At 46.8% G+C, this 98,784-nt stretch carries 93 protein-coding genes and 1 tRNA gene (1 of these 94 only partly in view); 47 read left to right on the top strand and 47 right to left on the bottom strand.

Features of this window, described 5'->3' with window-relative positions; all coding sequences use genetic code 11:
* Positions 1-425 precede the first annotated feature (425 nt).
* Together FMS18_RS14205 and FMS18_RS14200 are read right to left on the bottom strand one after the other, a co-directional pair.
* Positions 426-593: a hypothetical protein gene (locus FMS18_RS14205; protein WP_163295327.1), complete on the bottom strand. Its 168-nt coding sequence runs from the start codon at positions 591-593 to the stop codon at positions 426-428.
* A gap of 274 nt (positions 594-867) precedes the next feature.
* Positions 868-1,194, bottom strand: coding sequence for a TraK family protein (locus tag FMS18_RS14200; RefSeq protein ID WP_163295326.1), 327 nt, complete (start codon positions 1,192-1,194; stop codon positions 868-870).
* Between the two features lie 130 nt (positions 1,195-1,324).
* On the opposite strand from FMS18_RS14200, the gene FMS18_RS14195 reads away from it, so the two are divergent.
* Both FMS18_RS14195 and FMS18_RS14190 read left to right on the top strand, forming a co-directional pair.
* Complete coding sequence (locus FMS18_RS14195) at positions 1,325-1,597, top strand: hypothetical protein (protein WP_163295325.1); 273 nt, start codon at positions 1,325-1,327, stop codon at positions 1,595-1,597.
* 123 nt (positions 1,598-1,720) lie between these two features.
* Positions 1,721-1,990, top strand: a complete 270-nt coding sequence (locus FMS18_RS14190) for a hypothetical protein (protein ID WP_163295324.1) — start codon at positions 1,721-1,723, stop codon at positions 1,988-1,990.
* Between the two features lie 157 nt (positions 1,991-2,147).
* Here FMS18_RS14190 and FMS18_RS14185 read toward each other — a convergent pair whose 3' ends face one another.
* The 3 genes from FMS18_RS14185 to FMS18_RS14175 all read right to left on the bottom strand — a co-directional run bounded on the left by FMS18_RS14185 (position 2,148) and on the right by FMS18_RS14175 (position 5,306).
* Positions 2,148-3,383 carry a Fic family protein gene (locus FMS18_RS14185; RefSeq protein WP_163295323.1) on the bottom strand — a complete coding sequence of 412 codons (1,236 nt, stop codon included), beginning with the start codon at positions 3,381-3,383 and terminating at the stop codon, positions 2,148-2,150.
* Positions 3,384-3,716: 333 nt separating this feature from the next.
* Positions 3,717-4,016, bottom strand: a complete 300-nt coding sequence (locus FMS18_RS14180) for a HigA family addiction module antitoxin (protein ID WP_163295322.1) — start codon at positions 4,014-4,016, stop codon at positions 3,717-3,719.
* A 30-nt stretch (positions 4,017-4,046) separates the two neighbouring features.
* Complete coding sequence (locus FMS18_RS14175; RefSeq protein WP_163295321.1) at positions 4,047-5,306, bottom strand: site-specific integrase; 1,260 nt, start codon at positions 5,304-5,306, stop codon at positions 4,047-4,049.
* 412 nt (positions 5,307-5,718) lie between these two features.
* On the opposite strand from FMS18_RS14175, the gene FMS18_RS14170 reads away from it, so the two are divergent.
* Entirely contained in the window at positions 5,719-6,768 is a 1,050-nt protein-coding gene (locus tag FMS18_RS14170) for a hypothetical protein (RefSeq protein ID WP_163295320.1), read from the top strand.
* A 114-nt stretch (positions 6,769-6,882) separates the two neighbouring features.
* Here FMS18_RS14170 and FMS18_RS14165 read toward each other — a convergent pair whose 3' ends face one another.
* Both FMS18_RS14165 and FMS18_RS14160 read right to left on the bottom strand, forming a co-directional pair.
* Positions 6,883-7,326 (bottom strand): hypothetical protein, encoded by a 444-nt coding sequence (locus FMS18_RS14165; protein ID WP_163295319.1) that lies wholly within the window; start codon positions 7,324-7,326, stop codon positions 6,883-6,885.
* Positions 7,313-9,673, bottom strand: a complete 2,361-nt coding sequence (locus FMS18_RS14160; protein ID WP_163295318.1) for an RHS repeat domain-containing protein — start codon at positions 9,671-9,673, stop codon at positions 7,313-7,315. Before FMS18_RS14160 ends, FMS18_RS14165 begins: the two co-directional genes overlap by 14 nt.
* A 397-nt stretch (positions 9,674-10,070) precedes the next feature.
* Here FMS18_RS14160 and FMS18_RS14155 point away from each other — a divergent pair, with 397 nt between their 5' ends.
* The 5 genes from FMS18_RS14155 to FMS18_RS14135 are packed head-to-tail and all read left to right on the top strand — an operon-like array spanning position 10,071 to position 13,638.
* Positions 10,071-10,280 carry an AlpA family transcriptional regulator gene (locus tag FMS18_RS14155; protein WP_163295317.1) on the top strand — a complete coding sequence of 70 codons (210 nt, stop codon included), beginning with the start codon at positions 10,071-10,073 and terminating at the stop codon, positions 10,278-10,280.
* Positions 10,277-10,504, top strand: a complete 228-nt coding sequence (locus FMS18_RS14150) for a hypothetical protein (RefSeq protein ID WP_163295316.1) — start codon at positions 10,277-10,279, stop codon at positions 10,502-10,504. Before FMS18_RS14155 ends, FMS18_RS14150 begins: the two co-directional genes overlap by 4 nt.
* A 19-nt stretch (positions 10,505-10,523) precedes the next feature.
* Positions 10,524-11,912 (top strand): YfjI family protein, encoded by a 1,389-nt coding sequence (locus FMS18_RS14145; protein ID WP_203544642.1) that lies wholly within the window; start codon positions 10,524-10,526, stop codon positions 11,910-11,912.
* Positions 11,909-12,205: a MobC family plasmid mobilization relaxosome protein gene (gene mobC / locus FMS18_RS14140; protein WP_163295314.1), complete on the top strand. Its 297-nt coding sequence runs from the start codon at positions 11,909-11,911 to the stop codon at positions 12,203-12,205. Before FMS18_RS14145 ends, mobC begins: the two co-directional genes overlap by 4 nt.
* Complete coding sequence (locus FMS18_RS14135; RefSeq protein ID WP_163295313.1) at positions 12,196-13,638, top strand: relaxase/mobilization nuclease domain-containing protein; 1,443 nt, start codon at positions 12,196-12,198, stop codon at positions 13,636-13,638. The genes mobC and FMS18_RS14135 overlap by 10 nt, the downstream gene beginning before the upstream one ends.
* A gap of 66 nt (positions 13,639-13,704) precedes the next feature.
* On the opposite strand, the gene FMS18_RS14130 is transcribed toward FMS18_RS14135, so the two are convergent.
* The 8 genes from FMS18_RS14130 to FMS18_RS14095 form a co-directional block, all read right to left on the bottom strand.
* Positions 13,705-14,976 carry a hypothetical protein gene (locus FMS18_RS14130; RefSeq protein WP_203544641.1) on the bottom strand — a complete coding sequence of 424 codons (1,272 nt, stop codon included), beginning with the start codon at positions 14,974-14,976 and terminating at the stop codon, positions 13,705-13,707.
* Positions 14,977-15,093: 117 nt separating this feature from the next.
* On the bottom strand, positions 15,094-16,092 hold the full coding sequence (gene dctP, locus FMS18_RS14125) for a TRAP transporter substrate-binding protein DctP (protein ID WP_239061046.1): 999 nt from the start codon (positions 16,090-16,092) through the stop codon (positions 15,094-15,096).
* 143 nt (positions 16,093-16,235) lie between these two features.
* Positions 16,236-17,540, bottom strand: a complete 1,305-nt coding sequence (locus FMS18_RS14120) for a TRAP transporter large permease (RefSeq protein WP_203544640.1) — start codon at positions 17,538-17,540, stop codon at positions 16,236-16,238.
* Position 17,541: 1 nt separating this feature from the next.
* Positions 17,542-18,039, bottom strand: a complete 498-nt coding sequence (locus FMS18_RS14115; RefSeq protein WP_163295311.1) for a TRAP transporter small permease — start codon at positions 18,037-18,039, stop codon at positions 17,542-17,544.
* A gap of 29 nt (positions 18,040-18,068) precedes the next feature.
* Complete coding sequence (locus FMS18_RS14110; RefSeq protein ID WP_163295310.1) at positions 18,069-18,419, bottom strand: RidA family protein; 351 nt, start codon at positions 18,417-18,419, stop codon at positions 18,069-18,071.
* A 54-nt stretch (positions 18,420-18,473) separates the two neighbouring features.
* On the bottom strand, positions 18,474-19,898 hold the full coding sequence (locus FMS18_RS14105; RefSeq protein ID WP_163295309.1) for an NAD(P)/FAD-dependent oxidoreductase: 1,425 nt from the start codon (positions 19,896-19,898) through the stop codon (positions 18,474-18,476).
* On the bottom strand, positions 19,895-20,215 hold the full coding sequence (locus FMS18_RS14100; RefSeq protein WP_163295308.1) for a (2Fe-2S)-binding protein: 321 nt from the start codon (positions 20,213-20,215) through the stop codon (positions 19,895-19,897). The genes FMS18_RS14105 and FMS18_RS14100 overlap by 4 nt, the downstream gene beginning before the upstream one ends.
* Positions 20,208-21,329: an FAD-binding oxidoreductase gene (locus tag FMS18_RS14095; protein ID WP_163295307.1), complete on the bottom strand. Its 1,122-nt coding sequence runs from the start codon at positions 21,327-21,329 to the stop codon at positions 20,208-20,210. The genes FMS18_RS14100 and FMS18_RS14095 overlap by 8 nt, the downstream gene beginning before the upstream one ends.
* Positions 21,330-21,822: 493 nt before the next feature.
* On the opposite strand from FMS18_RS14095, the gene FMS18_RS14090 reads away from it, so the two are divergent.
* Positions 21,823-23,745, top strand: a complete 1,923-nt coding sequence (locus tag FMS18_RS14090) for a sigma-54-dependent Fis family transcriptional regulator (RefSeq protein WP_239061045.1) — start codon at positions 21,823-21,825, stop codon at positions 23,743-23,745.
* Positions 23,746-23,792: 47 nt separating this feature from the next.
* On the opposite strand, the gene FMS18_RS14085 is transcribed toward FMS18_RS14090, so the two are convergent.
* From FMS18_RS14085 to FMS18_RS14070, 4 genes are all read right to left on the bottom strand, one after another.
* On the bottom strand, positions 23,793-24,032 hold the full coding sequence (locus FMS18_RS14085; protein WP_275405835.1) for a nucleotidyltransferase substrate binding protein: 240 nt from the start codon (positions 24,030-24,032) through the stop codon (positions 23,793-23,795).
* A gap of 295 nt (positions 24,033-24,327) precedes the next feature.
* The gene (locus FMS18_RS14080; RefSeq protein WP_163295305.1) at positions 24,328-24,672 is read right to left on the bottom strand and encodes a hypothetical protein; all 345 of its coding nucleotides are present in this window, start codon (positions 24,670-24,672) and stop codon (positions 24,328-24,330) included.
* A gap of 92 nt (positions 24,673-24,764) precedes the next feature.
* Positions 24,765-25,871 carry a site-specific integrase gene (locus FMS18_RS21080; protein WP_163295304.1) on the bottom strand — a complete coding sequence of 369 codons (1,107 nt, stop codon included), beginning with the start codon at positions 25,869-25,871 and terminating at the stop codon, positions 24,765-24,767.
* 409 nt (positions 25,872-26,280) lie between these two features.
* Positions 26,281-28,206 (bottom strand): pentapeptide repeat-containing protein, encoded by a 1,926-nt coding sequence (locus FMS18_RS14070; protein ID WP_163295303.1) that lies wholly within the window; start codon positions 28,204-28,206, stop codon positions 26,281-26,283.
* Between the two features lie 79 nt (positions 28,207-28,285).
* Here FMS18_RS14070 and FMS18_RS14065 point away from each other — a divergent pair, with 79 nt between their 5' ends.
* The 13 genes from FMS18_RS14065 (at position 28,286) to FMS18_RS14005 (ending at position 44,097) form a co-directional block, all read left to right on the top strand.
* On the top strand, positions 28,286-28,576 hold the full coding sequence (locus FMS18_RS14065; protein WP_163295302.1) for a hypothetical protein: 291 nt from the start codon (positions 28,286-28,288) through the stop codon (positions 28,574-28,576).
* Positions 28,577-28,785: 209 nt separating this feature from the next.
* The gene (locus FMS18_RS14060; protein WP_163295301.1) at positions 28,786-30,003 is read left to right on the top strand and encodes a PAS domain S-box protein; all 1,218 of its coding nucleotides are present in this window, start codon (positions 28,786-28,788) and stop codon (positions 30,001-30,003) included.
* A gap of 324 nt (positions 30,004-30,327) precedes the next feature.
* Positions 30,328-31,113: an ABC transporter substrate-binding protein gene (locus FMS18_RS14055; protein ID WP_163295300.1), complete on the top strand. Its 786-nt coding sequence runs from the start codon at positions 30,328-30,330 to the stop codon at positions 31,111-31,113.
* A 51-nt stretch (positions 31,114-31,164) separates the two neighbouring features.
* The gene (locus FMS18_RS14050; RefSeq protein ID WP_163295299.1) at positions 31,165-31,821 is read left to right on the top strand and encodes an amino acid ABC transporter permease; all 657 of its coding nucleotides are present in this window, start codon (positions 31,165-31,167) and stop codon (positions 31,819-31,821) included.
* A gap of 9 nt (positions 31,822-31,830) precedes the next feature.
* The gene (locus FMS18_RS14045; protein ID WP_163295298.1) at positions 31,831-32,562 is read left to right on the top strand and encodes an amino acid ABC transporter ATP-binding protein; all 732 of its coding nucleotides are present in this window, start codon (positions 31,831-31,833) and stop codon (positions 32,560-32,562) included.
* Between the two features lie 14 nt (positions 32,563-32,576).
* The gene (gene ablA, locus FMS18_RS14040; RefSeq protein ID WP_163295297.1) at positions 32,577-33,890 is read left to right on the top strand and encodes a lysine 2,3-aminomutase; all 1,314 of its coding nucleotides are present in this window, start codon (positions 32,577-32,579) and stop codon (positions 33,888-33,890) included.
* On the top strand, positions 33,880-34,713 hold the full coding sequence (gene ablB, locus FMS18_RS14035) for a putative beta-lysine N-acetyltransferase (RefSeq protein WP_163295296.1): 834 nt from the start codon (positions 33,880-33,882) through the stop codon (positions 34,711-34,713). Before ablA ends, ablB begins: the two co-directional genes overlap by 11 nt.
* Positions 34,714-34,742: 29 nt before the next feature.
* Positions 34,743-35,582, top strand: coding sequence for a glycine betaine ABC transporter substrate-binding protein (locus FMS18_RS14030; protein WP_163295295.1), 840 nt, complete (start codon positions 34,743-34,745; stop codon positions 35,580-35,582).
* A 172-nt stretch (positions 35,583-35,754) separates the two neighbouring features.
* Positions 35,755-38,055: an Orn/Lys/Arg decarboxylase N-terminal domain-containing protein gene (locus FMS18_RS14025; RefSeq protein WP_163295294.1), complete on the top strand. Its 2,301-nt coding sequence runs from the start codon at positions 35,755-35,757 to the stop codon at positions 38,053-38,055.
* Between the two features lies 1 nt (position 38,056).
* Positions 38,057-39,469 carry an amino acid permease gene (locus tag FMS18_RS14020; RefSeq protein ID WP_368854172.1) on the top strand — a complete coding sequence of 471 codons (1,413 nt, stop codon included), beginning with the start codon at positions 38,057-38,059 and terminating at the stop codon, positions 39,467-39,469.
* 28 nt (positions 39,470-39,497) lie between these two features.
* Entirely contained in the window at positions 39,498-40,835 is a 1,338-nt protein-coding gene (gene cadB / locus FMS18_RS14015; protein ID WP_163295292.1) for a cadaverine/lysine antiporter, read from the top strand.
* Positions 40,836-41,157: 322 nt separating this feature from the next.
* Complete coding sequence (locus FMS18_RS14010) at positions 41,158-43,440, top strand: potassium channel family protein (RefSeq protein WP_163295291.1); 2,283 nt, start codon at positions 41,158-41,160, stop codon at positions 43,438-43,440.
* A 75-nt stretch (positions 43,441-43,515) separates the two neighbouring features.
* The gene (locus FMS18_RS14005; RefSeq protein ID WP_163295290.1) at positions 43,516-44,097 is read left to right on the top strand and encodes a hypothetical protein; all 582 of its coding nucleotides are present in this window, start codon (positions 43,516-43,518) and stop codon (positions 44,095-44,097) included.
* 108 nt (positions 44,098-44,205) lie between these two features.
* Here FMS18_RS14005 and FMS18_RS14000 read toward each other — a convergent pair whose 3' ends face one another.
* Together FMS18_RS14000 and FMS18_RS13995 are read right to left on the bottom strand one after the other, a co-directional pair.
* Positions 44,206-45,006, bottom strand: a complete 801-nt coding sequence (locus tag FMS18_RS14000; RefSeq protein WP_163295289.1) for a hypothetical protein — start codon at positions 45,004-45,006, stop codon at positions 44,206-44,208.
* The gene (locus FMS18_RS13995) at positions 44,988-45,605 is read right to left on the bottom strand and encodes a TetR family transcriptional regulator (protein ID WP_163295288.1); all 618 of its coding nucleotides are present in this window, start codon (positions 45,603-45,605) and stop codon (positions 44,988-44,990) included. The genes FMS18_RS14000 and FMS18_RS13995 overlap by 19 nt, the downstream gene beginning before the upstream one ends.
* A 254-nt stretch (positions 45,606-45,859) precedes the next feature.
* Between FMS18_RS13995 and FMS18_RS13990 the strand changes: the two genes are divergently transcribed.
* The 3 genes from FMS18_RS13990 (at position 45,860) to FMS18_RS13980 (ending at position 48,449) form a co-directional block, all read left to right on the top strand.
* On the top strand, positions 45,860-46,642 hold the full coding sequence (locus FMS18_RS13990; RefSeq protein WP_163295287.1) for a NifB/NifX family molybdenum-iron cluster-binding protein: 783 nt from the start codon (positions 45,860-45,862) through the stop codon (positions 46,640-46,642).
* Positions 46,642-47,163 carry a hypothetical protein gene (locus FMS18_RS13985; RefSeq protein ID WP_163295286.1) on the top strand — a complete coding sequence of 174 codons (522 nt, stop codon included), beginning with the start codon at positions 46,642-46,644 and terminating at the stop codon, positions 47,161-47,163. The genes FMS18_RS13990 and FMS18_RS13985 overlap by 1 nt, the downstream gene beginning before the upstream one ends.
* Before the next feature lie 146 nt (positions 47,164-47,309).
* Positions 47,310-48,449: a hypothetical protein gene (locus tag FMS18_RS13980; protein ID WP_163295285.1), complete on the top strand. Its 1,140-nt coding sequence runs from the start codon at positions 47,310-47,312 to the stop codon at positions 48,447-48,449.
* On the opposite strand, the gene FMS18_RS13975 is transcribed toward FMS18_RS13980, so the two are convergent.
* The 14 genes from FMS18_RS13975 to FMS18_RS13910 all read right to left on the bottom strand — a co-directional run bounded on the left by FMS18_RS13975 (position 48,424) and on the right by FMS18_RS13910 (position 64,056).
* Complete coding sequence (locus tag FMS18_RS13975) at positions 48,424-49,002, bottom strand: CDP-alcohol phosphatidyltransferase family protein (protein WP_163295284.1); 579 nt, start codon at positions 49,000-49,002, stop codon at positions 48,424-48,426. The two genes, FMS18_RS13980 and FMS18_RS13975, sit on opposite strands and share 26 nt — an antisense overlap.
* Before the next feature lie 95 nt (positions 49,003-49,097).
* Positions 49,098-51,497 carry a phenylalanine--tRNA ligase subunit beta gene (gene pheT / locus FMS18_RS13970; protein WP_163295283.1) on the bottom strand — a complete coding sequence of 800 codons (2,400 nt, stop codon included), beginning with the start codon at positions 51,495-51,497 and terminating at the stop codon, positions 49,098-49,100.
* 32 nt (positions 51,498-51,529) lie between these two features.
* Positions 51,530-52,579, bottom strand: coding sequence for a phenylalanine--tRNA ligase subunit alpha (pheS, locus tag FMS18_RS13965; protein WP_163295282.1), 1,050 nt, complete (start codon positions 52,577-52,579; stop codon positions 51,530-51,532).
* A 1-nt stretch (position 52,580) separates the two neighbouring features.
* Positions 52,581-52,934: a 50S ribosomal protein L20 gene (gene rplT, locus FMS18_RS13960; RefSeq protein ID WP_163295281.1), complete on the bottom strand. Its 354-nt coding sequence runs from the start codon at positions 52,932-52,934 to the stop codon at positions 52,581-52,583.
* A gap of 94 nt (positions 52,935-53,028) precedes the next feature.
* Entirely contained in the window at positions 53,029-53,226 is a 198-nt protein-coding gene (gene rpmI, locus FMS18_RS13955) for a 50S ribosomal protein L35 (RefSeq protein WP_027721347.1), read from the bottom strand.
* Between the two features lie 43 nt (positions 53,227-53,269).
* Positions 53,270-53,815, bottom strand: a complete 546-nt coding sequence (gene infC, locus FMS18_RS13950) for a translation initiation factor IF-3 (RefSeq protein WP_163295339.1) — start codon at positions 53,813-53,815, stop codon at positions 53,270-53,272.
* Complete coding sequence (thrS, locus tag FMS18_RS13945) at positions 53,802-55,730, bottom strand: threonine--tRNA ligase (RefSeq protein WP_163295280.1); 1,929 nt, start codon at positions 55,728-55,730, stop codon at positions 53,802-53,804. Before thrS ends, infC begins: the two co-directional genes overlap by 14 nt.
* 361 nt (positions 55,731-56,091) lie before the next feature.
* A complete protein-coding gene (locus FMS18_RS13940; protein ID WP_163295279.1) occupies positions 56,092-57,768 on the bottom strand; it encodes a sulfatase-like hydrolase/transferase in 1,677 nt (558 codons plus the stop codon).
* 153 nt (positions 57,769-57,921) lie between these two features.
* Positions 57,922-59,163, bottom strand: coding sequence for an anaerobic sulfatase maturase (locus FMS18_RS13935; RefSeq protein WP_163295278.1), 1,242 nt, complete (start codon positions 59,161-59,163; stop codon positions 57,922-57,924).
* Between the two features lie 107 nt (positions 59,164-59,270).
* Positions 59,271-59,822 (bottom strand): DUF2059 domain-containing protein, encoded by a 552-nt coding sequence (locus tag FMS18_RS13930; RefSeq protein WP_163295277.1) that lies wholly within the window; start codon positions 59,820-59,822, stop codon positions 59,271-59,273.
* Positions 59,823-59,827: 5 nt separating this feature from the next.
* Positions 59,828-60,355 carry a DUF2059 domain-containing protein gene (locus FMS18_RS13925; RefSeq protein WP_163295276.1) on the bottom strand — a complete coding sequence of 176 codons (528 nt, stop codon included), beginning with the start codon at positions 60,353-60,355 and terminating at the stop codon, positions 59,828-59,830.
* 178 nt (positions 60,356-60,533) lie between these two features.
* The gene (locus tag FMS18_RS13920; RefSeq protein ID WP_163295275.1) at positions 60,534-61,259 is read right to left on the bottom strand and encodes an acyl-[acyl-carrier-protein] thioesterase; all 726 of its coding nucleotides are present in this window, start codon (positions 61,257-61,259) and stop codon (positions 60,534-60,536) included.
* Positions 61,260-61,261: 2 nt separating this feature from the next.
* Positions 61,262-63,379 carry a squalene--hopene cyclase gene (gene shc, locus FMS18_RS13915; protein WP_163295274.1) on the bottom strand — a complete coding sequence of 706 codons (2,118 nt, stop codon included), beginning with the start codon at positions 63,377-63,379 and terminating at the stop codon, positions 61,262-61,264.
* 68 nt (positions 63,380-63,447) lie between these two features.
* Positions 63,448-64,056 (bottom strand): TetR/AcrR family transcriptional regulator, encoded by a 609-nt coding sequence (locus tag FMS18_RS13910; RefSeq protein WP_163295273.1) that lies wholly within the window; start codon positions 64,054-64,056, stop codon positions 63,448-63,450.
* Positions 64,057-64,488: 432 nt separating this feature from the next.
* On the opposite strand from FMS18_RS13910, the gene FMS18_RS13905 reads away from it, so the two are divergent.
* From FMS18_RS13905 to FMS18_RS20925, 4 genes are all read left to right on the top strand, one after another.
* Positions 64,489-64,565, top strand: a tRNA-Arg gene (locus tag FMS18_RS13905).
* A 235-nt stretch (positions 64,566-64,800) separates the two neighbouring features.
* The gene (locus FMS18_RS13900) at positions 64,801-66,177 is read left to right on the top strand and encodes a reverse transcriptase domain-containing protein (protein WP_163295272.1); all 1,377 of its coding nucleotides are present in this window, start codon (positions 64,801-64,803) and stop codon (positions 66,175-66,177) included.
* A gap of 194 nt (positions 66,178-66,371) precedes the next feature.
* On the top strand, positions 66,372-66,971 hold the full coding sequence (locus FMS18_RS13895) for an SLATT domain-containing protein (protein WP_163295271.1): 600 nt from the start codon (positions 66,372-66,374) through the stop codon (positions 66,969-66,971).
* A gap of 226 nt (positions 66,972-67,197) precedes the next feature.
* Complete coding sequence (locus tag FMS18_RS20925; RefSeq protein WP_275405836.1) at positions 67,198-67,332, top strand: hypothetical protein; 135 nt, start codon at positions 67,198-67,200, stop codon at positions 67,330-67,332.
* Here the strand turns inward: FMS18_RS20925 and FMS18_RS13890 are convergent.
* Positions 67,317-67,946: a trimeric intracellular cation channel family protein gene (locus FMS18_RS13890; RefSeq protein ID WP_163295270.1), complete on the bottom strand. Its 630-nt coding sequence runs from the start codon at positions 67,944-67,946 to the stop codon at positions 67,317-67,319. The two genes, FMS18_RS20925 and FMS18_RS13890, sit on opposite strands and share 16 nt — an antisense overlap.
* A 247-nt stretch (positions 67,947-68,193) precedes the next feature.
* On the opposite strand from FMS18_RS13890, the gene FMS18_RS13885 reads away from it, so the two are divergent.
* Positions 68,194-68,466, top strand: coding sequence for a Nif11-like leader peptide family natural product precursor (locus tag FMS18_RS13885; protein ID WP_163295269.1), 273 nt, complete (start codon positions 68,194-68,196; stop codon positions 68,464-68,466).
* 137 nt (positions 68,467-68,603) lie between these two features.
* Here FMS18_RS13885 and FMS18_RS13880 read toward each other — a convergent pair whose 3' ends face one another.
* The 8 genes from FMS18_RS13880 to FMS18_RS13845 all read right to left on the bottom strand — a co-directional run bounded on the left by FMS18_RS13880 (position 68,604) and on the right by FMS18_RS13845 (position 75,843).
* Entirely contained in the window at positions 68,604-69,272 is a 669-nt protein-coding gene (locus FMS18_RS13880) for a GntR family transcriptional regulator (RefSeq protein WP_163295268.1), read from the bottom strand.
* 245 nt (positions 69,273-69,517) lie between these two features.
* A complete protein-coding gene (locus FMS18_RS13875) occupies positions 69,518-70,747 on the bottom strand; it encodes a hypothetical protein (protein WP_163295267.1) in 1,230 nt (409 codons plus the stop codon).
* A 59-nt stretch (positions 70,748-70,806) separates the two neighbouring features.
* Positions 70,807-72,087: a TRAP transporter large permease gene (locus FMS18_RS13870; RefSeq protein ID WP_163295266.1), complete on the bottom strand. Its 1,281-nt coding sequence runs from the start codon at positions 72,085-72,087 to the stop codon at positions 70,807-70,809.
* Between the two features lie 13 nt (positions 72,088-72,100).
* Positions 72,101-72,592, bottom strand: a complete 492-nt coding sequence (locus FMS18_RS13865) for a TRAP transporter small permease (protein WP_203544638.1) — start codon at positions 72,590-72,592, stop codon at positions 72,101-72,103.
* Between the two features lie 63 nt (positions 72,593-72,655).
* Positions 72,656-73,651 carry a TRAP transporter substrate-binding protein gene (locus tag FMS18_RS13860; protein ID WP_163295264.1) on the bottom strand — a complete coding sequence of 332 codons (996 nt, stop codon included), beginning with the start codon at positions 73,649-73,651 and terminating at the stop codon, positions 72,656-72,658.
* A gap of 132 nt (positions 73,652-73,783) precedes the next feature.
* A complete protein-coding gene (locus FMS18_RS13855; protein WP_163295263.1) occupies positions 73,784-74,785 on the bottom strand; it encodes a D-cysteine desulfhydrase in 1,002 nt (333 codons plus the stop codon).
* Between the two features lie 20 nt (positions 74,786-74,805).
* On the bottom strand, positions 74,806-75,189 hold the full coding sequence (locus FMS18_RS13850; protein ID WP_163295262.1) for a RidA family protein: 384 nt from the start codon (positions 75,187-75,189) through the stop codon (positions 74,806-74,808).
* Positions 75,190-75,588: 399 nt separating this feature from the next.
* Positions 75,589-75,843 (bottom strand): hypothetical protein, encoded by a 255-nt coding sequence (locus tag FMS18_RS13845; RefSeq protein WP_306774085.1) that lies wholly within the window; start codon positions 75,841-75,843, stop codon positions 75,589-75,591.
* A gap of 320 nt (positions 75,844-76,163) precedes the next feature.
* Between FMS18_RS13845 and FMS18_RS13840 the strand changes: the two genes are divergently transcribed.
* Positions 76,164-76,916 carry an ABC transporter substrate-binding protein gene (locus tag FMS18_RS13840; RefSeq protein WP_163295261.1) on the top strand — a complete coding sequence of 251 codons (753 nt, stop codon included), beginning with the start codon at positions 76,164-76,166 and terminating at the stop codon, positions 76,914-76,916.
* A gap of 22 nt (positions 76,917-76,938) precedes the next feature.
* On the opposite strand, the gene FMS18_RS13835 is transcribed toward FMS18_RS13840, so the two are convergent.
* On the bottom strand, positions 76,939-77,631 hold the full coding sequence (locus FMS18_RS13835) for an ABC transporter substrate-binding protein (RefSeq protein ID WP_163295260.1): 693 nt from the start codon (positions 77,629-77,631) through the stop codon (positions 76,939-76,941).
* A 303-nt stretch (positions 77,632-77,934) separates the two neighbouring features.
* On the opposite strand from FMS18_RS13835, the gene FMS18_RS13830 reads away from it, so the two are divergent.
* The 6 genes from FMS18_RS13830 (at position 77,935) to FMS18_RS13805 (ending at position 84,502) form a co-directional block, all read left to right on the top strand.
* Positions 77,935-79,089 carry an HlyD family secretion protein gene (locus FMS18_RS13830; protein WP_163295259.1) on the top strand — a complete coding sequence of 385 codons (1,155 nt, stop codon included), beginning with the start codon at positions 77,935-77,937 and terminating at the stop codon, positions 79,087-79,089.
* Positions 79,086-80,003: a cation diffusion facilitator family transporter gene (locus tag FMS18_RS13825; protein ID WP_163295258.1), complete on the top strand. Its 918-nt coding sequence runs from the start codon at positions 79,086-79,088 to the stop codon at positions 80,001-80,003. The genes FMS18_RS13830 and FMS18_RS13825 overlap by 4 nt, the downstream gene beginning before the upstream one ends.
* 421 nt (positions 80,004-80,424) lie before the next feature.
* Positions 80,425-81,420, top strand: coding sequence for an N-acetyltransferase DgcN (gene dgcN / locus FMS18_RS13820; protein ID WP_163295257.1), 996 nt, complete (start codon positions 80,425-80,427; stop codon positions 81,418-81,420).
* Positions 81,420-82,388 carry an N-acetyl-D-Glu racemase DgcA gene (gene dgcA / locus FMS18_RS13815; protein ID WP_163295256.1) on the top strand — a complete coding sequence of 323 codons (969 nt, stop codon included), beginning with the start codon at positions 81,420-81,422 and terminating at the stop codon, positions 82,386-82,388. Before dgcN ends, dgcA begins: the two co-directional genes overlap by 1 nt.
* Before the next feature lie 34 nt (positions 82,389-82,422).
* The gene (locus FMS18_RS13810; protein ID WP_163295255.1) at positions 82,423-83,268 is read left to right on the top strand and encodes a D-amino-acid transaminase; all 846 of its coding nucleotides are present in this window, start codon (positions 82,423-82,425) and stop codon (positions 83,266-83,268) included.
* A gap of 205 nt (positions 83,269-83,473) precedes the next feature.
* On the top strand, positions 83,474-84,502 hold the full coding sequence (locus tag FMS18_RS13805; protein ID WP_163295254.1) for an ABC transporter substrate-binding protein: 1,029 nt from the start codon (positions 83,474-83,476) through the stop codon (positions 84,500-84,502).
* 9 nt (positions 84,503-84,511) lie between these two features.
* Here the strand turns inward: FMS18_RS13805 and FMS18_RS13800 are convergent, their stop codons facing one another.
* The gene (locus FMS18_RS13800; RefSeq protein ID WP_163295253.1) at positions 84,512-86,059 is read right to left on the bottom strand and encodes an NAD(P)/FAD-dependent oxidoreductase; all 1,548 of its coding nucleotides are present in this window, start codon (positions 86,057-86,059) and stop codon (positions 84,512-84,514) included.
* A 336-nt stretch (positions 86,060-86,395) separates the two neighbouring features.
* Between FMS18_RS13800 and FMS18_RS13795 the strand changes: the two genes are divergently transcribed.
* Both FMS18_RS13795 and FMS18_RS13790 read left to right on the top strand, forming a co-directional pair.
* The gene (locus tag FMS18_RS13795; RefSeq protein ID WP_163295252.1) at positions 86,396-86,611 is read left to right on the top strand and encodes a hypothetical protein; all 216 of its coding nucleotides are present in this window, start codon (positions 86,396-86,398) and stop codon (positions 86,609-86,611) included.
* 161 nt (positions 86,612-86,772) lie between these two features.
* Positions 86,773-87,942: an MFS transporter gene (locus FMS18_RS13790; RefSeq protein WP_163295251.1), complete on the top strand. Its 1,170-nt coding sequence runs from the start codon at positions 86,773-86,775 to the stop codon at positions 87,940-87,942.
* Positions 87,943-88,423: 481 nt separating this feature from the next.
* Here the strand turns inward: FMS18_RS13790 and FMS18_RS13785 are convergent, their stop codons facing one another.
* Positions 88,424-90,832: an acetate--CoA ligase family protein gene (locus FMS18_RS13785; RefSeq protein ID WP_163295250.1), complete on the bottom strand. Its 2,409-nt coding sequence runs from the start codon at positions 90,830-90,832 to the stop codon at positions 88,424-88,426.
* Between the two features lie 293 nt (positions 90,833-91,125).
* Here FMS18_RS13785 and FMS18_RS13780 point away from each other — a divergent pair, with 293 nt between their 5' ends.
* The 8 genes from FMS18_RS13780 to FMS18_RS13745 all read left to right on the top strand — a co-directional run.
* Positions 91,126-91,461, top strand: coding sequence for a hypothetical protein (locus FMS18_RS13780; protein WP_163295249.1), 336 nt, complete (start codon positions 91,126-91,128; stop codon positions 91,459-91,461).
* Positions 91,458-92,096: an endoprotease gene (locus FMS18_RS13775; RefSeq protein WP_163295248.1), complete on the top strand. Its 639-nt coding sequence runs from the start codon at positions 91,458-91,460 to the stop codon at positions 92,094-92,096. Before FMS18_RS13780 ends, FMS18_RS13775 begins: the two co-directional genes overlap by 4 nt.
* A 175-nt stretch (positions 92,097-92,271) precedes the next feature.
* Positions 92,272-93,240 (top strand): major capsid protein, encoded by a 969-nt coding sequence (locus FMS18_RS13770; protein WP_163295247.1) that lies wholly within the window; start codon positions 92,272-92,274, stop codon positions 93,238-93,240.
* Between the two features lie 16 nt (positions 93,241-93,256).
* Positions 93,257-93,649 carry a Bbp16 family capsid cement protein gene (locus FMS18_RS13765; protein ID WP_163295246.1) on the top strand — a complete coding sequence of 131 codons (393 nt, stop codon included), beginning with the start codon at positions 93,257-93,259 and terminating at the stop codon, positions 93,647-93,649.
* Positions 93,650-93,713: 64 nt separating this feature from the next.
* A complete protein-coding gene (locus FMS18_RS13760) occupies positions 93,714-93,860 on the top strand; it encodes a hypothetical protein (RefSeq protein WP_163295245.1) in 147 nt (48 codons plus the stop codon).
* Between the two features lie 284 nt (positions 93,861-94,144).
* The gene (locus FMS18_RS13755; RefSeq protein WP_368854171.1) at positions 94,145-96,352 is read left to right on the top strand and encodes an ATP-binding protein; all 2,208 of its coding nucleotides are present in this window, start codon (positions 94,145-94,147) and stop codon (positions 96,350-96,352) included.
* A 183-nt stretch (positions 96,353-96,535) separates the two neighbouring features.
* Positions 96,536-97,129 carry a hypothetical protein gene (locus FMS18_RS13750; RefSeq protein ID WP_163295243.1) on the top strand — a complete coding sequence of 198 codons (594 nt, stop codon included), beginning with the start codon at positions 96,536-96,538 and terminating at the stop codon, positions 97,127-97,129.
* 2 nt (positions 97,130-97,131) lie between these two features.
* Positions 97,132-98,784 carry the 5' portion of a hypothetical protein gene (locus FMS18_RS13745; protein ID WP_163295242.1) on the top strand. It continues 444 nt past the right edge of the window, so only the first 1,653 of its 2,097 coding nucleotides appear in the window; its start codon is at positions 97,132-97,134; its stop codon lies beyond the right edge, outside the window.

Below are 98,784 nucleotides of genomic sequence, written 5' to 3'. Positions count from 1 at the left end.
TGGTCCTCCAAAAGAATCATGAGAGCTAATTTTCTTTTTGTTTCAGGGAGCCCTCTCAAGAGTGCAGTTCTGAAAGGGCGATAGCTCGAATATCCCAAAGCCTTTGCGGCATTGCTAAAAGAGCCGAATTTGTCGCGTAGTTTGTTTGCTATGTATTCGTCGGTTATTGACATGACTTTCGTCTAAGCTAATTTAGCAAAAACTGTCAATGCTAAATTAGCAAAAACATAGTTGCCTGTAGTGTGTGTAAAGTACGGTAAATATGGGTAGTTAGATTAAAATAGCGTAAAATATTGAAAAATAAAAAAGCACCGTTTAGTCATTAGGACTAAACGGTGCTTGTGTCTGCATGGTAAGTTTTGAACTGGGTATAAGTGCTTATTTTAAAGCCTGTGAGGGGAGTTGGTTACTGGCGAGGGAGTATCTTATTGCGATGTTATTGTGGAGTCGGTTCTGTTGTCCATGCTCTCGGTGATCTCTTGGATATCTTCACCTAGATATGAGAGTAGTAGTCCTGTCTCGTCGCTAATTATTTCCGAGAGAAGGTTGATAGCTGCCGCTATTCTGTAAAGTTTAGATATTTCATTTTCCATTCAATTCTCCTGACAATTGCGTCAATTTTTGTGATGCACAAAGCTTTTTTGCTAAAATAGCACCAGAGGTTTGAAGCATTATAAAGCTCGTTATAGAATGTCAAGTGTGAATTTTTCTGTTTTTATCAGGTATGCCAATTAAAGACTCTTGGTGACAATCAAAAGATATTAAAATTTTGGGATAAATTAAGAGAAAAATATATTGTGAACTTTAGCAAAGAAGATACGACCATGGCTGTATGAATGGTTGGCCTTTAAGAAAGAGGCTCTTAATTCAGCCTGTCATTTTTTTAAATTCTTCGTCGGTGACAATTTTTTGATGGTCAAAGTCTTGGTTGGGATCTTTCGTTGGTAGTTTGCTGGTGCGTTTTCTTTTCTTCATTTTTTTTGGGCCGAGGCTTCCTTCAGAGTTAAAACGACAGAAATGCGAATAGCTCATGGAAATTAGCCCTTCTTTATGAAGCAATTCATAGATGGCTTTTTTCGTGTATCCTTCGTTGATGAGGTCTGTGATTTTTTGAAGGTTAACTTTGTATTGGACCCGTGCATGCTTTGCTTTTTTACCTGTAGGTGCTGAAATTTTTTGGTTTGTTTTTTTCATAAGGGTGTTTTTTCTTTAAATTGGTTATTCTCTTCTTTTGAAGATTTTGGCGAATTTATGCTATATTAGTGCTTATTGTCAATGCTAATTTAGTCTATGATTTTGCAGGATTTTAGTTTATTGTGCTCTCATGAAAAATTACGAATATGAATTTGAACGGGCTTTGGTGGCTGAGATAGTGGAGTGTTATCAGGCTCAGGGTATAGCGCACACCGAATTTGCTAGGATGATGTATGGCAATACTAAGACTGCGCCGAGTAAGTGGTGGAAAATACGCGAAGTTTCACCTACTGGAAAGCCGCAAGGAATGCCGGTTTCTGAGGCTGTTAAAGCTGCTGTGGTTCTAAATATTGATGTCGCCAGTCTTTTCTTTAGGGTTCAGGAAAAAATGAAATCTTTGTAGGTCGGTTGCTCTTTTGGGTGTTATGTTAGCAATTTATAGCTATACTTTATTTTAGCTTGACTTTTGCTAAATTAGCATTAGGTTTTGTGCCTGAAAATGCTAACTACAAATTGGAGCAAATATATGATTGATTGGGATCGCCCCCTGACAGAGAACGAAGCCGTATTTAAAAATATGGTGGTTGAATCGCTGCCTCCTATTATTGCCAGAAAAGATGTGGCTAAATATACTGGCGGATGGCTGTCACCTAAGACTTTGAGGAATGACGACAGCAGAATGGCCGGGCCGAGGCATCGTTATGAAAGTGGTCGCAAGGTTCTTTATAGGAGAGAAGACTTAGTGGAGTACGGTATTCGGAGGTTTGGTGTTCTGGAAAAGGAATGCATGATTTAGTTGGCACCTTTTTATGTTTGGGTTCCCAGTTTAGCTCTTTGAAAATTCAAACACCCAGCCGAAACAGGGTGTTTTGTTGGATCAAAGACGCAGTAATATAATCGGAATAACCGAGAGGGATTTCATCTACGTTCTGTAGTCAAAAAATAGGTGTATTTTATCTTTTAGCGATCATATCAACGTAGTCTTTGCCGATTACACTTGGATTGTATATGTCCGGGAAGTAGTACGGCAATGCTTTGGATGGCAGTGCTACTTGTAAAGGTGACTTTGGCGTGTCAGATGTGAGTAAGCCTTCGTCAATGAGTTCTTTAACAATTTTTCGCGCTGTTGATGTTGCTTTGTTAAGAATTGTGCCAGCCTCACCTCTTTTAACCTTTCCCTGCATAAATACTGCACGGAGCAGACGGGCTGAATCTGGATGCAGTTTTCCACCACGTTTTAAAGAATTGACCTCAACAAACCACTCAATACGCCGCTCAATCGTTTCAAGCGAAAGTAAATTGCTCATAAAGCCGATCTGATCAAGACATACTTCAAACATAAATTCTACAAAATCAGCAAGAAGCTCGCTTGCGCTATGAGTGGCTCTTTCCCCTTCCGGCGGCGGGTCGCATGAAAACAGATTGATCATGTATTCTTCTTTGTTTCTGGACAACCCACGCGACAGTGACCACAGGTTTGATTTATTAATATCGCACCGGGCCATATAAAGAGTTGAAAACAATCGTGACACGCGGCCATTTCCATCCCTGAACGGATGTAACCATGTCAGGCGGTGATGAGAGGCGGCCATGGCTATAATCCTTTCATCGCCAAAATATTGTTGCTGGTTATAATCATCTGAAAATTGTTGCAGAGCGATATTCAAATTTTCAGGATTAGGTCCGATCGAACCACCTGTTGCGACGTTTGGTCCGACCGAAATAAGTCTGTCTCGAAATTCTCCCGGCAGCACGGGAATATCTGTAAAACCATCTTTTTCATGAGTATAAAGATGGTCTGGCGACAAGTGGCAGTAAAACCTGGTATGAATCAGCCTCAGCAGGTCTTGGCTGGCGATATTTTTTATAGTGCCATTTTCAATATCGTTCATTAGTTCCATTTCTGCCAGAACGTGTGCAGCGCATAAGTCTTGTGCGTATCTTTTTTCAGAATCAGCATCAAAACGTTTGTCCATGGCATCTTCAATATCACGAAGAGTCGATTTGTGACCTTCAATGAGGTTGCTGTAGTAGCTATTGATTAACCGAAGATGGTCTCCGATGACTTTAGCTGTGTCTGGTGCCACCCGGCCTTCAAGAGAAGCCGATGAGGCGATAACTTCCTGTGCCATATCTTTTAAGGGCCCAATGTCTTTACGGTCAGGAATTACTATCGGCCAAAAGGTCATGTTTTCTCCAATTTTGAGCGGTTTGGATAGCGATCTTTTAAGGTTTGTAAATATTTAATTACACGATGTTTTTAGTCTTTTCAATGTTGCTGATTGTTCAAAAAATGAGCGGTTTGAATAGCGATCTTTTTGCCCGTGAAAAACCTGTATGTTAATCAACAACCGGTGGAGCTATTTTTAGCTATATTTGTAGAAAAAACGAGCGTTTTAAATAGCGATCTTTTGATGTGTTTAAGTTGTTGATATAGCGATGTTTTGTTTATGGATTAGAGTCTCTGATTTTGTCTTTTTGAGCGGTTTGTATAGCGATTTTCAAGCAGAAAAAATACGAGGTTATGCAATCGGACAATCTGTACGCACAGAAATGACCCCAGACAAATCAATTTGGCTGCGTATTTTTTCAATCTCATAATTCGCCTGCATAGCCAGCCAGCTTTCCGGGGTACGTCCGAGAACCTTTGAAAGGCGCAGGGCCATCTCTGGGGATACCGCACTTTTGGCATTCAGAACACGGGCGAGAGTGGAAGGAGCCACACCGAGCATAATTGCCAGCTTGCGGCAGCTAAGATTGTATTCTTTCATATATACGGAGCTGATAAGCTCACCTGGATGTGGGGGATTATACATAGTCATTAGTGGTAATCCTCATAGTTTAAGTGGTAATTAATCCATAGTCAGCAGATCTACCGCTCCTTGAGAATAGTCAGGGCTGAGGTGCGCGTAGCGCATGGTCATGTTGATGGTCTTATGGCGCATCAAAGTTTTGATTCGATAGATGTCCACTCCGGCAATAGCCAGCCAAGAGGCGAAAGTATGTCGCAGTGAATGGAATACGATTCGCTGGCTTTTGGATGTGGCAAATCTATTCAGTTTTAATTCGTCGGCAATGATTTTGAATTGCTTTGAAAGGTTTTCTTTCTTTTTGCCCCCGGAAAGGGGAGGGAAGATCTGCGCATCATCGGATTGCTCTCTGCGGCGCATGAGTACATCAAGGGCTACTGAGTTTAGCGGAATAGTCCCGCCCGGCTTTTGCCCGTTACTAATGAGCCTCACAGTTAGTGCTTTTCCATAAAAATTGACATCATGCCATTCAGCACGTTGAATTTCGCCAAGCCTCAGTCCTGTGTGCAGGGATAGCAGCATTGCATCATGCAGGTCCTGCCAGCTTTGACGCCAGAGATCCCTTTCAGATTTTTTGGCTTTCTTCAGTGTCGCAGACATTAAGAGTTTGGCTTCTTCTTTGGTGAGGAAGCGTTCTCTTTGGTTCTTGTTGCCGATTTGGGGCAGCTCTATATGGTCGATGGGGGACTGTCCTGAAAAAATCACAACGTCTTTTACAATCGTTGATGCTGCACGATTAAATACAGATCGTATAATCGCCATATGGTGGAGCACGGTCGCCTCAGCTAGCTTAGCGTCGTAGAGCGAATCCATGAATTCCTGAAGGAGGTCTGGAGTGATAGCTGACAAGGGAAATCCGCCAAGAAATGGATGAATGCGTTTGTCGGCTCTTTTTACATCATCCGTCCATGTTTTTCTTTTTTTGCGGTCACGTTTCCACGGAATATAGTATTGTTCAAAGAATTCTTGGAAGGTTATTTCTTTGATTTGCTCTTTGGCTTCTAGAGCTGCGACCTCAGCTTTTTTTTTGGCGTGATGTTCTTTGAGTGCGGCAAATGTGTTGGGATCTTCCCCTGACTTATAATTCTGCTGAAGTTTGTGTCTGAGGTCGGCGATTTCGGCCACTTTCCAACCTTCTGAAGACCATCCAATGCCTTCTTCTAAGGTCTTGCCTTGGCGGTACCATCGAACCGAGTAATATTTATCAGGATTTCCCTTGTATTTCCGGGTCGCATGTTCATAATATCGGACGCCTCTGGTGCTGCTAATTTTTTTCCATTCGGTTGTATTACGGGCTTTCATCTCTCCCGGTATACTCCCGGTTTTCGCCTTTTACAAGGGACTCCGAGGGACACTTGGGATTGCGTAAGGTGTTGAAATTATTTACTCAGGGACGTCAGGGGACATCGAAAAAAAGTTAAAAAATGGACTCTTAATCCGTTGGTTCAAGGTTCAAGTCCTTGGTGGCCTACCACAGTAAATACAGGGTGTTAGACGTTTAGTCTAGCACCCTTTTACTTTTTCAAAATCCGTCTTCCCCATACTCTTCCCCATAAAATCGAAAAAAGTGAAAAGAGCCTGATTAAGCTCAAATCTTTTCACTTTTCGTTCCCCATGTTGATTCTCGAATATTTCCCTTATTTGCCTCGTGATTTGTAAATAAAATATAGCTCGGTTAAAATGGACTAGTCTAGATAAAAATATGGAGCCAAGCATGAGTGACATTCAAAATGAGAAAAATATAAAATCGGAAATTGAAAGCACTGCTCAGGATCAGGCTGGCGGCAAGGAACCGGATGAAAAGAAGGAGGAAAAGCCTATACCTCCTTTTGTTACTTCCTGCCTAAAGCTGAAACGTGGGCTGCTGGATAAAGCTGTCAGCATCCTTCTGTTGCTGGTCGGAATTTACTTGGGCTGTTTGATTTTTATTGTCCTGCCGACGAAACCGGAAATAGGGATTCTGCTTAGAACTTTTGGCATGACCCTTTTAGTTGGGCTGTTTCTCTGGCTGATGAAGATTTTGGTTGTCTTTTGGGTCAAAGACGGGACTGCGCTTTTCAAAGCCGGGGTTAAGAATAGAATTTCAGCCGCTGATCTGCGTAAACGCTGGGACCGCGAAGTCGGCCACGATTTTTTGAATGTGATTTTTGAAACCAGACTTAAAGTTTTCCTCCGCTCTGAAAGGAATCCCGAACGAGCTTTGATTGCCAGAAGTTTCTATTCTCAGTTTATGCCGGACAAAGAGCGTGTAGCCATACTTTTCAAAGAGGGCTGTTTTTTTGATCTGGATGAAGTTCATAGAGCGGAAGAAGCCTGCCCCCGGCTGAAGCCTGTTGATTATGCTGGTATTGAAGCTCTCCGGTCAAAAGTCGATGAATTGCAAAATGAGCTGGAAATGGAGTTGAGACTGAAGGCCGAATTGCCGGAGGTCAATGTTGAGGCTTTTGAGCTAAAAATTAAAGAACTTGAAAAAGAATTGGAAGATGCGCGGACCCTGAAGGCTCGATTGTCGAAGTCTGAGAAAAAGTTGGAGGGCGCACGCAAAGAAGGATTCTTCTTCGCCAACATGATCCTTGAAATGGTCGCTGACCCGACAGCGAAAAAGCAGTTCCCGCATAAAGAGTATAAAGCCATCGCTGATAAGGTCATAGCCAAGGACTACATCCAGAAACTGGAAATGGTCAGACCTGCCAATTCAGTGATCGAAGAATTCCGTGAAAACCTCCCTGCTGAGTTCAGGCACGAGGGCAACAAACCAAAATAAAAACCACGGGACAAAATGGACAATATGGACAAAATTCGATTTCTGTCCATTTTGTCCATATTGTCCCGGATGATTTAGTTGAGAAAGCCCCCGGACCGAAGCCCGGAGGCATTGTTAATCATTCTCTGGCTCTGGCTGAGGGAATTGTTCTGGAACGTCTTTTAATTCCGGGTGACGATCGTAAAATCCATCTAAGGTCTCCAATTTAGTTCCACATTCAGAGCAAATGTCTTTTCGGCAATTTTCAGGAAGATCTTCTGCCAAATAAACCGTCTGGCATTTTGGGCAGATCATGTCTTCCGGTTCGTTGTTTTTATCTGAATTCAATGAAACGCTTTCTCTTGTTTTCCATAAATAAATCAGGATAATGGCACCAACAGCCAATTGTATATATCCTACAAAATCATATACTTTAAAGCCTTTATATCTTCCCCCACCAGTAAGCGGGGTCAAAACTCCAGACAAGAAACAAATCCAACCAGCCAGAATAAGAGTAAGTCTATTAGTTCCACCTTTGGAGGGTTTGATTTTGTGTGATTTTCTTCTATTTTTTTCCATGATTCTCCATAGCTTCCAGTGTTTTTGCGCCGAGGAACTTACCTGCACTCACCCATCCTCCGGGAGTTGGAGAAGGAGGTTGATTATCGATTAGTCCTGTTGCTGCTTCGCCTACGTTTTCAAGGTTTAAGTTCTTCTTTGTTCCAATCTTGCTTGTCCGTATGTTTATGTCGGCCTTTCTAGCTGTGTTTTTTGCAAAATTTTTGCCCCATTTAGCCGCTTTGCCTACATTTTTCGCCATGTGAGGAGCCGCTCCTAGAACTTCTTTACCTCCAAATGTCAGCCCTGCAACAACAGCAGGCATTGCAACTGCGGCTGCTGTTGTTCCCCATATTCTTGAATCATCAACAAAAGCCTTACCAGCCTTGGCAGTTGCTTCTTTGGCAGCCTTTCCTCCTTTTGTCAGAGCCTCTTCAACTCCGTCATAAACTGTTTCGAAAAATCCTTTATCTTTATCGTCTTTATTGTTCATCAGAGACGCACGTCGAGCTCGACTTAGGCGGTCTGCTTCAGCAAGGGCTTTATGCTCTTTTTTTGCCTGTTCCTTGGCATTGAATTGATTCTGCTTATTAGCTAGTTCTTGAGCCTTCTTATCCGCCTCCAAGCCTTGTTGTACGCCTACTGTATTCAGCTGGTCCAAAGCCTGCTGACTCAGCTGACCGAAAAAATCGTTATCTTTGGCTTGTTGGGCGTTATGAGTCGTATTTTGACTATGTCCATTGCCGCCTCCTCCGCCCAGAGTGTTATTGCCATTGTAGTGAGAGCCTCCCGGATCGGTGTTGTAGCCCCAACCTGCGTCTGTAGGACCGTAGGCACTTCCACTTGTTCCGTCATAACCCGGACCGAAATCGTTTCCAGCGTACCCACCGGAACTTGACGATTTGCTTTCGCTCTTCCCGTCATCGTCTGAACTGGATTCATCAAATAAACCCAACCGATCAACAAAGTTAACCGGATCATCTCCGCAATAACCATACAGGTCCACATCCCCGCCAGCATATCCCAGCGGATCAGGAGAAATGAAACGTCCGGTGGCAGGATCGTATTCACGGTATCCGAAGTGAACCAATCCAGTATCGGAATCATACAACCCTCCGGCAAAGCCGAGCGGAAGTACAAGTTCAGGACGGCTGTTCTGTATCATTATTCCGAAAGAATCATATAGAACTTCCTGTACACTGTTTCCCGACAAATCAGCAACAGCAAAAATACTGCCCAACTGATCGGTAGCCAGCAGCAGCTTCTGACCGTTGCGGATCATCCCGATGGCGTCACCGTCTTCATCGTAACGAAAGCGGGTCACCCCGGATTTGTCTTTCACCGCAGACAGGGTGACCAGATTATCCCAGTAGTAACGCTGAACAAGTTTGCCATCGATAAGCTTTTCAGCGCGGAAGCCGTTTTTATCAAAACGGTATTCAATCTCACTACCGTCAGGAAGCTGAACTCCGCAAAGCTGCCCGTTTTTCAGATAGCGGTAACAGGTCAGTCCATGTGAGTCTTTTTTACCTGTGAGGTCGCCGTTTTCATCATAGGAGTAAGCAACATCCCCGGCCTGAACAAGCTGACCAAGTTCATTGTAGTGATATTCCAGCGGCTGATCACCGGAAACCTGCGAAAACACACGCTGTCCCATTCGGTTGTAGCGATACATCTCAACCGGCTTTCCTCCACAGTGGACAATCTGCAAACGCCCCTCTTCATCGTACTGATATTCAAGAGCATGACTGGATTCTGCCGAAGCAAGGATTTTACCAGCAATGCGCAGTGTTTCAGCTCGATCCACGCCCATGACAGCAAAGGTGTTCCGGGACTCGGGAGTCTGGAACTGTACAACTTCATCTGCCATTTCATTGATGTCCACATTGTCACGCTCCAGCTCATCTCGGATGGTCCTGCCCGTTCCTGCCTTGGGCATGCGGGATTTTAGAATGGACTGCTTTCCGCTGAGTATCTTCTTGAATTCAGACTGAATCTCACTGCCGTAGGTCGTCCCCTGCAAACCCTGAATTACGGGCAGATTGGGATTCTCCTGCATGAACTGGGCATGGACCATGCGTCTCAGTTTGGCATGTTGAGCCTTGGTTTCTTCCCATTCATAATTTTTCAGGTCCCAGCGGCGTTTGACTTCCGGATTCATCATGGATGGGTACATGCGGTCAGAGGATGAGAATTCATCAAAGTCAGGCTTTGGGTCTGCAAGTTCTTCACCTGTTCTGCGGTCAACGATTTTCCAGAGATTTTCAATCTGCATTTCCGCAGGTTCAGTTTCACCGTACAGTACCAGTCCGGTTGTCAGTTCGCTACGGGGCCTCAGTTCCATTTTGTAATGATTGAAAGATTTCATCTTTCCTCCATCGTTTATAATTCTGGGGATGTGCTAGGAGCCCTAGCGGTTCAAAAGCAACTCTTCCCCGGACATTTATAAACTAGCCGGGAGGTCGGACATGGAATGACTTGACAGTGTCCGTCTTGGAAGAAAGGTGAAAATTGATGATTCAGGTAGCCCAAAAGCAACTTCTATCCTTCAATTCAGGATTTTTTTCAGAATTTAAACCCTTCTAAATTTAAAATTCACTACCCACTGATAAAATTGAAGTTTTATCAGCACGTTCTGTCCTGCTCCCACAGAATTTGGTGGTCCCACCACACAATTTGTCCTCTTCCAGATGGTTTTACTGTCCGATTAAACGTGGTTGCCTTGCATCGAAGAAAAAACACCTCCAACCAACAAGGAGAAATCGATGCAAGGACTATTAAGCACAAAAGAAGCTGCTGAAAAATTGGGACTCAGTCCCGGAACTCTTGAAGTATGGCGTTGTCTTGGAAAAGGGCCGCGCTACATCAAAATCGGCAGGCGCGTGGGCTATGATTTAAAAGATTTGGACGCCTACGTGGAATCCTGCAAGGTCTTGCCGCTTGAAGAAATGTCTGACCTTCCGAGGAACAGATGAGCGCATCCGGCACAGACATCCTATCCCTGTTCGGAAACAAGGCCCCTGTACCATTGGGGCCGAAGTTTCCGCCGCCTTTATCCTCTGTCCCGTTGCCTCCGGTTCTGGCTGATTACTGCTTTGAGCTTAGCGAAGCGTTGCAGGTGCCTTACGAGGTTGTGCTCTGCAATCTCTTTGGCGTTCTATCAACCGTAGCGCAGCGAAAGGTTCCATGTGCGGATTAAAGAAGGTTACGAGGAATCTTTGAACCTATACCTGCTTTCGCCGCTGCCGCCCGGAGAAAGAAAAAGCGCGGTGACGCAAGCCGCAAGAAGACCGCTTACCGGCTGGGAAAATGAGCAGGAAAAGCTCATTGGACCATTGGCGCAGGAAGCGCGTTCAAAACGGATGACTCTTGAGCGCGCCATTGAGCACCGGCGCAACATGGCGGCCAAGGCAAAAAACTCGCAAAGCCGGGACAACCTCATTCAGGAAATCCGGAATTTGGAAGATGAAATGCCGGAGCTGATTACAATCCCGCGCTTGCTTGCCGATGACATAACTCCTGAATGCCTTGCCATGCTCATGGAGCAGCAAAGTGAATGCATGTCCATAATCGAGGCTGAAGGCGGGATTTTCGGGACCTTTGCCGGACGCTACAGCCACATGCCCAACCTTGACCTGATTCTGAAGTCTTTTAGCGGAGAGCCGTGCCGGGTGGATCGCAAGCATGGTCAGTCCATCGGTTTGAATCATCCACTGCTGACCATCTGCGTGACTCCCCAGCCTGATGTGTTGCGCGGAATGGCCGAGAATCCTGAATTTCGGGGGCGTGATTTCTTGGCCCGTTTCCTGTTCTTCTTTGGGCAAAGCAGGCTGGGTTTTCGTGTGGCGGAACCTCCGCAGATTTCGTCACAGGCGGAACGTGCTTTTCTTGGTCGAATCGAACTTCTGCTTTCGTTGAGAAGCAATCCTGAAATGAATGAGAACGGCCAAGCCTTGGTGCTCAGTGCCGGGGCTTATGAATCGTGGAAGAATTTCTTCCTGCTCATTGAAGGAGAATTGCGACCGGGGAGCAGTCTGGAAAATATGACCGATTGGGCGGGCAAGGTTCCGGGGCAGGTTGCCCGCTTGGCCGGGCTGCTGCATCTGGTTTCGGCGCAAGAGGTCGAATCGAAGATTGAACAGTCGATCATGGTCTCCGCAACTGAACTGGGCAAGAAGCTCGTTCATCATGCCCGCTACGCATTTCATGACATGGGTTGTGACGAGCTGACTGCCTGCGCACAAGCAATTTTGAAATGGATCAGCGACCGAAAAATTGAGCTGTTCACAGGCCGGGAATGTCAGCGTGCGATCCGTGGTCGCTTCCCGAAAAAGGCGCAGGTCGAGCAGGGTCTAAACATGCTTTTGGAGTACGGATATATCGTTGTGGTCCCGGTGCAATCGTCCGGTCCAGGGCGGCCGCCGAGTCCTAATTATCGGGTGCATCCGGCTGTTCATGCTTCGGAATCAGTCCCGTCATCGAATCTTAGCCAGCCTACCCACTGTGACACTGTGCGCTACGCGACAGGTGTCCCCGTGGGGGCTGGCGAGGGAGGCCGGCCTCCCTTCGATCCCTCCTTTAACGGCAGGGAAGAGGTGGGCGTATGAGCGCACCCCGCACAGCTTGGTTGAACGTCAGAGTTACGGTTGATGAGAAAAATAGTGTTGTGGAAGAAGCCGCAAATCGGGGCATGACCATGGGCGATTTCATGCGCCAGCTTCTGGGTAAAAGACGGGTCCGCAAAACCAGACGCGAGCGCGAAAAGTTGCTCCAGCTTGCCCGCATCGGGAACAATCTGAATCAGCTCGCCCGCTGGGCAAATACATATAAAAGCGGTGCCGACTCGGTACTCATTCTGGCCGAGCTGGCCGCCATTGAGAGGGAACTGAAATGTATATGAAGGTTTTCGCTCATGGCCGGGGCAACGGTGCCAAGGCGATCAATTATGTGATTGATCCGCTCCGCAAGGGCCGTGAGGAATCGCCGCCGCAGGTTCTGCGCGGAGATCCTAAAGCCGTGCAGCGGGTGATCGGATCAACCGATCGGGTCTGGAAGTACACTTCCGGGGTGCTCTCATGGGCACCGCAGGATAAGGTTTCCCCGCAGCTTGAAAAGGAAGTCATGGATGACTTTGAGAAGGTTGCTTTCGCAGGGCTGGAGCAGGATCAATATTCGATCCTTTGGGTGCGGCACAGTCATGCCGGGCATCATGAGATGCATTTTATTATCCCGCGCACGGAGCTGCGCAGTGACAAGGCCATGAATCCCTGCCCGCCTAACTGGCACAAGCAGTATGACGTCTGGCGCGATCTTTGGAATGAACGGAAGCAGTGGGCAAGGCCGGACGAACTGAAGCGGTCCCGACTGCTGCAACCGGGCAAGGACATTCATTCGCCCAAGGGCAAGCAACTGCACGATTTCAGGAAAACCGTAACTGACTTTTTAGCTCAAGGTATAGCCGACGGTCTGCACAAGGATCGTGCGGATCTGATCAAGGCTTTGGAGGAGGTCGGGCTTTCCGTGGTCCGGCAGGGCAAGAAATACATCACTTTGGAGTTACCCGAAGACAAAAAACGAGTCAGATTGAAAGGAGGAATATATGAATCATCTTGGAGAGTTGAGCGACAAGCTGAAAGAGCGGATGAACTCGCAATCTCAGGAAGTGGAGCAGATCGCCAGCAGCGCATTGCAGGACTTGAGCGGGAACTTGCTGAAATTTGCCGCAAGCGAGCTGAATTCCATCACAGCCGATATGGACGGCCACATCCAGAAGCTGCGCAAAAAGCAGTCCGCGATTTCGGCCAGTTACTGGAAACAAAACATCTTGGCGAATCTCATCTCCGCATTGCTGCTGCTCATAGTCGCGGTCTGCATAACCGGATTTTACGGCTGGAGAATCAAAGAAAGCCACGCGGAACTGGCCAAAATCAGCGCACAGATAGAGAGCCAGAAGAAGAAAATAAGCGTGTTCACGAAATGGGGAATCGAAGCACATCAGAGCGGGAACCAGCGGTATCTGGCCTTTCCCAAAGGAACCCCGCTGGAAATAAGAGAGACCAAGAGCGGCCAGCCAGCCGTTTTATTGCGGAGATAGATCATGAACGAATTATCGAAGAGCTTATCGGAGGCCCTAGCCCGAATGGAACAGGAGCAGTCCCGCCGCCTGAAAGAGCAGGACCTGAAAATAGCCCGGCAGGGCAGCCGCATCGTGGAACTGGAAAAGGAAGCCCAAGGCTGCCGGGACTTGCAGAGCGAATTGGAAGATGTTTTGCGGAAGCTTACGAGGTTGCGCGGGTGAGGGGGAAGCGTGTTTGGCGGGGGATGGGGCGGTAAGATTGGTCGCAAGGGAGGGGGGATTCATCTCCCCCACCTTTAGTTTTTTTCACGATACAAATATAATCATGCATTAAAATAAAACATATTCACCAAGTTGGCACACCCCCACATAAATACGGCATAATGGAAATTATCAATTAATATTGAACGCGCCGGGATGCGATAGCGGCTGCAAAGCACAAGACCTACCCCGGAAAGGGGGCTGCTACCTGTTGAGACCGCCCAACAGGTGAGAAACAGAAATGCAATCTGGGAATGGTCAGGATTCAAAGGCAACAACAAAGGACTGATTACGGAGATGCCGACCAGAGGGTGCAAGCCGACAAGTCCTAAGAATATCAGCAATGCTGAAATAATGGCAAATAACGAATTGGTGAATGCCTTACCTGTAAGGCTGAATATCTCTGGGTAAACCTGAATAATTGAGGTAATGCCTATAGAGAAACACCCCGCAGTCAAAAACAGGGCAAACTGGCTGACAGTAGAGGTAATCCGATTATTAATGAAGTCGTACAAATGAGGCAATCTAGGCCTTTTGCGCATAAGTATTATCGCAGCCGGAGGTGCTACAAGGCAAATCAACATGATCATGCCCAGATCAGGGAAGAAATAATGCCCGGCAAAGACCCCCACGGCAAGCAGAAATGGAACCGTCATACTTTCCATGCGCACGGGATAACCGGAAAATTCAAGTTTACGAATAAAACCCACCTCAACAATTGAATAACAAATCGCCACAAAGCAGAGAAACAGCCCCGGGATGACGGTACGGCTATAAAGCATATCCGGCGCATAGGTCAGCGCAACGCCAGCAGCAAGAAAAAATGGTGACCACCATGCTGCCGCACAAAAAGAGCGCCCAAGGAGAATAGATTGAGCTTTAGTAAGAGAGCCGTTCCGCGCCAGCCTGTCCCCAAAAACAAACAGAATTGAAAGATTAATAACTGCACCCAGTAAATTCGTTCCAAATGAAGTGGACACCATAGCCCACCTTCCCTTGGGCAAATCGTCATTCTGGGTGTCAGGGTTTGTCAGCCCAAGAAACGATACTGCAATAAACATCGGCAGCAATTGTAGATTCTGGGTAACAATCTTTTTCCAACCCAGAAAAACACCTTGCTGATAAGAAAATATCAATGCGGAAATTCCGGCAATAAGCAGAAACATTGCCTGCCTGCGTGGCCCGGAATGCAGCCTATTCCATTCAATGACTACGACCAGCCAGGCCGCTGCAGCAACAACAAGAATTAATGATGGATTTAAGCTACTAAGTATGAATAGAATCAGAGTGGCAAGGATTATCCAACCTGTGTAGCGTTGCAAATAATTAAGCATGGACATTCTGTATAAAATTTTTCTTCCAGATTAAACACCAAAACTGGCCCGGAAAACGATTTTCCAGGCCAGTATTCTATTGCTCACAGCATTAAAACACCGCGAGCAGGGGATGACTTATTTTACCAGACGATTAAGGACGGACTGCCCCCACTCCACGCCTACATCATTGAGGATCTCAGGCCAAACCACTTTACGAATTTTATCAGCGGTCTTGGTGACATCTTCATCAGAGAAATCAACTATAGTTGCACCGTAATCAACCAATTTCTGTTCATTGGCTTTCTGGTCTGCTTCAGCAGTTGCCCAGCGACGGTTTTCGAATTCAGCTGCAGTTTTGTCGAGAGCCTGCTTTTTCTCCTCTGACAAGTTATCGTAGGTATTCTGGTTCATGATAAGGTACCAGACTTCAAAATGGGTGTTAGCCGGAATGTAGTATTTGGTCACATCTCTGAAGGAGGAGTAGTACCCTTCCGCGCCGGAACCGATCACACCATCAACAACACCGGTCTGAACTGCGGTAAAAGCATCAGAGAAGGGAATCGGGGTTCCGAGGTAGCCAATGTTATCTGCCATCATCTGGAAAGTTTTCATGGGCGGGACTCTCAGCTTAATGCCTTTTGCCGCATCAGGATCACCGGGGTTAACCGGTTTGGTATTCAAGGAGATACCGCCGAAATATACCGGCCAGACTGCCAGCAAATGAATACCCTGCTCTTTATAAAGACCGGCAACAGTTTCACGCATGGGGGCACCGGCACTGTAATTCTTACGCGCATGGTCCCAATTTTTGATCATATAAGGGAAGTAAGGAAGCTGAAACCTTTTATCTGCAGCTGAGGACGGAGGCTGACAGGCCATATCCACGGCACCGAGGCTTACTCTTTCCTGAACAACGGTGTAATCACCAAGTGCTGAAGCGGGATAAACCTTGGTTTTTAATTTTCCACCGGATACTTCTTTAAGATTTGTTGAGAACCAACGAAGGTCTTCATCAATAGCTGTGCCCTGAGGCCGGACATGAGATATTTTCCAAGTTCTTGCTTGGGCAGTGCCTGCCAGAAAGACCATACACCCCAGAAGAATCATCAACCCGTAAACTGTGCGCATTTTCATATGCATACTCCTTAGTAAAAAGTCCGTTATTTCCAATCCATGTGAAGAATCAATTTTTGAATAACAAACCCGCATCTGATTTGTTAATATTCGGTAATTTTAAAAAATTGTTCCTTCACACCCCTTTCTCCATTTCCATATTCTTAATAGCCAAACAATCCCGGAAAAAAGAGGGAAAGGTTAGGCCATAGAGAAGTTAAAAAGACCACGGGCACATATCCGAAGATGATGAGGATCATGGCCGGTTTGATAACTTCAGAAAATTCCGCTTTCCCGATTCGCATGCTTAAATAAAGGATGCTGGCATAAGGAGGGGTAACACCGCCCATTGCTGTGTTGACTCCCATGATTGCGGCAAACTGAACCGGAGAAATTCCGATGGCCTGCATCAGAGGGAGAAGCAGAGGGGCAAGCAAAATAATCGAAGTAATATCGTTGACGATCATACCTACAAAGAAGAGCAGGAAGTTGATCAGGATCAGCAGGATTACTTTATTCTGGGTGATGGTGAATACACCTTCAACCAGAGCCTGCGGGACATCTTCCATAACGAATATCTGGCTGAGCATCAGGCTGAATACGATCATGACCATGATGGCACCTACCGCAGTGGCAGAAGATTTAGCAGCCGAAATAAAGGTCTTGAAGGTCAACCCCTTATAGACCATAAGGCCAACCGGGATTGCGTAGATAACAGCAACAGCAGCAGCTTCGGTCGGAGTCATGATACCGCCGTATATGCCGCCAAGGATAATCAGAGGCATGATCAACGCAGGCAGTGCGCGAGAGGTCATGGAAACGGCTTCGCGGGCTGTTTCCTGTACAGGCTGCGGGGGATCCAGAATCAAGGGAAACTTACGGGCCAGCACCATGTTAACTCCGCAAAACAGGAGGGTGATCAGTATTCCCGGTCCCATAGTTGCGAGAAAACAGGCCAGAATTGAGGTGTCTGTTACCCAGCCGTAAATGATCATTGTTACACTTGGCGGAATAAGCAGGCCAAGGATTGATGAGTTTGCAACAAGTGCTGTTGCGTACCCGCGAGGATAACCTTTGGAAGCCATTTCCGGGATAAGGATTGGGCCGGTAGCGGCTACGCCGGTAAGACCGCTGCCGGAGATGGCACCGATCAAAGCACAGCTGACACTTGCAACAACACCCAGCCCGCCCCTGATGCGGCCCACAAATACGTTAACAAAACGTAGTAGACTTTCAGCGATTCCACTTTCACTCATTAGCGTGCCCGCAAAGACAAACAGTGGAATACAAAGCAACACAGGGTTGGCAAGCTGGCTGTATCCCCAGACCATGGTGCCGTTCATAGTGGCATCCCCGACAAAAACCATGACCATGAGAGCACCGCCAAAACAGAAAGGCAGCGGAACACCGAAGCTGAGCATCAGCACCAGCACACCCAGGGCGATAAAAGAAACGGTAACAATATCCATGCTATACTCCTACCTTAACGGCAACTGCCGGCTGATCCGCAAGCAACATAAGGCGGCGGATATTTCTAACAAGATGCCAGAGCACAAACATGGTCATCAGCATCATGCCGATGAAAAAAGCACATTCGGCCCAGAATGTGGGGATATAAAGAGTCGGGCTTTCTTTCCAAATCTTCAAAGCATAGAGGAAATAGTCCCATGCCCACCAGGTCAACCACGACGAGACAACCAAAGACATTATGTCGGCCACTACTCTCACCCGCAGTTTGCCGAGTTCGGTTTTCATAAAAATGTCCAAGACATTAGCCTTGATCTGGGTATCTTCCCGACAAGCATTCACGCTACCGAAGAAATACAACCACAGTGTGGGATATACCAAAAGTTCATCCAACCCCATCACCGGCAACTCAAAGATATAACGCATTATTACCTGGTAGAACTCAAGAGCGGCAACAGTGCTCATGAGAGCTGCTAATGCGTATTTAAAGAATTTTTCCATGAAGATCCCTCCTAAATGGAAATCATTTACTACTTAAGTGCCGCTACAACAGAAACCTCCACTAAAAGCTCAGGCCGGGCCATCCGTGCTTCAACACAGGCTCTTGCGGGGGCATGTCCTTCGGGAACCCAGTTGTCCCAGACTTCGTTCATTCCTGCAAAATCCTTCATATCGCGAACATAAACTGTGGCAGAAAGAATATGTTCCCTGCTGCTGCCGGCCTTTTCCAAAAGAGCATCCACCTTGGCAAGCATGCTTTCTGTCTGAGGGCCGATAGGTTCGTCAGAGTTGTCCGCTACCTGTCCGCAAAGGTAAACGGTATCATTATGAATGACGATCCTACTCATGCGCTTCGCTGTTTCCATTCTTGTAATACTCATCTTAACTCCTTAAAATGATATAATTTACAACGGGAGAAAGTTCCCCTCGTTTTGTTACTTCTTGTCCAGCAACCAGTTGCCGCCGTCTGTTCCTCCATCACCGAGATCCATGGCAGCCACTTCACTCAGTGGAATAGGTTTCAGAGGAGGACGTACAACCAGAAGCCCGGCCTGATCCGGCTCAAGGGAAAGATATTCTCCGACTATTTCCGCCAATGCCGGACCGCACATCCGCCCCTGACAAGGACCCATGCCGCAACGGGTGATGATTTTCACCTCGTTCAGCTCGCGAACCCCCTCATCCAGAACCTTGCGGACGTCTCCAACGGTGACATTCTCACACCGGCAAAGTACTGTTTCATTTTCGAACGTGAAATGTGAAGGTTTAGGCGCATACATGGCATCGATAAATGGCCGGGGCAGGTTGTCCTGCCTTAAAGCTTTAAGGACAGGCTCAGCCAGATCGTCCCTTTCAGACTCAGGGATCATGCCCAGACAGCAGGCAATTTCCAAAGCAGCCAACGTGCCTTTATGACGCGCCGCCACAGCTCCATGAACCCGGCAGCCGTCACCTGCTGCAAATATTTTTTCAAAATTGGTACGGCCCCAACTGTCGCAGGACGGGTACCAATATCTTAGCTTCTCGTCCCAAACCATTTGGCAGCCTGCCTGCCTGAAAATATGGGTGTTGGGGATAACGCCGAAATGCAGCAGAAGCAAATCAGCATCAAAGTTCAGTGTTTCTCCCTTGACCGTAGCTTCAACCCCGCTCAGCGCATCGGCTCCCAGCGCGCGGATATTGCGGACACCCCGATAATGAGGAATCCCCGCCTTCTGGAGCTCCCAAAGCATGGTTGTACCCTTATAAAGGAGCTTCCAGCCCATGAGAGCTTGAGGAAGTTTGGTTACGGAGTCCGCAGGCGGGATAAGGTCTGTGGTCTCCAGAATGGCAGCAATCTCCACGCCCTTTTTCAGCAAAATGGAAGCTTCGAGAAGCAACAGGGGGCCGCTACCGGCCAAAACTACTTTTCCCTTAGGGGTCAGTCCGGCTTCTTTGGCCAGATTATTCGCTGCGCCAGCACCCATTACTCCCGGAAGAGTCCAGCCTTCGATGGGTACAGGACGCTCCATGGCTCCGGTGGCTGCGATGATATAGTTGGCCGAGATCCTGCTGGATTTTCCGTCTTTGGAATAACAAATACGGCCATCAGCCTCGACCTGCCAGACAGAAGCTCCGCCTTCATAGTTAACATTGGCAGCTCTAAACTCGTTCACCAGCTCAAGTCCGACACTATAGTCGGGACCGAAAAGGTTTAAACGAGCTTCTCCTGCTCCTTCCACATTGCGGTAGATCTGACCACCGGGACGCTGCTGCTCGTCCAAAGCCAGAACATTGAGCCCCATTTTGGTAAGCAGGGTGGCTGCACTCAGCCCGGCAGGTCCGGTACCGATTACAATTACATCGTAATGGCGACTCATGCGTCTTCTCCTTTGGAATCTAAATGGCGGTTGATAACCATGCCTTCTTCAGGGTCTGTCATGCATGCCTGCCGTTCCACACCATCAATTTCCATGAGGCATTCATAACAAACGCCCATCAGACAGTGCGGAGAACGCGGTTTGTGTGCTGAAGGTGAAATGCGCGAAATAATTTCACCGATGCTAAGGAGCCCTGCGGCAATGCTGATACCTTTTGGAAGATCAACCTTCTCGCCGTCCAGAAGGACGGAAACTGTTTCAGCCGGAGCCTGATCCTGTTTAAATTCAGCAGTGGAAGTTGTGGAATGTTTAAGCATTGAACCGTCCGTTTGAAAAATCTGATACTTGGTTATCTGTGGTGTTACCTAATATCCACGGAGCTATGACTTCTGTGTGCAGGGGCGCTAAAGAAACCCCGGAATGCAAGGCAAGAACACTTATATTGTCATGGCCCGGAATCTTGCTGTAGATGGGGCCGCCGTCCGGAGTCATAACGCGGATAGCCCCCCAAGCCCTGACCCAATTCAAATTTGCCAGTTCAGGAAAAATCCGTACCGCGTTTGCGGCTTGAGACTTCATGGCGTCTGCAGTTACCCGTGCATCCAGAGCTGTATTTTCTGTTGAAAGACCGATCATGTAAGTCCCGTCCTGAGTCTGACGGACGCTGAGCAGGGGAAAATCAAGTTTTCGTTCACAACGCGCTGTTACCATCAGCTGCCCGCGCTGGGGATAAATATTGAGTTTCTCGCCAAGAGCAGCAGTAAGTCTTGCAGAACCGTGTCCGGCAGCAATTACGAGCTTCTTACATTCATATGTCTCAGTGGCTGTCTTAACGAGAACGGTTCCATTGGACTGTGGGATAATCTCCTTAGCACCCTCAGCACCATTATAAACTCCACCCAGTTTTTGGAACCAGCTTCTGACAGCACCAAGAAGCTTCAAAGGATTAACGTGGCCCTGCTCCTTGGTAAACATAGCACCCGCAACGTCTTCACCTAGAGTCATTTTCGGCATCAAGTCAGCGAATTGCTGTCTATCCAGAATTTCAACGGGATAATCAATCCCTTCACTTTCACAGCCTTCCCGGATAGTTTTTATAGACTTTGCAAATCCGTCCAATTCATCCTGCCCAAAAGCGTGTACTGCGCCACCGGTCCAGTCCAATTCAATATTGTATTTGCTTTCACCTTCGAGCTTTTCCGCAAACTCAGGCCATGCCTTGGCTGCCTTCCGGCACCAAAGAGAATAGCCGGGATACCCCGCTCCCTTGCACATGAACCAGGTCAGCCCGAAGTTGCCCCGGGATAAACGCTGGCTCTTGAGCTGCTCATCCAAGAGCACCACTTTACCGGCCCCCTTGAGCATGAGCCCTAGAGCTGTAGTAGATCCGGTGATACCTCCACCGATGACTAAAACATCCGCTGTCTGCACTGCACTCTCCTTACCGTAATTCCGGCAGTTGATATATTTTCAGGCATTTAGCCTATGAGGGTGTGCCATTTTTTCAGTGCAATGAAGCAAAGGGGATGCCAAACACATATTCTAAAACTGTCTGCTATATTTATTACATCGAAATTATTTACTTTTTAGAAACAAGAACCGCCTATATTTCATCTCAACACATCAAGAAGACAATAAGACACCGCCCAAACACTGTCTCATATTGAGACAATATTCTTTTAGTATCCGTCTAAAACTCTTGGCGAATGCGGCATTGACAATATATGCCTCACAATGAGACATGTATTATTTTGAGACAGCACTGCGACACATAAAGCTTCGGCCTGCGATATTAGTATCGTATGGATATTTGCCGGGTTGCCACATCAAATGATTTTATTATATAATTTCAAGCAACTGCAACTACAAACTTATAAAAACACAACTTATTAAGGCAGTTCTGAATGCTGGGAGAACCTTAAATATGTATAAAAAAGAGACAGTGGCAGACATAAAAGAAGGACAGATAATCAGTCCGGAAGCCATGAAACGCGAAATAAAACTGTCATACCAGCGGTCAGTGGAATATGGAATTGATCCCATACGCAGAAACAAGCACCAGAAAATGCTCTCTCCGGCAGAGCTGTCGGAGCGGCGGCGGCAGAACAGAAAGCTACTGAACATTCTAAAACCGCAGTTCGATGAGTTTTACAAGCTTCTGTTTCCCAATGATTTTATTATTGCCGCAGTGGATTCGGACGGATACATCCTCCATATTCGCGGGAAAGACGAACTGATTGAGGATTCCACGACAAGAAATTGTGTCCCCGGCTACCGCTGGACGGAAAAGGATGTAGGGACTACAGCCATATCACTAACCCAAAAACTCAAAACCCCCATTCAACTTATTGATGATGAACATTTCTGCCAGCAGGCCCATGATCAGACCAGTTCCACTGCTCCGGTTTTTGGTAAGGATAAAAAGCTGATCGGCATTATAGCTGTATTCGGTTCTTCAAAGCAGGCTCATGCACATACCCTTTATATGGTCACAACAGCGGCCAGAGCCGCAGAACAGCAACTCCGTGTTTTACGCAGAAACCGGGAGCTGGCTGCCAACCTGAATTTTCTGGATCAGACCATTTCTTTTTTCCGCACCGGTCTGATCATCATCAACAGTGAGAAACACATTTGGCGGGTTAACCGCGAAGGGGCACAAATATTAAAAAGAGACGATCTGGAAAACAGGCCCCTATCCGTACTTCAGGGATTGAAAGTTGATCTGGACCATGTGGCTGAATGCCCGGAATCATGGACCAATAAAGAAGTCCGCCTCAAAGTCCGCAAAAACCACATCAGCCTTATTCTCACGGTCCAGCTGGTGACATCTGAGAGAGGAGAGCGCCTTGGTGCTGTAATCACTTTCAACGAGGTCAAAGATATTTACAAACTGGCCCAGAACATTGCAGGCACACGGGCACATTTTACTTTTGACAGTATTCTCGGAACCTCCCCCACCCTGCTGGAAACAGTAAAGCTGGCCAAAGGAGCCGCATCTTCAGACAGCACAGTGCTACTCCAAGGCGAAACCGGAACAGGGAAGGAGCTTTTCGCGCAGTCTATTCACAATCAGAGCAGCCGACGCAATAACCCTTTCATCCCAATCAACTGCGGAGCCATACCCTCCAACCTGCTGGAAAGTGAACTATTCGGTTACGTGGACGGAACTTTTACCGGAGCAGCCAAAGGCGGAAAGCCGGGTAAATTTGAACTTGCCAACACCGGAACAATTCTTCTGGATGAGATCGGCGACATGCCCTACAGGATGCAGGTTAAATTACTTCGTGTACTTGAGACCGGGGAGGTTTACCGCATCGGGGCAGACAAACCGGTAAAAGTTGATACTAGGATCATTGCCGCCACCCATGTAAATTTGCCCACAGCTATCCGGGACGGACGATTCAGAGAAGATCTCTACTACCGACTGAATGTCTTCCCCATCCACATCCCTCCCCTTAAGGAAAGGGGCCGGGATGATATCTTATTATTGGCTTCCCTTTTTCTGAAAGAAGGAGCAGCCTCCCCCCCGTCACTTAGCCCGGAAGCCCAAAACCTGCTCGCCAGTTATCACTGGCCGGGCAATGTCAGAGAACTGGAAAACTGCATACAAAGAGCCCTCCATCTCTGCGGCGGAGAAACTATCGAAGTCAAACATCTGGGAATGCCGCATGTGATCCCGGAAGTCCCCCCCCATTCCAGTGGCACTTTGGATGACGTAGTGCGTAAAACAATTCAGGATATATTAAAAAAGACAAACAACAACCGGGCCTTAACCGCCAAACTTCTCGGCATTTCACGGGCCACCCTGTACCGGAAGATAGATAAATACAGGATACATTCGCAGTAGGCGTGAAGTCTTCAAACGCCGCATAAGGAACTCCCCAATTTTCGGCATTATTTCCATGCTTCCTTTGAAATCTTCTCGTACAGATCGACCACATCATCATAGAAATCATCTACAATATCCAAGATGGCGTCTGCCTTGTCGCCGGAATAATCGTGCGAGGTGTCATTGCGGGCATTGATGTATCCGATCCAGTTATCAACATTGGCGATAAGATCCGCAGTGAAAGCAAAGCGCATCATCGGCTTCGGCCCCATGGTTTTTACTTCAACGTATCCTTCCTCGAACAGAGGCCGCTTGCAGCTTTTCTAAGCCAGTTCTAGCGTGTGTTCAAAACGCATGACCAATGAATCCTGCACAGCACCTTTTGTGATCTCATCAAGATCGGTTGAGTCTTCGTTATATTTGCGGAGCATCACCTCAAAGCGGAGGATTGCTTTTTTTAACTGCGCGTAATCTATGACTATCTCTTAAAAGTGGCACAAGCTGGGTTTTCGGCAAAAAAATCCCCCGCAAAGCGTGAACTTTGCGGGGGATTTGCGTGCATTTTATCAATTATTCCAAAGCATGAAGCTGAACCGGATTTTAACCCAACAACTTGACCAAGGCAGCAACCGTGGCTGCCTGAACCATGAGCATTCCAGCCATCCATTTGATGGTTTCGGATTTGGCAGCCTGAACTTCAGCCCTGATCTTGTTTTCCAAATTGGACTCAATATTTTCCACTTTGGTTTCAAGTCGGGTCATGTCAGCCTTCAAGTTTCCCTCTACCTTATAAAGGTCAGCTCTGGTGACAAGTTCCTTTTTAGCTTCTTCAAGCTCTTGCTTGGATTTTTCTTCGTGCTTTTCAAGAACGTGGGCAATAACCTCTGCGGCTTCTTCTCCCACGGCTTTTTCAAGCTTTTTGGCATCATCGAAAAGTAAAACCATTTCAGTCTCCTTATATTTGAACTTTAACCACGATTGCAGGGCAGGTCAATGTGGGGGATTTTAATTTTCGGCAGCTTGAATGGAAGCCCCGCTCAAGCCGTAGTTTTCTTCTTCTGCATAGCCTTATACATATCCCCGGCAACCTCGCTGGCCCGCTGCATGGCATCATCACGCAGGTGGGCATATCTTTGAACCATGGCCGGGCTTTTGTGGGTAAGCAGCTTTTGCAGGGTGTACATATCCACCTGCCCGGAACTGGCTAGGGTAGAGGCGAAGACGTGCCGCAAGCCGTGCATGGGCCGGAAGTCTTTGGGCAGCCCCGCATTGGTGCGGATGCGCTCAAGATGTTCGCGCATGTCCTTGACGTGTCCTTCAAATCTACCGGGGAATATCCATTCGGAGTTGCCGGTTCTGGTCTGCTGATCTTCAAGAACATTTCTGGCCGGGGTGTTTATGGGGATACGCTGGTCAATTCCGCCCTTGGGGGCACGGATCAAAATGAAACCGCGCTCGAAATCAATATCCTGCCATTGCAGCCTGTAAATTTCGCCCTTACGCATGCCAGTGTACAGGGCCATGAGCATTAGGCTGCCTGCTGACTTGTTCGGTTCGTTCTCAATCGCTTCTAGAAGCCTTGCGAGTTGTTTGCCGGTCAGGTCTTCGGTTTTAGTGTTGTTGAGTTTTGGCATTTCAAAATGAAGCCGACCGGAATTGATAGGTTCGCACAGGCCACGCTTGGCTGCAAAATTCAGAATACGTTTCAGCAGGACCAAGCCCTGTTTGACTGTGCCGGGAGCAAGGCCGCGATCCTGAAGTTTGCGGCGGAGGTTGTCCACATCCAGCGTGGCGATTTCTTCGGGCAGCTTGTTGCCGAAATCCTTGAGCAGGTAGCTGCGCCAGCGGTTGCGGTCATCTTTTATGCTCCTGTTTTCCTGCTTGGCGTCATAAAAAGCTTCCCAAAGTCGGCTGACGTTCTTCTGGGCGCGTTTGGCGCGGACTTTTTCCCTGCGCTCTTCATTGGAGTCAACCCGGCCTTCAATGCGCAGTACTCGGAGTCGGTTGGCTTTGGCGGGCGTCATGCGGTCCTGATGCTGGCGACCGGCTTTCTCTTCGATGGATTTTCCGTTCTTATAATAACGGATGTAGTAGATTCTCTCATTTGCCCCGGTTGTGGGGTTGGTGCTGGTGATGTAAAACACGCCTTTGTATGCGGTTTTATTTCTTTTTTGGCAGCCATGACCTTACCTTTTTTACCTGTTTGTGGGGAAGAGCAATTTTTGCTCTAATTTCCCATAATTCATCCGTGGGATTCCGCAGGGGTGGGGCGTGTATTCCCCATGCTATTCCCCATAAAAATCCCTAAATAAGGTAATTTTTGCTTAAATCATATAAGGTAGGTTAAAGAGTGTTGTTCTTTGAATTAAACAACTTATGGCTTCGTTAAGGCGGGATAAATTCGGCAGGCCGGTACTCTTAATCCGTTGGTTCAAGGTTCAAGTCCTTGGTGGCCTACCACAGTAAATACAGGGTGTTAGACGTTAAGTCTAGCACCCTTTTACTTTTCTGAAAGAAAAATCCGGTCCAAGCATCATGCTCGGACCGGATTTTTTATCTTCTTAGTTTGTTGCGCAGGGCGAAGGCGAAGAGGGCGGCTTGGATTGAGATGGTTACATTGAAGATAGCTTTGAATAGGTAATTCCATCCAGTGGCATCTACGTCGCTTACTTTCATAAGTGGCATGTACCACATCCAGCCTTTGATGAAATCTGAGAGCGTATTTGTTACTTGATTAACTTCCGGGCCGAAGAAGGCGGGGAGTATTGCGCCTAATATGAAGATCAGCATCCAGATTCCGGCTCGAAGTGGTTCTTCGCCGTAGCCCGAGACTATCCAGTAGGCGGAGTTAAGGAATCGCAGGAATGGGGTGCGTTGTTTTTCGGTTAACGTGAGTAGTTTGGAAAATTTTTCTTTTGTCCTTTCAATGTCGCAGGGCAGGCATGCGCAAGCTTTTGCTGCGATTTTTTCGATGACTCCCGGTCCGTTTTCTTGGCGGAGTCTTTTGCGCATCATTTCTTTTTCTTTGTAATGCCAAGCCGAGGTCTGCATTTCATCGTTGTTTTGGCGGGCTATTTTTTTTAGGCGGCGGTAGATTTCTTCGAGTTTCAGGTAGTCGGGTGTTTGGTCCGATTCGAGGGCAATTTTTTCATCGTAGATAGCTTTCCGTCCATTTATTGTGGGCCATGTGCATTCTGTGAATTGGAAGGATTCGATGTTGGTTTCGGTTAGCTTTAGATTTGAAAGATCTGTGGATTCTATGAGGATGGTTTCTTTTGAGATTGCTCCTGCGAAGGTTGTTTCTCCTTTGAAGGCTGCATTGCGGAAATAGGTCCATTCTTTGAAATGGGTATGAAGGAATAATGCTGTTCCTTGAAATTTTGTATTTTTAAAATTCGAATAGTTTAGAAAAATAGTATTTGTGAAGTCAGCAGTATTAGAAAATTCTGAGTTGTTGAAATCTATAGAACCATGAAAAATCATACTGTTGAAGTTAGATTCGTTTAAAGTTGAATCCTGAATGCGGAATGCTTTTTGGGATTTTGCTTCCTCAAAAGAAACGTCATTAAAAGTACAATTGTCAAAGTATGCAGATTTATTAAAAATACTTTTTATGAAAAATGTTCGCATTAAAAAATGGGTGCTATCAAATTTGACATCATCAAATTCACATTTAAGAAATCCAACATTTGTTTTAAGTTTTGATTTTTCAAATTTTGTATATCCTAAAAAGCGGCAAAATTGAAAGTATGTCTCGTTCCTAAATTGAGTTGCGAAAAATGAAGCACGTGATTTGAACGTGGAATAACTAAAATCAGCTATGCTTTTAAAAGTTGTGTTTCTGATAGTTATTGATTTATGGAATTTAGCCATAGTAAAAGAAGCTACGCCATTAAATGTAGTTTTAGAAAAATTACTACGGCCATGAAATTCACATGCATGAAAAGATGTGGGGGGTAAATCTATGTCGAAAGATTCAAGGAAGTTAGGTTGATATATTCCTTTGTGAAAAATAGTTCCTGCAAAATTACAACGAGGGTTCCAACTTTCGGGGTATCCTGAGAAATTATCAGCTTCCTCATCCTCCCCAGCATCAATAACCCCCTGTATCCGATCAAACACAAGCTGATTAAAGTCCTCCCCAGCCATTAAAGAAGGTTGCTCTCCACCTTTACGCTCATCATACAACTCAACAAACTTGCATTCCGCAGGTGCGTGAAAAATGCAGTACTCATTTCCATCTTTATCTATGTAAACAGGGGGGTAACTGGGACCTGTGGGGTTATCCTGACACCAGTTGCTATGCTTCTCTCCGATACAACAGCCCATCAAATTCCTCGCAAGTAATTGTTCTTCTGATAGCTGCTCTATATCGCAGAAACGTATGAATAATCCAGCAGGAATATTCTGATTTGGGGATACAGTACCCCCCCATCGATGCCATTTCCCTAGGCAGAACCACCATATTGTCCATCTCAAAATATTATGCTTAATATGACAGCATAATTTATTGATCAGTACTATCTGGCTTCATTTAGCAAATTCAAGGAGATTCAAAATGGATATCGTTCATGACATAGAAATTCCATGCATGGCAGAGGGGATTGGACTTGGAAAGTTGACCATTAAGCACCCTTCAGGGGCGATAGGGCAGCCCGTATTTGTCGCTGATGCCTCCAATGATGCTTACGGCCCCACGGAGGTCGACGCTCTTATGCCTATTGAAGGGCATGCTTATTCCGATGAGGAGCTTGAGTACGTACGCTATCACGGCTTGCAGATTCAGGGCGCGCGGGCATGGTATATGGATGGATGGGCTCCAAGTAAGCATGTATGTGAAGGGCACTAGATTCTTGTTCTGGTTTACGGATACTTTAAAATTTCTGCTTTCTACAAAAGGCTTGGCTTGAATTTTAAGCTGAGCCTTTTTTCGTTTAAAAAATATTACGTTACGCTTGTCTTCTCAAATTTAGATCTAAACCTCATCACATTTGAATTAACCTGAATTGCTTGTTAAGAAGTTATACTTCAATTAATTATCAAGCACAGGAACTCCCCGTGAGCTCAAATACAGACGACAATTTTGAACGTCTCCCTGAACCTATTTCCGAAGTTTTTGAATCCTTTTCTGATTTTATCCTTTTTACTGATGGCGGCGGGCGCATCTGTTCAGCCAGCGCACGGGTGGTGGAGTTTTTTGAGTGTCCTTTGGAAGGGCGGCGGCTCTGGAATATTCTGGGCGTGGAAGCTTCCGGCATTGAAGATTTTATTAAAGCATATCCTGTGGCAGGGGTTCATGAGATTCCTTATGGGGAGAGCGGAGGGAGCTATTCGCTGCGATTGATTCCCCTTGCCGGCCCGTATTGCTCTGAGGGGTATGTTGCCGTTGTCACCAATAACGCCCCTTTTGTGGAATTGCACGAAGCTTACGAAGAGCGCATGGAAGATAATATTGCGGCTCTTGATGACAGCATTGCCCTTTTTAATGCTTTGTTTGAAGCGGCGCAGGACCCTACTTTCCTGGCAGATTCTACTTTTCGCATACTCACTTCCAATCCCGCCGCAGAGAGGCTCTTCGGCCGCAGCTGTGCTCTTTCCGGTAATAGTTGTTTGAGTATATTCAGTGCGAAATCTTCCAAAGTGGTGCGGGAACATTTTGAAACCTGTACCACTGAAATTCCGGTTCCCTTTGATGAATTACTTACAGCGAGACATAGTTCCGGGAAGAAAATTCCTGTTGAGCTGACTATGCACAAAGTCCGTCTTCAGACCGGCACAGTTTTTCATCTCGGACTGCGCGACATGACCGATATTCAGCGCCTTGAAACAGGGCTTGAAGAAACTCGTGAGCAGGTTGACGGTATGAATGTGGCCCTGCGTACCGTTATTGAGTCAGTTGAAGAAGAAAAAAAGGACATGCATGAGGATTTTGCCTTGCAGGTCCGTGAACAGATTATGCCTGCTCTTGACCGTATGATTAAGGAGCCTGTGCCGCAGATGCGCCGGAGTTTTGGTCGGTTCATCAAAGAACGTCTCTCCGCCCTGGCCGGGGAGACCGGTGATCAGTTTGAAGATTTGCTGCTTAAGCTCACTCCCCGTGAAGTTGAAATCTGCCGTTATATTGAGGCCGGTAAAGGCACCGAACGTATAGGCGAACTCCTTTCAATCACAGCAGATACAGTCCGCACTCACCGCAAAAATATTCGCCGTAAGCTTGGCTTGCAGGGTAAGAGCGTTTCATTGATTTCTTATCTCAAGCATCAGGTGGGTTCGTAACCATACTGGGTAGTCTCTATACCCAATGAGTACCCAATAGATCGCCTTGTGGGTAGATGGTAAGTCTGTATTGTCCTGAGCAACGACAGGAATAGTTGATTTACTTTTTTACCTATCTGCACACAAATGAAAGCCGAAGATATAGCAAATGATAACTTACGAAATGCAATTGTAACTATTGTATTCTCATTTGTTGCATTGTTTTTCTTTCTTGGTCTTTCGTATGTGCATCGTAGTGATATTCAAAACTCCACTTCATCTTCTTATATAATGATATATAAGAGTGTGTATCCTCAAAATTAGTTCACATATTCAGGAGAAAACATGAAACGTTTTGCTGCCTTATACCTTGCGGTGTTCACGCTGTTTGTCGCTGTGGCTTTTACCGGTTGCGCTCAGCAGGAAAAAGCCGGACTTGCGAAGGTCAAAGAAGCCGGGGAAGTCAGCTTTGCCATGAGTGGCGGCTATCCTCCTTTCAACTATTTCAACAAGCAGAATGAGCTGGTCGGCTTTGATGTGGATGTAGCCAAAGAGGTTGCTAAAAGACTGGGCGTGAAATTGAAACCCGTCACCACCGAGTGGAGCGGAATCATCGAAGGGCTGCGTTCCGGCATCTACAGCGGAATCCTCGGCAGTATGGCAGCTACGGAGCAGCGTAAAAAGGTCGTGGATTTTTCCACCCCGTATTACTACTCCGGCGCGCAGATGTTTGTCCGCGCGGACGGACCTTTCAAGTCTGCTGATGAGCTGAAGGCCAAGGCCGTAGGGCTGGTTACCGGAACTACTTTTGAGCAGGACGCCAAAGACCTCGGCGTTACTGATATCCGTCTCTACAAGGACGATACCCACACTCTTACAGAACTTTCCGGCGGCGTAATTGACGGTGTTATCACTGACCGTGTTGTGGGCGTGAATGCCATGAATAGCGGTAAGTTTGAAATTAAGCCTCTCGGTTCTCCGCTGCGTAAGGAAGATATCGCTGTTGCTTTTCGCAAGGAAGATAAAACCCTTACGGATGAGGTGAACAAGATACTTAAACATATGCATGAAGACGGTACGCTTACTGAGCTTAGTAAGAAATGGCTTAAGGTAGATATTACCAAGAAATAGATAAGAATAAGGGGGCGTAAGGCCTCCTTTTTTTTGAGCAAAGGAAAAAAGATGTATTTCGATTTTACCAGCCTGCCGGAGTATATTCCATATTTTCTCCCGGCGGCATGGATGACCCTTGAGATTACCGTGCTCGGTATTCTTCTTGGTTTTGTCCTCGGCCTCATCACCGTATTCATGCGCATTTCCGATAAGCGGATGTTCAATCTTCCCGCTCATGCATACATCTACTTGATTCGCGGAACTCCGCTCCTGTTGCAACTGTTGTTTATTTATTTCGGCATGCGCAGCCTTATCGGGCTTTCCGCTCTTCCGGCTGCTGTTCTGGCTTTGGGAGTTCACAACGGTGCCTACATTGCCGAGATTTTCAGGGGCGCGATTTCCTCCATCTCCTCCGGGCAGATGGAAGCAGCGCGCAGCATCGGGATGAGTTACCCGCGGGCAATGGTCAGGATTATCCTGCCGCAGGCTTTCAAGCGTGCGATCCCTGCCTTGGGAAACCAGTTCATCATTGCTTTGAAGGATTCGTCCCTTGCCAGCACAATCACCATTAATGAACTGCTGCTTAAATCGCAGCAATTGGCCTCTTCCAATTTCATGATGATGGAAATGCTGACCATAGCCGGAGTCTTTTACCTTATTTATACCGGTGCGTTTACTTTTCTCTTTCACGTCATCGAAAGAAAGCTCGATACCAGCAGGGCTTAAGGAGAAACTGTGCAGGAAACTATCAGTATAGAAAACGTTCATAAATGGTTCGACAGCAACCACGTGCTCAAGGGAATTGATCTCAATGTGGGGAATTCCGATGTGGTTGTGGTTATCGGTGCCAGCGGTTCCGGCAAGTCCACGCTGCTCAGATGCGTAAACCGTCTTGAGACATATACCAAAGGCGAGATCAGCATCAACGGGGATATGGTCCCCAGCGATGAAAAGGAAATCAATTCCATGCGTAGCCGGGTGGGTATGGTTTTCCAGCACTTCAATCTTTTTCCGCATATGAGTGTGCTGGGCAACGTTACTGAAGGTCCCACACAGGTACGTAAAATGCCTAAGAAGGAAGCTGTGGATCTGGGTATGTCCTTTTTAGATAAAGTGGGCATGGCTGATAAGGCCGCTGCGTATCCTGAAACTTTATCCGGCGGTCAGAAACAGAGGGTTGCCATTGCCCGCGCCTTGGCAATGGAGCCGGAAGTAATGCTTTTTGATGAACCTACTTCTGCCCTTGACCCGGAGCTGGTCGGCGAAGTGCTCACGGTTATGCGTGATCTAGCTGATGACGGCATGACCATGATGGTTGTGACCCATGAAATGAATTTTGCAAATGAGGTAGCGGATTCCGTAGCCTTTATGGATCAGGGCGTGATTCTTGAACAGGACAGCCCGTCCCGTCTGTTCTCTGCTCCGGCAGAGCAGCGGACGCAGGAATTCCTCTCTCAAATATTATAAAAATACAGGAAATTATGACTGTTTATACAGAACGACAGGAAACACTGGCATGCGTGATTGATGATGAATCATCCAAGTCTGATTGGACTGACTGGAAGTGGCACATCCGTAACACAATCAGGGCTGTCTCCGGCTTGGAAAAAGTTCTTGGTATTAAATTCACTGATGCTGAACGTAAAAAACATGAGCTGACTGTGCGGAAATTCCCGCTGGCAATCACTCCTTATTATCTTTCACTGATTGATGTGGAAGATTATGAAAATGATCCTGTGTTCCAGCAATCTTTTCCCAGCCCGGAAGAGCTGAAGATTGAACGCTGCGATATGACCGACCCGCTGCATGAGGATGAAGACAGTCCCGTGCCCGGCCTGACCCACCGTTACCCGGACCGGGTGCTTTTTCATATCAGTAACCTTTGCTCCATGTATTGCAGGCATTGCACCCGCAAGCGCAAAGTAGGCGATCAGGATTCCATTCCTTCCCGCACACAGTTGGAGCAGGGGATCGAATATATTCGCAACACTCCGCAGGTGCGTGATGTGCTGCTTTCCGGCGGTGACCCGTTTATGCTTTCAGATGAAAAGCTGGATTGGATTTTGACCAAACTCGGTGAGATTGAGCATGTGGAGGTCATCCGTATCGGGACCCGCATGCCGGTTGTTCTGCCTTACCGCATTACTGACAATCTGGTGAATATGCTCAAGAAGCATCATCCGCTCTGGATCAACACCCATTTCAACCATCCTAGGGAAGTGACTGATTCCTCCAGACGCGCTCTTGCCAAGCTGGCCGATGCAGGAATTCCTCTTGGCAATCAGAGTGTGTTGCTGGCAGGAGTCAACGATTGCCCGCGTTTGATCAAGACCCTGAACCAGAAGCTGGTTAAGAACCGGGTCCGTCCATATTACCTCTACCAGTGCGATCTTTCCGAAGGCCTCAGCCATTTCCGCACCCCAGTGGGCAAGGGAATTGAGATTCTTGAAAGTCTGCGCGGGCATACCAGCGGTTTTGCCGTGCCTACCTATGTTGTGGATGCTCCGGGTGGTGGCGGTAAGATTCCGGTGATGCCCAACTACATTGTTTCATGGGCCGCCAATAAGGTGGTGCTGCGAAATTATGAAGGGGTTATCACAACCTACACTGAGCCGGAATCCTACGATAGTAATTATTGTGATCGCAATTGCGCTGATTGCAATCTGCAACTCAAGGAAGACGGAGCCGAGGAAAAAGCAATCGGTATTGAAAAACTTATTTCTGATTGGGATGATACCCTCAGTCTGACTCCTGAAGATAACGAAAGGGCGGAGCGCAATTCAAATGTCGCATGATTCCATCCTGACTGTGGGCAAAAGTACTGTCCAGATGGGGGCATATAATGACCGTATTTATTTGATGTCATTGGCAGCTGAAGACGGGCCGGAGATTGTTGATGAGCTCATCAGCATGGCTGTGACTGAGGATCTTTCCAAGATTTTTGCTAAAGTTCCAAAGTCGCAGGTTTTGCCTTTTCTCTCCTGCGGATTTGAGAAAGAGGCGCAGGTTCCGGGAATGTTTAGCAGCGATGACGGTGTTTTCCTGAGTTTTTATCGCTACATGTGGCGTAAAGAGCAGAGCGATAGGCAGGAGCTTGATCGTGTAATTTCTGTTGCCGAAAGCAAAAAAGGAAAAGGGAACTCTTCGACTCTGTCAAGCAGCCTGCTGATGCGTAGACTCGGGACGGAAGATGCGCACGCGCTGGCACAACTTTACGGTCAAACTTTTAAAACTTACCCGTTTCCCATTACTGATCCTGATTTTATTTGTCAGGAAATGAGGGATGGCGTGCGTTTTATGGGAGTTTATAAAGGGGATAGCCTTGTAGGTGCTGCTTCAGCGGAAGTGGCTGCTGACGGAAACAGCGCAGAGATGACCGATTTCGCAGTTAATCCCGATTACCGCAAGGCGGGGATTGCCGGAACGTTGTTGCGGTCCCTTGAGGATGATTGTTCAAAGTCCGGGATCAAATGTTTTTTCACCATCGCCCGGGCTTGTTCATATGGAATTAATTCTTTGTTTTCCAAAGGGGATTATGAGTTCTCAGGACGGCTGCTCAATAATACGAATATTAGCGGCAGTCTGGAATCCATGAATGTGTGGTATAAAGTTTTGTGATGATTTTTAAATTAAGTTTAGGGGTTTGTATGTTGAAACGGATTTTGCCTTTAGTTCTACTGCTTGTTCTTCTTTCTACAAATGCATTTGCCGAGAGACCGAGTATTAAGCTGGTTACTCCTGCCTATGCGTGCGCTATTACGTCCACTAATCTGGCAGCTGCGGTCCTTGATCGCGCCGGGTATGATTCTGAAATTCTGATGGTTTCAATTGCGACCATGTGGAAGGCACTTGAAATGGGCGAAGCTGATGCCACTCTCGCTGCATGGCTTCCCGCCACCCACGCTCCTTACTATGACAAAGTTAAGGATAAGGTTGTAAATTACGGAGCCAACACCAAGGGCGCAAGGTTGGGCTGGGTTGTCCCCAAATATGTGACTATCGACTCAATTACGGAACTAAATGCCAATAAGGATAAATTTGATGGTGAGATTGTAGGTATTGCTCCCAGTGCCGGACTGATGCTTCTTTCAGAAAAAGCGGTCAAGGAATATGGTCTTGACCTTGAGCTTAAAGACAGCAGCGGTGCAGCTATGACCGCCTTGCTTGGTGATGCTATTCGTCAGAACAAATGGGTCGTTGTTACCGGCTGGTCTCCGCATTGGAAGTTTGGTCGTTGGGAGTTGAAATATCTGGAAGATCCTAAAGGTGTTTTGGGTGGTGATGAAGAAATCGTGACCATCACACGCAAAGGATTTGCTGATGATTACCCCGAAGCTGCTGCAATTTTGGATCGCATTTATTGGGACATCGGCGTGATGCAGGCTGAGATGTTTAAAAATGAAGAAGAGGGTGCTGATCCGCTGAAGAATGCGCAGGCCTTTTTGGACAGTCATCCTGAATTGCTGAAAAAATGGCTGGGTAAGTAGTTACTGATTCTCTTTTTGTTTTGTGGAGTAAAAACCGGTCCGGGCTTGATGTTCGGGCCGTTTTTTTTGGAGATGGTCTTAATTAATAAAGTAGTGTACTGCTGGTCTTAATAAAAAAATATTTAAAAGGGTGTTTTTGCTGACTAACCACTAAATATTGGGGAGTGACTGTATGAAAATTACAAAGCATATGTGGCCTGTTCTGATTGTTTCGGCACAGTTTGAAGCTAATAATGACGAAGGACTTAGATTACGCAGTCTTGAAGATGAGTTGGCCACAGAACAGGAATGCTCTGTATATCCTTCATTCAGTTATGAAGATGCCATTGAAATTTTCATATCCCGCGCTGATCTAGGAGCGGTGGTTATTGATTGGGATATCCGTTTTGAAAGAGAAGATGAAGAGGACAGCCCGGAACATCTTTTGAACGAGATACGCAAACGCAACAAAAATATACCTGTCTTTCTGCTTACCGAGCGGGCTACCATGGAGAGCATTTCCACCGATGTGTTGAGCAAAATCAACGAATGCTTATGGAAGAGTGCTGAAACAGCTGAATTTCTGGCCGGACGCATTGAAACCAGACTGCTGGAGTATGTCGCATCGGTCTATCCTTCCTTTTTCGGGGAAATGGTCAAGTATTCCGAGGCTTACAAGTATGCATGGCACACACCGGGACATATGGGCGGGGAAGGGTTCCTTAAAAGTCCTGCCGGGGTGGCGATGCATAAATTTTACGGTGAAAATGTTTTCCGTTCCGACCTGTCTATCTCTGTTCCCGAACTGGGGTCTCTGCTCGATCATAGCGGGGTTGTAGGGGATGCCGAGAACAATTCCGCTCGTGTATTCGGGGCCGATCATACTTTCTACGTGCTTAACGGTACTTCCAATGTAAACCAGATTATCTGGCGCAGTCAGCTGGTGCGTGACGATATCGCCTTTGTGGACCGCAATTGCCATAAGTCGCTTAACTACGCCATGGTCATCACCGATGCCTATCCCATTTATATGGTACCGCGGCGCAACAAGCGGGGCATAATCGGGCCGTGTCGTCTCTCTGAATTTTCCGAAGAATCCATCCAGTCCAAGGTGCGGGAAAATAAGCTGATTCCTGATGATCTTAAAAAGCAAAGCGTGCGCATGTCCGCGCTGACCAACTCCACTTATGACGGGGTTTGCTACAACGTTATCAATATCAAGAAACAGCTTCAGAAAAGCGTTGATAACCTGCATTTTGACGAAGCATGGTACGCCTACGCCCGTTTCCATCCTATGTATAAAGATCATTTCGGTATGGCAGATGATGACCGTAACGAGCATCATCCGCCCATTTTTTGCTCCCACTCAACCCATAAACTGCTGACCGCTTTTTCACAGGCTTCCATGCTGCATGTGCGTGACGGTAGTGATGTGCAGATTGATCGTGACGAGCTTAACGAATCTTACATGATGCACGGGTCTACTTCGCCTCAATACAGCATGATTGCTTCTCTGGATGTTGCCACCAAGATGATGGAGGACAGCGGTGAAGTGCTCATGCACGATACCATGGTTGAGGCTGTAAACCTGCGCAAGAAAGTTTCCATGATCGCCAGTGAAATGAAGGAACAGGACAGCTGGTTTTTTGAAATGTGGCAGCCGGAAAAAGTTTTAGTGGGCAAGGATTACAAGAAGTTTGAAGACGTATCCACCGAATATCTCTGCACGCATCAGGAGCCGTGGGTCTTCTCCGCAAAGGATAACTGGCATGGCTTCGAGGACATGGAAGATGAATACGCCATGCTCGATCCCATCAAGCTGACCTTCACAACTCCCGGCCTGCTTAAAGACGGAACCATGGAAGAGGAAGGTATCCCGGCATCCATTGTTACCGACTATCTGATCAACCACGGCATTGTCTGCGAAAAGACCGACTACTATTCTTTTCTCATGCTCAATTCCATGGGCACCAATAAAGCTAAGCAAGGCTCGTTGCTGGCTGGGCTGCTCAAGTTCAAAGAAGTATATGATGCCAATATGGTGCTTGATGTTGTGCTGCCCGGTCTGGTTAAAGATTATCCCGAAACATATGCCGGGGTTGGCGTGAAAGATCACTGCAACGCCATCCACAATTATTATAAGGAGCACAAGCTGCTCGACAAAATGCAGGCAGCTTTTCAGGTTATCCCGGATCAGGCCATCAAGCCGTCCGAAGCCTATCACGCAGTGGTCCGCAAAAATGTCGAATATGTCGAACTCTCGGAAATGAAAGATCGCATCCCGGCTGTTATGGTGGTTCCTTACCCTCCCGGCATTCCCGTAATTATGGGCGGGGAGATTCTTAATGATAAGGCTCAGCCTGTATTCGATTACCTCATGGCGCGTCAGGATTTCGAAAATGTATTCCCCGGATATGAAAGTGATATCCACGGCGTTGAACGCATTGAAAGAGACGGCAAGAAATACTTCAAAACCATGTGCCTGAAGAAGTAGAATGGGCCGGTCACATTCAAAACAGAAATTATCAGTTTTTACTCTGATGATGATAAACGTAGCGGCAATTTTGTCGCTACGTGCTTTGCCCGGTCTGGCGGAGTATGGCTGGGGGTTGATTTTTTATCTGGCACTAGGGTCACTCAGCTTTTTCATTCCTTCGGCACTTGTGGCGGCTGAACTGGCTTCGGGCTGGGATGATGAGGGTGGTGTGTACCTGTGGGTAAAGGAGGCCTTTGGGCCCAAGTGGGGTTTTGTTGCGATATTTATGCAGTGGGTGGAAAACCTGCCATGGTTTCCGGCGGTGCTGGCTTTTGCTGGTTCGGCCATTGCGTATACCTTTGATCCGCAGCTTGCCTCTAATAAATGGTTCATTGTGGCGGTAATTCAGGTTGCCTTGTGGCTGGCGACATTCCTGAATTTCCGGGACATGAAATTATCCGCCTTTTTCAGTACTTCAGGTGCCATTGCCGGAACAATCGTTCCCGGTATCTTGATTATTGTGCTGGGTATCGATCATGTAGCATCCGGTGGTACTGTTCAGATTCCTTTTACCCCTGCCGCGCTTATGCCGGACATTGAAAATTTGCAACAACTCATGCTGCTGGCGGCTATGCTTATTTCATTTACAGGTATGGAAATGTCCGCAGTACACGTAAATGAAGTGCGTAATCCGGCTGTCAATTATCCTAAGGCTATTTTTGCAGCCAGTGCATTGATTATCGGCCTTTCCGCGTTGGGTTCACTCGCTATCGCCATGGTGGTTCCGGCGGATGGGGTCAGTCTCAGTGCCGGAGTCTGTCAGGCTTTCGATAAACTCTTCCAGATTCATAAAATGGAATACATGACCCCGGTCATTTGTTTTTTGATGGCTTACGGGGCCTTGACCATGGTCATCACCTGGATGGTGGGGCCGTCCAAGGGGATTCGTGAAGTTGCCCGCGAAGGTTATCTGCCAAGCCGTTGGCGGAAGACCAATAAATACGGGATACCTACCAACATCCTGCTCATTCAGAGCGGACTGTCAGCCATTGTTTCCTGTGCGATTCTTTTTATGCCCACGGTTTCCAGCGCGTTCATGCTTATGAGCGCTTTGGCTGTGCAGCTTTATCTGATCATGTATCTGCTCATGTTCGCGGCTGGCATCAAGCTGCGCTACAGCCGACCGGACGTGAAAAGGGGCTACACCATACCCGGTGGCAAGCCCGGAATATGGCTGGTGTCAGGACTGGCAATCGTAACCTGTATATTTGTATTTGTTTTCGGTTTTATTCCGCCCAAAACAGTACTTGATGAAGGTTTCATGGCTTCAGCAGGGTATATCGGATTTTTAATAGTAGGTGTTGTGGTGTTCACCTCTGTTCCGCTTTATTTTTACGGCAGGGCAGTGAGAAAGCATACTGAACTTAAGTAAAGTAGCCGAAGGCATGGAGGAACAAGATATGTCAGCTGAACATAAGAAAATGGGTGTAGTTGCTTGTACGGCGGTAGTCGCCGGTAACATGATGGGTTCGGGCATTGCATTGCTCCCGGCAAACCTTGCTTCCATCGGGAGTATTTCCATCATCGGCTGGGGTGTGGCTCTGGTCGGCGCGCTGGCCTTGGCCTACGTATATTCGCGTCTGGGCATGGAAGATCCGCAGGAGGGCGGTCCCATTGCTTACTCCGGTGAGGTGGCACCTATTCTCGGGTATCAGTCCGGGCTTCTCTATTACCACGCCAACTGGATCGGGAATCTGGCAATTGCCATTACCGGGGTGGATTATCTCTCTGTATTCTTTCCAGCTTTGCAGGACCCGATTGCATCCGGCATTACTTCCATCGCGATCATCTGGTTCTTTACCGGAATCAACATCCTCGGCGCGGATTGGATCGGCCGATTGGTTTCTGTGGGAGTCGTCTTGTTGTTGATCCCGGTGATAATTACCGGAACAGCAGGCTGGGCGTTCTTTGATTCGGCCCAGTTCAACGCCAACTGGTTGGTTCAGGGACATACCCCGGACTCAGCAGTATTGGCGGCAATCATCTTATGCATCTGGAGTTTTATCGGGGTGGAAAGTGCGGCCGTAAACACTGCTGTGGTTAAGAATCCAAAACGCACAATCCCCTTATCAACCATGATCGGCACCGCATTGGCCGGGGTGGTTTATATCCTTTCCTGCACCGCCATATCCGGTATGTTTCCGGCTGACAAAATGGCTGCGTCAGGGGCACCTTTTTCTTTGGCAATGGGCCATATTTGTGCGGGGATGCCATTTTCTGCGTATGTTCCAAAAATCGTTTCCGCTGTAACCGCTTTTGCCTGTCTGGCCTCGCTCGGCTCATGGATGATGCTGGTCTCACAGGCCGGTTCAAGGGCCGCAAGCGATGGAACATTGCCTGAAGTTTTCGGGCGCAAAAACCACCACGGAACCCCGGTTATGGGCTTAATATTTTCATCAATCATGATGAGCGTGCTCTTGGTGGTGCTGATGTTGCTTTCCAAGGGCGGCAACACCCAGTCCTTGTTCGGTAATATCGCGTCCATAGCCGTATTGCTGACTCTGCCACCGTATTTTTACTCTGCACTCAACCTATTGCGTCGTTACGGTTTCCACGCCAAAAAGGCATGGTTACAGATCGCATCCGCATTACTGGCCTGCGGATTCTGTCTCATCGCACTTTCCGGCGCAGCCAAAGACGCGCTAATCGGCTGCATGATAGTCATGCTCTGCACTTTCATCTTCTATGTAGGTAAGGATCGGACTGAATTTGAGCGGAAGATGAAGGAGTTGAGTTAGTGTGATATTGGAGTGAATCATTAAGGTAGAACTTTCGGTTTGTATGAATGAAACCGGCCCGAGCTTGAAGCTTGGGCCGGTTTTTTATTGTTGGGTAAATACCAGCTTTTCTTGGCAATGCATTGCGTAGGAGTAGCATTTTGTCCCCAAATGTACAGAGATAAGGGGGAGATTTATAATTAAGTATTTTTATGCGGTATTGTTTTAAAATATTTGGCTGTGTTTGTGTATAGTGTATAGTTTGATTTATTAATTGATATTTATGTAAGAAAATAATATGTGATTTGATTCGAGGTAAAACATTAATAAATATGGGGTTGATATGTCAGATGGTTCAAATAATAAGCCGGATCAAGGTGGGGTTGGTGAGAGCTCAAGTGAAGCAGAGGGTGTCAGTGTAAGTGAAGGAGATACTGAAGTTTTTGGGGAGATAGAAGAGGGCAGCACTAATAATATGGATTCTTCGCTTACTGAACTGGTAGAAGGTAACCGCCAGCTGTTATTAGATATAAGTGATCAAAATGAGCAATCAGTTAAAGATATAAAGAATAGTATACAGCAAGGTGTCACTCACATTGAAGGTGTTATAAATCAGAAGGATTCTCAAGTTCCGATTTTACAAAAATCTAAGATGTTTTTTGTGGCAGTGGGGGTGGCTGGCGTTGTTATTTTACTTACCTTTATAGGTTTCTACACTATGCGGGGGGGGCTTCCGAAAACCGTAACCGATTTTGATTTGCGGTTTTGGATATCCGTGGGACTGCTGGTGTATTCATTTTTATATTTTTTGTGGGCATGCAAAAATAGGAAGAAATATTGGGAGTGGAGTAAGTTTTGGAAAGATAAGATTGATAGCTTGGAAAAGGGTGATCGCGTAGATTTAAGCCGTTTCAACAAAGAGGTAAAATTCTGGCTGTGGGAATTTCTTGTCCCAATCATAGGCTTTCTAATCGTGCTCGAATTTTCTTTTGTGTTTTACTGGGGAAAGGGCATTCAGGGTTTAGAATATATCTATCTTGAAAAGTTCTGTTGGGAGAGTGATAGAGACTTTTTACTCTATCTTCTTGGGGCTACAATCTTAATTTTTTCGATTCCGACTGCATACTTTTTGAGGGTTTCAAGTTGGATCGTCAGGGGACCCAAAGAGATTAAAGATAATGAATGGATTATTTTTCTTGTAAATAATATGTCAAACCTGATGTCTCTAATGGTTTTTATCACTATTGGTCCATATCTGGTGCCATTAATTGCTGAGTATATATTAGCCCATACAGGGGGAGTGGCGACAGTGCAGTTTGCGGCTTGGCAAAAAGCCCTTATGACACTTGGGTTGTTTGTCCACTGCCTTTCGTTGGTTGTCATTAATAGAAGATCTTTATCCTCTCTTTGGCTTAACGTTGTTTGTTCTATATTCGTGCTGGTATTTGTGGGTATTTTTTTTGGTTTTATATATCTTTCCGAAGATAGGCGAAATATTGCCAGTGCCGCTAATGGAGAAGGTGACGTAGAGATGCAATCAGCTAGATTGCCGGGGTTTAAAGATTATGAGCAACCGACTCCTGACATATACAAAAGGGCAAAATATAGAATCAGGTTGAGTGATTTAGATGATTCGTTGGAGTATGCTTATAAGGGTAAAGTTAAAATTGAAAATAATTTTAATGCAACAGTAGAAAAATCATATTGGACAGTTGATGAGCTTATAGCGGAAGTTCGGAATGTGCTTGAGAAGGAGTATGCAGGGATTATTGATGGCGAAGACGGTAGTAATTCGTTTCGCAATAAGCTTGCCGACCGAATCAGGTATTGGGTTGCTTTTCGTGGTCCGCAAATTGCTTTTACTGAAGAGAACATGCCAACACCATTTGTAAGGGGAGAGTGGCAAAATGCGACGCTGATAGGATATTATGTTATACCCCACGAACAGGGAGAATCAGATGTAAAATCTAATTTTGCCAACGAGCACCCGATTCAATTTGTATCAGTTGGTGGAGATCGCAATGGTACGGAATTTTTCGAAAGGAAAGAATTCTTAAAAGATTTGAGGGGCGTTTTATCCGACGCGAGTATTCCTCACGTACAAGTTATTGGTGTTGCTGATGGTGTGCCTATTGCAACGAATAATTCCAAATTTTCAAGTAATTATGAATTAGCTAAAGCCAGGGCGGAGAGAACAAGGTCTTTCATTAGAAGTTCTATAGAATCTTGTCCAATAGAAGCGGAGATTTCTGTTGTTTCAGTAAGTAATGATTATGTTTCTGAGCTAAGTCTTCCTGCCTTAAAAGAAGAGATATTACCGGAAACGAAGAAGCTTATAAGAAATAATGACCTAAGAGCTTCAATTGTAGTGCTGACTGAGACGTCTCCTGCTTTGTCAAATGTCTACGTGAAAGATCCGCTTCATTATTCGGATGCTATTACCCTTGTCGACTCAATGTTTTATTCAATGTATACTGTTACAACAACAGGATACGGAATAATTCCGCTTAGTGGGTCGATCAAGTTTTTTACTACCTTTGAGAATATTTTTGAATTGCTGGTAATTGCAGTGTTGCTTGGTATTGTGATCGGAAATCCACCGTCTATGCGGAGGCGCGACGAGTAGACCTTTGTCTAGTAGGCTGGTAGGACTTGGTTTAGATATTGAATGAGCTAATTGCTTGGATGAAAGGTGATATAGATGGCGAAACATGATAGTTCTGGTGGTAATGTATACAATGAACAGTTGTTTAAAATGATCAATGACCGTCTTGACTCTTTAGCGGATGACGTTCGCCAATGTAAAGACAAAGACAAGGCTTACGCTAATGGCCATAATAAGTTTTATAGGCATATTGAGAAATGTTTGTCTTCAGATCTAGATAAGATGAAGGATGAGCTTGATACACGGCTTGATAAAGAACTTGGCGGCCTTCAGGGTCTGATCGATTCCAGACAAAAATATGATGTATTTGCAAAGCTTTTATTGTTGGTGAGTGCTATTGTATTTGGATATCTTTCTTATTCTTTTGCTACTAATTCAAGTTCTTTTGTTGATCAAAATAATGAGTATGTAAAAGTTGTAGAGCGAAAGCTTGAGGTTCAGAAAGAAGCTAACTCAGAGTTACAGAGAGAGTTAAGTGAATACAAAGATAGTGTTGCTCGTAAATTAGATGCACAAAATTTAACAATAAAGGATCTTGAAAAACGGATTACAGAAATTAGCTCTAAGCGTGAGCCGCTAGATAATAATACTAAGAATGCAGAGAAAAAAATTGATTAGATCTAAAGTTAATTAAAATATAGATTTGAGGACCACCATCCCCAAAACAAAAATCCCCTGCTGAGATAATCTCAACAGGGGATTTCAAATTCTATTTCCTAGCTAAATCTAAAACTTCACGTACAGCCGCATGCCGGACATGTAGAATTTGTTCTTCGGTTCCATGTAGGTTCCGGTGCTTACAGTGTCTTTCTCTGAGTCTTCAATGTGCCAGTAGCGGAAGTAAGGTTCCATTCCCAGCGCGTAGTCATCGAAGTCGTACTCGAGGAATGCGGAGACTCGTCCACCGCCACCGGAAGCGAATTCCTGTGTGTTATTGACGTCCTCGTAATTGGAGCCGACATCAGAAAGCTTGCTTTTGACCTTTCCGCCCAGCAGCAGGTCGCCTTCCAGTGTGCCGCCGATGGACCAGCCCTCATCCAGTCTGGTGATGATATTTACCCCTAAAGGCAGGTAAAGCTGTTTGATCTGGCGTTCGTATCCGCCTGTTGCTTTGATATCATCATTCCAGTAGCGGGCAGCTATACCAAGATAGGGGGTTACCCCTGTGTGACCATAGTCGATGCCCATGCCGATCGTTGCGCGTCCGCTGACGAAGTAATCGTCAGTATCGCATTTGAGCGGTGTGCCGTCGCTATATTTTCCGCTGTATCTAAGTGATCCGGCAAGGCCTTCAAGTTCGGCATTAACCATGATGTTGTAGTCGGTGAAATATCCGGTCCACGATGCGAAGCCACCGTTGAGGATGCCTTTTTCATGCATTACGTTAGGTTCATCGTAATACATGTACATGCCTTCATAGCCGAGTTTGAACTCGCTGGTGGGGAAAAGATCTTTATCTGCCGCAAAAGCGGAAGTAGAGAGAAGCAGAAGACCGATGATGAATATGATTAATTTTCTTTTAAGCATGAGTGCATGAACATTTCGATTAAAGATTCTGATTCAGCGTCAATATTAACTTCTTCCGGGAAGAATTGAGAGTATTGGGCCAGACCGAGCAGGATGGAAAAATACTGAGCAGCGGCAACTTTGGGCTTAAGCTCTTCTCTGAAAACACCGTCCTTTTGACCCTGTTCGATGATTTTTTCTGTTCTTTTCAAAAATTTGTATTCATATTCCCTGAATTTTAATTTGAAAGGCATGAGCTCTTCGGACCATTCGGTCTTGTTGAACATGATGCCGAATGCTGCGCGGAAGTTTTCTTCTGTTCCGGCATGACTGATCCAGACCTGCATCAGGCTTTCCAGCATTTCTTTTGGCTCGAGGTCTTCTTCAAATCTGCTGAAGAGCAGATCCCGGACAGGCATGAATGCGTAATCAAAAAGTTTTTCAAAAAGGTCGGTTTTGTTTTTAAAATGCCAGTAAACAGCTCCACGGGTTACCCCCGCGTCTTCGGCGATATCCTGCAATGTTGTCTTTGCATATCCTTTTTCATTGAATACCTTGAAGGCTGAGGCAAGCAGGGCCTGCCGTGTCTTTTCTGCCTCTTCTTTGGTCTTTCTGGCCATGTCAGTTCCTATTTTGCTTATTTTCTCATTAATTTAGCTTCTTCGTGTAACTTCAATCTATTACAACCTGAGTGAAGGAAAGTCCAGATGTGTATGTAAAGGTGAAAAATCAGCGATATATAGCGCAGTCTTCTTTGGTACTGGTCAGGTAAAAACTGTTTTTTACCAAATGGGGTTAGTTTATGACTTGAAGCATTTTGCTATCTGCGCGTATGTTTTACGTGACCTTTATATCTTTATATTTGGTGGTAGTCATGAAAATTGTAGTTCCTTGTTCTGATCCTGATCTAGATGCAAAGGTGGCTCCTAAACTTGGTACAGCCGCATACATATTGATAATTGAAACTGAAGATATGTCTTTCGAGGTAAAGGAGGGGCCGCCGCCATCGTCCGGTCCGGGGGCCGGGGTAGCGATTATTTCGCTGGCTGTCAGCAATGGGGCTGAAGCCTTGCTGGTAGGGTATGTGGCACCGCACATTGTAGGGGCTATGAAGGGCAAAGGGTTCGAAATCATAACCGGGGTAAAAGGCAGTATCCGTGAGGCTGTGTCAGGCTACCTCGAATCTGCGGGACTCAGCAGCGACGGTTCAATTTCAGAATCCACAGCACCGTCTGAGTGGGAACTTTGGGAAACTGCCCTGCAAAAGGGATTGCGGCAGTTTTATCAGCTTTTGCCAAAGCTGGCCGGAGTGATTTTATTGCTGGGGTTGTTTCGCGGTTTTGTGTCCGAGGCAACATTGTTGTCCATGTTTTCCGGATCAGTCATAAAGGATTCTGTGTTGGGGGCGGCTCTCGGTAGTGTGCTGGTGGGGAATCCGGTTAACAGCTACGTGATCGGTGACAGCCTGCTCAGTGCCGGGGTAAATCAGTCCGGTATCATTGCATTGATGATGGCCTGGGTTACTGTCGGCCTGATCCAGTTGCCTGCTGAATCTGCCGCATTGGGGAGTCGGTTCGCAATTGTGCGCAATTTATGCGGATTTGTAATGGCGATACTCATGGCTCTGATTGTATATCTTTGTGGAGGGCTATTGTGATGTCCGTTATGAAAATTATATGGAAACACACGAAGCCGTGGATTTTCCCGCTTGGAGTAACCAGCATTTATGGTCTCTGTCAGTTGCATGATCCTCAATCTACTGCCCGTGCAATTGAAGTATCCAAGACGCTTTTTACTCAACTCGGATTGCCTATTTGCATTGTGCTGGTCATGATGACGCTCATTAATCGCTATTTAAATCCGGCATCCGTAGCCCGGTTTCTCGGCAGCAAGACTGGAATTAAGGGAGTTTTCCTTTCCGGGTTGGCGGGGATTCTTTCAATGGGACCAATTTACGCATGGTATCCGCTTTTCAAAAGCCTTAAAGAAAAAGGTGCTTCCACTTTTATAATAGCTAATTTTATCGGCTGTCGTTCTGTTAAGCCAGTCCTTCTGCCTATAATGCTGGCCTATTTCGGCTGGCAGTTTTCCACGGTATTTGTGCTGATTAATTTGCTCGGGGCGATGGGGACGGCGTATGTGGTGGGGGTGGTGTGTGGGGCAACGAAGATAGAGTGATCGTGTTTTTTGTAAGGAAGAGTGTATGTTATGTTCGAATTGGCTATATTTTAAACTTGACGGCGAGATATAAAATAAATAATTTGTTGAAAGTGGATTTGATTTTGGTCATTAAGATTGTAACTAACTATCGATAACTGAAAATTATGAGTAAGATGACGCTTTCGGAGGCATTTTATCGCCATCCTGCTTTTTGGCCCCATTGGTTGATAAAAAAAATGGGCTTAAAAAAATTTTGGATACAAAATAGTATAGTAGGTCTACTCTTTATTGTTATTCTGACTTGGTGTGCGTGGTGGGATGGTGCCTTTCGAATTCATAATGGATACGGGTATTTACAACATCCTGGAATATTCGGATGGTATGCAATACAGTTAATAATGCCTCTGACAATAATTAATTTATTTATCAAATCGTTAAAGACTAAACAAAATTGGACCAATTTAAATCAAATATTGGAAGAAGATTTTTATTCTGAAATATACAAACCCACAAAAGAATTTGTTGGTTTGAAAACAAAAAACAGTAGAAAAATTTTTGCACTCCTATTTACAGTTGGTTTTGCTGGCTTTGCTTGGAATACATTTCAAAATTTGTATCCCGGCGTACAGGCTCCTCTAGATTTTTGGGATTCGATAAATTTTAAGGCGGGGTATTTAGGGACAAGAATTAATAAATTTTATATGCACGCCTTGTTGCTTCCCTCTATTCTCCATATTTTTGGGGGGATTGTATATACACAGCTGAAATATCTTCGGTTAAAATCTATTAATGATCAATTACGCATTTCTCCATTTGACCCAGACGGATGTGGAGGGCTTGCTTTTTTGGCTGATCTTATAATGTCTCCTACAATTTTTGCCATAATGTTGTCTGGAGGGGCATATTACGGTGTTATATACACTCACCGCACCATAGATATCTCTACGGCAATGGGTTCACTTGTAATTGGATTTGTTTTTGTAGCTTTTTACTTCTTGCCTACAATGCAACTAAGGAAAGCTATAATTCTGCTGCGTAACAAAGAAAATAAAATTATTCATGAACAACAGAATTATTATTACAATTTGCTTCTTGAAAGAAAGTTGTATGGAGATAAGTTAAATGAAGCTTTGAATTATATAGAATACTTTGACAAAACTGGAGACAAAATCAATAGATTACCTCTTTGGCCTCATATTTCAAGAATTGTCGGAACGATAGGTGTTGCAGTCACATTACCATTAGCAACAAATTCGATCAATTTACTTATAAGTCTTGCTAAGGTTTTTTCGGGGCAAAATTGATTGCTTTTTTTATCATGTGTCTTGATTTGTACAAAGTGAAAGGAAAATAGAAACAATAAAATGTGGCAACAATTGCAAACGGAGTTGTGGTAAGCATCGTGACAGGATTTTCTGGATTTAAAATAATCAATAATACCCCTAAACCCACTGTTAAATGAACAAGTCCCCCTATCTTTGTGTTTGAAATTATAATTTGTTTTCCCTCATACGTAATCATTTTCATAGTTACTGAAAAAATTTCACGTATAAGTATAACTGCCAATATGTACAAAGGAATTCCTTTGAATCCTGCATACAAACAAGAAATAACCATCAGATAGCGATCACCGAATATATCCATTGCACCGCCAAATTGACTGGCAACTTTCTTTGCACGTGCTAAACGCCCATCCCAAAAATCGGTAGATAGAGCTAAAAAATAAATTACGGCCTTAGTCCACACCAGTTCAGGCAATGGAACCAAAACAACAAAAACAAAAGCCAGCACTACACGAAGAATTGTTATTGATTGAACAATAACAAACCAATTTTTAGAACTTAATTTTATACTCATAATTTTCAGTTATCGATACATTTCCACTCCCCAAAAAAATCCCCCGCACAGCTAATGCCATGCGGGGGATTAATCTTTGACTATGTATGCCTTAACTAGAAACGAACAGGCAGGGCCTTTTCAAGTCCTGCGAGAACTTTCTTGTGTTCCTTGTCTACTGCCTTGTCGGTCAGGGTTTTCTGACCATGGCGGTAGGTGATGCGGAAGGAAAGGTTACGTTCGTCTTCCTGATTTTCAGGTACGAATACGTTAACCAGCTCAACGGATTCAATCAGCGGCAGTCTGAGGCCGAGGATTGCTTCCTTAATGGTTTCCGCGTGCAGGGAAACGGGACCAATTACAGTCACGTCACGTCTGGACGGGGGGAATACCGGAAGGGTGTTGAACTTGATCTTGTGCGCCATGACAATTTCACGCAGCAGGTCGGCGTTGAGATCAGCCATCCAAACCTCTTTCTTGGCGTGGTACTTGTCGGCAATATCTGCCTTGACCATGCCCATGAAACCGATTTTCTGCTCACCGAGGGTGATGTTTACACAAGGCTCGAGGTAGCTGTGATCTTCAGCAAGGGAGAAGGTTGCTTCGCCAAGCTTGAGATCGTGCAGCAGGTGTTCAACGAGGCCTTTAACATCCATGTAATCGGCATCGCCCTGTTCGTTGGGCCATTCGGCGTTTGAACGGGGACCGTTAAGCATGATTCCAAGACGGGTCTGCTCGCGGGTTTCAGTGTCGGAAGTTTCGTCTTTGATAAACTTCTTGGCGATTTCGAAAACCCGGATGTGGGTGTTGCCCTGTGCAAGGTTGTGACGCACGGTGTTGAGCAGGCCGGGGGCCAACTCGGTACGCATTACGTTTTGATCTTCACTCAGGGGGTTGGCGATGTTCACACGGCCTTCTTTGGGCAGGCCCAGAAGGTCGAGGTCGTCATCACCTACGAAGCTGTAGTTGATGGCTTCGTGCAGACCTACGCCGCGACCCCAGTTCTTGATACGGCGGTAAAAGCCGTAGGGGGTTTCCGCAATAACGGAAGCGTCAAAGGTCTTGGAGATGCGGGGCAGGACGGAAGGAATCTTATCCATGCCGAAGTAGCGGGCTACTTCTTCATACAGGTCGGCCTCGCGTTCGAGGTCCAGTCTGTAGGAGGGAGTGGATACCTTCCAGCAATCTGCATCGCTATCATTAACTTCCAATCCCATAAGGGAGAAAGCTTTTTTACTGAATTCGGGCTCAAGGTTCAGACCAAGCCAGCTGTTGCAGCGTTTGTGGCGGTAATCGTGGGTACGGTTCTGCCACGGCTTGGGTTCGTTTTTAGCCACGCCGGAAACAACTTTTGCTCCGGACAGTTCGCTCATGAGCTGGGCTGCACGGTCCATGGCAAAGGTATTCATCTGCTGGTCCACGCCGCGTTCGAAGCGGTAGGAAGCTTCAGAAGGCAGTGCCAGACGGCGGGCGGTCTTGCGGACGAGTCCGGGACGGAACACAGCGGATTCGAGGACCACGTTGGTGGAACCGTTGTGAATCTCGGAGTTCATGCCACCCATAACACCTGCAAGCGCAACCGGACGCTCAGCATCCCAGATAAGCAGGTCGGAGCCAATAAGCTTACGTTCCTGTTCATCAAGGGTGGTGAACTTGGTTCCTTCGGGAGCAAGTCCAACCCGGATTTTATCACCTTTGAGCAGGTCTGCGTCAAAGGAGTGCAGGGGCTGGCCAAGTTCGAAAAGAACGTAGTTGGTCACATCAACAATGTTGCTGATGGGACGAACGCCCACGGAAAGGAGACGGTAACGCATCCAGTCCGGAGAGGGGCCGATCTTTGCGCCTTGCAGGATTCTTGCCTGATAAAGCGGACAGAGGTCGGGATCGTCAATTTCAATTCCCAGCATATCAGCCGCATTGCCGCCGTTCTCAACAAGGTTGAGTTTAGGCATGGTGATGGGCAGGTCGAACGCCAGCGAGGCTTCACGGGCAATACCGAGCATGGACAGGCAGTCGGCACGGTTGGGGGTGATCCCCAGATCCATGACCGTATCTTCCATGTTCATGGCTTCGGTGAATTTCGCGCCGGGAGTAAGGCCCTCGGGTAGGATCATGATGCCGTCGTGCTCTTCGGAAAGTTCCAGTTCGCGCTCGGAACAGATCATGCCGTGGGATTTAACACCGCGAAGTTTTGCCTTCTTGATTTTGAAATCGCCGGGCATGGTCACGCCGACTTTGGCCACAGGCACGTTAATGCCTTTGGTTACGTTGGGTGCGCCGCAAACGATATCAAGAAGCTCGCCGTCACCGACGTCAACTTTACAAACAGACAGTTTGTCGGCCTCGGGGTGCTTGCCGCACTCCACAACATGGCCGACAACGATGTCTTTGATTGCTTCAAAAGGATTGAAAATTTCTTCAAGCTCAAGGCCGAGCATGGTCAGCCTGTCGCCAAGCTCCTGAATTTCGCCCTCATAAGGAACGAAATCCCGCAGCCATTGCATGCTTAAAAGCATTTGAGCCTCCAGCAGTATTTACTGCGTATATATTAGGAAAACTGTTCGAGGAATCGGATGTCGTTTTCAAAGAACATGCGCAGGTCGCCGATGCCGTATTTGAGCATGGCTACGCGTTCAATGCCGAGTCCGAATGCGAAACCGGAGTATTTTTCGGTATCGTAATCAACTGCTTTCATTACGTTGGGGTCCATCATGCCGCAACCGAGGATTTCCACCCAACCGGTCTGCTTACATACGCGGCAGGGCTTGCCGTCGATGGTTCCTTTGCCGCCGCACATTACGCAGGAGATATCCACTTCCGCGCTGGGTTCGGTAAAGGGAAAGAAGCTGGGACGGAAACGTACGTCAGTTTTTGGTCCGAAAAGCTGGTGGACGAATGCGGTCAGGGTTCCCCTGAGATCCGCCATGCTGACGTTCTGGTCAACCAGAAAACCTTCGATCTGGTGGAACATGGGGGTATGGGTCAGGTCGGAATCCCTGCGGTAAACCTTACCCGGTGCGATTGCTGCCAGCGGAGGAGTTCTGTCCTTCATGGTACGAATCTGCAAAGGGGAGGTGTGGGTGCGCAGCAGGATGGACTCTGAAATGTACAGGGTGTCCTGCATGTCGCGTGCGGGGTGTTCCGGCGGAATGTTCAGTGCTTCGAAGTTGTACCAGTCGTTTTCAACTTCGGGTCCGGTTACGACTTCAAAACCCAGCCCGATGAAAACGTCACAAATCTCGTCCATGACGAGGGTGACCGGGTGGAGCGAACCTTCAGAAGGTTTACGTCCGGGCATAGTGGGGTCGAAACGGGACAGGCTCTCAGCGGTGGCGGCTTTTTCAAGCTCGCTCTGCTTTCCCTCGATGAGCTCGGTGAGAGCGGCCTTTACTTCATTGGCTTTTTTACCTGCAACAGGTTTGTCTTCGTTGGGAAGGGAGGGCAGACCGGACATGATCTTGGCAACGCGACCTTTGCGTCCAAGCATATCGATCTTGATGTCTTCCATTTCAGACAAAGAAGAAGCCTGATCCAGGCGTGCAGAGCACTCCGGGACCAGGCCTTCAAGTTCCTGTAACAGGGACTTTACGTCCGACACTTTAGCTAACCTGAGCTTTAGCGGTCTCGACGACTTTAGCGAATGCAGGAGCATCGTTAACAGCGAGATCGGCGAGAACTTTACGGTTCAGAGCAACACCGGCGAGGGAGAGGCCGTGAATAAGACGGCTGTAGGACAGACCGTTCAGGCGTGCTGCTGCGTTAATGCGCTGAATCCAGAGTTTACGCATGTCGCGTTTGCGCAGCTTACGACCAACGTAAGCCATGCAGAGTGAACGCTCAACGCGCTCTCTGGCGGTGCGGTAAAGGGTTGATCCGGAACCACGGAAACCCTTGGCCATTTTTAAATATTTTTTGTGACGCCTCTTGGCGGCTACACCACGTTTTACTCTCATGTTATTCCTCCTGGGGAATGTATCTAAAACCAGCCACGAACGTAGTTCCGTGGACAGGAGTGTTCTTTAATAATTAATTCTTAACAAATCGCAATTAAGCGTAGGGAAGCATACGTTTGACCTGGCCGATGTTGGCGCTGTCAACTGTAGTGCTCTGACCCAGTCTGCTTTTGCGTTTTGCGTTCTTCTTGGTCAGGATATGACGCAGACCCTGACGACGACGTTTGAATTTTCCACTACCAGTCTTGGAGAAACGCTTAGCAGCGCCTCTTCTAGTCTTCATTTTAGGCATTTTATCCTCCTAGGGAATACCGGCCGTTAAGCCGGCAAAGACCTTATTTTTTGATAGGAGCCAACATCATGTTCATGGTGCGTCCTTCGGACCTTGGGGCTTGCTCCATCTTGGCAATATCCATGGTATCCTCTTTGACTCGTTCCAGAACAGTCAACCCTCTGTCCTTATGGACAATTTCTCGGCCCCTGAAAAATATAGTGACTTTGCACCTGTCGCCGCCTTCAAGAAACCGACGGATGTGCTTGAGCTTTGTCTGGTAATCGTGCTCGTCTGTCTTGGGGCGAAACTTAACTTCCTTAATCTGGATTACAGTCTGCTTCTTTTTGGCTTCCTGCTTACGCTTCTGCTGCTGATATTTGAACTTACCATAGTCCATAATCTTGCAAACAGGCGGGTCAGCCTTTTCTGCAACTTCAACCAGATCAAGACCCCGGTCCTGTGCTATTTCGAGGGCTTCACGGGTGGGAAGTTCTCCCAACTGATTGCCTTCATCGTCAATAACCATGACTCTGGGAACTCTAATGCGCTCGTTTCGGCGGGCACCGTCATCCCTGCGATAGGGACGCCTGTCTCTATGAAAAGCTATAGCTCATGCCTCCGCGTTTGAATGGTTCGTTAATGGCGGTCGAAATAAGCTCTGCCGCTTCTTCAATAGACTTGAGTCCGGGGTCTTCCCCGTCGCGGGCCCTTACATTGACCGATTCCGCAGCGACCTCTTTGTCGCCTACTACTAACATGAACGGGATTTTATCAAGCTGGGCCTCCCGAACTTTGTAGCCCAGTTTCTCATTGCGATCATCAACCTCGGCACGAATGCCCTTTTCTTGCAGAAACTGCAAGACTTTTTGTGCAAATTCGTTCTGAGAGTCGGTAACAGTAAGAATTTTTGCCTGAACAGGGGATAGCCAGGCAGGCAGTGCGCCACCGGTATGTTCAAGCAGAACTCCGATGAAACGTTCGATGGAACCGAGGATTACCCGGTGGAGCATTACTGGTCTGTGACGCTCACCATCTTCGCCCACATAGCTTAAGTCAAACCGCTCTGGCAAGGTAAAATCACACTGGATTGTAGCACATTGCCAGCGACGTTCAAGTGCATCTTTAATAATAATGTCAATTTTGGGACCGTAGAACGCGCCGTCGCCTTCATTGATTGAGTATTCCATACCCATTTCATTGAGTGCGCCTTCAAGAGCTTCGGTTGCTTTGTCCCAGTCTTCATCAGAACCGATAGCCTTTTCGGGCTTGGTGCTGACTTCAGCTTCGTAATCAAATCCGAACAGATCCATCACGTCGCCGACGAATTTTGCAACGCCGATGATTTCATCGCGGAGCTGGTCGGGACGGCAGATGAGGTGGGCATCATCCTGAGTGAATGAGCGCACGCGGAGCAGGCCGTGCAGCACTCCGGATTTTTCATGGCGGTGGACCACACCCAGCTCAAAGTAACGCTGGGGCATATCGCGGTAGCTGCGCAGTCTGGATTTGAATACCAGCATGTGAGAAAGGCAGTTCATGGGCTTGATGCCGTAGGACTGTTCATCAATCTCAGTAAAGTACATGTTCTCGCGGTAGTTGTCGTAGTGGCCTGATTTTTCCCAAAGTTCGCGTTTGAGAATGAGCGGGCCCTGTACGAACTGGTAGCCGCGTTTGAGGTGTTCCTTGCGTTCGAAGTCTTCAAGGATAGCCCGGACCAGTGCTCCTTTAGGGTGCCAGATGATCATACCCGCACCCACTTCAGGGCTTACGGAAAAGAGATCAAGCTGGGTTCCCAGTTTGCGGTGGTCGCGTTTTTTAGCTTCTTCAAGCTGGGCAAGATGTTTTTTCAGAGACTTAGGATCGGGGAAAGCGGTTCCGTAAATACGCTGCAACTGCTGGCGGTTTTCATCACCGCGCCAGTAAGCACCTGCAACGGAGAGCAGCTTGAAAGCCTTAAGCATGCCTGTGCGGGCCACGTGGGGGCCGCGGCAAAGGTCTGCAAATTCGCCGTTGGTGTAAACGGAAACTGTTTCTTCACCCAGATCGTTGATCAGTTCGATCTTGTAATCTTCGCCCATTCCCTCGAACTTTTTAAGTGCATCTGCACTGGAAAGCACTTCGCAGGTAAATTCTTCGTTGGCACCTACACGGCGCAGCATTTCGGCTTCGATGGCCTCCAGATCTTCAGGAGTGAAGGGGCGTTCGTAATCGAAGTCATAGTAGAAGCCGCTGGCAATGGAGGGGCCGATGGTTACTTTGGCTGTGGGGAAGAGCTTCTTCACTGCTTCAGCCATAAGGTGTGCAGTGGAGTGGCGGATTACTTCCAGACCTTCTGCAGAGTCAGCCATTACCGGCTCAAGGTCGGTACAGTCGGCAGGCACGGTGGTGGTGAGATCAAGAAGCGTTTCGCCATTTTTGGCAACTACAACGTTCTTGAACTGCTTCTTGGACAAGGCCTCTTTGAGAACCTCGCCGCAAAGCGCACCCTGCTGAACCTCAAGTTCTTTACCTGCAACTTGCATAATCCATTCTCTCTTTGCGGAAAAATTGTTAAATGCCCGGCAAACCGGACAAGCATAAAAATGTCTTCGCGGGGACGAATGTGTTGCTCCTGCAACTCACCATTATCCTTGAATTCATGTAAGGCGAAGACCTCGTACATCAGAAAGAGCGCGCAATAATATTACTGCACGAAAGGCGGTATATTTAGCTGACAATTGATGGGAAGTCAAGTGATGCGGGGGCTTAGGGGTAGAATTATTGCAAAATAAAGTTATATTGAAAAACATGCCTCGGGATTGTCTCAGTTTGATGTTTTATTAATTAATATACGCTGGATTGTAAAATGAATTATCCCCCGTTCGCGCCGGAGGATAATTCGTTTTATACAGTCTTAATTCCCGCCTTCAACGGCCACTTAAAACCTTTCGGGAATGCATCGTACAGCTTCAGCTCAGCAGTCAGCATATCGTGCAGCTTCTGCATCTGGGCAAAGTTTGCTTTCCGGCGTGATCCCCAAGCCAGATTGACCAGCTGTCCCGGATCATCTTTTAGATTGTACAGCTCATACTCCAGCTTTGTGCCCTTGTTGGTGAAGTACACGGCGTACATCCAGTCCTTATAGCGTATGCTGCGGATTTTTCCCGCAACTGTATCATAGACATTCTTTATTCCCAGCAATCCCTCAAAAAGAGATTCGCAGTCTTCGGTGAAGAACATGGCCCTGTCGCGGACACTTGCGACTGGATTGTCCATTACCGGGACAAGGGATTTGCCGTGAATTCCCTTGGATTTGAGTTCCTCAGGAGATGCGGCTCCGGTCAGTTCTGCTACGGTCGGAACAAGGTCGATCAGGCTGGAAAATGATTTGGTCTTCTTTCCTTCAGGGAAAAGCTTCGGGTTGGAGATGATCAGCGGTACGTTGATGGTTTCCTGATAGCTGTTGACTCCTTTCTGGATCATCTGGTGGGACCAGCTTTGCTCTCCATGGTCGGCGAAACGGAAAATGATGGTATCCTCGGTGAGCCCCTTTTCGTCAAGCTTGTCAAGAACTGCTGAAATCTGTTTATCAACCACTCTATGCAGATGGGCATAGAAGCGGCAGAATCCTACGCGGTCCTTTTTCGTGGGACAGCTGGATACTTTGTCGCAGAGTTTTTGATATTCCTTCTGAGCGGATGGTTTTTCATCCAGATTGTCATTATAGTTTGGCGGCAGGTTAATTTCCGTGAGATCCGCATAGTCTTCCTTATTGTATCCCCATTTATCCTGATCAGGCCAAGCACTGATGTCGTGCGGGTTGCCGAAGGAGGCAACCATAAGGAACGGTTTGTCCTCTTCAGGATCATGGTTGTCCAGATATTCGTAAATAGTTTCGCCTTTCTCTATGGCCGGGGTCATGCGGTTGTAAGTGTCCGGCACTCCGTCTACAAAGCGTTGATCATTACCGGGATAACCACCTCCGATCCATGGGTTGCCGCCGATATCTACTGCGCAATCCGGCGGATTCCAGCGGTGGGTACTGTAGTTGTCCGAGGCCCATTTGATATCGTAGCTGGTGAAATTGTCCGTTGAAGGATTGCTTTGCGGGGTGAAGAGATGCATTTTCCCCTTGTAGGCGATATCGTATCCGGCTTTTTCAGCCATTTTAAAAATATTGGTGATGTCGCTACGCAGGGGAGGATTGGGCGGAACCTGTGTCACTCCGTGGACGCTGGGATAAACTCCGGTCAGGAAGGTTGCGCGGCTGGGGGAGCAGGCCGCTGCGGCGATAAAATTATTCGTGAAAGTTACGCCTTTTTTTTGCAAACGGGCCATGCTGGGCATGTTTTCATCCAGCCATCCGGGGGGCCAGTGCTGTTCCTGACGCTGCTGATCGGTGATGATCAGCAGAATGTTGGGCCGTTTCTTTCCGGTCTTTTTTCCGGAGGATTTTTTTGGGCCTTTGCTTGTCGATTTTGCTGAGGCTGAATTTGTGTCAGCCAGCACACCGGAGGCCACAGCTCCTGCCGTGAGTGCCAGACTATTTTTTAGGAATTCACGCCGTGTTTTGTCTTTCATTGCCCTGCTCCTTTTTTTGGGGAGTATCGTGCCGACCGCTGGCAGCAAACCGACAGATTGCTCGTAACCGTGCAATGAAAGTACGCAATAAGCCGATCTAGGGAATTAGAACCACTATACGTGATAATGATGAATGGGTGCAAGTTTTATTAATTATGCTCCGCAGCACCTTTTAAATTTTTTTCCACTTCCGCAGGGGCAGGGCTGATTTCTGCCTGGTTTGTTGTAGGAGTCCTTTTCTGGGGTGCGGTTATTTGCTTGCATGGCAGAGTATTGTTTTTTCCACTCTTTGGCTAACTGGCTGAATATTTTGTCCGAATATTCGAAGAACATCTTGTATGCCGGGCACAGATGGTTAAAGGCATTTCCGTCCTCAGTTGTAAATTGGTCTTTGGGGCATCCACCACGGCAGAGGGGTAGCCAGTTACAGTGAATACACGCGTTTGGCAGGTTGGCCTTTCTGCAACCGAACGTATGTTGCTTCCCGGAATTGAGCATATCAGACAGGCTGGAATCTTTTATATTGCCGAGACGCCATTCTGGCTGCACAAAGAAGTCACATGAAAAGACATCGCCGTTGTGTTCCATCACCACATAGGTTCCGCATTCATTCAGCAGGGTGCATTCCGGCGGAGGGTGCCCTATGTAATAATGAAATAATGAATCAAACATGCGTACGGAAGTGGTCGGCGTAAGGTCTGAAAAATCTTCCATCCAAAGGTCGAAAATGCGGCATAGGAAAGAGCCGTATTCTTCGGCAGGAACTGAAAAAGGGGATAGGCGAGAAGGATCGTTTCTGTCCGTTTCAACGCAGGGGATGAACTGCATGTGGGGTAAACCCAGATTTTTATGAAATTGGTAGATTTCATCCGGGAAGCGCACGGAATAGTCGTTTACAACAATGAGGGCGTTAACTGCCAGATCGGCTTCAATCATTTTTTTGGCACTGGCTACAACCTTTTTCCACGTGCCGTTCCCGCTTTTTGTGCGGCGGTAATGGTTGTGCACGTGTTCCGGGCCGTCTAGCGATATTCCTACCAGCCAATTGTATTCTTTGAGGAAATTGATCCATTCGTCGTCAATGAGCAGCCCATTGGTTTGTAGTCCGTTGCCCACCATTTGCCCATGCCCGAATCGTTGCTGCAATTCAATTGCCCTGCGGTAGAAATCCAGCCCCATCAACGTAGGTTCTCCGCCCTGCCAGATGAAGTTAATTTGATCTTCAGATTGCCCCATGGCCTGACGGATCAGCTCTTTCAGTACATCCCCGGACATGCGATGGCTCGGACTATCAATAAATAGTTTGTTTTTTTTCAGATAGAAACAATAGGTGCAGGCCATGTTGCAGTCCGGCCCTGCGGGTTTGATAAGGATTGTTTGCAGTGGTTTACGCATGGTTTACAATTACCATCTGTATGTAGGTATGTCTGCATTAAAAAGCCCGGAACGCTGGGTGCATTCCGGGCTTTTGTAGGTGTGTGGGGTAATTCGTATGTCGTTTTTTACTCTAGCTTTATGGCACTATTTTCTGAAATAGTGCCGGTTTTTATGAGTAATTCAATTTTATTGTTAAATTTTTGGTTAAGTTTGTTTGAAAAAATAGTGTTTAGTTCAGGTGCCATTTTATTTTCTGTTTTATGGACCAAGTCTCGCTGTCTTGCCATAAATTTCTTTCCTACAGGTGTTTTAGCAAAAACCAGTAGCTCTTTAAGTTCTTTTTCATTGAATTCTTCGTAAAGAATTTCGCTACGAGCTCGTTCTATTATGTTGAGGGTTTCATCATCGTAAAAAGCTTCATCCAAAGCATCTACAAGAGCTTTAAATAATGGCTTTTCATATTTCGATGTTGCAGGGTTCTTATTCATCTCTTTTTTTAGTTTCATCAATGCGATATATCCGAAAGAATTGTAATAGTCGTCAATGTCAAACGTTTCTTTTTCAAGTTCTTGCGCAGCTTTCATGCGCATATCTTTTTGAGCACTGGCAGGTATGGTCTGGCTCATGATTGCGATAATTGCAAAGAGACAGAGAAGTATGGATTTAAACTTTACCATCTATATTACTCCGTAGGCATAATCCCGTCTTTTTGCAGTTTTTCAATTTTGGGAGCCAGTTTTTTATTACATACACTGACAAAGACAGGGCCGACTAATTCGGAGGCTTTCTCGTAGGCTGCTATTGCGATGTGAGGCTGTTTTTTCATGAATTTTTTTCCTAGATGTGTTCTGTAGAAATGCAGCAGCTCTTCAAGCTCTTGTTTGGTGAATTCTTTGGCATAGATTTTAGCATACAGGGATTGTTGTCCATCAATAACTTTTGGATCGTAAAAAGCTTCTTTTACTGCTTCTTTGTATGCTTTAATTAATGGCTTTCTGTGCCCCATTGTTTTGAGGTCATTGTTGATGTCGTTTTCAATTGTGGCCATGGTCATGTTCTCAAATGTTATGTACATGGCTTGCATATTGATTGATTCGCGTATCAATTCCAGAGCAACTTCCATTTTCTCTTTTTCATCAGCTTGTACAGGCTGTGCGGCCAAGCAAAATATTGCCAGCATGCAGATGAAACTTGTTTTAAATATATTCATAGCGAGTCCTTGAGTTAATTTTTTGTTATTGTTTTTCTGTTTTTATATAGTATATAAAATATTGTCAAAGATTAGTTTTATAATTCTAGGGGTTGTAGAGTATTGCCAGCAAATACGAAAAAAGCTCAGAATATGAAACCATATCCTGAGCTTTTAAATTTATGTTTAGTTATCGGTGCTATTCTATTTTCAAAGCAAAAGCAGCCTTACCTTCACTCTCATTCAGCCCGATCAATTCAAACCCATCATCCTCACAATCGCAATTCATGAGTTTGACTGAATTGCCTTCAAAGACTTCAGACAGAAAGGCGATTCGGATGGATTTTACCTTATTCTGATCAAATCCTTTTTGACGCAGACTGTCAAAGGACCAGCGCAGGTATTCGGTGTTGTTGACGTGACCGTTAGCGTCAAGAGAGCTGTAGCCTACGTTTAGGGAACGTATTTCCTTTTCAGGTGTGCCGGGACGCAATCTTTTCATTGCATCAGGGAATACACAGCGGTCCTGTGCGTGTAAGTTCAGCTTTGGATCAATGGCTATGGGCCTGCGTGTTTCAGCGTCCAGCACCATCCATTCGGAAGAGGCGCGGATGATTTCGCGTTCATTTTCATCGCAGCCGGAAAACTCGCGAAAGGCACGCAGCTTTTTGGCTCCCCGTGACCATGTTGTAAGCGAGAATTTTTTCTCACGCAGAGGCAGTTCTGCAATCTCGATCCGCATGGAAGTCAGCACCCAGAAACAGCCCAGTTTTGCCATGTCTTCAATACCGAAGCCAAGTGAATCCGCATGGGCGGTAGCAGCTTCTTGCAGGTGGTGCATGAACCAGTGGCAGTGCATGCGGTCATCCGGGCCTGTTTCATAGGCCGGGACCGTGTTACTGATCAAAAGTGAACTGTTGTTCATTTCTACCACTTCCTGCCGAGGTCGAGCGGGGAGTTGCGGCGCATCATGATTTGCTTGGTGTCTTCATCAGCTACGAAGCGTTTGTACACGCCCAGTGCCCACATGGGGAAGTACTGGGAGTAGCCGTGGTAGCGCAGGTAGAATACACGCGGGAATCCGGTTCCGGTGTACAGAGTCTCATCCCAGCTGCCGTCATCTTTCTGGTTTTCCAGCAGATAACGTACGCCTCGGCTGACGGCCTTGGAGTGTACACGTCCGGCTGCCATGAGTCCCAGCAGGGCCCACGAGGTCTGAGAGGCGGTGGAATCACCAAGTCCGGCGTAGTTCTTATCGTTGTAACTCAGGCAGGATTCGCCCCATCCGCCGTCTTTGTTCTGGTGGTTTTCAAACCATTCCACAGCCTTGCAGACGTAGGAAGAATTCATGTCTTCCCCGGCCTGACGCAGGCCGCAAAGCACGGACCATGTTCCATAAATATAGTTAACACCCCAGCGTCCGAACCATGAGCCGTCGTCTTCCTGTTCTTTTTTCAGGAATTCAATACCATCCTTGATGGGGCGGAAGCTCTTGTCGTAACCGATTACGCCCAGCAACTCGATGACACGGGCCGTAAGATCGGATGTGGGCGGATCGAGCAATGCGCCGTGATCCGCAAAGGGGATATCGTTCAGGTACTCGGCGCAGTTGTCGATATCGAATGCTGCCCAGCCGCCGTTGGAGGACTGCATGCCGATGAGCCAGTTTACACCTTTGACGAAATTTTCGTTGTGCTCGGGCTGATCCAGAACCCCGGCACGGCACATGGCCATGAGCACCATGGCGGTGTCATCAAGGTCCGGGTAGAAGGTGTTTTCGAACTGGAAAGCCCAGCCGCCGCCTTCAAGTTTGGGGGCTTTGGAAATCCAGTCACCACGGAAGAAAATCTGCTGATCCCAGAGCCATTTCAAGGACTGCTGAGTGCATTTACTGTCATGATCTTCGCCCGCTTCCATCATGGCTGAAAGAGCCAGACAGGTATCCCAGATGGGAGAGTTGCAGGGCTGGCACATGGCCTGTTCAAGGTTTTCCGCAGTTCCGTGGTTGGGGGAAAGATCCAGTTCCGGTGCAGCAGAAAGTTCAGCTCCACCCGTGATCACAGTGTGTTCCCATGGGGATTTTTCAGGTACATGGAATTTGTCGACCATGAGATCGTCTACAGATTGCATGCCGCGGGCGAAATCCGGATCAGATTCATCATATCCGAGCAGGCTCAGTGCTGTGACCGCATTAGCCATTGCCGGGAAGATGGCACCGATGCCGCCGCGTCCGGCCATGTGTTCGCGAGTCCATTCTTCCGCATAGTTCAAGGCTTTTTTGTTGATGGACTTGGGCACCAGATGCATGGTCCGCTTGAGTACGCGGTCCAGCAGAATGAAAAGATTTTTGCGCCAGCCTTTGTCACGGTACTTATCTATATGGATATGCTCTTCCGCAGGTTTGCAGAAAAGTTCCGGCACAGCTTCTTCGGGACGTAAACGGCAGACCGGCTGCTTGGCATAGATGATCAGCAGCGGATAGATAACCGAGCGGGACCAGTAGGAAACTTTATCCAGATGGAAAAAGAACCATTTAGGCAGCAGCACGATTTCAATGGGCATGGCCGGGGGGCAGTGCCAAGGAATCTGTCCGAAGGTGGCAAGGCAGATACGAGTGAAAACATTGGATGTTTCAGCTCCGCCCTTGGCAAGGATGATCTGGCGGGCACGGACCATGTGTTCTGCGTCTTTGTCATCGCCAAGTATCTTGAGGGCCATGTATGCTTTTACAGAGGCACTGATATTCACCGGGCCGTCATCATCATGCAGGGGCCAGCCGCCGTCGGGCATCTGTTTGGCGCGGATGTAGTTGCCCAGCCTTTCAGCAAGGCCTTTATCCATCTTGCGGCCCAGAAATCTGTTGAACATGATGTATTCGGAAGGGATGGTCACATCCGCTTCAAGTGCGAAAACCCAGTATCCGTCCGGGGATTGCAGGGAACGGAACCGTTTCATTACCCGGTTCAGGGCGTCCTTGGGTTGCAGGAGCGAGACAACGTGGTTTTTGGCCTTCTTGTTTATTTTCATGGCGGTTTTTTTGTTCATGGTGAAATTCCTTTATATAAGCGGATTTTATCCGACCCGTGCGAAAAAGATTTGTTCGATTATAGTAATCAACCGATGGCGTCAACAGCGGAGTCAATTACCTGCGCTTTTAACCTGTCCAGCGGACCCCATTCAAAAGTGGGGTAGGTGATCAAAAGGGAGGTCAGTCCGTGAGTGGCGGCAACCACTGAGTTGGCGGTGACCAGAATGTCTTCATCGGAAGCATTTGCAGGTAGGCAATCCTTTACGCATTTATTGATGCGATTGTACATGGTCTTGCCAAGGGGATTGTGCTGGAAGTGTGAATCGTGATCCTTCCAGAGGTCGCTTTCCATCATAAAGCCCACCCGGTAGGCACTGGGGTTTTCAAGGCCCATGTCTACAAGGGTATAGAGTATATTTTTTAAAGCCTCACGCGGGGGAGGCGTAGTAGCGATGATCCGGTTTATGCGATGCAGGAAATCCCGGTAGGTCTCTTCGGTAAGGCAGAGGAAGAGTTCTTTTTTATCTTTAAAATGATGATAAATAGTAGTGGGCGAGTAGCCGATGGTGGTAGCCAGTTTACGCATGGAAACCTGCGCGTACCCATGCTCGGCAAAGAGCTTGCGGGCAGCGTCCAGAATCAACATACGCAAGGGCTGCTGCGGCGTATCTATTGTTTTTGATGAGGCATTCATGGTTAATCTCCTGTGCTTAACGGTGTTAAGCTGAGAGCGTTCTGTCATGAATGTATGCGGCTGTCAACAAAATGTAAGGTCAGACAGCTAATAAAGCACCATCTGCGGCGTAAAGTGAATTGTTAGCGAATCTTCAAGCTTACAAGACCTTACGCTTGTGGTGTGCTGCGAAAAAGGTTGAAACTCACGTATGTTAATATACGCTTCGTTCCAACCTTTTTCTTGCGCCTTGCATCTGGCTCTTTCTTAGTTGTCTGAGAGCTTGATTCTGACAATTGGTGTAGTGCGGGCGGAGAACAGTGGTTTATCCCGACTGGCTAGAAAAATAAGAAGAATGTTGAAAAATTGCTTGCAATCAAAAACCGGTTTGGATATTAATTCTCGCCTCGGACGGAGAAATACGTTAGTTTTTTCCATCCGGCCACATAGGGTGGCCCCGTAGCTCAGTCGGATAGAGCACAGGATTCCTAATCCTGGTGCCGCAGGTTCGATTCCTGCCGGGGTCACCATTTGGTATAAAAGTGCTACAATATTAAAGGGTTAACTCATTTTTAGAGTTAACCCTTTTCTGCGTTTATTTGCGGTTTTTTGGACTGCTGCCAACCTTTGGTGCCAACCGGGGTTGGTGAGTGGTGTTAGATGAAATTGATTATGATAATTAATATCTATAAATATATGTAGTTTGGTTGTGTTATTGTGGTTTTGCTATTGAACAGTCTTAATAAAGAGAGTACTTGTTTTTCTATGGAAATATCACAACAGCTTAAAGAAATGTTTAGCTTGGAGCATATTGAACAAGTTTATGAGGAGCGTGTTCGATTAAAGTCAGGTCGAGGAATTGATAGGGTTTCTGTTGTTGATTTTGATAAGCGTAAAAGTGAGTACTTTAATAATATTCATGTAAAATGCCTAAATGGTACATATAAATTTTCTCCTTATCTTCAAAAACTAATTCTTAAAGGGCCTGAAAGCTTTCCTCGAAAAATTTCAATTCCTACTATTCGAGATAAAATAGTACTTTCTATTTTGAATTCTATTATTCAAGAGATATTTCCACACTGTGTCAATCGAGAACTACCGAATGTTAAAGTTAGAAATTTAAAAAATGCTATAGCTACTTGCAATTGTGATTACGAGTTTCATCGTGTCGATATCAAATCATATTATGACAATATAGATATTGAGCAGTTGTTTGTCATTCTTAATGGCAATATTGATGATGAATTACTTTTGTTGCTGTTGCACAGAGCTGTAATCAATCCAACTGTTCCACAAAATTATTCTCGGAGCGAGAAATCTAAATATGCGAATAAAGACAAAGGTGTTCCTCAAGGTTTGCCAATATCAAATGTCCTCGCAGAAATATATCTATTAGATTTTGATGAGTATATGAATGGTAAATGTAAATTTTATGATCGGTATGTTGATGATATTGTTGCCTTAGCATTACCAATCGTTGATTTTGAAAAATCATGTGAAGATAAATTTAAAATTAAAGATTTGCCCTTGAATACAGACAAAACAAAATTTTGTTGTGAAGTAGAAGAGGTGAACTATCTTGGCTATGCAATTGAAGGTGAGCTTGTTACTGTCAAAAGAAGAACATTAGAGCGACATTTTTACTCAATTGCAATGATGTTTTCCCGTTTACGGAAAGCTATCTTCATGGACAATAAGCGGAAGGATAAGGGAATAGGGGCAGATGAAATTAAAAACGCTTTTGTTGAAGATCTAAATGTAAAACTTACTGGAGCAAAATTTCAGAATAAAAGATATGGTTGGTTACAGTATTATTCTGAGGTAAATGATTTGGAAATACCATATGTAATAGATAATTTTGTTGCTCAACAGTTTTATCGTTGCGAACATTTTACAAAGTTACCAAATTCATTAAAAAAAGTATCTAGAGCCTATTACGAATTGAAGTACAATTGGAGAGATACCAACTATATTCATGATTATGAATTAGCAGACATTAAGGAAAAGCGTCGTTGGCTGACTGAACGTGGATTGCGTTTGGCTAAGTTCTCAACAGACGATATTGACCGTTTTTATTCATATCATGTAGGAAAGTTTTTAGGTCATATTGAAGCTGACTTAGGTGTTGATTATAAATTTTGAGGGAGGGGTCTTGTTTAAGTATAAGAACCTGCAGGACATTAATGAACTGTGGCCAATCTAATCTATTCGTTTAATTACTGCCAACGAACAGGCTAGACCTTAGTAGTTGTGAACCTTGGGACATTTTTGTTTCAGATGGTATAGGCTAATAGTTTGCCCCTCCCTCATATCTTTATTTAATAATTGAGGTCTACGTGAAAGATAAATTGGACTCTCTGTCAGATAATGTTTGGAAAACAATGAAATCAAGGTTCACTGCTGCTGAGAGAACAAAGAGAAAGCATAAAGCTTTAGTCTTTACGATCTCTTTTTTGTCAATTGCACAAGTCATTGTTGCGATAGGGTCTTTATGTGGAGTTGACTTTCCTTGTATTGCAAGTTCAAAAGTTGAGTTTTTGACTATTACGGTGTCAATTATCATTTTAGTTATCGCGAACCAAGATTCGCTAGGAGTGTTACTCAACCAATCTGCAAGCTACCACCGTTGTGCAAATAGGCTTCATGAAATTTTGGGTCGTATTAACGTAGAGTTAGAAAGTGAAACTGTTAGTAAAGAAGCTTATTTAGGTTTTACAAAAGAATATTCTGAAGTATTAGAGTTCTATGATTTGAATCATGATATGAATGATTTTTTAAAAATGGCATCAGAACGCTCTAAAGTCCTTGAGATGTCACGTTTTAAGAAATTTAGAGTTTGTTGTAAATATTATTTGAGTATATATGGGATGGCTTTTTTGTACTGTGCAATTCCATTCATTTTGAGTTATTTTGTATCAATTCATAGTGCTGGTTAATTTTCCTATGTTGCAGTAAAATAGCAACATCCGCCGTCACCTTCGGTCAACCGAAGAATCCAAGCACCAGCAGCGATCACAAACAAACTCCATCAGAACACCACACCATCTGATCCCCAGAATCACCCCAAAAAATTACCAGCCCCCAGTGACCAAATCAAACCAATCAGGATAACCTTCAATTTTCAGAATTATTTAACAATATGAAATTGAAGGAGATTTACTGATGGTAATTAACTGCGATCCACTGTTTCGGATGATCTATTCCTATACCCGGAAACAGGCAATCGAAGACGGAAAACTGATCGATGTGACCGAACAGGCCAAACAGACCGGATTCAAGTTTCAATTGTTCTCCTGACTGTCATCACCATTATAAGTCAGCCAGTGCGGGTAATATAAATCATAATGAATTGCGAGTGTACGTAAGATAATTATCGTTGCGACGCCGCATAGCCATGAACTGTTGAAAGCTGGGAAAAATTGGTCGAGTAGGGCATACAGAATTGCACCTAAAAGAGCAGGGGTTGCATAGAATTCTCTTCCAAGGAGCAAAGGCATTCTTCCGGTGAGAACGTCACGCAGCATGCCGCCTGAAATTCCGGTGACAAGTCCCATCAGTACTGAAACCGTGTAGTTGTTACCTAGGCTCAGGGCTTTTTGCATGGCGGTGATAGTAAATAGGGCCATTCCGAATGTATCAATATAGACGAATAATTTCAGGATGCGGGAAACGTGGCGGACACAAAAGAATGTAACTATCGCAGCGATTATTGCCACCCATAGATAGGTCAGGTCCGCTATCCAGAATACCGGATGGGAATCGAGAATCATGTCCCTTAAAGTTCCGCCGCCGAGTGCTGTAACTACGCCGAGCAAGACGATACTGAATATATCCATATTCCGTTTTCCTGCTGCAATTACTCCTGTTACGGAAAAAGCAACAATTCCCAACATTCCAAAATAATACACCATGGAGATCTATCCTTTGCCTATTTAAGGTAATCTATAATCGTAACCGAATCAGCGCAGTAGTTGAAATAGCTCAAATTACCTCAAAATAACAACCACTCCTTTTTGTCCCTACAATTCAAAATGGATCTATCCCGGCAAGTCTCTGGCCTTGAATTGTGCGGAAATATATACCTTACCTTGCTCCAAATCACTGCCCAAGTTAATATCAGGCATGACCGTGTAACCAAAAGACCGTTGGAGGGCAGGTATGTCAGTCGAAAACGCCAGAGCATTTATTGAAAAGGTCAAGTCGGACGGCGCGTTCAGCGCACAAATCAACAATGCAGAATCCAAAGAGGCGCGTGTACGGATAGCCAAGGAGGCTGGATTGGAATTTACCGAGCAGGAATATCAGGATGTCACCTCGCAATTTCCAACTTGGACCATGGATGACTGGCTGGCGGCCCGGCGGGCTTATGACGCGTTCGAGACAAGTTGGCTCGCTGGTGAATTTAATCCCTGGCGTAGCGATCTAGAGTAATTTCGGATCTTGGAACAGTATAGATACGTCAGTTCCTAAAAGTACGTGTGCCGGACACAACAAAAAAGGGTTAACTCTCAAACAGAGCTAACCCTTTTCAATTCCATTAAGAATTAAAATATCTCAACTAAATAAACCTACCCCTTATGGACATCCACACCATACTTGGACATGCGCTTGCCGGAATCGGTGTAGTGTTTGCGGATGGTCTTTTCCAGTCTGGTGGGACGCCCGGATTTGAGGGCTTCCAGAATCTCGAGATGACGTTCGTAGACCTGCTTGGAGGTGTAGAGGTTGATCCAGTATTTGTAGAGCAGGAACTTTGAGATGCCCTGACAGGATCTGCGGCAGAGTTCGATGAGCAGTTCGTTATCAATGCGTGAGAAAAGGATGTTGTGAAATGTGGTATCCAGCTTGGTCAGGGATGCGTGATCCTTACCGGACTCTGCTACTTCGCGCATTTGTTCCACTATCTGTTCGAGATTGGAAACATCTTCTTCTGTGTAGAGAGGCAGGGCCTGTGTTACGGCTGCGGCTTCCAGTACTCCGCCTGTGAAATAGCTGTCCATGATCTGCTTGGCGGTGAGTGCGGAAACGTGCTTGCCTTTTTGCGGCTCGGACTTGATGAGGCCTTCTCTAGCCAGAATCTGCAATGCTTCGCGGATGGGGGCACGGCTGATGCCCAGCTTTTCAGCCAACAGCACTTCTTTGACCTGATCGCCGGGGGAAAGCTCCCCTTCAAGGATGGATTGCTTAATATATTCAGCAACTTGTTCGCTATAGGTTAGTTTTTTGATGCCGTCCATGGAATCTCCGGTACTGAAAGGGTCGTGCGTGTCTGCTAGTATTTTATTAAAAATTTGTGTCATTGAGATATCGTGAAGTTTATGGGTTGTCGAGTCTTACCAGCAGAAATGCTTCGCGGGGCATTGCTTCAGCACGCTTTTAGCTCTGTGGAGAATATTGATACAATCCCGAATGTTAATTGCTTAAAATAGAGGCAGACCTTCCATTTGGAAGGCCTGCATGTCAAACATTATTAATCTTCTGCTTAGAATAAAAATGAATGCTCAGCCGGGTTGAATGCATAACGCTCTTCCAGTTGCGCCTGTGCTTTTTCAGCATTTGATGCAAGTACGGGCAGGGCATGTCTTATAAGGTTCATGTAGCAGACTGAGTCGTCGGCATTGAAAGCCGGGATTTTCCATTCATTAATGTACTTTTCGGAAACCGCCATGGAGAGTACCGCGCTGGTTCCGGGCATGATTCCGCCGCCACCGACCTGATCGTGCATGTGCGCGCTCATGAAAGTCACGCCGCCTGCGTCCTGACTTACGATTAAGGCCAATTCGCTGATGAGCTTTACCTTTTCTGCGGAAGTTGCAGCATTGGTGAAAGTTTCTCCGATTTCGGTGATGCGTTTGCCCAGAGCCTGCACTGCGTCTTTGAGTTCGCCAGTGTGGCGGGGGTAGGCTGCATCGGAATGGATATAAGGCAGGCCTGCTCCCTCTGCGCCGGAAATCAGGGCATCATATACGTACTGGTTGTCCGCTTCTGCGTTTATGCGCACCCACATGCGGTCATGGTCGATGCCCGCACAAAGTGAGGGGACGTAGGCCTTGCTCTCAAGGATGATGGTCGGCAGACGGTCCAGCCCGAGATCTTTCATGGCCCGGCCTTTGTCGCCGAGGGCGATGTTGCCTTCGAGATCTTCGTCAGGACCAAGGCCGCCTTCATTGGCGTTGACCAGTGCCATTACGGAGACCGGGACTTCATCTATGAGCAGACGGGTGCCGATGCAGCCGCCGATTTTATTGGGCATGTCTTCATTGCCGCGAATGAAGCTGCCGGGAAATTTCTTTTCAAAGGTATCCATTACTGCCAGACAGCAGGCAGCTTGAAATGCCACCGGACCTTCCAGCACTCCCTGACCGTAAATGCGGCCGAAAACCTGAAAAGCTACGGACTGGCTGTAAGTTGCATCCAGACCTTTTGCGGAAGTAACGAGAGTGGCTTCGTGAGGGGTGAAGCTGCGGCGGGCGGTAGCTTTGCCTGTGCCGCCGTCAGTGGTGGTGACGGTTACTTCGCCGGAAAGGACATCGACTGATGTTTCGGCGATGCTGGTGTCAGCGGGATAGGCTTTTTTAATGATTTCAATGGCGGTGGCGAATCCGGCGGAATCATCCTGAACAAAACCGCAATGGCTGTGTACGTGTCCGACTCCGGCATGGCCGGAAATTCCGAGGATGCTTTTTCCTTCTGGATGGGGAGTAATCTGCATGCGTTTTGCTCCGAAAAAAGTTGCCCGCCGTCTGGAGGGTGACGGCGGGCAAAGTATTATTACAGCCCGGGCAGCCAGAGTGCCAAGGGCGGGAAGAAGACAATGACAAGAAGTGCCAGAATCATGGTGAACAGGAAGGGCATAACTGCGGCACTGAGTTTTTCAATGCTGATGTTACCGATACTGCAACCTACGAAGAGGTTAACGCCAACCGGAGGAGTCAGGAAGCCCATGGAAGCACAGACGATCATGACGATACCGAAGTGAATCGGGTTCATGCCCAGAACCTTGACTACGGGCAGGAGCAGCGGAGTCAGGATCAGGATGTTTGCCAGTGCGTCCATGAAAGTACCCATGATCAGCAGGAATACCAGAATGATCGGGATGAGAACGTACTTGTTATCGGAAACTCCAACGAGGAAGTTAACGAGCATGTCGGGCACATTGTAAAAGAGTAGGATCTGACCAAGCGCAGTTGCTGTTGCAACCACCAGAAAGATGGATGCGGTGGTCAGGGCAGTACCCTTGAAGATTTCAGTTACCTTGCTCCAGCTCAGGGTGCGCAGCACAAGTCCTTCAGCAACAAAGGCGTAGAGAACCGCGATAACGCCTGCCTCGGTGGGGGTGGTCAGACCGCCGTAAATACCGCCGAGAACGATGAGCGGAACCATGAGAGCCACGATGGAGTCTTTGAGAGCAACCATGATTTCTTTGAAGGTAGCGCGCTCACCGGAACCGGTGTAGCCGTACTTCTTGGAAAGAAAGTAGCTGCATGCCATGAGACAGAGACCAACGAAGATGCCGGGAAGAACACCTGCGATGAACAGGTCACCGACAGATACACCGGCAGTGGTTCCGTAAATGATCAGCGGAACACTGGGCGGAATCATAACGCCCAGACAACCTGCTGCGGTGTTGACGGCAGTGGAGAAGGAGGTGCTGTAGCCTTCTTTTTTCATGGAGGGGACCATGATTCCGCCAACAGCCGCAACGGTTGCAGGTGCTGAACCGGACAATGCTCCGTAGAACATGCTGGTAAGGATGGAAATGTGGGCCATACCGCCGGTAATGTGGCCGACGAGGCTCTTGGAAACGGTCAGCAGGCGCTGGGCCATACTACCCTTCTGCATGATCTCACCCGCCATAATGAAGAACGGGACAGCCATGAGTGGGAATACATCAAGAGATGTGACCATTTTCTGAATCAGGAACTCGTAGGGCAGCATGTCGCCTGCCCAGATACCCACGATTACGCTCATTCCGATAGCTACGCCGATGGGCACGCTCAGGAACAGAAACGATGCGAGGGAAAGAAATGTAAGGAGGACTGCAGTATCCATATATATAAACCTTCTATTTTTCCACCGGGGAGGCGAATTTAATCTCTCCACGGATAATGGCGAGCACGCGCTCTGCGGTGCGGATGGCCATGAAACTCATACCGACGGGAACACTAAGGAAGACCCAGTACATCTGAATTTCAAGGGCCGGAGTCTTCTGGCCAGTGCCGGCAAGGAAGTCAACCATCTGGAATCCCCAGACTGCGGTGCAGGCACAGAATCCGATGGTGAGTACGTAGGCTATAAGGGTTACGTACTTCGCAACGGTGGGGCCGCCGAAGTTGCGGAGGATGGTTACTTCAAGGTGGCGGTCTTTCTGGGTCGCGTAGCTGCAACCTACATAGACGGACCAGATGAAGAGGTAGCGAGCCAGTTCTTCAGACCAGTCCAGCGAACTTTGCAGGACGTAGCGCATGAAGACCTGAACTGCGATGATCAGGGCCATGCCTGCGAGACAGGAGGATGATACGACCCCTTCGACTTTATCGAATAAATTTTTACTCATGGCGCTCACGCTTTTTTGAACAGCGGCCACCGGGAAAGGTTGGTCCGGTGGCCGCCGTATGTTTTATTTGCCAGCTGCGATAGTAGCTTTAGCTCTTTCAATCAGGTCTTTACCGATACGTTTTTCGAACTGGGTGTATACGCCTTTGGTAGCTTCAGCCCAGTTAGCACGTTCTTCAGGAGTGAGAGTGTAAACAGTCACGCCTTTGTCGGCCAGTTTAGCCATGATTTCTTTTTCGCCGTCACGGATGAGTTTACGCTCGTAAAGTTTGGCTTCTTCGAAAGCTTCGAGAACGATGACTTTGTCAGCATCGTCGAGAGAATCGAGGAAACGCTTGGACATCATAACGAGGTGGGGGGAGTACAGGGAGTTAACGATGGTCAGGTTGTTGTTAACTTCGGGGAAGTTGTTGTGCCATGCAAGGTTCAGGTCGATGTCGATGCCGTCAACAGTTTTCTGCTGCAAAGCGGTGTATACTTCACCCCAGGAAATAGGAGTGGGGTTGATGCCGAGAGCCTTCAGAGTTGCGATGTGTGCTTTAGAAGGAGTGGAACGGATTTTGAGACCTTTTGCATCAGCAAGAGTCTTAACGGTGCGCTGGTTGTTCCAGAGGTTACGGAAACCGATTTCAATGTAGCCGAGGCCGATGATGCCGGTTTTTTCCAGTGCTTTAGCTGCGGTCATGCCGATAGGACCGTCGGTGATGAGGTCGGCAGACTCGTAAGTGGGGAACAGGAAGGGCAGGTCGAAGATCAGGAAATCATCGGAAAAAGGTGCAAGGTTCGGAGTGGATGCGGAGCCCATCTGAAGCATGTTGAACTGCAGGCCCTGAACTACTGCGTCGAAGTTACCGAATTTGGAGCTGTCGTAGATATCAACACGGAACTTGCCGTCAGTGCGAGTTTCAACGAGTTCTTTGAATTTTTCAAAAGCCTGACCCATGGGATGCTGGGGAACGTTGGGGTGGGCCAGTTTAATTACAGTGGGACCTGCAAACGCGGCGGTGGACATAACCAGAACAGCCACGAGAGCGATCAGCATTGCGGAAATACGAGACATTGATTTCTCCTCATTTGTGGAAGCGATTCAACAAGAGTCGTGCCGCTTCGCATTACAGAACCTTATACCTTAATAACCTTAATCCATTATTAAAAGGCCCGCACTGAAAAAGCACGGGCCCTTAATTATTTTTTAGTCGCGGAAGGTGTCCAGGTATGCATAAAGAGCGGGGGAGCCGCCGGTATGCAGGAAGAGTACGTTGGAACCTTCGGGGAAGTGTCCTTTGCGGACGAGGTCTACGAGACCGGCCATTGCTTTACCGGAGTATACGGGGTCAAGCAGGATACCTTCGGTGGAAGCGAGAAGTTTAACAGCTTCAACCATGGAATCGGTGGGCAGGGAGTAGCCGGGGCCGACGTAAGAATCAAAGCATTCAACTGCTTCAGCGGGGATTCCGCCTTTAACGCCTACGCGCTCAGCAGTTTCTTCTGCCAGCTTGTGAACGATGCCTTCCTGAACGTCTTTGGGACGGCTTACGTTAACACCGGATACGGGGATGTTGGCGTTGCAGCCGTGCATACCTACAACGATACCTGCGTGGGTTCCTGCGGAACCGGAAGGTACAACCATGTGGTCGATGTTGAGGCCCATTTCGAAGAGCTGCTGCAAGGTTTCTTCTGCGCAGGAAACATAACCGGTAGCACCGATGGTGTTGGATGCGCCGCCGGGGATGATGTAAGGTTTTTTGCCTTCAGCTTCCAGCTTTGCAGCCAGTTTTTTCATTTCGCCCATCATGTCGGAGCCGCCGGGGACTACGTCGATGGATTTAACGCCCATGATCTGGAAGAGGAAGTTATTACCGGAAGCTTCAGGTTTGTAGCTGCCTTTAACGCGCTCTTCGAGGATCAGGTGGCAATCCATACCTTCTTTTACTGCCCAGGAAAGGGTCAGGCGGGCATGGTTTGACTGAACAGCACCGCAGGTGATGATGGTGTCAGCACCGTTGTCGATAGCATCAGCGATGCAGAAGTCGAGCTTACGGGTCTTGTTACCGCCGGAGCAACCGGGGAGCAGGTCATCACGTTTGATGAAGATGTTTACTTTACCACCAAGAGCTTCGGAGAAAGCCGGAGCAGCTTCGATGGGAGTTGCGGACTGAACATAACCACGACGGGAAAATTTAGCGAGGTTCATAGTAGTTTCCTCTATTTGAATTATTTAAGGTTGATGATTGCTTCAACTTCGATGTCCGAGCCGAGGGGCAGTGCTGCTACCTGAAATGCGCTACGGGCAGGGAAGGGCTTGTTAAAATATTCACCATATACGCCGTTTACTGCTTGAAAGTCAGCAATGTCAGCGAGGTAGACGGTGGTTTTGACTGCATTGTCCAGAGAGGTTCCGGCCTCTTCTGCTACTGCGCTGAGGTTTTTAAAAACCTGGTGAGCGCGGTCTTCGATGCTGCCTTCAACCATTTTCCCGGTTGCCGGATCAATGGGCAATGCGCCGGAAGTAAAGAGAAGATCGCCTGTTGCGACAGCCTGAGAGTAGGGGCCGATAGCGGCGGGAGCGTTGGGAGTGTCGATGATTTTTTTGGTCATCTGTAAATTTCTCCGTTTAGAAATTCGGTTTATTTGTTAAATGGCGACTGTCTAATGTCGACATTTTGAAAACGTGAGTACTTTCTATATGTCGACAGGTTTGCTGTCAACAGAAATGTGCTGTATTTCACAAAAGGGGACGGTGGGTTGTGCGTTTGTGGTTGAAATTAAAGAGTATATTTAAATCAAAAAAATGTTTTCAGTCCTGATTAGTAAGAGAAAAAAGTGTCTATATGGTGATTGGAGGGCGTTTCTAAGGTGATGTTGGTAGCGTTTTTATATTGCTTTTAGTGGTGAAATTTTAGTTTTTGGGGAGATTTAGATATGTAATTGCTAGAAAAGCCAACAAGCCGGAATTCCGGCTTGTTGGCTTTTCTACGTTGTTTTGATCTGTTTGGTTTAATCGTGATCTCTGTTGCGGACATCATCCCGCCAGGTCATGAGCGGGGCGCAGCAGCCTTCCCCTTCAAATAACTGGCGTTTAGCGTCATCACCCTCTTCCGGGTGACCCATCAACAGGCAGATGTATCGCCCTTGGTCTTGAGACCAGAGCAGGTCCGGGCATCTGCGGACATATCCGTATTTTCTGTGTGAAACTTCACACTGGTCTGAGATACAGCACCAGCCGCATCCTACGCATGGTTTACCGGGCAACTGACATACCGACCTTGCGGACGGCATGTGACATAATGAACAATGGGACATTTACTGCCCATGAATAGATAGTTTCCATAGAAATAGATCCTGAGAAGAGTTGGGCAGTATTGCGGGTCGATTATGATCTAAGCAAACGCTACACTTGGGTAGTAGGAAAGGCAATGGATTGTGCATTTGGATTTTAATTTGCGGATATATTCACTCAAGTTTTTTTGGGTCAAATAGATAATGATGAAACGTATATTGTTGACTTTTAAATAATCGGTTATGGATGACGTTGGTTAGAAAAAACTGAGCCCTTAAGGAAGTCTTGAAATATGAAAAAGGTGTTTCTTTTAATACTGTCCATTCTTTTCTTAAATTCTGTCGCTGCCTTTGGTGCTGAGAAAATAACTGCTCTGACCGAGGAGTGGGCTCCTTATAGTTATGAAGAGAATGGAAAACTGGTCGGTTTAAGTGTTGATCTTGTAGTTCAAATTCTTAATCGGGCTGGCATTGAGCATGAATTGAGTATTAAGCCATGGAAGCGGGCTTATAATGAAACATTGAAGAACAAAAATACCATTTTATTTACGACCAGTCATACTGACAAGCGTAAGGATTTGTTCAAGTGGGTCGGTCCCTTGTTTCCGCGTAGGGTTGTTTTGTACCGCTTAAAGAAGAATGCGCATATTAAGGTCAATTCTTTTGAAGACTTAAAAAGGTACAGAATTGGTGCTGTCCGCGGCGGGGCAGTCGAGGAGTTGCTGATTTCAAAAGGATTTAAGCATGGAATCAATTTTGATGAAGCAGATTCGGGAAAACAGAATATTCTAAAATTGTTTATGGGGCGGATTGAACTTATTCCCGGCTCGGAAATAAGTATAGCGCACCGAATGAAAAGTACTCCGCATAAGCTAAATGATATGGAGCAGGTCTTTACGTTGATCAATAAAGGTGGCTACTACATTGCCGTTAATAAAGAGACTTCTGATGAACTCGTGGCCCGAATTCAAAAAGCTTTTGATTCTTTGATCGCTGAGGGGGCACGGGACAAAATCATAAAAGAATATCTGGTAGACCAAGATTAGTGTATTGATACCAGATAAAAAATTATTTTGAGGGCAGGTATTTCTCTGTAATTTTACGAATTGTTCCGTCCTCTATCATTTTCCTGATTGTAATGTTGAATCCCGGCAAAATGTGTCTGTAAGGGGATTTGTTTCCGATTAACAGATGAAAGGGTACTGAGTTTATCACCGCATCTGTTTGCTGGATGTGTTCTTTGAGATTGAATTTATGTATCTCCGGCCATGCTCCTCCGGGCCATTCGATGACTATATCACCGCGTTTCAGGGCCAGCATTTTCCATACTTTGTCGCGCTGGGTTACTTTATGGACCTTGATGCCGATTGATTCCGCGTTTCGTTCAATCCAGCCGTTTCCAAGATATGTAATTATGGAAAAGCCCGCTTCGTATATTTCATTGAAATTTTTGAGTTGCTCAATTTCTTTTAAATCCTCATGCCCTTTGTACGTAAAGATATTCACTGATTGAATAAAAAGTGGGTATGGATGAGTGCTGGAATATTCCATCCTTATAGGGGTTATGGTTGTGATCATTGCGTCTGCTAAGTTGTTTTTGATGTTATGCTGACAGCGTTTCCATGGCAAATTTTCCCATTCTACCTTTATATGCATCCTTTTTTCCAGAGCCTCCCTGATGATTTCGTAGAAGATTCCGGTCATTTTGTTTTCATTGTTCCGGCTGAAAAAAGGGTAAAAGTCAGGATATACTATTTTCATGGCTGTTTCCTGTGCCGAAACTGGAACAAAAACAATAAGTACAAGTATAGATAGTATGCCGGCGGAAAGTCTTTTCATGGTTCCTGCCATGTCTAAAAATTGAAAAGTATTGCCATAATAACACATCGCGGATGGTGGTCAATTCTTAAATATAAGATGTATAGATTCGTTTTTTTGAAGCATGGTATTAGTATAGCCCGTCTATGACTCCTTGTTGACGTATTTTAGCAATCTGGGGCAGTATGCCTGATCATCCGTTTAACTGACGGTGCTGTAATCTCTTTTTCTAAGGAGTCCCTATTCATGAAGTCTTTTTTGTGCCGTAAGTCTGTTACCTGGATTGTATTGCTTTTAATCGCATTGCTTCCGCTTCCATCCATCATCAGCTACATGCAGCGTTTTGTGGTGCGAAACGGTGTGGTTACCGCCTATCGTTATGAGGTCCATGCGCCAATTGACGGAGTTGTGGAAGCCATGGCCATTGTGCCGGGGATGGTTTCGCAGGGCGGGGCGGTTCTGAAGATAGGTAACCGCAGGACTTCCGGGCAGTATGAGACTCTTGAAAGGGAGCTTCTTGCCCTTGAAGAAAGGCTGGTTGTAAGCCGCAGGAAACTTGATGGCTATATGGATCGTTTAATACGGGATATTGATCAGAGTCTTGCTATTCTTTCGGCTCGGATAAAAGGGGAGAAAGCAGCTTTAAAAGAGGCGAAACACCGTCGTGACCGGATTGCCAAGCTGGTAAAAGCTTCTGTTGCCACCAGTGAAGATGAGGATAAGGCTGAGTCGGAGTTTTTAAAAGCCGAGGCAAAGGTTAAATCCACTCAGCTTGAAATGGGCCAGTTAAGGCACAGGCGGGGAATGCTCGCTCAGGGGATGTTGCCCAACGATCTTTCTGACGGTGCATTGCAGGTGCAAAAGCGTATAAATGATCTGGAGCAGAACATCCTCGCCTGTAAGAGGCGGATGAGTGAAATTGAGAATGCTTCCGGTACTGATGCTGCACAGAATACCCGTAACACCCGTGCATCTGTATCCCTGCCCGAGACTGCCGTGGTCTGGGAAGTGGATGTTCAGGATGGGACGGAGGTCAGTAAGGGAGACAGGCTTCTATCTTATATAGATAGAAGCAGGCTTATGGTTGAGGTGGCTGTGGATGACGCTACACTTGAGCTGGTTAGCCCCGGTCAGCCGGTAAAGGTGCGGCTTTACGGCAGGTCAGAGTTTATTGAAGGCAGAGTCAGCCGGGTCATGGGGTCAGGTGGGATTTGGCATTCCAATCTTTTTGCTGCCGGTATTAAGGCCCGTTCCCCGCGTGACGGGCGGGTGCTGGTGCTGATTGATGACCCGCAGCTTTATGGACGGGTGGAAAAATTTTGCGGAGTCGGGCGCACAGCTTATGCGGAGTTTGAGGGCATAGGTCTTATGGAGCAATATTTCGGAGTATTCTTGCGATGAGTAGCTCTTCCGTTTCTGCAAAATTAACTCAGGATCAGCTTGCCAAGGAAAAGGCCGTGTTCTGGGCAATTATTCTTGATGCCGCTATTCTGGCTTTTTTTGCCGTGGCCGGTTTGCTTTCCGGGTCCATGACCGCATTGTCCGAGGTCATCAGGATTCTGTTGCTGCTGACCATTGAGATTGTTTCTTACATAGTACTCAAGCGTGCCCATCGGGGAAGATTTGTTGAATTCGAGTATGGTATCGGGAAGATTGAGCGTATTACAAATCTGCTGGTGGCTTTTGGGTTGTTGTTAAGCGGCATGTATATTTTATCCAAAATATTTTCCATGGAAGCAGGCACTCCTATTTCCACCAGTATTATGATGCTGGCCATTCTTAGTGCTGCCGCCAACCTCATGGTTAATTATTATTTTTCAGTTGCTTTTATCCGCTCTAATGAAAAGGAAAGTTCGGTAATTATATCATCGCAGATTGCCGCCAGGATTGCCAAAACTGTAGCTTCGATTATCGTGCTGGCGATTCTTATGATAACCCTTTGGCTGCCTGACCCAAAGTCCGCACGAATGGTGGATCTTTTCGGATCTTTGTTCATGGTCGGCTATATGGTGGTTATCGCTGTGGGATTGATCCGGGAGAGCCTTCCCGAAATTCTGGATCGTACAATTCCGGAGCCGGAACATTATCAACTGCTACGCATTTTGGCCCGCTATTTTGACAATTATGACGGTTTTAATGGCTACAAAGCCCGCAGATCCGGTAAGGATTTGTTTATTCTGATTAATCTCGGTTTTAATCCAGAGCGAACAATTGAACAGATTGAAGGGCTTACGGCTCCTATTCGCGCAGCTGTAGAGACTGAGCTGCCGGGTTCGTCAGTGACGATTGAACCGCAGATTATCGTTCAAGGATAGGTTTGTTTACGCTTTTGCAATTGTCTTTGTTTGTTGAGTTTGAGGGCATTCCGTTTGGAGTGCCTTTTTTCGTTGCTATAAGCGGACTTGTTTTGATCTCTGTACAATTATGTAAATATGTTGCGAAATCATTTTGTTTAATTTTGATTAAAAACGTATAAAATTTAAAAAATAGGCAAAATTTTAGAATTAAATTTAATGAATAACGTTTTTGTTGAACGTTAACTCTGGTAAAAGTCCTCCTTAGACAATTTTATGCATTTGTGAGGTCCGATTAGGGCTGCTTTTCTTGAGGGATTTGGTTTTGCGTTTTTTAACTTGCCGTTATTTTGAGGTTTTTCAGATTTAAGCCAAACTATGGCACGTAAATTGATTTACCCGCAGAACCAAATGAAAAACATAAAATAAAGGGGTAGTGACAATGTTTGAAGCACCATATTTACTTTTTCTCGGAGATGCTCCTGATGCGCTGGCTGCGAAAATGGCTCAGGGTATCTATGATTGGAGACCTGAAGCTGTTGCAGGTCAGCTGCGTATGGAAGACTGCGGAGCCGATCTCGGAATTAAGGATCTTTCCATTAAAGAAGCGGCTGCAGCTGGCGCAAAAACTCTGGTTATTGGTGTTGTTAACCGCGGCGGAGTTATTTCCGAGGGCTGGAAATCCATATTGGTGGAAGCCCTTGAAGCGGGTATGGATATCGCCTCCGGGTTGCATACCCTGCTGTGTGATCAGCCTGAGCTTGTTGAGGCTGCCGAGAAAAACGGACGTTCCTTGCACGATGTGCGTATTCCTACTGTTAAGTATCCCATTGCAAATGGTAAAAAACGCGCCGGTAAACGTTGTCTTGCCGTGGGTACGGACTGTTCCGTCGGTAAAATGTACACCACTCTCGCCATGGATCGCGAAATGAAAAAACAGGGGCGTAAATCAACTTTTCGTCCCACAGGACAGACCGGGATTCTTATTGAAGGAAACGGCGTACCTCTTGATGCGGTCGTTGCCGACTTCATGGCTGGATCAGTCGAATATATCACCCCTGAAAATGATGCGGATCACTGGGATTTTATTGAAGGACAGGGCAGCCTTTTTCATGCCTCATATTCCGGCGTGACCATGGCCCTTATCCATGGCGGCCAGCCCGACGCTCTCATTCTCTGTCACGAGCCCACCCGTGAAACCATGCGCGGACTGCCTGATTATACTCTGCCTTCTCTTGAAGAATTGCGTGAAATGGTTATGCCCATTGCCAAGGTTGTTAATTCCGATTGTAAGGCTGTTGCCTGTTCTATCAACACCCAGCATATGTCTGAGGACGAGGCTCTTACTTATCTTGCCGAAGTGGAAAAACAGATGGGTATCCCGGCAGTAGATCCTTTCCGTCAGGGTGCACAGCGTCTTGTAGAGGCTCTGGGCTAATGAAGATTTCGGTTACAAAAGACGTTTTCCCGCTGGCACAGGTTTTCACCATTGCTCGCGGATCGCGGACTGAAGCTGTTGTGCTGCGGGTTGAGATTGAGGAAGATGGTTTCATCGGGCGCGGGGAATGCGTTCCCTATGCCCGTTACAACGAAACCGTTGAATCGGTTACTGCCCAGATTGAAGGTTTGAAGACTCCGTTTACCCATGAGGAATTGCAATCCGCTTTGTCTGCCGGGGCGGCGCGTAACGCTGTAGATTGCGCGCTTTGGGATCTTGAGGCTAAAAAAGCCGGGATTTCCGTTTGGAAGCTTGCCGGAATCAGTGAGCCTACCCCGGAAATAACAGCATATACCCTTTCCCTTGGCACCCCGGAAGCAATGGAAAAACAGGCTGCTGAGAATGCCGCCCGTCCTTTGCTTAAAACCAAGCTGGGCGGGGGAATTGAAGATATTGCCCGCATTGAGGCGGTGCGCAGGGGAGCACCTGATGCCCGCATAATCGTGGACGCCAATGAGGGCTGGACCGCAGATATTTATCGTGAAATGGCTCCGGTCCTGGTTCGTCTCGGCGTGGAAATGGTTGAACAGCCGCTTCCTGCTTCAGACGATGATGCTTTGCTGGAGATCGAAAGAGTCCTTCCTGTCTGTGCTGATGAGTCCTGTCATGATCGCGAATCCCTGCCTTCCTTGAAAGGCAAGTATGATATGATCAACATCAAGCTGGATAAAACCGGCGGTCTGACCGAAGCTTTGAAACTTCGCGAGGCTACTTTGGCTGAAGGGTATCAGGTTATGGTCGGATGCATGGTCGGTTCTTCATTGGCTATGGCTCCAGCTGTGCTGGTGGCCGGCGGTGCCGCAGTCGTAGACCTTGACGGGCCTTTGCTTTTGGCCGAAGACAGGGAATCTCCTCTGGAATACGATGACAAATTTGTCTTTCCCCCGCAGAGTTCTTTGTGGGGTTAGTAGTTAATCTCTCATATTGGAATAAGTGAATAAAATGAGTCGTACTGTATTTGTTAATGGTGCTTACGTGCCTGAAGAAGAGGCAAAGGTTTCTGTTTTTGACCGTGGTTTTCTGTTCGCGGACGGTATTTACGAAGTTACCGCCGTAGTGGATGGCAAGATCTGTGAATGGGAAGGCCATGTGGCCCGTCTTGAGCGTTCCCTTGGTGAAATCGGCATGGCTATGCCCATGAGTGCTGATGAGCTTCTTGAAGTTCATCGCGAGATAGTCAAACGCAACAACCTCGAAGAGGGTGCGATTTACCTTCAGGTTACCCGCGGTGCCACTGATCGTGATTTTGTCATGCCTGAAGGGCTTGAGCAGACTGTGGTGCTCTTTACTCAAGCTAAGACTCTCACTGCTGAGAAATCCGGTCTGCGCGTAATTTCTGTTCCTGACATCCGTTGGGGGCGTCGTGATATCAAGACCGTGCAGCTTCTGGCTGCTTCTTTGGTTAAGACCGAAGCCAAGAAGAAAGGTAAGGATGATGCATGGATGGTGGAAGACGGTTTTGTTACCGAAGGTTCTTCTAACAATACCTACATTGTTACTAAAGAAGGGAAGATTATTACCCGCAACCTTACCAATTCCATTCTTCCGGGCATTACCCGTAAGTCCGTGCTTCGTCTTGCTGACGAAATGAAGATGGAAGTCGAAGAGCGTCCTTTTACTATTGAAGAAGCTCAGCATGCAGTGGAAGCTTTTATGACCGCGGCAACTTCTTTTGTTACTCCGGTTATTGAAGTAGACGGAGTTCAGCTTGGCGATGGCACCCCCGGCCTTGTCACCAAGCGTCTCAGCGAAGTTTATATTGAGGAAAGCCGCAAAGCTTCCTGTTAAATTATATTTGCGCGACTTGGGGAAGTTGACGCTCCTGAACAGACAGCAGTCTGGTTTATTGATTAAACGGCGGTCCATCTCGATTGAGGTGGACCGCCTGTTTTATTATTGAGATTATTGAGCGATGGGTATTTTATTGAAAAAGGGAGCAGGTTGTTAAAGAGGAGGCAGCTATGGTATAAGTTAACTGAGGTATGTAATAAATATGAGACAAATAATATATCCGCTTAAGAATACTTCTGCGTTGCTTTGTACTTTATTCGCGCTGATGCTTTTTATTTTTGCACCGAACTCCCCGGCCATGGCCAGGGACAAGAGTGTTGTAGTCGTTAACAGTTACAACCATGATTTTAAGTGGGTGCAAGAGCATAACATGGTTTTAAAGCAAGGGCTTTCCGGGAAGGCTGATGTTGTTTTCCATTACCTTGATTTCAAAAGACTGAATAAAGAGGCGTGCGGCAACAAGGTTCGGTCTGTAAAGCTACTTTTGGATGAGCAAAGACCAGATGTCGTGGTTTTGACTGATGATTTCGCGCTGATGTCTTTAGGGCAGTTTCTTGTGGACAGGGATATCCCTGTTGTTTTTTTAGGGATAAATGGCAATGCTCGAGGGTATGTGGATAATGTGCGCAAGATTACCGGAGTTTTTGAACGGCCTCTTGTTAAGCGGTCCATTGCCTATCTAAAAGAAATTGTAGGGCCGGGGAAATACCTTGTGCTTATGGATGACAGCTTGAGTTCGCAAGTCTTTGTGCGGGAATCTCTAGGCAGTAATATGAATATTGATATCCCCAGAGTGTGCGCTTCTATTTATCTGGTTAATGATTTCGAGGATTGGAAGGTAAGGGTGGAAAGAGCGCGCGCTGACGGTTATTCCGGTATTGTTATCGGCACCTATCATATTTTTAAAGATGAGCATGGGCACCACATTTCAAGTGATGATGTTATACGTTGGACTTCAAAACATGCGCCTGTTCCTGTGTTTGGCCTCTGGGATTTTTCCGTGGGCAAAGGTAAAGCTGTCGGCGGCTATGTGCTTTCCGGTATTGATCAGGGCCGTGAAGCTTTAAATATGGTTGAAAGACTGTTAGAGGGCGAAGAAATATCAAAGATTCAGCCGGTTATCGGTAAAAAAGGAATGTTGTTGTTCAGCGATCCTGAAATGAAGCGTTGGAATATCAAAATTCCGGATTCTCTGGCCTCTAAAGGGTTTCAGGTCAGAATAATCCGCTGATTTACTTTTTTAACCCAGCAACCGTGCAGCAGCCTGTGCGCATTTTTCTCCATCCATAGCAGCGGAAATAATTCCGCCTGCGTATCCGGCACCTTCTCCGCAAGGGAAAAGCCCTTTAATTTGCACGTGCTGAAAGGTTTCGCGGTCCCGGGGTATGCGCACCGGGGAGCTGGTGCGTGATTCAACTGCCAGAACTTTGGCCTCGCTGGAATCAAATCCCTTAAATTTTTTACCTAATGCTTTGAGGCCGCTGCGTAAGGCTTCTGACTGAATGAAGGGCAGCAATTCATGCACCGGAGCTGAGTAGGCTCCGGGAATGTATGATGTTTTGGGGATGGATTTTGAAATTCGTCCGTCAATAAAATCATTGACCCGCTGGGCCGGAGCCTGCTGTGTCTTGCCGTCCCCGGCTGCAAACATCTGTTTTTCCGCAGCAGCCTGATACTCCAGTGCGCAAAAGGGATTGCCCGGATTATTCAGATCTTCAATCTTTACTTCGGCTACCAGTCCGGCATTGGCAAAGGGGGCATTGCGCGCGGCAAGGCTCATGCCGTTCAGGACTAGTTCTCCCGGAGCTGTTGAAGCCGGAACAATGTATCCGCCCGGACACATGCAGAATGAGAAAACCCCGCGGCCCATAGCCTGTGTTGAAATACGGTAACTGGCGGCAGGCAGGTTCTCGTGACGCGGTGACTGGTGATAGAAAATTTTGTCGATCAAAGGCTGGGGGTGTTCGATGCGAACTCCCAATGCGAAAGGCTTGGCTTCAATTCTGATGTCCTGATCATTGAGGGCATGAAAGATATCCCGCGCAGAATGTCCGGTGGCGAGGATGACGGCGTCGGCTTTGATTTCATTGCCCCCGGCAAGGACGCCGGTCATGCGATCTCCATCAAGGATGAAGGAGTCAACGCGGGTGTTAAAGTGGATTTCCCCGCCGCAGGAAATGATGTCGTCTCGCATTTTACTGACAATGCGCGGCAGTACGTTGGAACCGAGGTGCGGGTGGGCGTCAATGCGGATATCGCCCGGTGCCCCGTTTGCGATGAGCAGGTCGAGAATGCGGCCTACGTTGCCGCGTTTGGTTGCTCGGGTATAGAGCTTGCCGTCGGAGTATGTTCCGGCTCCGCCTTCACCGAAGCAGTAGTTGGAATCCGGGTTGATCAGCCCTTCAGTATAAATCTTTTTCAAGTCCTTGCGGCGGTCATTCACCATGCGACCGCGCTCAATTATGATCGGTTTGATTCCTTTTTCCAGAAGAGTCAGGGCTGCAAAATATCCGGCAGGTCCGGCTCCGGCAATAACCACCTGTTTACCGTTTAAAGGCAGGGGGGTGAATACTGATTCCTGCGGTTCAACGGTTTCGGGGTCACCAATGGCAACATGAAGTACAAAGTGCGGCTTGCGAGAGCGGGCATCAATTGAACGACGCAGCACGCGGGTGGAAATGGTTTTATCGTCCGGCAACCCGGCAGCTTTCAAGGCTTCCCTGCGAATGGCATCGGGAAGGTTGATCTGTTCGGGGGTTACTTTGATCTGTACTTTTACCTGTTTCATGACGGCGGCCCTCTTTAATTATTGAAGTCCGGTTACCTCTACTGACTGGCCCGTTAAAGTCAACGTAAAATTATGAAGTCCAAGGTATGTTTTTCTCGTTCAAAAATGGACAAGAAGCTTCTGGTTTTTTGAAAATTATGTCTTTTGATGTCGTTTGTGATGGATATTGATGTTTAAATATGCGCAAAGTTTATTTTTAGAAGTTGAAAATTTAGGGATTGTGAAAATATGTGTAAAGTTTGTCTAAATGTGAAAAAAAGAATTAATAAAAAACTGTTGACGAGGAGTCTTTTCGGCGTATGTTTTTCTTAACGTCTTTCGAAAAGGAGCTAAGAAATGGCATTAGAATTGTATTTCGCACTTACCTTATTGTTTTTTGTTTCTGTGAACGCTGTGGCTGAAGCAGAACAGTATGTTGAGGATAACCTTTCAATTAAATCAAAAATAATTAATGGTGTATTTAAGTCAGTAAAAGATAGAATTGCAAAGTTTTATCGTAATGATGACGAGTTCTACTGTTTCTTCAAAAAAGATGCATTTGATTTGAACTAATTTAATTAAAAATTAATTCATATTGAATTCAAAAACCCCGCTCTGTTCACGGAGCGGGGTTTTTGTTTGTCAGCTGAAAATTTGTTTGTAGAACAATGATAAGAGGTGTAATGGTATGCTTACCAAATAACAGCACCTGTCCGGTCAGGAAGGAAACGCTGATGAATAGTCTTGTTAAGATACAACTTACGGTTTTTGCTCTGGTCTCGGCTTCTTTCACTAATATATATCTTCCGCAACCGGTCCTGCCCATTCTTCAGTCTGAATTTCAGGTCAGCCCTGTTCAGGCTTCTTTTGCAGTTTCTTTTGTAATTCTGGGGATCGTTTTGTCCAATCTGTTTTTTGGTTATCTGTCGGACAGGTATCCGGTCAAACCAATAATTTTTGCCGGTGGGATTTTCGTCGCGGCTGGTGGATTTGTTTGTGCATTGACCCACAACTATACAGTTCTTGTCGGCGCAAGATTGTTGCAGGGACTTTTCATTCCGGCTTTGACCACAAGTCTTGCCGCATGGCTGGCCCGCACTCTTCCGGCACAGCGACTCAGCGTGGTTATGGGATCATATGTTTCCGCTACTATTCKGGGCGGGCKGGGGGGGAGGCTGCTCGGGGGCTGGATTCATCCGCCGCTCCATTGGAGATATGCCTTTACCACAGCGTCGGTGCTTATTCTGGTCACAACTGTTATGGCTGTGTTTATCCTGCCTGCAAGCGGTAAGAAAGAAATTGCTGCCGCACGTATGAGTAACGGTAAAGAATCCTACGCTTCACTGCTGAAACGTAAAGAGCTGCTTTTGATTTTTGGATGTGGAGCTGGGAGTTTACTGATATTTTCTCCGGTTTTTAATTATCTGCCGTACAGGCTTTCTCATCCTCCTTTCGACCTTTCTACCGGGACGATCACTCTTGTTTATCTGGTTTATATCCTCGGTATTTTTCTAGGGCCGCTTGCCGGAAGACTAAGCAGTCGTTTCGGGGGAGGGGTAATGTTGATTTTCAGCTCCATTCTTTTGGGGTTGTCACTTTTGTTGCTCTTGGTGCCGTCAATAACGGCTGTTGTTGTGGGATTACTGGGAGTTTGCGCGGGCTTTTTTACCATCCATACAGTAGCGGTTGTTCTTTTAAACCGTAAACTGAGCTGTAGTCACGGCAAAGCTAATGCTATGTATGTCCTGTTCTACTATACCGGAGGTTGGTTAGGAATTACCGGGGCTGGCTTTGCATATGAATATGCAGACTGGAAGGGCGTGATTCTCTTTCTGGTTGTTTTTCTGGTTATTCCACTTAGTGCCGGGCTGCTTGAGAGAAGAGCTGAAAAGAGAACTGATTGATATGTACGGTTGGCCAAAAGTATTATTTTTTGATAAATTGAATTAGTGTTCAGTTTTATTAAGTCCGTAATTTTGGGTGTTTATTGTAGAAAAGTGGGTGTTGATATAAATGTGAAAAAAAGAATTAATTGAATCTCATTGACGAGGTACTTTTTCTGCGTACACTGAAAATTAAGTTCTTCAAAAGAATTTTGAAAATTGTTTTTCGGCTGTACTTTTAAGTTGTTGGAGATATTTTATGTTTATGTGCTGGCTTTGTGGGATTGCAAGATTCGTTGAAAATGTTTTTTTCCAGAACGCGGAAAAAGTTTACGTTGTTGTTGAAAAGTCTGAAAGAGCAGATAAACTATCCAGTCGTAGTAACAATAGATACTAAGAATAAAATTTTATAGACAGGTGCTGTTATAGCACTATTCCTCCTTAAGAAGTGCAGGCCGTGGTTCGTTGTTGAACCACGGCCTGTTCCGTTTGGGGAGCATTTTTAATCACAGCCATGAGCCAGCCGGATAATCTCGGCACGCATGCGGGCTTTTGAGTAGAGGGCAATGGCGGCTACTGCACGGTCGCAGACAGGAAAAACCGGGACTCCGTTTGCCAGGAGTCTGTCCCGCAGGGGATCGTAAAGTCTGCCGCCGTCAACCACAGCCAGTACCGGCTTGTCGCTTTTCTTGACGATCTTAATGAGCAGGTTTCCAAGGGAGTTTTCGTCCTCCATTGAAAAAGCGGGAACTGTCGGTTCGGCCAAGGTGTGCATGGAAGGGGAGAGCGGGTCCAGACCGATGACGATGGAGTCCACCGCAGGGTCCTTGACCAGAATTTCCGCCATGCTTGCGTGGATTGCATCATTTGATCCCGGAGTTAGGTCCAGCGGATTCTGAATGGTGACCAGTGTCTTTAATCTGTTCGCTTCCAGAATTTCATCAATACCCTTGATTGAGTCTTTGCTGAATTTTGCCAACTCAATATCATAGTCATCAGACTGAATGGAGTCGGCCATGCCTACTGCTTCAAATCCGGCTCCGCTCACTGCGGCAAGTCTGTCCCCGCAAATGGTTTTAGCACTCAGCTTTTCCGCCAGCATGAACAGGTCTTGAAATTCCTGAAAGGTGCGGGCCACGATTGCCCCGGCCTGCCGCACGCAACTTTCGCAGACCATATAGTCCCCGGCCAGTGAAGCCGTATGTCCGCTGGTGGCTGTTTTGCCTTCAGGAGTCCTTCCGGCCTTGTAAAAGACTACCTCCTTGCCGTTCATCACCGCCTGCCGTACAGCCCGGCAGAATTCCAGCCCGTCAAGGTCGTTGAATCCCTCGGCATAGACCGCAATGACGTCCACTTCTTCTGAGTCTTTAAAGTAATGGACCATGTCACCAAGAGTGAGGTCGGTCTGGTTGCCCATGGAAATCATGTAGGCCGGATTCAGTTCCGGGCACTGGCTGGAACGGAAAACCATGAAGGCCCCGCTTTGACTGATCAGAGCCGACCGCTGGTATGGTCCGTTGCGGTCTTTGGGTAGTTTTTCGTCAGGAATAAACCATGTGTCGTAACCTCCGGGCCGGGAAACCACGCCCATGCAGTTGGCTCCGATGAAAACCGGGCCACCGTCAGCTTCAGCATGTTTTGCATTGATGCTGGCGATGACCTGCTCCGCCCGTTCCTTGCTGTCTTCGGTTTCGCCCATGCCGCCGGGTATGAGCATGACGCTTTTAGCAGAGTCCAGTTCAATAACTTTGTCCACCAGATCGGGAACATGTTGCGCGGCAATGGCGACTACGAAAAGGTCCAGCTGGTGATCCAGTGCATCGAGACTTGGAACACAGCGCACTCCGTCCACTTCTTCACATCCTTCACGGATGATGATTACGTCTTCCTTTGCGTATCCTTCAGCCAGAACATTATCGAGGATGATGCGTCCGAAATTTCGGCGGGTGGATGATACCCCGATGATACCGATTTTCTGCGGGTGAAGCAGGTTGTGGATTTTTTCCACCGGGCGGGCCTGTACCATTTCGTCCGGTCTTGAGAAACGGCATAGGCCGTCCAGCGGGACCATCAGGTATTCGGTAAAGGCAAAGGGGTTGATTTCCAATTCCTCAATGATGAATTCTGCTTTCGGGTTGGAAGGTGAAAAGTACTTGCCCATCTCAATGAATGAATCAAAGCACTCAATGAGCTGTTCGTCAGTGACGATGCGCCGCTGCCCACGAGTCAGTCCGGCCAGTTTTTTGTATGAAATGGTGTTTTTAAAGAGTTGGAAGAAAGATTGTCCGTCCACCATTTGCACGGATGCGGCAACAATGGCCTGACCTTTGCGGAACCGTTCGGCGTAAAGCTCGGTATCGGTTCCGCCGAGGCCCGCACTGATGATGGTCCCGAATTCGCGGGTACGGCGCAAGCCCACAATCAGTTCGTTGCCGAAGGAATCTGAATCCGGGGGCATGAACTGGACCTGCAACACTCCTTTAAGATCACGGCTGATGGCCTTAACAAGAGCCTCTCCGTGTAGTCCTTTGTATTCTTCGGGGCCATGCTCCGGGTTACGTTCTATATATGCGGCGTAGTTTTCAGGGACTTCATACATCATGCCGCGCACGGCGGACCGGATTTTAGACGGTTCTTTTTTTACAATGCGTACTCCGCCCACTTCGGTTTTGTGGATGATAGTCGGAGATACTATTTTAAGTACCGCCTTTTCGCCCGGAATAGAAGTAAGCTCTTCGTCTGAAAAACGTGCTCCGCGTGGCAGCAGGTTGGCAACAGGAGGTGTTTCAGCTCCTGAATTCGCCAGTAGGTTGTATACTTCATATTCAAAAAGATAATCGCGGCCTTCGTTATCCGCATTACTGAAAAGGTCGTCGATAGCCTCAAAGCTGATTTCATTTTCTATAAACATGTACACTCGCTTTGGATGAATTTAATGCCTCACTGACATATGCCACATCTTCTTTAAAGGATACAAGATGGATTTTGGCGTAATAAAAATTCATTTTTTCAAAAAATAAACACAGGGCGGACCTGAGTCACCTGACTCAGGTCCGCCCTGGGACATATTATGTATTTTGAAGGGGGCGAATGAGGCAGCTGAAGTGACCGCATGATTCGTTGATTCGTATATGTCGGGGCATTTCGTGAGCCAAGTTTCCTCTAGAAAATAGTCATTAACTTTTATCAAGGAGGCAGGATTAAATGACAACGGACTCCGGTTTTCTGGAGGATGAACAGCGTGAGGCTGAAAAAGTGCGCGAGGAACAACGTCGGATTAACGAGCTGTTTCTTTCAGATGTGCGGGCCACATTCAACACCCCGCACGGTAAACGTTTTTTTACCTTTCTGCTGGAGCAGGGAGGCGTGAATGCAACCCTGTTTGCCAAAGAGAGCGACATTTACCGTAACGTGGCAGTTCATGATTTTGTGATTGAAAATGTGCTTGCCCCGGTGATCACCGCTGATGAGGAAATCTACCTTTCCATTATTCGTGAACGGGCTGAGCAAATGAGAAAAGACGAGGAGGATAGAAAATGATGGATTTTCCGGTGGGTGATGATTCGCAGCCGGATCATTATTCCCCACAGGCAAAAATGAAGGATGAGCAGGCTGAACCTGTGCTCGGCGGTGACACTCTGTTGGAAGAGGATTCTTCAGAGGAGCAGGATGGCCCCATAATTGAGGAGGCCGAGCAGTTGACGGATAATCCGGTTCCCAATGCTCCGGAAGCATATGAACTGAATTACGGTCTGCCTGACGGGATCGACCCGCATGTGGACAGCCAGTTCCGGCAGTTTGCCCATGAGAACGGGGTCAGCGGTGAGATGGCCCAGAAGCTGGTGGATTTTCACAACACCCTTGAAGCGGCCCGTTTTCAGGATCACCAGACTCAGACAGGGGAGTGGGAGCGGCAGACCCGTTCACTTCCCGGCTGGCATGGCAATAATTACCGCAAGAATATGGGTGTGGCTAATAAGGGTTTACAGGCTTTTGCATCCCCGGCCCTTGCAAAGATGATCAGGGAATCCGGTTATTCCTGTCATCCCGAAGTTGTTAAAACTTTTTACAATGTCGGCAGACGTCTCAGTGAAGATTCCTATGTGGACAGCAACAGGAACACTCCCCGCAAAAAGACAATCGGGGAAATCCTGTATCCCAACCAGCCTATTTAAAAGTATTATGATGGTTTGTGACTTATGATGCGAAGCTTATTAAAAGGGTTTAAGCCGCCGAAGGCGAAATCTCATATAAAAAGCGCGTAGCGCATCGAAAAAACTTGAACGCTTGAAGCGTCATAAAAAATCAAGAGCTCCCAAGAGGGCCGAATCTCTATAAGGAGAATTAATTATGGCAACTCTTGGACTTAACGCACTTACTCTTTCCGATTGGGGTGGTCGTCTTGATCCTAACGGCAAAGTCGCTGAAATTACTGAAGTACTGGCTAATAGTAACGAAGTTCTCGACGATGCTGCATGGATTGAGGGCAACCTGCCCACCGGTCACCGTACCACTGTGCGCACCGACCTGCCTACCGTAAGCTGGCGTAAGCTCAACTACGGTATCAAGCCCAGTAAATCCCGTACCAAGCAGATTGATGACAGCTGCGGTATGCTCGAATCCTATGCTGAAATGGACAAGGCTCTCTCTGATCTCAACGGTCATTCCTCAAACTTCCGTACCTCTGAAGAACGAGCTTTCCTTGAAGCAATGAATAAGGAATTTGCGGATACCTTTGTCTACGGCGACACCGCGCTGGAGCCTGAGAAATTCCTCGGTCTTGCACCGCGCTTCAATTCTCTTGAGCACAAGAACGTTATTAACTTTGGTGGCAGCGGGGACAACTGCACTTCCATCTGGATTGTCTGCTGGTCTGATCAGACTGTGCATTTTACCTTTCCCAGAGGCAGTTCCAACGGTTTGAATCATAAGGATCTCGGTGAAGTTACCCTCGAGGATGCCGGCGGCGGCAAGTATCAGGGGCTGCGCACCCATTATAAGTGGACTCCCGGCCTTGTTGTCCGTGACTGGCGTTATGTGGTGCGTATTGCGTCCATTGATCCCGAAAACCTCGGCTCCAATTCCCTGCGTCATGCATTGATCGAAGGTCTGAATATGATCCCTAATACCAACATGGGCAGGACAGCCATCTATTGTAACCAGACCGTAAAGACCCTGCTCGACATTGAGGCTTCCGACAAAAACAACGTCATGCTTAAGTCTGAGAATTGGGAAGGCAAGCCTGTAACCACTTTCTGGGGTTGCCCGGTCCGTCGCGTGGATTCCATTCTCAACACCGAAGCAGCTATTACTGCGTAATTAAAAGGAGAAAAATATGTATCTTGATAAAGAACTTTGTTTTTGTGAGGAGCAGGTTGTTACTGCAAGCGCGGTTTCCCAGAATGTCATCAATGTCGGCGAGGATTGCGGTTCCGGTGGTAATGTTAAGCTTAAGGTCATGGTTGATGGTGAGGATTTTGCTTCCCTGACCAGCCTGCGCGTGGGGGTGCAGGCTTCCGGGGCGGATGATTTTTCTCTCTTTGATACTCTTTTTGAGTCCGGTTCCATCCCTGTGGCTGACCTCAAGCAGGGCTATAGCTTTCCGCTGCCTTCTCTGCCTGTGACCCATAAGGCTTTTCTGAGGCTTTCCTTTACCGTGACCGGAAGCAATGCAACTGCCGGTAAAGTCAGCGGCTATCTGATCATGGACGATCAGACCAATATTTAAGGTTGGTGGACAAGTGAAATACATTTGTAAGAGAGATTGTTACGTGAGGAATCCGCAGGGTAAATTGCAGCATTTTAAAGCTGGAATGTGCGTTGATTATGCAGCCGGAACTGAGGTTGCGGAACATTTTGAACCAGCTGATGGCGGCAAGGTTAAGCCTGCTGAGAAGAAGGCTGTTCGTGGAAAGAAAAAGGAAGCTGAAACAAAATAAAGCTTATTCGTGATTTCATTGTCTTATGAATTCATGCTGAATCCTCCAGTAAACACCCTCGATTATTTATGATCGGGGGTGTTCTTGTCTAATTTGATTTTTGTATGGGTAGATTTGATTTTGCAGTTTGGCATAACGTGGCTTTAGCCCGTAAACTGTGTTAATTATATTTTATGGTAAAAGTGATATGCATATATATATCAGGTCAAATTTTACGGTCATGCGCAGCTGTTTTATTTTTCCTGCTTTTAGTTTTACCGGCTCGTGCACATGATGTGCGGCATGTGCTGGTGCTTCATTCTTACCACTCAGGCATGTCGTGGATTAGCAATATTGAGAAAGGAATCCGTGATACGCTGCTGGTTCCGCCATACAAGGATCTTGTCCTTCACATCGAATATATGGATACCAAACGGTGTCATTCGCCTGAGTACTACGCGGCAATCAAAAGGCTGCTTAAAGAAAAATTCAAAAATGTAAGTCTTTCATTGGTCTTGTCGTCTGATAATAATGCTTTTGATTTTTTACTTAAAAATCGTGATGAGCTTTTTCCCGGTGCGCCTGTTGTTTTTTGCGGGGTGAATAATTTTTCAGATAAATATCTTAAAGGTGTGAACAATTTCACCGGGGTCGCAGAGATGATGTCATCGCGCGATACTGTGGAAGCCATACTCACGCAGTTGCCGGAAACAAAATCTATTTATGTAATTAACGACTATTTAAAAACAGGACGGGCCTGGGAAGCCACCATTAAACGGAACCTTGCACCGTTCGAAGACCGGGTCCGCATTGAATATAATGACAATCTGACCATTGCCGGATTGAGGGGCAAGATTCAATCCATGAAACCGGGCAGTGTTGTTTTGCTCGGGGTATATTATTCTGACCGTGACGGTAAATATGTAACTTATGAGAAACTTGGCAGTATGCTTACCCGGAACAGTCCTGTTCCGGTTTATTGTCTGCTGCGTTTTAATCTTCGTGATGGCGTTCTCGGCGGCAAAGTCATTAGCGGGTATCATCAGGGAGTGATGATGAGTGAAGTCGCCCGCAGGATACTTGCGGGAGAAAGAGCAGATGATATCCCGGTACTCAAGGTCGGGGCCAATGTATTTATTTATGATTGGCAGGCTCTTGATGAATTCGGAATTTCACCTGATTTACTTCCTGAAGAAAGTGTTATTCTTAATGAACCTTTTTCTTTTTACGATAAATATTTTTATCTTGTCTGGAGTACTGTATTTGTTTTTATCGCCATGAGTGCTCTGGTGATCGTATTGATTAAAATTGTTGTCGCTTTGCGCAGGGTTCGTGGAGAGCTTCAACATTCTGAATTAAAGTACCGCTCCATTTTCGATAACGCTCAAGAGGGCATTTTTCAAACCAGTGTTGGTGGCAGAATGCTGGCAGCTAATGATGCCTTTGCAACCATGTTCAAATATGATTCTCCTGAAGAGGCTATTGAGGTACTCGATAATGTCCGCGAGAAACTATATCTCAATGAATCTGATCGCAATATTTTGCTTGAAGCGATGAATAACGAAGGTAAACTTTCAGGCTTTGAAGTGAAAATGAAGCGCAAAGACGGTGAGGTTATCTGGATTACCATGAATGCCCGGAAGACTACTGATCAGAACGGGAAGGTCATCTTTGAAGGGTCAGTGGTGGACATGACTGAAAGAAAGCGTAATGAGCGGCGCATGATTCAATCCGAGAAAATGATGTCCGTTGGCGGCCTTGCTGCCGGGATGGCTCATGAAATCAATAATCCGTTGGCTGCCATCGTCGGTTCTGTACAGAGTCTGCAAAGACGTCTGGGGCAGGAGACAAAGCAAAACCTTAAGGTAGCACAGGAGTGCGGAGTCCCGTTTTCAGCTGTGACAAAATACCTTGAGCAGAGAGGGTGCCAGAAATTTCTGGATGGTATTTACGAAGCGGGCATAAGAGCCGCAACGATTGTGCGTGGTATGCTTAGTTTCAGTCGTAAAAGCGGTAGTGATTTCGCTTCCCATAATTTAAATGCCGTTGTGGATAGTGTCTTGACTCTGGTTATGAAGGATTACGACTACAAGAAAAATTATGACTTTAAGAAAATTAAAATACTCAAGGAATTTAATGCTGATGAGTTGTTTGTTGAATGTGACGAAACTGAAATTCAGCAGGTAATATTGAATTTATTGAGAAATGGTGCCGAGGCCATGGGGGAGAAACTCTATTCCGAAGAGAGTCCAGGTTTTGTTCTTCGGACATATAGGAATGAAACCATGGTTGTGCTGGAAATTGAGGATAATGGTCCCGGCATGGACGATGAGGTGCGCAAACGGATTATGGAACCGTTCTATACGACCAAATCAGTTGGAAAAGGGACCGGATTGGGGCTTTCCATTTCATATTTTATCATAACAAATCGTCACAAAGGGGGGATGGAGGTATATTCCGAACCCGGCAAGGGCACCCGCTTTGTGATCCGGCTCCCGGCTTATGAAGAATAAGTTATTGTAAACAAATCAACTTTTAAAAAAGAACAGTGAGACTGTTGAGAAAGTGCCATGTGCTTTATCGACAGTCTGAAGGGCGGACCTGAGTTGGGTTACTCAGGTCCGCCCTTAATTTTATCCTGACTATGAAAAGGGGAACGAAATTAATCGTATGCCTTAAACATATCAGGAGAAAATATGGCTGTTTCAGAGGTTAAAATATGTAACCTCGCTTTAAGGAAACTTGGGGCGAGACTCATTGAATCATTAAGCGACAGTTCGCAGGAAGCAGTAACCTGTAATCTTTTTTACGATCAGGTCCGTGATGCGGTTCTGCGTGAACATCCATGGAATTTCGCGGCCTCGCGTACAAGGCTGGGCAGGCTGGCGGATAATCCGGCATTCGGGTTTGCCCATCAGTATCAACTCCCTTCAGATTGCCTGCATCTCAGGCAGCTCAACTCCCCGGATGATGAATTTGTGGTCGAAGGCGATAAAATCCTTTCTGACCGTGATGGTGCTTCGGCGGTCTATACCATGAAAGTGACCAATCCGGTTCTTTTTGATCCTTCATTTGTAATGGCGTTTGCCGCACGTCTGGCAGCGGAAATGGCAGATGATATTACCGGTTCCACTACCAAAGCCCGCGAAATGTGGACTTTGTACCTGAATGCCATGCAGTCTGCGCGGTTGGCTGATTCCGCAGAAGGGCGCGAGGACAACATCCCCAATGATCCGTGGCTGGAAGCAAGGGGAATTCATGGCATGGATTCTCCTGTCTGGAGGGCGTAAGCATGTCAGTATCCCTCATCATGACCAATTTCAGTGCCGGAGAACTTTCACCCCGGCTGGGCGGCAGAGTGGACCTTGCCAAGTATACCAATGGACTGGCCGAGCTGGAAAATATGTTTACCCATCCCCATGGCGGAGCTTCGCGCCGTACCGGATTCCGTTTTATTCGTGAGGTGACAGGACGCAATCAATTGCCTGTTGCAAGTCTTGATTCCATAACTGGCTGGACTGTTGGAACAGGGTGGACTGTCGGGTCGGCTAAAGCAACCTGTGACGGCAGCCAGACAGGACAATCAGTACTCAGCCGTGATCTGACTCTTGTGGAGGATCGTATTTACGAGATCAGATTCAGGGTTTCGGGCTATCAGGCCGGAGAGGTTTGTGTCAGTGCCGGGAGGGGGAGTGTCAGCGAGTTTGTTGCTGCTGACGGCAGCTACTCTTTTCGCTCCAAAGCGGATGAAAGCGGTAAGTTATCTATCATTGCTGATGTTGATTTTTCCGGAGCGGTTGAAGCTGTGCAGGTCCGGGAAACGAACCCCAAGACACGCCTGATCCCTTTTGAATTTTCCACCGAGCAGGCTTATGTGCTGGAATTTACGGATCGTAATGTGAGGATATTCAAGAATGCTGGAATTGTTGTGGATGAGCAGGGCGATCCTGTGGAAATTAAAATGCCATATACGGAAAAAGATCTGCCGGGTATTCGTTTTACCCAGTCCGCAGATGTGATGTATCTGGTTCATTCGGAAGTGCAGCCTTACAAGTTGTCGCGTACTTCTCATGTGGACTGGAAAATGGAACTGGTTTCGTTCAGTTCTCCGCCTGCTGAATGGGACAGCGAAAAGGGATTTCCATCCTGCATCAGTTTTTTTGAAGAACGGCTCTGTTTTGCTGCCAGCCCGGCCAACCCCCAGACCATCTGGATGAGTAAAGCCGGATCATATGAAGATTTTGGGGTTTCTTCCCCGGTGGTGGACGACGATGCTTGTACCTACACCCTTTCTGCTGATCAGGTGAACGCCATTCGTTGGATGATCAGTTCCAAAAAGTTGATCATGGGTACTTCCGGCGGCGAATGGTGGCTTTCCGGCGGCAGTAGTGCTGACGCCGTAACACCCAATTCCGTTATGGTTCGCCGTGAGACCACCCATGGTTCAGCTGCTATTCCTCCGGTGGTTGTGGGGGGGATAATGATTTTTTTGCAGCGAGAAGGGAGGACTATCCGTGAACTTTCATACTCTTTTGAATCGGACGGTTACGTAGCCCCGGATCTTACCATCCTCGCCGAACACCTGACCCGTTCAAATTCCATTACTGAGTGGGTTTACCAGCAGTCCCCTGATTCTGTCATCTGGATGATCCGTGATGATGGGGCTATGATTGGCCTTACTTATCAGCGCGAGCATGAGGTAGTGGGATTTCATCGCCATTTAACAGATGGAAAATTTCGTTCCGTATGCACCATTCCCGGTCCGACTCAGGAGGAAGTCTGGGTGGCAGTTGAGCGGGATGTTGACGGAACTACCCGGAAATATATTGAGCGTATGGAGAATCAGTTTATTGGTGAAGATTCGGTAGATGCCTTTTTTGTTGATTCCGGGTTGAGTTACGATCAGGGGGTAGCTGATATTGTTTTTAGCGGATTGGAGCATCTG

This window comes from Desulfovibrio sp. JC022 (genome assembly GCF_010470665.1).
In the GTDB taxonomy this organism is placed as follows: domain Bacteria; phylum Desulfobacterota; class Desulfovibrionia; order Desulfovibrionales; family Desulfovibrionaceae; genus Maridesulfovibrio.
This window is presented reverse-complemented; position numbering and strand designations above follow the sequence as displayed.

Bases quoted from the DNA above. Each gene is read 5' to 3' on its own strand.
- FMS18_RS14205 (WP_163295327.1), bottom strand. From the start codon at position 593: ATGGAAAATGAAATATCTAAACTTTACAGAATAGCGGCAGCTATCAAC.
- FMS18_RS14200 (WP_163295326.1), bottom strand. From the start codon at position 1,194: ATGAAAAAAACAAACCAAAAAATTTCAGCACCTACAGGTAAAAAAGCA.
- FMS18_RS14195 (WP_163295325.1), top strand. From the start codon at position 1,325: ATGAAAAATTACGAATATGAATTTGAACGGGCTTTGGTGGCTGAGATA.
- FMS18_RS14190 (WP_163295324.1), top strand. From the start codon at position 1,721: ATGATTGATTGGGATCGCCCCCTGACAGAGAACGAAGCCGTATTTAAA.
- FMS18_RS14185 (WP_163295323.1), bottom strand. From the start codon at position 3,383: ATGACCTTTTGGCCGATAGTAATTCCTGACCGTAAAGACATTGGGCCC.
- FMS18_RS14180 (WP_163295322.1), bottom strand. From the start codon at position 4,016: ATGACTATGTATAATCCCCCACATCCAGGTGAGCTTATCAGCTCCGTA.
- FMS18_RS14175 (WP_163295321.1), bottom strand. From the start codon at position 5,306: ATGAAAGCCCGTAATACAACCGAATGGAAAAAAATTAGCAGCACCAGA.
- FMS18_RS14170 (WP_163295320.1), top strand. From the start codon at position 5,719: ATGAGTGACATTCAAAATGAGAAAAATATAAAATCGGAAATTGAAAGC.
- FMS18_RS14165 (WP_163295319.1), bottom strand. From the start codon at position 7,326: ATGGAAAAAAATAGAAGAAAATCACACAAAATCAAACCCTCCAAAGGT.
- FMS18_RS14160 (WP_163295318.1), bottom strand. From the start codon at position 9,673: ATGAAATCTTTCAATCATTACAAAATGGAACTGAGGCCCCGTAGCGAA.
- FMS18_RS14155 (WP_163295317.1), top strand. From the start codon at position 10,071: ATGCAAGGACTATTAAGCACAAAAGAAGCTGCTGAAAAATTGGGACTC.
- FMS18_RS14150 (WP_163295316.1), top strand. From the start codon at position 10,277: ATGAGCGCATCCGGCACAGACATCCTATCCCTGTTCGGAAACAAGGCC.
- mobC (WP_163295314.1), top strand. From the start codon at position 11,909: ATGAGCGCACCCCGCACAGCTTGGTTGAACGTCAGAGTTACGGTTGAT.
- FMS18_RS14135 (WP_163295313.1), top strand. From the start codon at position 12,196: ATGTATATGAAGGTTTTCGCTCATGGCCGGGGCAACGGTGCCAAGGCG.
- FMS18_RS14130 (WP_203544641.1), bottom strand. From the start codon at position 14,976: ATGCTTAATTATTTGCAACGCTACACAGGTTGGATAATCCTTGCCACT.
- dctP (WP_239061046.1), bottom strand. From the start codon at position 16,092: ATGAAAATGCGCACAGTTTACGGGTTGATGATTCTTCTGGGGTGTATG.
- FMS18_RS14120 (WP_203544640.1), bottom strand. From the start codon at position 17,540: ATGGATATTGTTACCGTTTCTTTTATCGCCCTGGGTGTGCTGGTGCTG.
- FMS18_RS14115 (WP_163295311.1), bottom strand. From the start codon at position 18,039: ATGGAAAAATTCTTTAAATACGCATTAGCAGCTCTCATGAGCACTGTT.
- FMS18_RS14110 (WP_163295310.1), bottom strand. From the start codon at position 18,419: ATGAGTATTACAAGAATGGAAACAGCGAAGCGCATGAGTAGGATCGTC.
- FMS18_RS14105 (WP_163295309.1), bottom strand. From the start codon at position 19,898: ATGAGTCGCCATTACGATGTAATTGTAATCGGTACCGGACCTGCCGGG.
- FMS18_RS14100 (WP_163295308.1), bottom strand. From the start codon at position 20,215: ATGCTTAAACATTCCACAACTTCCACTGCTGAATTTAAACAGGATCAG.
- FMS18_RS14090 (WP_239061045.1), top strand. From the start codon at position 21,823: ATGTATAAAAAAGAGACAGTGGCAGACATAAAAGAAGGACAGATAATC.
- FMS18_RS14080 (WP_163295305.1), bottom strand. From the start codon at position 24,672: ATGGTTTTACTTTTCGATGATGCCAAAAAGCTTGAAAAAGCCGTGGGA.
- FMS18_RS14065 (WP_163295302.1), top strand. From the start codon at position 28,286: ATGGATATCGTTCATGACATAGAAATTCCATGCATGGCAGAGGGGATT.
- FMS18_RS14055 (WP_163295300.1), top strand. From the start codon at position 30,328: ATGAAACGTTTTGCTGCCTTATACCTTGCGGTGTTCACGCTGTTTGTC.
- FMS18_RS14050 (WP_163295299.1), top strand. From the start codon at position 31,165: ATGTATTTCGATTTTACCAGCCTGCCGGAGTATATTCCATATTTTCTC.
- ablA (WP_163295297.1), top strand. From the start codon at position 32,577: ATGACTGTTTATACAGAACGACAGGAAACACTGGCATGCGTGATTGAT.
- ablB (WP_163295296.1), top strand. From the start codon at position 33,880: ATGTCGCATGATTCCATCCTGACTGTGGGCAAAAGTACTGTCCAGATG.
- FMS18_RS14030 (WP_163295295.1), top strand. From the start codon at position 34,743: ATGTTGAAACGGATTTTGCCTTTAGTTCTACTGCTTGTTCTTCTTTCT.
- FMS18_RS14025 (WP_163295294.1), top strand. From the start codon at position 35,755: ATGAAAATTACAAAGCATATGTGGCCTGTTCTGATTGTTTCGGCACAG.
- FMS18_RS14020 (WP_368854172.1), top strand. From the start codon at position 38,057: ATGGGCCGGTCACATTCAAAACAGAAATTATCAGTTTTTACTCTGATG.
- cadB (WP_163295292.1), top strand. From the start codon at position 39,498: ATGTCAGCTGAACATAAGAAAATGGGTGTAGTTGCTTGTACGGCGGTA.
- FMS18_RS14010 (WP_163295291.1), top strand. From the start codon at position 41,158: ATGTCAGATGGTTCAAATAATAAGCCGGATCAAGGTGGGGTTGGTGAG.
- FMS18_RS14005 (WP_163295290.1), top strand. From the start codon at position 43,516: ATGGCGAAACATGATAGTTCTGGTGGTAATGTATACAATGAACAGTTG.
- FMS18_RS14000 (WP_163295289.1), bottom strand. From the start codon at position 45,006: ATGCTTAAAAGAAAATTAATCATATTCATCATCGGTCTTCTGCTTCTC.
- FMS18_RS13995 (WP_163295288.1), bottom strand. From the start codon at position 45,605: ATGGCCAGAAAGACCAAAGAAGAGGCAGAAAAGACACGGCAGGCCCTG.
- FMS18_RS13990 (WP_163295287.1), top strand. From the start codon at position 45,860: ATGAAAATTGTAGTTCCTTGTTCTGATCCTGATCTAGATGCAAAGGTG.
- FMS18_RS13985 (WP_163295286.1), top strand. From the start codon at position 46,642: ATGTCCGTTATGAAAATTATATGGAAACACACGAAGCCGTGGATTTTC.
- FMS18_RS13980 (WP_163295285.1), top strand. From the start codon at position 47,310: ATGAGTAAGATGACGCTTTCGGAGGCATTTTATCGCCATCCTGCTTTT.
- FMS18_RS13975 (WP_163295284.1), bottom strand. From the start codon at position 49,002: ATGAGTATAAAATTAAGTTCTAAAAATTGGTTTGTTATTGTTCAATCA.
- pheT (WP_163295283.1), bottom strand. From the start codon at position 51,497: ATGCTTTTAAGCATGCAATGGCTGCGGGATTTCGTTCCTTATGAGGGC.
- rplT (WP_163295281.1), bottom strand. From the start codon at position 52,934: ATGAGAGTAAAACGTGGTGTAGCCGCCAAGAGGCGTCACAAAAAATAT.
- rpmI (WP_027721347.1), bottom strand. From the start codon at position 53,226: ATGCCTAAAATGAAGACTAGAAGAGGCGCTGCTAAGCGTTTCTCCAAG.
- thrS (WP_163295280.1), bottom strand. From the start codon at position 55,730: ATGCAAGTTGCAGGTAAAGAACTTGAGGTTCAGCAGGGTGCGCTTTGC.
- FMS18_RS13940 (WP_163295279.1), bottom strand. From the start codon at position 57,768: ATGAAAGACAAAACACGGCGTGAATTCCTAAAAAATAGTCTGGCACTC.
- FMS18_RS13935 (WP_163295278.1), bottom strand. From the start codon at position 59,163: ATGCGTAAACCACTGCAAACAATCCTTATCAAACCCGCAGGGCCGGAC.
- FMS18_RS13930 (WP_163295277.1), bottom strand. From the start codon at position 59,822: ATGGTAAAGTTTAAATCCATACTTCTCTGTCTCTTTGCAATTATCGCA.
- FMS18_RS13925 (WP_163295276.1), bottom strand. From the start codon at position 60,355: ATGAATATATTTAAAACAAGTTTCATCTGCATGCTGGCAATATTTTGC.
- FMS18_RS13920 (WP_163295275.1), bottom strand. From the start codon at position 61,259: ATGAACAACAGTTCACTTTTGATCAGTAACACGGTCCCGGCCTATGAA.
- shc (WP_163295274.1), bottom strand. From the start codon at position 63,379: ATGAACAAAAAAACCGCCATGAAAATAAACAAGAAGGCCAAAAACCAC.
- FMS18_RS13910 (WP_163295273.1), bottom strand. From the start codon at position 64,056: ATGAATGCCTCATCAAAAACAATAGATACGCCGCAGCAGCCCTTGCGT.
- FMS18_RS13900 (WP_163295272.1), top strand. From the start codon at position 64,801: ATGGAAATATCACAACAGCTTAAAGAAATGTTTAGCTTGGAGCATATT.
- FMS18_RS20925 (WP_275405836.1), top strand. From the start codon at position 67,198: ATGGTAATTAACTGCGATCCACTGTTTCGGATGATCTATTCCTATACC.
- FMS18_RS13890 (WP_163295270.1), bottom strand. From the start codon at position 67,946: ATGGTGTATTATTTTGGAATGTTGGGAATTGTTGCTTTTTCCGTAACA.
- FMS18_RS13885 (WP_163295269.1), top strand. From the start codon at position 68,194: ATGTCAGTCGAAAACGCCAGAGCATTTATTGAAAAGGTCAAGTCGGAC.
- FMS18_RS13880 (WP_163295268.1), bottom strand. From the start codon at position 69,272: ATGGACGGCATCAAAAAACTAACCTATAGCGAACAAGTTGCTGAATAT.
- FMS18_RS13875 (WP_163295267.1), bottom strand. From the start codon at position 70,747: ATGCAGATTACTCCCCATCCAGAAGGAAAAAGCATCCTCGGAATTTCC.
- FMS18_RS13870 (WP_163295266.1), bottom strand. From the start codon at position 72,087: ATGGATACTGCAGTCCTCCTTACATTTCTTTCCCTCGCATCGTTTCTG.
- FMS18_RS13865 (WP_203544638.1), bottom strand. From the start codon at position 72,592: ATGAGTAAAAATTTATTCGATAAAGTCGAAGGGGTCGTATCATCCTCC.
- FMS18_RS13860 (WP_163295264.1), bottom strand. From the start codon at position 73,651: ATGTCTCGTATTTCCGCAATGCTGATCGCTCTCGTGGCTGTTCTGGTT.
- FMS18_RS13855 (WP_163295263.1), bottom strand. From the start codon at position 74,785: ATGAACCTCGCTAAATTTTCCCGTCGTGGTTATGTTCAGTCCGCAACT.
- FMS18_RS13850 (WP_163295262.1), bottom strand. From the start codon at position 75,189: ATGACCAAAAAAATCATCGACACTCCCAACGCTCCCGCCGCTATCGGC.
- FMS18_RS13840 (WP_163295261.1), top strand. From the start codon at position 76,164: ATGAAAAAGGTGTTTCTTTTAATACTGTCCATTCTTTTCTTAAATTCT.
- FMS18_RS13835 (WP_163295260.1), bottom strand. From the start codon at position 77,631: ATGAAAATAGTATATCCTGACTTTTACCCTTTTTTCAGCCGGAACAAT.
- FMS18_RS13830 (WP_163295259.1), top strand. From the start codon at position 77,935: ATGAAGTCTTTTTTGTGCCGTAAGTCTGTTACCTGGATTGTATTGCTT.
- FMS18_RS13825 (WP_163295258.1), top strand. From the start codon at position 79,086: ATGAGTAGCTCTTCCGTTTCTGCAAAATTAACTCAGGATCAGCTTGCC.
- dgcN (WP_163295257.1), top strand. From the start codon at position 80,425: ATGTTTGAAGCACCATATTTACTTTTTCTCGGAGATGCTCCTGATGCG.
- dgcA (WP_163295256.1), top strand. From the start codon at position 81,420: ATGAAGATTTCGGTTACAAAAGACGTTTTCCCGCTGGCACAGGTTTTC.
- FMS18_RS13810 (WP_163295255.1), top strand. From the start codon at position 82,423: ATGAGTCGTACTGTATTTGTTAATGGTGCTTACGTGCCTGAAGAAGAG.
- FMS18_RS13805 (WP_163295254.1), top strand. From the start codon at position 83,474: ATGAGACAAATAATATATCCGCTTAAGAATACTTCTGCGTTGCTTTGT.
- FMS18_RS13800 (WP_163295253.1), bottom strand. From the start codon at position 86,059: ATGAAACAGGTAAAAGTACAGATCAAAGTAACCCCCGAACAGATCAAC.
- FMS18_RS13795 (WP_163295252.1), top strand. From the start codon at position 86,396: ATGGCATTAGAATTGTATTTCGCACTTACCTTATTGTTTTTTGTTTCT.
- FMS18_RS13785 (WP_163295250.1), bottom strand. From the start codon at position 90,832: ATGTTTATAGAAAATGAAATCAGCTTTGAGGCTATCGACGACCTTTTC.
- FMS18_RS13780 (WP_163295249.1), top strand. From the start codon at position 91,126: ATGACAACGGACTCCGGTTTTCTGGAGGATGAACAGCGTGAGGCTGAA.
- FMS18_RS13775 (WP_163295248.1), top strand. From the start codon at position 91,458: ATGATGGATTTTCCGGTGGGTGATGATTCGCAGCCGGATCATTATTCC.
- FMS18_RS13770 (WP_163295247.1), top strand. From the start codon at position 92,272: ATGGCAACTCTTGGACTTAACGCACTTACTCTTTCCGATTGGGGTGGT.
- FMS18_RS13765 (WP_163295246.1), top strand. From the start codon at position 93,257: ATGTATCTTGATAAAGAACTTTGTTTTTGTGAGGAGCAGGTTGTTACT.
- FMS18_RS13750 (WP_163295243.1), top strand. From the start codon at position 96,536: ATGGCTGTTTCAGAGGTTAAAATATGTAACCTCGCTTTAAGGAAACTT.